Annotated in this window: 101 protein-coding genes, 5 tRNA genes and 1 pseudogene (1 of these 107 running past the window's edge); 61 read left to right on the top strand and 46 right to left on the bottom strand. The window is 51.1% G+C overall.

Annotation, left to right across the window (positions count from 1 at the left end):
• Positions 1-1,177: the 5' portion of a peptide MFS transporter gene (locus tag ACMHLI_RS05290; RefSeq protein WP_413528534.1), read on the bottom strand. It extends 305 nt beyond the left edge of the window; 1,177 of the gene's 1,482 nt are visible here — the first part of the coding sequence; its start codon is at positions 1,175-1,177; its stop codon lies off the left edge, out of view.
• Positions 1,178-1,572: 395 nt separating this feature from the next.
• Here ACMHLI_RS05290 and ACMHLI_RS05285 point away from each other — a divergent pair.
• A tRNA-Ser gene (locus ACMHLI_RS05285) sits at positions 1,573-1,662 on the top strand.
• Positions 1,663-1,856: 194 nt separating this feature from the next.
• Positions 1,857-1,946 (top strand) — tRNA-Ser (locus tag ACMHLI_RS05280).
• 132 nt (positions 1,947-2,078) lie between these two features.
• Here the strand turns inward: ACMHLI_RS05280 and ACMHLI_RS05275 are convergent.
• The 6 genes from ACMHLI_RS05275 to ACMHLI_RS05250 all read right to left on the bottom strand — a co-directional run bounded on the left by ACMHLI_RS05275 (position 2,079) and on the right by ACMHLI_RS05250 (position 9,218).
• Positions 2,079-2,819, bottom strand: a complete 741-nt coding sequence (locus tag ACMHLI_RS05275) for a hypothetical protein (RefSeq protein ID WP_413528533.1) — start codon at positions 2,817-2,819, stop codon at positions 2,079-2,081.
• A 247-nt stretch (positions 2,820-3,066) separates the two neighbouring features.
• Complete coding sequence (astE, locus tag ACMHLI_RS05270; RefSeq protein WP_413528532.1) at positions 3,067-4,047, bottom strand: succinylglutamate desuccinylase; 981 nt, start codon at positions 4,045-4,047, stop codon at positions 3,067-3,069.
• Between the two features lie 19 nt (positions 4,048-4,066).
• Complete coding sequence (gene astB / locus ACMHLI_RS05265) at positions 4,067-5,410, bottom strand: N-succinylarginine dihydrolase (RefSeq protein WP_413528531.1); 1,344 nt, start codon at positions 5,408-5,410, stop codon at positions 4,067-4,069.
• Between the two features lie 10 nt (positions 5,411-5,420).
• A complete protein-coding gene (gene astD, locus ACMHLI_RS05260) occupies positions 5,421-6,899 on the bottom strand; it encodes a succinylglutamate-semialdehyde dehydrogenase (protein WP_413528530.1) in 1,479 nt (492 codons plus the stop codon).
• Positions 6,896-7,969, bottom strand: coding sequence for an arginine N-succinyltransferase (gene astA, locus ACMHLI_RS05255; RefSeq protein WP_413528529.1), 1,074 nt, complete (start codon positions 7,967-7,969; stop codon positions 6,896-6,898). The genes astD and astA overlap by 4 nt, the downstream gene beginning before the upstream one ends.
• A gap of 28 nt (positions 7,970-7,997) precedes the next feature.
• Positions 7,998-9,218, bottom strand: coding sequence for an aspartate aminotransferase family protein (locus ACMHLI_RS05250; RefSeq protein WP_413528597.1), 1,221 nt, complete (start codon positions 9,216-9,218; stop codon positions 7,998-8,000).
• A 776-nt stretch (positions 9,219-9,994) separates the two neighbouring features.
• On the opposite strand from ACMHLI_RS05250, the gene ACMHLI_RS05245 reads away from it, so the two are divergent.
• The 8 genes from ACMHLI_RS05245 to ACMHLI_RS05210 all read left to right on the top strand — a co-directional run bounded on the left by ACMHLI_RS05245 (position 9,995) and on the right by ACMHLI_RS05210 (position 17,885).
• The gene (locus ACMHLI_RS05245; protein ID WP_413528528.1) at positions 9,995-10,981 is read left to right on the top strand and encodes an autoinducer 2 ABC transporter substrate-binding protein; all 987 of its coding nucleotides are present in this window, start codon (positions 9,995-9,997) and stop codon (positions 10,979-10,981) included.
• A 158-nt stretch (positions 10,982-11,139) separates the two neighbouring features.
• Entirely contained in the window at positions 11,140-12,657 is a 1,518-nt protein-coding gene (locus ACMHLI_RS05240) for a sugar ABC transporter ATP-binding protein (RefSeq protein ID WP_413528527.1), read from the top strand.
• Positions 12,650-13,639, top strand: coding sequence for an ABC transporter permease (locus tag ACMHLI_RS05235; protein WP_413528526.1), 990 nt, complete (start codon positions 12,650-12,652; stop codon positions 13,637-13,639). The genes ACMHLI_RS05240 and ACMHLI_RS05235 overlap by 8 nt, the downstream gene beginning before the upstream one ends.
• A gap of 1 nt (position 13,640) precedes the next feature.
• Positions 13,641-14,594, top strand: coding sequence for an ABC transporter permease (locus ACMHLI_RS05230; protein WP_413528525.1), 954 nt, complete (start codon positions 13,641-13,643; stop codon positions 14,592-14,594).
• 29 nt (positions 14,595-14,623) lie between these two features.
• Entirely contained in the window at positions 14,624-16,264 is a 1,641-nt protein-coding gene (locus tag ACMHLI_RS05225) for an FGGY-family carbohydrate kinase (RefSeq protein WP_413528524.1), read from the top strand.
• 14 nt (positions 16,265-16,278) lie between these two features.
• Positions 16,279-16,887 (top strand): SIS domain-containing protein, encoded by a 609-nt coding sequence (locus ACMHLI_RS05220; protein WP_413528596.1) that lies wholly within the window; start codon positions 16,279-16,281, stop codon positions 16,885-16,887.
• Positions 16,888-17,031: 144 nt separating this feature from the next.
• On the top strand, positions 17,032-17,400 hold the full coding sequence (locus ACMHLI_RS05215; RefSeq protein WP_413528523.1) for a hypothetical protein: 369 nt from the start codon (positions 17,032-17,034) through the stop codon (positions 17,398-17,400).
• A complete protein-coding gene (locus ACMHLI_RS05210; RefSeq protein ID WP_413528522.1) occupies positions 17,400-17,885 on the top strand; it encodes a YbjP/YqhG family protein in 486 nt (161 codons plus the stop codon). The genes ACMHLI_RS05215 and ACMHLI_RS05210 overlap by 1 nt, the downstream gene beginning before the upstream one ends.
• Before the next feature lie 51 nt (positions 17,886-17,936).
• On the opposite strand, the gene ACMHLI_RS05205 is transcribed toward ACMHLI_RS05210, so the two are convergent.
• Positions 17,937-19,358, bottom strand: coding sequence for a PLP-dependent aminotransferase family protein (locus ACMHLI_RS05205; RefSeq protein ID WP_413528521.1), 1,422 nt, complete (start codon positions 19,356-19,358; stop codon positions 17,937-17,939).
• A gap of 367 nt (positions 19,359-19,725) precedes the next feature.
• Between ACMHLI_RS05205 and spy the strand changes: the two genes are divergently transcribed.
• The 4 genes from spy (at position 19,726) to ACMHLI_RS05185 (ending at position 23,528) form a co-directional block, all read left to right on the top strand.
• Complete coding sequence (gene spy, locus ACMHLI_RS05200) at positions 19,726-20,232, top strand: ATP-independent periplasmic protein-refolding chaperone Spy (RefSeq protein WP_413528520.1); 507 nt, start codon at positions 19,726-19,728, stop codon at positions 20,230-20,232.
• A gap of 307 nt (positions 20,233-20,539) precedes the next feature.
• Complete coding sequence (locus ACMHLI_RS05195; protein WP_413528519.1) at positions 20,540-22,624, top strand: carbon starvation CstA family protein; 2,085 nt, start codon at positions 20,540-20,542, stop codon at positions 22,622-22,624.
• A complete protein-coding gene (locus ACMHLI_RS05190; RefSeq protein ID WP_413528518.1) occupies positions 22,617-22,922 on the top strand; it encodes a YbdD/YjiX family protein in 306 nt (101 codons plus the stop codon). Before ACMHLI_RS05195 ends, ACMHLI_RS05190 begins: the two co-directional genes overlap by 8 nt.
• A gap of 234 nt (positions 22,923-23,156) precedes the next feature.
• Positions 23,157-23,528, top strand: a complete 372-nt coding sequence (locus ACMHLI_RS05185; RefSeq protein WP_413528517.1) for a phage holin family protein — start codon at positions 23,157-23,159, stop codon at positions 23,526-23,528.
• 237 nt (positions 23,529-23,765) lie between these two features.
• Here the strand turns inward: ACMHLI_RS05185 and ACMHLI_RS05180 are convergent, their stop codons facing one another.
• On the bottom strand, positions 23,766-25,835 hold the full coding sequence (locus tag ACMHLI_RS05180; RefSeq protein WP_413528516.1) for a glycosyl hydrolase family 18 protein: 2,070 nt from the start codon (positions 25,833-25,835) through the stop codon (positions 23,766-23,768).
• Between the two features lie 512 nt (positions 25,836-26,347).
• Between ACMHLI_RS05180 and ACMHLI_RS05175 the strand changes: the two genes are divergently transcribed.
• From ACMHLI_RS05175 to ACMHLI_RS05160, 4 genes are all read left to right on the top strand, one after another.
• The gene (locus ACMHLI_RS05175) at positions 26,348-26,788 is read left to right on the top strand and encodes a winged helix-turn-helix domain-containing protein (protein WP_413528515.1); all 441 of its coding nucleotides are present in this window, start codon (positions 26,348-26,350) and stop codon (positions 26,786-26,788) included.
• A gap of 19 nt (positions 26,789-26,807) precedes the next feature.
• Positions 26,808-27,359, top strand: coding sequence for a glycoside hydrolase family 108 protein (locus tag ACMHLI_RS05170; RefSeq protein ID WP_413528514.1), 552 nt, complete (start codon positions 26,808-26,810; stop codon positions 27,357-27,359).
• Positions 27,360-27,556: 197 nt separating this feature from the next.
• A complete protein-coding gene (locus ACMHLI_RS05165; protein WP_413528513.1) occupies positions 27,557-28,501 on the top strand; it encodes a LysR family transcriptional regulator in 945 nt (314 codons plus the stop codon).
• A gap of 189 nt (positions 28,502-28,690) precedes the next feature.
• Complete coding sequence (locus ACMHLI_RS05160; RefSeq protein ID WP_413528512.1) at positions 28,691-30,472, top strand: glycoside hydrolase family 19 protein; 1,782 nt, start codon at positions 28,691-28,693, stop codon at positions 30,470-30,472.
• Positions 30,473-30,545: 73 nt separating this feature from the next.
• Here ACMHLI_RS05160 and nac read toward each other — a convergent pair whose 3' ends face one another.
• Complete coding sequence (nac, locus tag ACMHLI_RS05155) at positions 30,546-31,472, bottom strand: nitrogen assimilation transcriptional regulator NAC (RefSeq protein WP_413528511.1); 927 nt, start codon at positions 31,470-31,472, stop codon at positions 30,546-30,548.
• Between the two features lie 456 nt (positions 31,473-31,928).
• Here nac and ACMHLI_RS05150 point away from each other — a divergent pair.
• Both ACMHLI_RS05150 and ACMHLI_RS05145 read left to right on the top strand, forming a co-directional pair.
• Positions 31,929-32,004, top strand: a tRNA-Asn gene (locus ACMHLI_RS05150).
• A 161-nt stretch (positions 32,005-32,165) separates the two neighbouring features.
• Positions 32,166-33,434: a tyrosine-type recombinase/integrase gene (locus ACMHLI_RS05145; RefSeq protein ID WP_003030858.1), complete on the top strand. Its 1,269-nt coding sequence runs from the start codon at positions 32,166-32,168 to the stop codon at positions 33,432-33,434.
• Positions 33,435-33,613: 179 nt separating this feature from the next.
• On the opposite strand, the gene ACMHLI_RS05140 is transcribed toward ACMHLI_RS05145, so the two are convergent.
• From ACMHLI_RS05140 to ACMHLI_RS05105, 8 genes are all read right to left on the bottom strand, one after another.
• Positions 33,614-34,006, bottom strand: coding sequence for a helix-turn-helix domain-containing protein (locus tag ACMHLI_RS05140; RefSeq protein WP_003030860.1), 393 nt, complete (start codon positions 34,004-34,006; stop codon positions 33,614-33,616).
• A 54-nt stretch (positions 34,007-34,060) separates the two neighbouring features.
• Positions 34,061-34,384, bottom strand: coding sequence for a cytochrome o ubiquinol oxidase subunit IV (gene cyoD / locus ACMHLI_RS05135; RefSeq protein ID WP_050310712.1), 324 nt, complete (start codon positions 34,382-34,384; stop codon positions 34,061-34,063).
• Positions 34,381-34,998 (bottom strand): cytochrome o ubiquinol oxidase subunit III, encoded by a 618-nt coding sequence (gene cyoC / locus ACMHLI_RS05130; RefSeq protein ID WP_023137325.1) that lies wholly within the window; start codon positions 34,996-34,998, stop codon positions 34,381-34,383. The genes cyoD and cyoC overlap by 4 nt, the downstream gene beginning before the upstream one ends.
• Positions 34,988-36,985, bottom strand: a complete 1,998-nt coding sequence (cyoB, locus tag ACMHLI_RS05125) for a cytochrome o ubiquinol oxidase subunit I (RefSeq protein ID WP_050310710.1) — start codon at positions 36,983-36,985, stop codon at positions 34,988-34,990. Before cyoB ends, cyoC begins: the two co-directional genes overlap by 11 nt.
• Positions 36,986-36,987: 2 nt before the next feature.
• Positions 36,988-37,914, bottom strand: a complete 927-nt coding sequence (gene cyoA, locus ACMHLI_RS05120) for a ubiquinol oxidase subunit II (protein ID WP_023137327.1) — start codon at positions 37,912-37,914, stop codon at positions 36,988-36,990.
• A gap of 105 nt (positions 37,915-38,019) precedes the next feature.
• Positions 38,020-39,552: a DHA2 family efflux MFS transporter permease subunit gene (locus tag ACMHLI_RS05115; protein ID WP_023137328.1), complete on the bottom strand. Its 1,533-nt coding sequence runs from the start codon at positions 39,550-39,552 to the stop codon at positions 38,020-38,022.
• A 3-nt stretch (positions 39,553-39,555) separates the two neighbouring features.
• Positions 39,556-40,755, bottom strand: coding sequence for an HlyD family efflux transporter periplasmic adaptor subunit (locus ACMHLI_RS05110; RefSeq protein WP_050310708.1), 1,200 nt, complete (start codon positions 40,753-40,755; stop codon positions 39,556-39,558).
• Positions 40,755-42,167 (bottom strand): efflux transporter outer membrane subunit, encoded by a 1,413-nt coding sequence (locus ACMHLI_RS05105; protein WP_003036410.1) that lies wholly within the window; start codon positions 42,165-42,167, stop codon positions 40,755-40,757. The genes ACMHLI_RS05110 and ACMHLI_RS05105 overlap by 1 nt, the downstream gene beginning before the upstream one ends.
• Positions 42,168-42,439: 272 nt before the next feature.
• Between ACMHLI_RS05105 and ACMHLI_RS05100 the strand changes: the two genes are divergently transcribed.
• From ACMHLI_RS05100 to mobC, 20 genes are all read left to right on the top strand, one after another.
• A complete protein-coding gene (locus tag ACMHLI_RS05100; RefSeq protein WP_077266344.1) occupies positions 42,440-43,114 on the top strand; it encodes a TetR/AcrR family transcriptional regulator in 675 nt (224 codons plus the stop codon).
• Between the two features lie 738 nt (positions 43,115-43,852).
• Entirely contained in the window at positions 43,853-44,779 is a 927-nt protein-coding gene (locus ACMHLI_RS05095) for a hypothetical protein (RefSeq protein WP_050310707.1), read from the top strand.
• Between the two features lie 146 nt (positions 44,780-44,925).
• Entirely contained in the window at positions 44,926-45,111 is a 186-nt protein-coding gene (locus ACMHLI_RS05090; RefSeq protein WP_003036401.1) for an AlpA family transcriptional regulator, read from the top strand.
• Positions 45,112-45,232: 121 nt separating this feature from the next.
• Positions 45,233-45,820, top strand: coding sequence for a DUF2857 domain-containing protein (locus tag ACMHLI_RS05085; protein ID WP_003036399.1), 588 nt, complete (start codon positions 45,233-45,235; stop codon positions 45,818-45,820).
• Positions 45,810-46,019: a TraR/DksA family transcriptional regulator gene (locus ACMHLI_RS05080; protein ID WP_050310705.1), complete on the top strand. Its 210-nt coding sequence runs from the start codon at positions 45,810-45,812 to the stop codon at positions 46,017-46,019. Before ACMHLI_RS05085 ends, ACMHLI_RS05080 begins: the two co-directional genes overlap by 11 nt.
• A gap of 396 nt (positions 46,020-46,415) precedes the next feature.
• Complete coding sequence (locus tag ACMHLI_RS05075; RefSeq protein ID WP_050310702.1) at positions 46,416-46,637, top strand: hypothetical protein; 222 nt, start codon at positions 46,416-46,418, stop codon at positions 46,635-46,637.
• Between the two features lie 70 nt (positions 46,638-46,707).
• Entirely contained in the window at positions 46,708-47,352 is a 645-nt protein-coding gene (locus ACMHLI_RS05070) for a lytic transglycosylase domain-containing protein (RefSeq protein WP_003036391.1), read from the top strand.
• The gene (locus ACMHLI_RS05065) at positions 47,349-47,627 is read left to right on the top strand and encodes a TrbC/VirB2 family protein (protein ID WP_003036389.1); all 279 of its coding nucleotides are present in this window, start codon (positions 47,349-47,351) and stop codon (positions 47,625-47,627) included. Before ACMHLI_RS05070 ends, ACMHLI_RS05065 begins: the two co-directional genes overlap by 4 nt.
• Positions 47,628-47,638: 11 nt before the next feature.
• On the top strand, positions 47,639-50,386 hold the full coding sequence (locus tag ACMHLI_RS05060; RefSeq protein ID WP_050310701.1) for a VirB3 family type IV secretion system protein: 2,748 nt from the start codon (positions 47,639-47,641) through the stop codon (positions 50,384-50,386).
• A 22-nt stretch (positions 50,387-50,408) separates the two neighbouring features.
• A complete protein-coding gene (locus ACMHLI_RS05055; RefSeq protein ID WP_050310699.1) occupies positions 50,409-51,137 on the top strand; it encodes a type IV secretion system protein in 729 nt (242 codons plus the stop codon).
• A gap of 11 nt (positions 51,138-51,148) precedes the next feature.
• The gene (locus ACMHLI_RS05050) at positions 51,149-51,424 is read left to right on the top strand and encodes an EexN family lipoprotein (protein ID WP_047063072.1); all 276 of its coding nucleotides are present in this window, start codon (positions 51,149-51,151) and stop codon (positions 51,422-51,424) included.
• A gap of 75 nt (positions 51,425-51,499) precedes the next feature.
• Complete coding sequence (locus ACMHLI_RS05045) at positions 51,500-52,531, top strand: type IV secretion system protein (RefSeq protein ID WP_050310697.1); 1,032 nt, start codon at positions 51,500-51,502, stop codon at positions 52,529-52,531.
• A gap of 89 nt (positions 52,532-52,620) precedes the next feature.
• Entirely contained in the window at positions 52,621-52,761 is a 141-nt protein-coding gene (locus ACMHLI_RS05040; protein ID WP_020078407.1) for a hypothetical protein, read from the top strand.
• A complete protein-coding gene (locus tag ACMHLI_RS05035) occupies positions 52,754-53,437 on the top strand; it encodes a virB8 family protein (protein ID WP_050310695.1) in 684 nt (227 codons plus the stop codon). The genes ACMHLI_RS05040 and ACMHLI_RS05035 overlap by 8 nt, the downstream gene beginning before the upstream one ends.
• Positions 53,434-54,324: a P-type conjugative transfer protein VirB9 gene (virB9, locus tag ACMHLI_RS05030; protein ID WP_003036368.1), complete on the top strand. Its 891-nt coding sequence runs from the start codon at positions 53,434-53,436 to the stop codon at positions 54,322-54,324. The genes ACMHLI_RS05035 and virB9 overlap by 4 nt, the downstream gene beginning before the upstream one ends.
• The gene (gene virB10 / locus ACMHLI_RS05025) at positions 54,321-55,625 is read left to right on the top strand and encodes a VirB10/TraB/TrbI family type IV secretion system protein (protein WP_050310694.1); all 1,305 of its coding nucleotides are present in this window, start codon (positions 54,321-54,323) and stop codon (positions 55,623-55,625) included. The genes virB9 and virB10 overlap by 4 nt, the downstream gene beginning before the upstream one ends.
• Positions 55,615-56,634 (top strand): P-type DNA transfer ATPase VirB11, encoded by a 1,020-nt coding sequence (gene virB11, locus ACMHLI_RS05020; protein ID WP_003036362.1) that lies wholly within the window; start codon positions 55,615-55,617, stop codon positions 56,632-56,634. Before virB10 ends, virB11 begins: the two co-directional genes overlap by 11 nt.
• Before the next feature lie 60 nt (positions 56,635-56,694).
• Positions 56,695-56,997 (top strand): TrbM/KikA/MpfK family conjugal transfer protein, encoded by a 303-nt coding sequence (locus ACMHLI_RS05015; protein ID WP_050310693.1) that lies wholly within the window; start codon positions 56,695-56,697, stop codon positions 56,995-56,997.
• A 699-nt stretch (positions 56,998-57,696) separates the two neighbouring features.
• Positions 57,697-59,556, top strand: coding sequence for a type IV secretory system conjugative DNA transfer family protein (locus ACMHLI_RS05010; RefSeq protein ID WP_050310691.1), 1,860 nt, complete (start codon positions 57,697-57,699; stop codon positions 59,554-59,556).
• Positions 59,557-59,565: 9 nt separating this feature from the next.
• Positions 59,566-60,312 carry a MobC family replication-relaxation protein gene (gene mobC / locus ACMHLI_RS05005; RefSeq protein ID WP_050310690.1) on the top strand — a complete coding sequence of 249 codons (747 nt, stop codon included), beginning with the start codon at positions 59,566-59,568 and terminating at the stop codon, positions 60,310-60,312.
• 193 nt (positions 60,313-60,505) lie between these two features.
• On the opposite strand, the gene ACMHLI_RS05000 is transcribed toward mobC, so the two are convergent.
• Positions 60,506-61,453 (bottom strand): ArdC family protein, encoded by a 948-nt coding sequence (locus tag ACMHLI_RS05000; protein WP_050310688.1) that lies wholly within the window; start codon positions 61,451-61,453, stop codon positions 60,506-60,508.
• A gap of 544 nt (positions 61,454-61,997) precedes the next feature.
• On the opposite strand from ACMHLI_RS05000, the gene ACMHLI_RS04995 reads away from it, so the two are divergent.
• Together ACMHLI_RS04995 and ACMHLI_RS04990 are read left to right on the top strand one after the other, a co-directional pair.
• Positions 61,998-63,923: an ATP-dependent nuclease gene (locus ACMHLI_RS04995; RefSeq protein WP_050310687.1), complete on the top strand. Its 1,926-nt coding sequence runs from the start codon at positions 61,998-62,000 to the stop codon at positions 63,921-63,923.
• Positions 63,920-65,587 carry a UvrD-helicase domain-containing protein gene (locus ACMHLI_RS04990; RefSeq protein ID WP_050310685.1) on the top strand — a complete coding sequence of 556 codons (1,668 nt, stop codon included), beginning with the start codon at positions 63,920-63,922 and terminating at the stop codon, positions 65,585-65,587. Before ACMHLI_RS04995 ends, ACMHLI_RS04990 begins: the two co-directional genes overlap by 4 nt.
• A gap of 190 nt (positions 65,588-65,777) precedes the next feature.
• Here the strand turns inward: ACMHLI_RS04990 and ACMHLI_RS04985 are convergent, their stop codons facing one another.
• Positions 65,778-67,511: a hypothetical protein gene (locus tag ACMHLI_RS04985; protein WP_050310684.1), complete on the bottom strand. Its 1,734-nt coding sequence runs from the start codon at positions 67,509-67,511 to the stop codon at positions 65,778-65,780.
• Between the two features lie 59 nt (positions 67,512-67,570).
• Positions 67,571-68,656 (bottom strand): DUF4297 domain-containing protein, encoded by a 1,086-nt coding sequence (locus tag ACMHLI_RS04980; RefSeq protein WP_050310682.1) that lies wholly within the window; start codon positions 68,654-68,656, stop codon positions 67,571-67,573.
• 772 nt (positions 68,657-69,428) lie between these two features.
• Here ACMHLI_RS04980 and ACMHLI_RS04975 point away from each other — a divergent pair.
• Together ACMHLI_RS04975 and ACMHLI_RS04970 are read left to right on the top strand one after the other, a co-directional pair.
• The gene (locus tag ACMHLI_RS04975) at positions 69,429-69,728 is read left to right on the top strand and encodes a DUF2188 domain-containing protein (protein WP_050310681.1); all 300 of its coding nucleotides are present in this window, start codon (positions 69,429-69,431) and stop codon (positions 69,726-69,728) included.
• 2 nt (positions 69,729-69,730) lie between these two features.
• Positions 69,731-70,351: a hypothetical protein gene (locus ACMHLI_RS04970; protein ID WP_044784805.1), complete on the top strand. Its 621-nt coding sequence runs from the start codon at positions 69,731-69,733 to the stop codon at positions 70,349-70,351.
• A 209-nt stretch (positions 70,352-70,560) separates the two neighbouring features.
• On the opposite strand, the pseudogene ACMHLI_RS04965 reads toward ACMHLI_RS04970, so the two are convergent.
• The 4 genes and pseudogenes from ACMHLI_RS04965 to ACMHLI_RS04950 all read right to left on the bottom strand — a co-directional run.
• Positions 70,561-70,716, bottom strand: a pseudogene (locus ACMHLI_RS04965) (restriction endonuclease); the annotation flags it as partial.
• 9 nt (positions 70,717-70,725) lie between these two features.
• Entirely contained in the window at positions 70,726-71,538 is an 813-nt protein-coding gene (locus ACMHLI_RS04960) for a TIGR02391 family protein (RefSeq protein WP_047063039.1), read from the bottom strand.
• A gap of 21 nt (positions 71,539-71,559) precedes the next feature.
• Entirely contained in the window at positions 71,560-72,039 is a 480-nt protein-coding gene (locus ACMHLI_RS04955; RefSeq protein ID WP_050310730.1) for a hypothetical protein, read from the bottom strand.
• Positions 72,040-72,117: 78 nt separating this feature from the next.
• Positions 72,118-73,056 (bottom strand): hypothetical protein, encoded by a 939-nt coding sequence (locus ACMHLI_RS04950; protein WP_050310679.1) that lies wholly within the window; start codon positions 73,054-73,056, stop codon positions 72,118-72,120.
• Positions 73,057-73,940: 884 nt separating this feature from the next.
• Here ACMHLI_RS04950 and ACMHLI_RS04945 point away from each other — a divergent pair.
• Both ACMHLI_RS04945 and ACMHLI_RS04940 read left to right on the top strand, forming a co-directional pair.
• Complete coding sequence (locus ACMHLI_RS04945) at positions 73,941-75,302, top strand: HEPN/Toprim-associated domain-containing protein (RefSeq protein ID WP_050310678.1); 1,362 nt, start codon at positions 73,941-73,943, stop codon at positions 75,300-75,302.
• A gap of 416 nt (positions 75,303-75,718) precedes the next feature.
• Complete coding sequence (locus tag ACMHLI_RS04940; RefSeq protein ID WP_413528510.1) at positions 75,719-76,417, top strand: RluA family pseudouridine synthase; 699 nt, start codon at positions 75,719-75,721, stop codon at positions 76,415-76,417.
• 9 nt (positions 76,418-76,426) lie between these two features.
• Here the strand turns inward: ACMHLI_RS04940 and ACMHLI_RS04935 are convergent, their stop codons facing one another.
• Positions 76,427-76,963: a DUF2058 domain-containing protein gene (locus tag ACMHLI_RS04935; protein WP_413528509.1), complete on the bottom strand. Its 537-nt coding sequence runs from the start codon at positions 76,961-76,963 to the stop codon at positions 76,427-76,429.
• Positions 76,964-77,155: 192 nt separating this feature from the next.
• Between ACMHLI_RS04935 and ACMHLI_RS04930 the strand changes: the two genes are divergently transcribed.
• From ACMHLI_RS04930 to ACMHLI_RS04920, 3 genes are all read left to right on the top strand, one after another.
• Positions 77,156-78,604 carry an AMP nucleosidase gene (locus tag ACMHLI_RS04930; RefSeq protein ID WP_413528508.1) on the top strand — a complete coding sequence of 483 codons (1,449 nt, stop codon included), beginning with the start codon at positions 77,156-77,158 and terminating at the stop codon, positions 78,602-78,604.
• 113 nt (positions 78,605-78,717) lie between these two features.
• The gene (locus ACMHLI_RS04925; RefSeq protein ID WP_413528507.1) at positions 78,718-80,148 is read left to right on the top strand and encodes an EmmdR/YeeO family multidrug/toxin efflux MATE transporter; all 1,431 of its coding nucleotides are present in this window, start codon (positions 78,718-78,720) and stop codon (positions 80,146-80,148) included.
• A 326-nt stretch (positions 80,149-80,474) separates the two neighbouring features.
• Positions 80,475-81,173, top strand: coding sequence for a YopT-type cysteine protease domain-containing protein (locus tag ACMHLI_RS04920; protein WP_413528506.1), 699 nt, complete (start codon positions 80,475-80,477; stop codon positions 81,171-81,173).
• Positions 81,174-81,324: 151 nt separating this feature from the next.
• On the opposite strand, the gene ACMHLI_RS04915 is transcribed toward ACMHLI_RS04920, so the two are convergent.
• Complete coding sequence (locus ACMHLI_RS04915; protein ID WP_413528505.1) at positions 81,325-81,807, bottom strand: DUF805 domain-containing protein; 483 nt, start codon at positions 81,805-81,807, stop codon at positions 81,325-81,327.
• A gap of 51 nt (positions 81,808-81,858) precedes the next feature.
• Positions 81,859-82,929 carry a LacI family DNA-binding transcriptional regulator gene (locus tag ACMHLI_RS04910; RefSeq protein WP_413528504.1) on the bottom strand — a complete coding sequence of 357 codons (1,071 nt, stop codon included), beginning with the start codon at positions 82,927-82,929 and terminating at the stop codon, positions 81,859-81,861.
• A 279-nt stretch (positions 82,930-83,208) separates the two neighbouring features.
• Here ACMHLI_RS04910 and ACMHLI_RS04905 point away from each other — a divergent pair, with 279 nt between their 5' ends.
• Positions 83,209-84,465 carry a maltoporin gene (locus ACMHLI_RS04905; protein WP_413528503.1) on the top strand — a complete coding sequence of 419 codons (1,257 nt, stop codon included), beginning with the start codon at positions 83,209-83,211 and terminating at the stop codon, positions 84,463-84,465.
• Between the two features lie 257 nt (positions 84,466-84,722).
• On the opposite strand, the gene ACMHLI_RS04900 is transcribed toward ACMHLI_RS04905, so the two are convergent.
• From ACMHLI_RS04900 to ACMHLI_RS04875, 6 genes are all read right to left on the bottom strand, one after another.
• Positions 84,723-85,040: a glucose PTS transporter subunit EIIB gene (locus tag ACMHLI_RS04900; RefSeq protein WP_413528502.1), complete on the bottom strand. Its 318-nt coding sequence runs from the start codon at positions 85,038-85,040 to the stop codon at positions 84,723-84,725.
• A 73-nt stretch (positions 85,041-85,113) separates the two neighbouring features.
• A complete protein-coding gene (locus ACMHLI_RS04895) occupies positions 85,114-87,177 on the bottom strand; it encodes a beta-galactosidase (protein WP_413528501.1) in 2,064 nt (687 codons plus the stop codon).
• A gap of 67 nt (positions 87,178-87,244) precedes the next feature.
• On the bottom strand, positions 87,245-88,456 hold the full coding sequence (locus tag ACMHLI_RS04890; RefSeq protein ID WP_413528500.1) for an arabinogalactan endo-beta-1,4-galactanase: 1,212 nt from the start codon (positions 88,454-88,456) through the stop codon (positions 87,245-87,247).
• A gap of 5 nt (positions 88,457-88,461) precedes the next feature.
• Positions 88,462-89,313, bottom strand: a complete 852-nt coding sequence (locus ACMHLI_RS04885; protein ID WP_413528499.1) for a sugar ABC transporter permease — start codon at positions 89,311-89,313, stop codon at positions 88,462-88,464.
• Between the two features lie 14 nt (positions 89,314-89,327).
• A complete protein-coding gene (locus tag ACMHLI_RS04880; protein WP_413528595.1) occupies positions 89,328-90,629 on the bottom strand; it encodes an ABC transporter permease subunit in 1,302 nt (433 codons plus the stop codon).
• 89 nt (positions 90,630-90,718) lie between these two features.
• Positions 90,719-91,945, bottom strand: coding sequence for an extracellular solute-binding protein (locus tag ACMHLI_RS04875; RefSeq protein ID WP_413528498.1), 1,227 nt, complete (start codon positions 91,943-91,945; stop codon positions 90,719-90,721).
• Between the two features lie 276 nt (positions 91,946-92,221).
• Here ACMHLI_RS04875 and ACMHLI_RS04870 point away from each other — a divergent pair, with 276 nt between their 5' ends.
• Entirely contained in the window at positions 92,222-93,325 is a 1,104-nt protein-coding gene (locus tag ACMHLI_RS04870; RefSeq protein ID WP_413528497.1) for an ABC transporter ATP-binding protein, read from the top strand.
• A gap of 80 nt (positions 93,326-93,405) precedes the next feature.
• Here ACMHLI_RS04870 and ACMHLI_RS04865 read toward each other — a convergent pair whose 3' ends face one another.
• Both ACMHLI_RS04865 and ACMHLI_RS04860 read right to left on the bottom strand, forming a co-directional pair.
• Positions 93,406-93,738: a DUF496 family protein gene (locus ACMHLI_RS04865; protein WP_112164482.1), complete on the bottom strand. Its 333-nt coding sequence runs from the start codon at positions 93,736-93,738 to the stop codon at positions 93,406-93,408.
• Between the two features lie 169 nt (positions 93,739-93,907).
• Positions 93,908-95,005 (bottom strand): FUSC family protein, encoded by a 1,098-nt coding sequence (locus ACMHLI_RS04860; RefSeq protein ID WP_413528496.1) that lies wholly within the window; start codon positions 95,003-95,005, stop codon positions 93,908-93,910.
• A 224-nt stretch (positions 95,006-95,229) separates the two neighbouring features.
• Between ACMHLI_RS04860 and sbcB the strand changes: the two genes are divergently transcribed.
• Positions 95,230-96,657 carry an exodeoxyribonuclease I gene (gene sbcB / locus ACMHLI_RS04855; RefSeq protein WP_413528495.1) on the top strand — a complete coding sequence of 476 codons (1,428 nt, stop codon included), beginning with the start codon at positions 95,230-95,232 and terminating at the stop codon, positions 96,655-96,657.
• A gap of 597 nt (positions 96,658-97,254) precedes the next feature.
• On the opposite strand, the gene ACMHLI_RS04850 is transcribed toward sbcB, so the two are convergent.
• Positions 97,255-98,631 carry an APC family permease gene (locus ACMHLI_RS04850; protein ID WP_413528494.1) on the bottom strand — a complete coding sequence of 459 codons (1,377 nt, stop codon included), beginning with the start codon at positions 98,629-98,631 and terminating at the stop codon, positions 97,255-97,257.
• A gap of 463 nt (positions 98,632-99,094) precedes the next feature.
• Positions 99,095-100,519, bottom strand: coding sequence for a glutamine synthetase family protein (locus ACMHLI_RS04845; protein WP_413528594.1), 1,425 nt, complete (start codon positions 100,517-100,519; stop codon positions 99,095-99,097).
• Between the two features lie 377 nt (positions 100,520-100,896).
• Between ACMHLI_RS04845 and puuD the strand changes: the two genes are divergently transcribed.
• The 4 genes from puuD (at position 100,897) to ACMHLI_RS04825 (ending at position 105,520) form a co-directional block, all read left to right on the top strand.
• Complete coding sequence (puuD, locus tag ACMHLI_RS04840; protein ID WP_413528493.1) at positions 100,897-101,700, top strand: gamma-glutamyl-gamma-aminobutyrate hydrolase; 804 nt, start codon at positions 100,897-100,899, stop codon at positions 101,698-101,700.
• A gap of 4 nt (positions 101,701-101,704) precedes the next feature.
• On the top strand, positions 101,705-102,262 hold the full coding sequence (gene puuR / locus ACMHLI_RS04835) for an HTH-type transcriptional regulator PuuR (protein ID WP_413528492.1): 558 nt from the start codon (positions 101,705-101,707) through the stop codon (positions 102,260-102,262).
• 50 nt (positions 102,263-102,312) lie between these two features.
• Complete coding sequence (locus tag ACMHLI_RS04830; protein WP_413528491.1) at positions 102,313-103,626, top strand: NAD(P)/FAD-dependent oxidoreductase; 1,314 nt, start codon at positions 102,313-102,315, stop codon at positions 103,624-103,626.
• A 166-nt stretch (positions 103,627-103,792) separates the two neighbouring features.
• On the top strand, positions 103,793-105,520 hold the full coding sequence (locus ACMHLI_RS04825; RefSeq protein ID WP_413528490.1) for a potassium/proton antiporter: 1,728 nt from the start codon (positions 103,793-103,795) through the stop codon (positions 105,518-105,520).
• Between the two features lie 38 nt (positions 105,521-105,558).
• Here the strand turns inward: ACMHLI_RS04825 and osmE are convergent, their stop codons facing one another.
• Entirely contained in the window at positions 105,559-105,891 is a 333-nt protein-coding gene (osmE, locus tag ACMHLI_RS04820; RefSeq protein WP_413528489.1) for an osmotically-inducible lipoprotein OsmE, read from the bottom strand.
• 239 nt (positions 105,892-106,130) lie between these two features.
• Between osmE and ACMHLI_RS04815 the strand changes: the two genes are divergently transcribed.
• Positions 106,131-106,730 (top strand): cupin, encoded by a 600-nt coding sequence (locus tag ACMHLI_RS04815; protein ID WP_413528488.1) that lies wholly within the window; start codon positions 106,131-106,133, stop codon positions 106,728-106,730.
• Between the two features lie 12 nt (positions 106,731-106,742).
• On the opposite strand, the gene ACMHLI_RS04810 is transcribed toward ACMHLI_RS04815, so the two are convergent.
• The 6 genes from ACMHLI_RS04810 to ACMHLI_RS04785 form a co-directional block, all read right to left on the bottom strand.
• Positions 106,743-107,234, bottom strand: a complete 492-nt coding sequence (locus ACMHLI_RS04810) for a GNAT family N-acetyltransferase (RefSeq protein ID WP_413528487.1) — start codon at positions 107,232-107,234, stop codon at positions 106,743-106,745.
• An 83-nt stretch (positions 107,235-107,317) separates the two neighbouring features.
• Positions 107,318-108,388, bottom strand: coding sequence for an ABC transporter ATP-binding protein (locus ACMHLI_RS04805; protein WP_413528486.1), 1,071 nt, complete (start codon positions 108,386-108,388; stop codon positions 107,318-107,320).
• Positions 108,381-110,150 carry an ABC transporter permease gene (locus ACMHLI_RS04800; protein WP_413528485.1) on the bottom strand — a complete coding sequence of 590 codons (1,770 nt, stop codon included), beginning with the start codon at positions 110,148-110,150 and terminating at the stop codon, positions 108,381-108,383. Before ACMHLI_RS04800 ends, ACMHLI_RS04805 begins: the two co-directional genes overlap by 8 nt.
• Positions 110,151-110,227: 77 nt before the next feature.
• Positions 110,228-111,316: an ABC transporter substrate-binding protein gene (locus tag ACMHLI_RS04795; protein ID WP_413528484.1), complete on the bottom strand. Its 1,089-nt coding sequence runs from the start codon at positions 111,314-111,316 to the stop codon at positions 110,228-110,230.
• A gap of 206 nt (positions 111,317-111,522) precedes the next feature.
• Positions 111,523-111,610 (bottom strand) — tRNA-Ser (locus ACMHLI_RS04790).
• A 195-nt stretch (positions 111,611-111,805) separates the two neighbouring features.
• Positions 111,806-111,893 (bottom strand) — tRNA-Ser (locus ACMHLI_RS04785).
• Positions 111,894-112,153: 260 nt separating this feature from the next.
• Here ACMHLI_RS04785 and yccA point away from each other — a divergent pair.
• Positions 112,154-112,816, top strand: a complete 663-nt coding sequence (gene yccA / locus ACMHLI_RS04780) for an FtsH protease modulator YccA (RefSeq protein ID WP_056769361.1) — start codon at positions 112,154-112,156, stop codon at positions 112,814-112,816.
• Between the two features lie 137 nt (positions 112,817-112,953).
• Positions 112,954-113,283, top strand: coding sequence for a sulfurtransferase TusE (tusE, locus tag ACMHLI_RS04775; RefSeq protein WP_413528483.1), 330 nt, complete (start codon positions 112,954-112,956; stop codon positions 113,281-113,283).
• Positions 113,284-113,292: 9 nt separating this feature from the next.
• Here tusE and yccX read toward each other — a convergent pair whose 3' ends face one another.
• Positions 113,293-113,571 carry an acylphosphatase gene (yccX, locus tag ACMHLI_RS04770; RefSeq protein ID WP_413528482.1) on the bottom strand — a complete coding sequence of 93 codons (279 nt, stop codon included), beginning with the start codon at positions 113,569-113,571 and terminating at the stop codon, positions 113,293-113,295.
• 98 nt (positions 113,572-113,669) lie between these two features.
• Between yccX and rlmI the strand changes: the two genes are divergently transcribed.
• Positions 113,670-114,863 (top strand): 23S rRNA (cytosine(1962)-C(5))-methyltransferase RlmI, encoded by a 1,194-nt coding sequence (gene rlmI, locus ACMHLI_RS04765; protein ID WP_413528481.1) that lies wholly within the window; start codon positions 113,670-113,672, stop codon positions 114,861-114,863.
• A 123-nt stretch (positions 114,864-114,986) separates the two neighbouring features.
• Complete coding sequence (hspQ, locus tag ACMHLI_RS04760) at positions 114,987-115,304, top strand: heat shock protein HspQ (protein ID WP_413528480.1); 318 nt, start codon at positions 114,987-114,989, stop codon at positions 115,302-115,304.
• Positions 115,305-115,343 lie beyond the last annotated feature (39 nt).

The following is a 115,343-nucleotide window of genomic DNA, read 5'->3' as shown; positions in this document are numbered from 1 at the left end:
GTAGCAGATAGCTGATGGCAATCCATTTGAACGCCACCAGCCCGTCGCCGCCCGCCAGATGAATGCCCAGCGGCAGCACCAGCATACCCAGCCCCATGCAGAACAGGGAGGCAGAGAACTGCGTCGGAATATCAATGTTCCAGCCACGCTGACGCAGGTTTTTAAACCACAGCGCCATCAGCGGGCCACCTAACACGATCACCACGGTATTAATATTCTGGATCCATTGCGGCGCCACGCGAATGCCGTAAACGTTCAGGTCGATATTGTGTTCGGAGAACAGCATCAGGCCCATCGGGGCCAGCTGATACAGCGTCCAGAACACCAATGATCCGAGTGCCAGCAGCAGATAGGCTTTCATGCGGCGGCGCTCGCCGGCATCGCGATGACGGAACGTCACCATCGCCATCAGTGCGAAGATAATCAAGCCCAGCACCACGACGAAGTAGCTGCTGAACTCGGCGTGGGTTAGCAGCAGGCGGATAACCGGCACCAGAACGACCAGAATCGCAATGCCGACAGCCATGCGGCGCAGCATCTGGCTGCGGCTGGCTTCTTTAAGCGGCGTACTGATATCGGCGAGAATTGACCAGCGGGAAAGTGTCACGACGATCGCCGCCACGTTACCCAGCGTGGCGAAGAGGAACAGCGCGCGATAGTTTTCGCTGAGCTGGAAATACCCGGCGACGGCAAACCCGATAAAGAAGCCGAGATTCATCCCGGCATAATTCCACAGGAAGGCCGATTCACGGCGATCGTCGTCCGGCGCAAAGCGCTGCGTCAGCATCATGTTCAGGCAGGTGACGTTCAGCCCGCTGCCGGTGAGGAACATTGCCAGCCCCCAGTAAAGACCGGTTACGCCTTCCAGTGCAATCAGTGCGCAGCCAAAGACCTGCAACACCATTCCGAGCACGAAGAGATTACGGTTGCTAAGATAACGCCCGCCGAGGTAACCACCGAACATGTGCAGGCCGTAGTTGAATGCCCCGAAGACGCCCATAATAGCGTTGGCGTTGTCTTCGCTAAATCCGAGCTTTTGGGTGGCGTACAGCACCAGCGTGGAATACAGCACCGCGAAGCCGAGCGTCGCGAATGTCTGAACGAAGAATAACGTGCCCGCACCGGCGGGGATCGCCGTACGGTGCTGCGACGTGGTCGCGTTGTTTGGCTGACTCAAGAGTGACCCCTGTCGTGATATGAGAAATTAATGCAGCTTCGCTGTGCGACTTTTACGGTTCTAATAGGAAGCAATTTTTCAAAGGGCACTGTTATACCTCCGCCAATGCTGTTTTTCACAACATATGTTGCTATTTGTGAGTAACAAAAAGTGTTTGCGGGTAAATTGCGCTTTTATGCAACCAGGCTAATTATTTATTCACTTTTATTAGCCTGGCTAATGACCACGTGCAACAGTTTCCATCTGCTCAGGCTTAAAGCACTATTTGTTCTGTAAATCATCAGATTGCTCTAAGTTTGGCTAATCGGCACGGATCCTGCAAAAGAGTGTTGACGATGGCCCCGCTTTTCCCTACATTAGCGCCGGTCAGCAGTACTGCGGTGCAGCTGATAGCTGGAGAGGTGTCTGAGTGGCTGAAGGAGCACGCCTGGAAAGTGTGTATATGAGCAATCGTATCGAGGGTTCGAACCCCTCTCTCTCCACCACATTATAAGTGAAAGGCCCGGATGAAAATCCGGGCCTTTTTCTTTTTGGCTTTTACAAGTCCACCAGGGTTAACAAATCATTAGCCTGCACAGTCTCTGACCAGACGGCACAAATGTCCTAAATTCTGCTTGACCCTTTTCGGCAGGCTCCCTATAGTAGCGCCCCGTTGCAGCGTTCGCGATGTAACGGAAACGGTGAGGTGTCTGAGTGGCTGAAGGAGCACGCCTGGAAAGTGTGTATACGAGAAATCGTATCGAGGGTTCGAACCCCTCTCTCACCGCCAAATTAAAGAAAAAGGGTCCTGATGAAAATCAGGACCCTTTTTCTTTAATGCATCTACCCATTTTCAGTCATCAGCAAGGTGGCCTGGAAACCCTACTTGAAGATTCTTTATAGTATGAGGCACATTTCCATATCAACTTTCATGTGGCGATGCGGTCATCATCATCACTTTTCGTTTTTCGTTGTCGATAAGAAAAGCGGCCCGATACTGTCCCACAAGTTTAATTCTATACAGCTTGTAGCCATCTTTCTGCTTAGTTCTCTTAAGATGCCAGCGCGCTGAGTCAACAAAGTGAAGCGTGTCCACCGGACTACAGTTTGACCTGATTACTGCTGCTTTAAATTCGTTATATTTTCTGATGCTAGGCCTGTCAAGATCCAGTATAGACATATCACTCTCATCAACTGACCATCTTGGCAAATCTTCCGCCGAAGCAGATGGCATGGAATTCTTTGATTTACTTTTAGCGCCTCCTGAAGTTGAAGGCTGGTCATAACCAGCAGCAGCAGAAGATTGCCATCTTTTTAAAGGCTTTGGCTGAACCGGTAATGTAACAGTAAGTTCTGAAGCCGATGTTTCGCTGAAAGGGGGGATATAAGTAGGTAGCCTTGGTAAGGCTTCGGTTTTACTGCTGTTCTCAGCTGCATCCATCTGATTTTGTATTTTCAATTGTAATTTTGTTATTTTTTGTGCTTTCTTTCTTCGAAATCTGACAGGTTCGGAGGGTTGGACTTGTGAGACAGGTAATTTCGCTATAGCACCCACCGCCCAAGGTGTCTCCCCGTCGTCAGAAAAGTATTCATCTTCACCTTCTGACGCAGTCTCGTAAATATCATCTAATATTTTTTCGTAGTTAAAGTTTTTTAGAGGCATAAATAACAATCCATTTATTTACAAATACTTGATACTAAAATCGGGCGGTAAGAATAAAACTCTATTATTCGTTAAGCAATGCTAAATATTTCTTTAATGTTCAGTCAAACACAAAAAAAGCACCTCATGCCAAAAAAAATCATAATAAATATTAAGGAATGAGGTTTATTTTTAAATGATATAATTAAGTAATTGAACAACAAACATCAATGCATAATATTTATAATTTAAAAAGATGAATGATAAATTAAAAACGTACCAGCATCAGACCTGCCCGTAATCCTATCGCCACGTTCGGATTCGGGAACAGCACCACTTCTTCCTCCGCCTCCACCCGATAGGTTTTGCCGTTTTCCTGCGCAATCACAAACCCTTTTTTGAAGGCGGTGAAATTCAGGGCGTCGCCGGGAACGAACAGCTGAAAATCCTCTTTGGAGCGGATCACATCCTGTACTACGCGGTAATGCAACAGGGGGGAACCGGCTTCACGGCCAGGCAGTGGTTCACCGCTGACCAGTGTTTCCAGCGCCCGCCGCACACCGATGAATTGCGCGTGATCGTTGCCGCCAAACGGTAAGGCTTTGCCGAGTTCCAGCGTGCAGCTGTCGGCCTGAAACACCTCGCTGCTGAAATGCGTGAATGTGCCACCCGGCGAGCGATGATGCACCAGCGCGTCCAGCCCGGCGGCATCCAGCCATTCAAGCATTGCTTTGCCTTGCGGCCGTGACTGGAAAGGCAGCAGACCGAAACGCAGGTGTTGAGATCCGCGAATAGCGGTATGCAAATCATAATGAAAACGCTGCTTCGCGCCGGCAGCCTTTGCGCTGCGATAAAACAGCGCCATCACCTGCTCCAGTTCCTGCGCACGTCGGGTTTCATCATTCGGCTTGTAACGGGCATGGCGGCCGCCGAACATGCGGTTCATGTCCGCATCGACATACCGCTGGTTGATACGCATCGACGGCGGATTCCCCAGCAGCACCAGCAGACGGACAGTCAACGCCCGCTCCCCCGCCAGCAGTTGGCTGACCAGCTGATTCAGCAGTTCGATGGGCGCGGTTTCATTGCCGTGAATACCGGCGGAAATCACCAACGCCGTATCGCAGGGCTGACGCGGTGACAACTCCAGAATGCCTTCACCGCGCCACTGCCAGTCCAGCGTTTCCGTTTGCCCGCAAGGCTCAGCAACCGGCTCGCCGGAAAGCGTCATCGCCAGTAAATCAAACATGGTTCACTCCTTTGAAGGCTCAGCGCTGGAACGGATAAATCGGTCCCAGACCGAGAATATTAGTCAGCTCGTCGAGCGCAGTACGCACTTCGGTAAGCAGCTGCGGATCGGCCAGATCTTTCGCCTGCATGCGGTCGCGGTAGTGTTTATCCACCCAGTTATTGAGGCTGATAAACTGCGTATCACTCATCAGCGAACCGACGTTCACCGCATTAAGTTCGTTACGGTTCAACGCCACGCGCAGGCGCAAACACGCCGGGCCGCCGCCGTTGCGCATACTTTCGCGCAGATCAAACACTTCAATCTGATTGACAGGGCCACCGCTTTCCGTCAGCGCCGACAAATACGTCCAGACGCCGAGGTGCTGACGGGATTCTTCCGGCACCACCAGCAACATTTTACCGTCGGATTTGGTCAGCAACTGGCTGTTAAACAGATAAGTTGCCACAGCGTCATCGAGAGAGACTTTGGCCTGCGGAACTTCAATCGGCTGGAAATCCAGTTCAAGCGCCGCCATTTTGCGGCGGATTTCATCAAGCGCAGCGGAGGAATTCACAAAGGCCTGCTGATGATGGAACAGCACGTTGCCGTTGCTGACCGAAATAACATCGTTGTGGAATACGCCACTGTCGATGGCCTGTGGGTTTTGCTGAATAAACACCGTGCGTCGTTCATCGAGCTGATGCAAACGCGCCACGGCATCGCTGGCTAAACGCGTCTGACGCGCGGGATAGCGCACCGGTTCGTTATCGCCGGTCACCAGCCCGTCGCGACCATAGACAAACACCTGCACGCCGGGCTTATCATATTCCCCACACAGCCGGTTATGGTTAGCCGCGCCTTCATCACCCAGCGCCGCCACCTGCGGCAATGCGGCGTGATGGGCGAAATAACGATCCGCATGGAACGTCGCGCGCAAAATCGCAGACGTTGTTTCAGCTTCAATGGCGCGATGGAATTTATTATTCAGATTGGCAACGGTGAAATGCACGCGCCCGTCCGCACTGTCGGCGGAAGGTGACACCGTGGCGGCATTTGCCACCCACATAGATGACGCTGAACTTAGCGACGACAGCAAACGCGGCGAATAGGCCTGCGCTTTAGCCAGCACTTCGCGGTCGCTGCCGCCAAAACCCATTTGTCTCAATGTGCTCAGATGCGGGCGTTCGTGCGGCGGCAGAATACCCTGCGCAAACCCCAGATCCGCCAGCGCTTTCATTTTCAGCAGGCCTTGTTTCGCTGCCAGACGCGGGTTCGCTACCGCATTCTGGTTTTTAGTCGAGGCTTCGTTGCCAAACGACAGCCCCGCATAATGGTGCGTCGGCCCGACGAGCCCGTCGAAATTTGCTTCACATCCAGACATGCCTGTCTCCTCAGGTTGTGCGGAAATCAATACCCGGCGACAGCGTCGCAGGGAGTTCCAGCTTGTCTGTTTCCAGCGAGGCCATCGGCCACGCGCAGTAATCCGCCGCATAATACGCGCTTGGACGGTGATTGCCCGACGCACCGATGCCACCAAATGGCGCATTGCTCGAGGCACCGGTCAGCGGTTTGTTCCAGTTCACAATGCCCGCCCGTGCTTCCAATAATAGCTGCTCAAACTGAACCCGCTCAGCGGAAATCAGGCCAGTCGCCAGCCCGAAGCGGGTCTGATTGGCCAGAGCGATAGCGCTGTCAAAGTCGCTGTAACGATAAATACTCAGCAGCGGACCGAAATATTCTTCGTCAGGCACACCCGCTACGCCGGTCAGATCGATAATCCCCGGCGTCAGCAGGGTGTTGAGCGGATCCGGGCGGGTCAGTAACAGCAGTGGTTTACCGCCGAGCGCCATCAGGCTGTCCTGCGCTTTCAGCATGTTGCGGGCCGCCGCGTCAGAAATCACGCCGCCCATAAAAGGCTGCGGTTCGTCATTCCAGCCACCAGTGCGGATCTGCATGGTGACATCCAGCAAACGTGCAATAAATGCATCGCCCGCTGCGCCCTCTCTGACCAGCAAACGGCGCGCGCAGGTACAACGCTGCCCGGCAGAAATAAACGCCGACTGAATGGTCAGATTGACCGCCGCATCAATGTCTTCCACCGGTTCGACGATAAGCGCATTGTTGCCGCCCATTTCCAGCGCCAGAATTTTTTCCGGCTGACCGGCCAGCTGTCGATGCAACTGGTAGCCGGTCCCCGCGCTGCCGGTAAACAGCAGGCCGTCGATATCAGCACAGGCGGCCAGAGCCTCACCGGTGCTGCGTCCGCCCTGCACCAGATTCAGCACGCCTTCCGGCAAACCGGCCTCTTCCCACAGCTTCACGGTTTCTTCAGCGGTTTTCGGCGTCAGCTCACTCGGTTTGAAAACGATCGTATTGCCCGCCAGCAGAGCCGGAACGATGTGGCCGTTCGGCAGATGACCGGGGAAATTATACGGGCCGAATACCGCCAGCACGCCGTGCGGACGATGGCGTAGTACCGCTTCACCATCAGGCATTGCAGTGTGTTTTTCGCCGGTACGGTGCTGATTAGCTTCCAGTGATATCGCTACTTTGCCAATCATCGCCTGAATTTCTGTCAGCGTTTCCCAGCGTGGTTTGCTGGTTTCCTGGCTGATGACGTCTGCCAGCCGGGCTTTATGTTCAGTGAGTAATTCGGCGAAACGTGTAATGACTTCCGCGCGCTGGGCCACGGTTTTGCGCGCCCATGCCGGAAATGCCGTGCGGGCGGCGAGGCAGGCCATATCGACATCTTCCGCAGTGGCGCTCAGCGCCGACCACAGCAGCGTGTTATCCACCGGATTGGTTTTGCTCAGCTGCGCGCCCTGTCCGCTGCGCCACTGGCCCTGAATATAGAGTGCGGGTTGCATCATGCGAGTGTTTCCTTTTTGAAAGATTGCGGAGCGGGATTGGGATCCTTGCCGGGAAAAAGCGCCACGGCACGCAGAGTGTCGCCTTCGCGCAGACCAAGAATTTCAGCTTCGGCGCTGCTCAGCGTCAGAGATTCTGGCGATTCTCCGCCGGTAATGAGCAACGCGCGGAAATTCTGATACTGTTCGTTAGCCACCAGGTACAACGGCTGGTCGGCTTGATCGCTGTGTTGTGCAAGCCGAACCGGAATCAGCCGGCTCTCTTTGACGGCGCGCAGCTGATCGATTTCGCCCTCAAGCGTCGGACCTGCGTCGAAAATATCCACATACCCTTGATAACTCAGACCTTCTCCTTCCAGCACCGCACGCGCCGGTGCGGTTTGCGGATGCACTTCGCCAATTACCGCCCGGGCGTCGGGGCTCAGCAGTTCAGTGTAAAGCGGATGTTTAGGCATCAGTTCGGCAATAAAGGATTTCTGTCCCATCCCGGTCAGTCGGTCGGCTTCGGCGAATTCCATCCCAAAGAAATGCCGCCCGACGCTGTCCCAGAACGGTGAATGGCCGGTGTCATCAGAAACGCCGCGCATTTCGGCGATCACCTTACGGGAGAAGTATTGGCGGAACGCCGCCAGAAACAGAAAACGGACTTTCGCCAGCAGCTGACCGTTTTTGCCGTTGCGATAATCATTGTCGAGAAACAGCGTGCAAAGCTCGGTGTAGCCGGTGTGATCGTTGCTGAGAAACAGCGTCGGCACCGGCTTATAAATGTTCAGACTTTTGGACGCGTGCACCAGCGTGCCGAGGCGGAAGTTGTACCAGGGCTCACTCAGCCCGACCGCCACTTCAATGGCGCTGACGCCCACGACTTTCTGCTGCTCCGTGTCTTCGAGCACAAACAGATAGCCCTGATCGGCTTTCTCCAGACTGCCTTCCCAGGTCGCCACGGAACGTTCAATGCGCGCTCGCAGATGCGCTTCATCCTTGGGCAAAGACGTTAAACCGATGCCGGTTTTGCCTGACAACTGCAGGATATCGGCGAGATCGCCGGGCCGCACAGGTCTAATCAACATCATAATGCTTTACCTCATTCATACAGAGAAATCACACGCACAGGCGTGCCACTGCGCGTTCCAGCCGGTTCAACCCTTCTTCGATATCCGCACCTGGAATAATCAGCGATGGCGCGAAACGCAGAACGTTTGGCCCGGCAATCAGGGCGATCAGCCCCTCTTCCGCCGCCAGCGTGTTGAGCTGTTTTGCCTGATCTTTATAGCGTTCGCTCATCACTGCGCCGAGCAACAGGCCCTGACCGCGTACCTGACTAAAGACGTGATAACGGTCGTTAATGCGCTTAAGTCCGGCGATAAACCACTCATGACGCTTGCTGACACCAGATAACACCTCTGCCGTGTTGATCATCTCAAACACTTTACCTGCGACCGCGGTCGCCAGCGGGTTGCCGCCATAGGTGGTGCCGTGGGTACCCGGCTGGAACAGCACGGCGTAACGGTCGGTGGTCAGCATCGCGCCTATCGGGAAACCGCCGCCGAGCGCCTTGGCGCTGGTGAGAATGTCAGGCACCACGCCGTAATGCTGATAGGCATACAGCTCGCCAGTGCGGCCCACGCCGGTCTGCACTTCATCGAAAATCAGCACGGCCTGGTGTTTGTCGCACAGCTCACGCAGGCCTTGCAGGAATTCGGCGTCAGCAGGCACCACGCCGCCCTCACCCTGAATGGGTTCGACGATCACCGCACAGGTGCGTGAGGAAATCTGGCTGGCCACGGCGGCCAGATCGTTAAACGGCAGATGGGTAATAGACGGTGGCAGCGGCGCGAAATCTTCCGAATATTTCGGCTGACCACCCGCAGTAACGGTAAACAGCGTGCGGCCGTGGAAGGCATTTTTGAAGGCGATGATTTCATTCTTTTCGCCGCCGGCTTTATGGCCGTAGAGTCGCGCCAGCTTCAGCGCCGCCTCGTTAGCTTCCGCACCGGAGTTACAGAAAAAGACTTTGTCGGCAAACGTCGCATCAATCAGCTGCTTCGCCAGCCGCAGCACCGGTTCGTTGGTGTAACCGTTGCCCAGATGCCAGACTTTGTCGGCCTGCTCGTGCAGCGTTTTACGAATTTCAGGATGCGCATGTCCCAGCGCGTTCACCGCAATACCTCCCGCAAAATCCACGTAGTCTTTGCCCGCCTGATCCCATAACCAGGAGCCTTCGCCACGCACCGGAATAAACGCGGCAGGGGCGTATACCGGCACCATCCAGTCATCAAAGTTCTGGCGGCTGACGTTTTGCGGTTGCTGTTGGTGTTCCATATAAACCTCTTTATTGAATGCCAGTGACTGGCTGAATTCAGGGTGCACGTTTCCGCCCCCCGGACTGGCGGGAATTTTGGTTATTGGTTTGTTATCTAAAAGTTAATGAATAATCTCACTCAGTCACATCATAGAGTGCAGTCTTCGTGCCAGCAAAGGATAAAAGTGAATAAAACCGGCGGGAGTTAGAAAAAACAATCACTTAAAAGCGTCGATTATTCACTTAAATTGCATAAAAAATGAATAAGAGGAAAAATACCCTTTCGCAGCAACGAGGGACAGAGAATGAGTATGCAGGGATTTATTTCCATTCCGGCTGACAGATATTGTGCAGGATTGTGATCCGGCGCGTATCAGCTCTACCACTTCGTGGTGCGATGCCCGATAAAGGTGCGCCATTGCACTTTTCTGGCGCAATCTCGCTCCGTGACCGCCTTCACACTCTGCGTAAATAAAAACCAGCAGCTCCGGTGTTCCCGCCTCCTCAGGCCTCCACTCGTTACAAATGATGCACAAATGTTGATAGATTGTTTTTATTTGGTGTCATTGTTATCGGTAACTTCAGCCCATGCTTGTCCTTCGTACACTTTTCATGGTTTTAAATAACCTTAAATTAACAAATAAAATTATATAAATTAACATTTACGGATACTGATCACATTTCATTCACGACTGCGCGAAAACGCCTTTCCCGTTAAGTTAATCTCTGAGTGTGGAATAAATAACCACCGCCCGTCCCCTACACCAGAACAGAACATCATAAGAAAGGTACAGACATGAAATTTAACCTCGCATTAGTCAATGCATGTGTGGTTTCAGCATGCATGTTATTCACCACACCAACGTTCGCCGCCAAGCCCTACGATATCGCCGTGGTCGCGAAAGTGACCGGTATTCCCTGGTTCACGCGCATGGAAGTCGGCGTAAAAGAAGCCGCGCAGAAACTCAATGTCAATGCCTACCAGGTCGGTGGTTCGACGCCCGATCCGGCTCAGCAAGTGAAAGTGATTGAAGACCTGATCGCCAAAAAAGTCGATGCCATTATCGTGGTGCCAAATGACGCTAAAGTGTTAGAACCGGTACTGAAAAAAGCCCGCGAACAAGGCATCGTGGTGCTGACCCACGAATCCCCGGATCAACAGATCGGTCAGTGGGATATCGAGACCATTGATAGTCAGAAATATGCCGAAGCTAACATGGATGAGCTGGCCAAAGACATGGGCAGTAAAGGCGGATATGCCATCTATGTGGGTTCTCTGACCGTGCCTTTGCACAACGCGTGGGCGGATGCGGCCATCAAATATCAGAAACAAAAATACCCGGATATGCATGAAGTCACGTCACGTTTGCCGGTGGCAGAAAATATCGACAAGTCCTACTCCACTACGCTCGATTTGATGAAAACCTATCCTGACCTGAAAGGGATCATCGGATTCGGTTCACTCGGCCCAATCGGGGCTGGTCAGGCCGTTCAGCAGAAACGTGCGAAAAATAAAATCGCCGTGGTCGGAATCGCCATGCCTGCACAGGCAGCGCCATATCTGATGCGCGGTGATATCAAGAAAGTCCTGTTGTGGGATCCGAAAGATGCTGGCTTCGCGCTGGTAAGCGTGGCGGATCAGTTATTACAGGGTAAAGAAGTCACTAAAGACCTGAGCATTGATGGATTGGGTAAAGCCGATGTGGATATGGATACGCACGTTATCCGCTTTAATAAAATTCTCGAAGTGACGTCTGAAAATGCAAAATCACTCGGCTTCTAAAATAACGATACACGTTTAATATTTACCGGGAATAGTTTTATTCCCAACGCCATCACCAGGCAAATAGGAACAGGTACGGCGTAGTGTGTGGTGCCGTATCTGCTTTTCTACAAGACATGTCAAAAATATAAAACAATGAACGCAGAAAGGATAATGTGATGAATGTTCTCACGCCCGCCGTTCCTGCTGAGGCGTTTATCAGCCTCGAGAAAATCAGCAAAAAATTCCCCGGCGTTTTAGCGCTGGATAATGTCAGCCTGACGTTGAATAAAGGCGAAGTGCACTGTCTGGCCGGTCAGAATGGTTGCGGTAAAAGTACCATTATTAAAGTTATTTCCGGCGTCTACCAGCCGGAAAAAGGCGCAAATATTACGCTCGACGGGAAATTATTTCACACATTAACGCCGCAACTTTCTTCTTATTACGGTATTCAGGTTATTTATCAGGATTTGTCTTTATTCCCTAATTTATCGGTCGCCGAAAATATTGCCATTCACCGCTATTTGCCGGGCGGCGATTTTTGGGTACACCGCGAGGCGATGCGCAAAAAAGCGATGGCCGCCATGCAACGGGTCGGCGTTTCTCTCGATCCGGATCGTAAAGTCGAAAAATTATCCATCGCCGATCGCCAGCTGGTGGCGATATGTCGCGCGATCGCCGCCGACGCCAGTCTGGTGATCATGGATGAACCCACGGCGTCACTGACCCGCACCGAAGTCAACGGCCTTCTGCGCGTGGTTAATGAGCTAAAAGCGGCGGGCATTTGCGTGGTGTTTGTCAGCCACCGTTTAGATGAAGTGATGGAAGTCGCCGACCGCATCAGCGTGATGCGCGACGGCAAACTGGTCGGCACCTATCCGGCCAGCAGTCTCGACAGCAACGAGCTGGCCTTCCTGATGACCGGACAGCGTTTCAGCTACAGCCATCTGCCGCATCGCGCGCCCGCAGAAGCCACGCCCCTTCTGGAAGTCAGCCATCTCAGCCGCAAAGGCCAGTATCAGGATATTTCGCTGTCGCTGCGTCAGGGGGAAATCACCTCGATTATCGGCCTGCTCGGATCCGGGCGCACCGAATTGTGCCTGAGCCTGTTCGGCATGACCCAGCCGGACAGTGGGGAAATCCGCGTCAACGGCAAAGCGGTGCAATTTCACAGCAACCGCGACGCTATCCGTCAGGGGATCGCTTATGTGTCGGAAGACCGTCTGACGCAGGGACTGATCATGGAACAATCCATTTATGACAACACGCTGGTGTCGATTTTCGGCAAGCTGCAAACCCGCACCGGCCTGATGGATCATCGCAAAGCGGCATCGGTGGTGAAAGACCTGATCCGCGACCTCAACATTAAAGTCTCCGACAGTGGTCTGCCGGTGAAAACGCTCTCCGGCGGTAATGCACAACGTATCGCCATCGCCAAATGGGTGGCGACGCAGCCCCATATTCTGATCCTTGATTCGCCGACCGTCGGCGTGGATATCGCCAATAAAGAAGGCATCTACCGCATTGCGCGGGATCTGGCGGAATCCGGCATGGCGGTACTGATGATTTGCGATGAAATTCCTGAAGCCTATTACAACAGTCACCGCGTGCTGGTGATGCGCAAAGGCGAGCTGGTGGCCGAATTCGCGCCGCATCAGAGCAGCGAAGCGCAGATTGCGGAGGCGATCAATGGATAACAAAAACCTGTCGAAGTTATTTTCTCAACACGAATTCTGGCTGGGATTACTGGTGCTGGTTCTGGTGATTGGCCTGAGCGTCAGCACCCAGGAATTTATGACCCTCGGCAATCTGACCGATGTCGCCACCAGCTACGCCATTCTTGGCATTCTGGCCTGCGGCCTGTTCGTGGTGCTGATCGCCGGCGGGATCGACATCTCCTTCCCGGCCGTCACCTCCATCGGGCAGTACGTGATGGCCAGCTACATCATTCACCACGGCGGCAGCTTCCCACTGGCGTTTGCGATGTCGATGGGCACCGGTTTGCTGCTCGGGCTGGTCAACGGTTTTCTGGTGTACTGGCTGCGCGTTCCGGCCATCATCATTACTATCGCCACGCTGAACCTGTTCTACGGTTTGCTGGTGTATCTCACCAACGGCACCTGGCTGTACGGCTTCCCGGACTGGTTTATGAACGGCATCAGCTGGTTCAAATTTACCGCCGCCGACGGCTATGACTACGGGCTTACGCTGCCGCTGCTCAGCCTGCTGGGCGTGATTATCGCCACCGGTGTGCTGATGAACCGTACCCGCGTGGGCCGCCAGATTTACGCCATGGGCAGCAACCGCGACGCCGCCTCGCGCCTCGGCCTGAACATTCTGCGTCTGCACTTTTACGTTTACGGTTTTATGGGATTACTGGCGGGGATCGCCGCCGTGGTTCAGGCGCAAATCACCCAGTCGGTCGCGCCGAATTCCCTGCTCGGCTACGAGCTGACGGTACTGGCAGCGGTGGTGCTTGGCGGCACCAGCATGACCGGCGGACGCGGTTCGCTGACCGGTACCATTCTCGGTGTGATGCTGCTGGCGTTTCTGCAAAACGGCCTGACGCTGCTGAGTATTTCGTCTTACTGGCATCAGGTTTTCAGCGGCGTGATCATCCTGATCAGCATCAGCAGCACCGCGTGGAACGAAAAACGCAAACTGGCGAAGGGGATGTGACATGAGCACCTTAAACCGATTTTTCCCCGGCGACCGCATCATCCGTTTGCAGTTGCTGATCATCGTCGCCGTGGCCGTGTTGTTCTCGTTCACGCTGGGTGGCAGTTTTTACAGCGTCGGTAATTTCCAGTCGATCTCCTCGCAGCTGCCGATTCTGGGCATGCTGGCGCTGGGAATGGGCATCACCATGCTCACCGGCGGCATTAACCTTTCGGTGATTGCCGGTGCCAACGCCTGTTCTCTGGCGATGGCGGCGATTATGGTCGCACACCCCGGCCAGCCGGAGTATTTCGCGCTGGCCTTGCTGGCCGGACTGGCAGTGGCGGTGGTAATTGGCGTGCTGAACGGTGCGCTGATCGCTTACATCGGTGTATCGCCGATTCTGGCGACGCTCGGCACTATGACGCTTATCGCCGGGCTGAATATTCTGCTCACCAACGGCGCGGTAATTTCCGGTTTCCCTCCGGCGATTGAGTATCTCAGCAACGCCAGCGTGCTCGGTATCCCGGTCGCCCTGCTGCTGTTTCTGCTGGTGGCGCTGCTGCTGTGGGTATTACTCGAACACACCACGCTCGGGCGCAGCCTGTATCTGATGGGCTCCAACGAACAGGCGACGCGTTTTAGCGGCGTCAACACGCATAAAGTGACCATTGCGGTGTACGTCCTGTCTGCCCTGCTCGGCTGGGGCGCGGCGCTGCTGATGATGTCCAAATTTAACTCGGCGAAAGCGGGCTACGGCGACTCTTATCTGCTGGTCACCATCCTCGCGTCCGTGCTCGGCGGGATCAACCCCGACGGTGGTTTCGGACGGATCATCGGGCTGGTGCTGGCACTGATCGTCCTGCAAATGTTGGAAAGTGGCCTGAACCTGATGGGCGTCAGCAGTTACCTGACGATGGCACTCTGGGGCGGCGTCCTGATCCTGTTTATCGCCTTACAAAATCGACAATCTTAAGCTCACGCTTTTTACCGAAGGGAACGAACATGGCGAGTTATTTTATTGGAGTAGACGTAGGAACCGGCAGCGCCCGCGCGGGCGTCTTCGACATGACCGGCCGCATGGTCGGCCAGGCCAGCCGTGAGATCACGCTGTACCGCCCGAAAGCCGATTTCGTCGAGCAGTCTTCCGATGAGATCTGGCAATCCGTCTGCAACGCCGTCAAAGATGCGGTGAATCAGGCCGATATCAACCCGATTCAGGTCAAAGGGATCGGCTTCGATGCCACCTGTTCGCTGGTGGTGCTGGATAAAGAAGGCAAACCGCTGACCGTCAGCCCGTCCGGGCGCAGCGAGCAAAACATCATTGTGTGGATGGATCACCGCGCCATCACGCAGGCCGAACGCATCAACGCCACCGGCCATCGGGTACTGGAATTTGTCGGCGGAATTATTTCGCCAGAGATGCAAACACCAAAACTTCTTTGGCTGAAACAGCATATGCCAACGACGTGGAACAACGTCGGGCATCTGTTTGATTTGCCAGACTTCCTGACCTGGCGCGCCACGCAGAGCACTACCCGCTCGCTGTGTTCCACGGTGTGTAAATGGACCTACGTCGGCCACGAAGACCGCTGGGATCCGAGCTATTTCCGCCAGATAGGGCTGGAAGATTTGCTGGAAAACAACGCGGCGAAAATCGGCAGTGAAGTAAAAACCATGGGCGAACCGCTCGGCCATGGCCTGACCCAGCGCGCCGCCGCCGAAATGGGATTGATGGCGGGGACGGCGGTCAGCGTGTCGATCATTGATGCTCACGCCGGCAGCCTTGGCATTCTCGGTGCCAGCGGGGCGTCCGGCGAAACTGCTGATTTCGACAACCGTATCGCGCTGATCGGCGGTACATCGACGGCGCACATGGCGATGTCACGCAGCGCACGTTATATCGGCGGTATCTGGGGCCCGTATTTTTCCGCCATTCTGCCAGATTACTGGCTGAATGAAGGCGGCCAGTCCACCACCGGGGCGCTTATCGACCACGTGATTCAGTCGCATCCTTGTTATCAGGATTTGCTCAAACAGGGCAAAGACAGTGGCAAAACCATTTACGAAGTCCTGAACGCGATTCTGCGCAAAATGGCCGGTGAGCCGGAGGATATTGCCTTCCTGACCAAAGACATTCATATGCTGCCCTACTTCCACGGTAACCGTTCGCCGCGTGCCAACCCGACGCTGACCGGTACGCTGACCGGCCTGAAGCTTTCGCGCACGCCGGAAGATATGGCGCTGCATTATCTGGCGACTATTCAGGCGCTGGCGCTCGGCACCCGTCATATCATTGAGACCATGAACCAGAGCGGCTACCGCATTGATACCATGATGGCCAGCGGCGGCGGCACTAAGAATCCGGTGTTTGTGCAGGAGCATTCCAACGCCACCGGCTGCGCGATGTTACTGCCGGAAGAGAGCGAAGCAATGTTGCTCGGCAGTGCCATGATGGGCACCGTCGCGGCGGGCGCCTACGATTCTCTGCCGGAGGCGATGGCCGCCATGAGCCGCATCGGCAAAACCGTCACGCCGCAGACCAACAAAATCAAAGAGTATTACGACCGTAAATACCGTGTATTTCATGAGATGTACCACGACAGCATGAAGTACCGCCGCCTGATGCAGGGGGAAAACGAGTGAATACAGAACAGAAAATGAATGCGGAACAGGAGTTTATGCAGGCGTGTCAGGGCTGGCAAACCTACAGCCAGGAGCTGCTGGCGCTGCAACACAATCTTAACGCCGATACGTGGCAACAACTGCTGACGCGGGTTACCGGCTGCACCGGCAAAATCGCCGTCACCGGCGTCGGCACTTCCGGCATTGCGGCGCGGAAAATCGCGCACATGCTGGCGTGCGTCGAGCAGCCTGCGGTTTATCTCAGCGCCACCGATGCGGCTCACGGCGATCTGGGTTTTCTGCGCAGCGATGACCTGATGATACTGATTTCACGCGGCGGCAATTCCGAAGAGCTGACGCGCCTGTTGCCGACGCTGAAAGCCAAAGGCGTAGCCATCATCAGCGTCACCGAGAATCTGGATTCCGCGATTGCCCGTGCCGCAACGCTGGTGGTGAAAACGCACATTCAGCGAGAAATCGATCCGTTAAATATGCTGGCCACGACTTCCATCGTACTGGTGCTGGCCGTGTTCGATGCGCTGTGCGGCAGCATTATGCACCGCAACGGGTTCGATCAGCAGCGTCTGTTAAAAGTCCATCCGGGGGGAAATGTCGGGAAGACATTAAGGGCCCAGGATTTGTGAATCTGGGCGGGGAATAATCGTTTCGGCTAATGCGTTTGCGTATAACAAACCTCTGAAAGTGACTCCACGTGCATTGGTTTTATTGTTTTGTTGTTTTTCGCGGCGTACCTTGCCTGCTCAATTTAACTCAAATTAGGGATAATTATGAGCTGGAACCGAGATGCCGCAATATCACATATCAGGACTCATGCGGGCTCACACTCTATTCATCGCTGTGCACGTTACACCCGGCAGGCGATAGAGGCTGGCGGCGTTCATCTGGACAATATACCTGATGCGAAAGACTACGGTGCTTCGCTTGAACGCGCCGGGTTCAGGGAGGTACCTGCCGGTTCAACTTTAGTAGCGGGAGATGTGGCAATAATTCAACCCTACCAAGGCGGTAATCCATCGGGCCATATGACGATGTACGACGGTACAACGTGGTTTTCAGATTTTCGCCAAACCAGCATGTATCCCGGCCCGGGATATCGGAGCACACACCCCGCCTACAAAATTTACCGGAAGAACTAATGCGCATACTTCTTCTATTAGCTCTCAGCTTATTAACAGCGTGTTCTTCCCGTTCCGATGATAATCAGCTGGTGATTAAACAGGTCACCGATTTTTATGGATTTTATCTTGCGGCTTTTCTGAAAGATCCTCCTCCGACGTATGAGTCGCCTGAAATGCGTTGTTATGTAGCAGCTGACACCTTAAGCCGACTTGCCGCCGTGGATAAAATCCCGGAACAGGAGATCGTTAGCGCAGATTATTTTACGTACACGCAAGATTATGACGCAGCGTGGATCCCGGCTTTTAAAACCGGGACCGTACGCAGTGTTACGGGCGGAAAAGTCGTGGATATCTGGCTTGGGATCGACCACGGAAAGAGCCTTCACCTTGAGACGTATTTGAAACGTGAAAACATGACGTGGAAAATTTATCGGGTACGCAATATCTCTGATAATTATGAAGCCCCGATTTTCAGCGCGGGGAGGATCCAGCGCGGCTGGTAATCAGTAAAACCTCCACCGTCTGAAAGACGATGGAGGTTAAGCACTTCCCGGTTACCCCCGAATTTCCTCCGCCACCAGCGCCGCCAATATCGAAATCGCGCGGGCGGTGTGCGGCCCCCATTCGAATGAGGTGTTGATGCGGATACAGTGGCGAAAACGTTCGTCGGCGGAAAACATGGTGCCCGGCGCAATGCTGACGCCTTTCGCCAGCGCGAGCTGATAGATACGCGCCGCATCAACGTTTTCGCCCAGGTCCAGCCATAAGAAATAGCCGCCTTTGGGCTGGCTGACCGAGACCTGCGCGGGAAATTCTCTGATGATGGCGTGGTGCATTGCCATCTGCCGCTGTTCGAGAACGCGACGCAGGCGGCGCAGATGAGTGTCGTATCCGCCCTGCTGTAAATAATCCGCCAGCGCCAGTTGTACCGGAACGCTGGCCGATAATGTGCTCATCAGCTGTAAACGTTGAATACGCTCAGCATATGCCCCCGCCGCCACCCAGCCGACGCGAAAACCCGGTGCCAGACATTTTGAAAATGACGAACAGTGCAGAATTTCGCTGCGGTAGGACGTGGCCTTCAGCGGCACGGCGCGTTCACTGCCAAAATAGAGTTCGCTGTAAACGTCGTCTTCTATAATAGCGACCTGATGCGCCTGCAAGATTTCCACCAGCCGCACTTTGTTCTCCGGTGGCAACGTGCAGCCCAGCGGGTTCTGAAAGCTGGACATCAGCCAGCAGGCTTTGATCGGATAAGTTTCCAGCGCTTTTTCCAGCGCATCCGGATCCATGCCAAAACGCACATCAGTCGGTATCGCCACGGCTTTCAGTTTGCGCCGTTCAATCGCCTGTAAAACCCCGTAAAAGGCCGGAGACTCAATCGCCACCCAGTCGCCCGGTTCGGTCACCATCTGCAAACTCAGCCCCAGCGATTCCATTGCGCCAGAGGTAATGACGATTTCATCCGGCGCGACTTCAATGCCGTTTTGCGCGTAACGCTGGGCAATGCTGCGGCGCAGCTCTTCGTTGCCCGGCGGTAAATTGGCGGTGGCGCTGTGCGGTGACATCCGGCGAACGGCGCTGGCAAGGGAGCGTGCCAGACGTGGCTGAGGGAATAAGGTCGGATCGGGAAACGCCGAGCCGAGTGGCACGACAGCCGGATCCTGCCCGGCTTTCAGGATATCGAAAATCGCGTCGTTGACGTCTATCTGTTCGGCGGCGTGCAGCCGCTCATCCGGCTGATGACGTACCGGACGCTGCAATCCTGCCGCGACGTAATAACCGGACTGCGGTCTGGCGACGATCACGCCCTGACTTTCCAGCAGCTGGTAAGCCTGCAAAACCGTCATCAGGCTCAGGCCAGACTGTTTGCAGGTATCGCGCAGCGAAGGCAGCCTGTCGCCGGGCAGCCAGACCTGCATCTCGATTTGTTTGCGCAGCGTGCGCGCCAGTGTGGCGTAGCGGGATTCAGTCATCGTCCGGGTCACTGTTACAGAAGGTGTTAATGGAATGAAAACTATTATGCCTGTTTTAAGGCCATCACCGCTAAGTAAACCCTGAGTAAACTTATGGCATTCTTTACACGCGACCTGTAGCGGCGAAACATTCAGCATGTTAATGTGTGAATTCACTGCATGACTCGGATTTATCTGAACATCCATTCACGTCTGTTCGCCTAACCTTACGCTTTCTAAACATTTTCTCCACGATTGCCGGAAAAATGACTCTTCGCCTTTCACTCTTTTACACCACCATCGCATTACTATTCATTGGATTCAGTAGACTTGCTTTCGTCGAAACAAAACGGGCGACGTGCCTGAATCTCCAATGAGGAATTTAATTATGCGTAAACTTACCGCAATGATTGTGGCTTCAACTCTGGCTCTGAGCTCTGCTTCTATCGCGTTTGCTGCCGAGACAACTGCACCAACGCCACCGGATGCACCAGCTGCACACGGCAAAATGCTGCACCATAAAGGTCCGCAGCATATGAATCCGTTTGCCGGTCTGAACCTCACTGAGCAACAAAAAACTCAGATGAAAGACATTATGAAAGACAGCGGCGCACGTCCGGATCGCGCAGCCATGAAAGCGCAGATGGATCAGATGCATAGCCTGGTAGCTTCCGACAGCTTCGATGAAGCGAAAGTGAAATCGCAGATTGATACCATCACCAAAGCGCAGTCCGATCGTATGCTGGACCGCGCCCGTGCTGAAAATAAGATGTACAACCTGCTGACGCCAGAGCAGAAAAAACAGTTCAACGAGAACTATCAGAAACGTGCTGAGAAAATGGAACAGATGCGTGACCACAAACCCGGTCAGCCAAAACCCGCTGATGCTGAATAAGTTCTGATACTGTAACTCACAGGTTTACCCACAGACCGGCCTTCTTAAGGCCGGTTTTTTTTTGCTTTTATCCCCGCTCCGCCACAACTTTGATGTCATCCGACCAGCCGTCTCGGCGCAAACCGTCAACCGCATCACATTTTCATCTTTAACTTCAAACTTTTCTGTTCAAAAATATTATTTTCATCCAGTAATTTAACAAAGTCGTAACGTGCAAATCTGCCGGCGACACTTACCTCCCTACATCACACTCTCGCAAAAAAAAGTGGCCAGCCCTGCGCCGGACCACTCACAAGGAGTTGTAATCATGAAAAACGTCAAGTCCGGAATTATCTGGCTGGTGGTGGCGTTAATCGGTGCCTTTGCTTTTTGCATGCTGGCTTTAAGCCGTGGCGAACACGTCAACGCCCTCTGGCTGGTGGTTGCCGCCATCGCCTGTTACAGCATTGCTTACCGTTTTTACAGCCTGTTTATCGCTGAAAAAGTCTTCGAACTGGATGATAAACGCATGACCCCCGCCGAACGTCACAACGACGGGCTCGATTACGTGCCGACCAACAAATGGGTGTTGTTCGGCCACCACTTTGCCGCGATTGCCGGTGCCGGGCCGTTAGTCGGCCCGATCCTCGCCGCGCAGATGGGCTTCCTGCCGGGCACAATCTGGATTTTGGTCGGCGTGATGCTGGCAGGTGCAGTGCAGGATTTCCTGATCCTGTTCATCTCCACCCGCCGCGACGGACGTTCGCTCGGTGAAATGGCCAAGCAGGAACTGGGCAATTTTGCCGGTGTGGTCACCATGCTCGGCGCGCTGGGCGTGAAGATCATCATCCTGTCGGCGCTGGCGCTGGTGGTGGTAAAAGCGCTGGCCGACAGCCCGTGGGGGTTGTTCACCATTGCCGCGACCATTCCGATCGCGCTGTTTATGGGCGTTTACATGCGTTTTCTGCGTCCGGGAAAAATCGCCGAAGTCTCAGTGATTGGCTTCGTGCTGATGATGCTGGCGATTATCTACGGCGGTAACGTTGCGGCAGATCCTTACTGGGGACCGTTCTTTACGTTGCACGGCACGACGCTGACCTGGGTGCTGGTGATTTACGGCTTTATCGCCTCGGTTCTGCCCGTCTGGCTGTTGCTGGCACCGCGCGATTATCTCTCAACTTTCCTGAAAATTGGCGTCATCGCCGGGCTGGCGGTGGGGATCGTCTTTGCCATGCCGGAAATGAAAATGCCTGCGGTGTCGCGCTTTATTGACGGCAGCGGCCCGGTCTTCTCCGGCAGCCTGTTCCCGTTCCTGTTTATCACTATCGCCTGCGGCTCCATCTCCGGTTTCCACGCGCTGGTGTCCAGCGGCACCACGCCGAAGCTGATTGAACGTGAAAGCCACATCCGCTTTATCGGCTACGGCGCAATGCTGATGGAATCTTTCGTCGCCATCATGGCGCTGATTTGTGCATCGGTTATCGATCCGGGCGTGTACTTTGCAATGAACTCACCCGCGGCGCTGATTGGCACTACGGTGGAAAGTGCGTCGCAGGTGATTAACGGCTGGGGCTTTGTCATCACGCCGGACATCCTGACGCAAATCGCCAAAGACGTCGGCGAGCAGTCGATTCTCTCCCGCGCCGGTGGCGCACCGACCTTCGCCGTCGGCATGGCGCATATCATCACCGAGGTATTTAACAGCCGCGCGATGATGGCGTTCTGGTACCACTTCGCAATCTTGTTCGAAGCGCTGTTCATCCTGACCGCTGTCGATGCCGGGACCCGTGCCTGCCGCTTTATGGTGCAGGATCTGGTGGGCGTCGCTGTGCCCTCTCTCGCCAACAACCGCTCATGGCTCGGCACCTTTGCCGGAACAACGGTGGCGGTCGCAGGCTGGGGCTTCTTTGTTTATCAGGGCGTGGTGGATCCGCTGGGCGGCATCAACACCCTGTGGCCACTGTTCGGTATCGGTAACCAGATGCTGGCCTCGATGGCGCTGATCCTCGGTACAGTTGTGCTGTTCAAAATGAAGAAACAGCGTTATGCGTGGGTGACCATTCTGCCGACCGTCTGGCTTTTCATCACCTCGTTGACCGCTGGCTGGCAGAAGATTTTCCACGAAAAACCGTCGATTGGCTTCCTGGCGCAGGCGAAGAAATTCTCTGCGGGGATCGACAGCGGCGAAATCATCAAACCGGCCAAAACGCTGGCCGACATGCACACCATTGTGTTGAACAATCAGATCAACGCCGTGCTGTGCGGATTCTTCATGCTGGTGGCCGTGACTATGCTGGTGTCGTCGTTCTTCGTTATCCGCCGCGCGCTGAAATCTGCCACGCCGACGGTGCATGAAACCGCCGTGGTCAACCGCCGCGAAGGCCGCCCGACCCGTGAGGTGCGCCATGTCTGATTCGCGCGCGCTGTTTAAAACGCCACGGCCTGCTGCGCTGCGAATCATCCGTTGCCAGCCGCTGTTTATCGTCGAACCTAAACCGCATAACGTTGCCGACTGGCTGAAACTGGCGATCCGGCGCACCGCCCAAAGTTTCCGGCTGATGGTCGGCGTGCAGGATTACCAGAATTACGTGCAGCATATGAAAGTGCGACATCCCGGTGTCGAGCCCATGACCGAGCGGGATTTTCACCGCCGGTGTCTCGAGGCCCGATTCCCGAGCGAAGGCGGCAAGATGGGCAAATGCCCGTGTTAACGCCTGAGTGATCCGCCCCTTTCTGCCCGTCTCACAAGACGGGCAGAAAGCCCTGGATTTCGAACAAAAAAATCACACCGCTATCCGGTTGAAATCCATCATCACTCTCACTTTCTGCCCGCTGTCTGACTAAAAATGCTCATGCCAAAATGTGTTGTCTTGTGATTTTTGCCCCGCGTCCTCTGGTGATATTTTAATCATACCCACTTTATTTTTACTTCTGAGGAAAGCGTCATGATTGGTGCAGCACATGCCAGAGACATCGTTACGATGGAGCACGGTATCGTCTTTTCAGTAATAGGAATGTCAGCATGGGGCGGGATAGTCCGTTACATCATGCTAAGGCAGAAAAAACCGTTTATGGAGGAGCTCGAAGCTTGTCTGATGCAAATTATCGTCTCCTGTTTCAGCGGCATGATATTGAGTATTTTTGTTCTTTCACGTAATGCCAACGATGACCGATTGCTGGTCATCGCCGGTCTGGGAGGTGTCTTTGCGGGGCCTATCATCACGTTGCTGGGTAAGAAAATTGCCGCGATGATTGATACTTTCGCTCCCGGCCCTAAGGATGCAGAAACAGAGAAAACCCCAAAGACCTCTGAATAACATTTCCCCCGGCGAGAAACCTCTCCCGGGGGATTTTTTTGCCTGAATTTCGGCTCTTCTGCCCTCCCACTCCACGTATTCAGATTCGCCCTGCGCCTGCCTATGCGCGCCGGTAAGCCCTTTTCTTCGCGCTGTTATCCTGAAATCGGACCCAAAAAAAACGGGACACCAGAAAGTGTCCCGCTTTGTGCTTTCAATATCATGAGGCCTTAACCTCAGGGATATTGCATCGAACTGTTAAAGTAATTTCCACTGCGCCCATTCACCAGTGAACTGGGCATCGCCCGGTTCGTTACCCTGAGTCCAGTAGTTAGCCTGGTAGTCTTTCCCTTTATGGCTGACTTTATCACCAGTGTTGTACACCTTACTGGAGACCCACTCGTCATATTTGCCAACCGGATCGACAACGGGATCGACAACCGGGTCAACCACAGGATCTACAACAGGGTCAACTACCGGGTCGACAACCGGATCTACAACCGGCTCCACGACTTCTTCACCAAACACCACCAGCGTGTACTGTTTGGCAACGGAAGACGCGTCCTTAGAATCCGTAACCGTCAGAGAGAATGAGAACTCTGCACGGCTGACTACGGTTGGCGCAATGAAGGTAATAGTCGATGTCGTAGTGCTGCTCGGAGAAATTCCGGCTGGAACGCTCCATTTGTAGGTCAGGGAATCGTTGTCAGCATCGCTTGACGCGGCACCGCTCAGACGCACTTTCGAACCGCTGATGACCTGCAGCTGAATGTCAGCAACCGGCGCAGTGTTAGTCGAAGGTTTATCCTCATCCGGTACTTCGCCCGAAATATTGACACCATCGAAGTAGAACGGTGCCATATCGATGACCTGATTAGTCACGGTGCAGCCCAGACCTTCACGCGCGGCGTTAACCAGCACGCCGTTGTCCTGATCGATAGTCCAGGTGAACAGTGCGCCAAGGCCTTTTTTCGCCACATATTGCCCTTTGGCGCGGACGCTGCGCGGCGTGTCGAGGGACATGAACAGTTTGGTGTCTTTGTTGTAAAGGTAATCAGCATCGGCCACCTGATCGGTGTAAACGCTGAACCCGTTACGGCCTTTCTGGTTTTCCAGATCCAGATAGTTATTGATCAGGTCATACCATTCGCTACAACCGCTTTCAAATGTCCCGGTCGTTTCTGCATTTGCCGTTGGGGTGTACGTCCCTTTCAGCGGAGAGTAGCTTTCCAGTACCGCGTTCTGGCCGTTACGTGAATAACCGGCATAACCCACGTTGATACGATCAGCCGGGAAGCCTTTCGCCAGCAGATAATCGACGATTGTGTCCACGCCCCAGCCGCCTTCTACCAGTGCATGCAGGTTAGTGTGGTGATCCAGTTGCTCCGCCCACGGCGTACCGTAGAAGTCATAAGTCATGACGTTGATGCTGTACAGACCATTTTTGAGCAACGTAGAGACATCGGATTTTTCCAGAATCGCCACCACGGCGGAGCTGGCGATACTGATTTTAACGTCAGTACGCTTAATGGCTTTCAGCTCTTTGGTGATTTCAGCCAGCAATAATGCATAGTTCGCACCATCTGTATCGCTGTACGCATTGTTGTTACCGGCGTTGCCCGGATATTCCCAGTCGATATCCACTTCGGAGAACATCGGGAAACGGGTGAACAGTTTCGCCACGCCCTTTGCAAAGGTGCTGCGACCTGCGGCAGTTTGCGACATGTTATGGAACCCGCTGCTCATGGTCCAGCCACCGATACTCATCGACAGCGCCAGCGTATGGCCCAGCGTTTTGGCTTTCGCTTGTAAATCACGCAGACCACCGACGATACCTTTTACCGTCGCCTGTGTAGCGGAATTCACGTCCATTTCCACCCAGCCGGAATCGGCCAGGCCCACGTTGGTGCTGGTATGGAAGTCGCCCCACGGATCCAGGAAAGTCGGTTCGTTGTTCACTTTAAGTAAACTGGTGGCTGCGCGAGCAATAACGTCCGCTTTCTCACCGGTGGTATCGCCAACGATGCCCAGGAAGCCGAGAATGATTTTGTCGTACGCCGTCGGGCTGACGTTGGCTAAATCATATCCGCGGCCGCGGTTTGCGGGTGTGTCATCGCCATCGGTCTGACGGCTGTCGTACTGTGACCAGTCGGTGTAGTAACCGAAGACTTTCGGTTTGTTGGTGGTGTCATACTTGTTGTAAACCGGTTTAGCGACGCGGGCAGAGGTATAACTGTATTTCGCTGTATCTTTGGACGCATCAAAGCCGTCTGCTTTATAAGATTTGTCAGTCAGGGAATCAGTCTGGATCAATTTACTGGTTGTCATATAAGTTTCCTGAATAAAAAGTTAAGGGTCTAACAGCGTCGTGCTGTTGGGTCTATAATTGGAGAGGATGCTATTTCTCTCAAATCATCATTCAGCAAAAATATTTATGACGGCAATGATATGACATTGATGAATATCAATTCTAAATCTGAGGGTGCTGTAAATAGCGAAAAGGGTGAATAAGACCGGGAATTGTTGATTAAATCATCAACATAGAAGATCAGACTGACTGAGATAGCAGTGACTCTGTAGTGAGACAAATGATGTTAATAAAGCACGCGACTTAACTTGAATTATTACATCTTTTATTATTTCAGTTTTGAGTAAAACTAAAAACTATTTTTAGCCTCACTCAAAATGGGCATCATTTCTTATAACAGATCACAACTTATCTAAAATTACTCATAATAATCTGATTGAGCATGGTGAATTTTAAAAAACCATATACGATAAATCCTATCGAAAAGTGGACTTCTGATATTTTCAATCACCGGTGTGGAGAGAGTTTAAAGATGAGTGTTTATCTTATTAATGGTCAATATGTATTCAATGAAGGAACCAAAGAACTCAAGACTCTAAATAACGGTATGAATATTAAACTGACAACAATGAGATCCCGCTGCCTAAGCTTTATCATTGAACATGCTAAAGATGAAGTTATCGAGAAATCGGCGATATCCTATGCGTTATGGGGAGCGAGAAGTACTTTTACCAGCGATGCCAGTTTGACCCAAACGCTGTATTTAATTCGTCGTGATCTTAAAACCTTAGGATTGGATGAATTGTTTATCACCGTGCCTAAATCTGGAATTCGGGTAAATACGTCGGTAAGCATTGATGTTATTCAGGAAAAGATCCCCAAACGCAAATTATCTTATAAACCACTGTTATTAAGCCTGATCGCTTCCCTGCTTTTAATTGGCGTGGGTGCATATCTGGCTCTGACAATCTGACACTACCGAGGGCCTGACCATGTCGACTAATCCCGTGATAGAGGCAGTACTGGAAAACGAAGGTGCTTATGTCAATCACCCCGACGACCCGGGCGGTGCTACCCATTGGGGGATCACTGAAAAAACGGCGAGGGAGAATGGCTATAGCGGAGATATGAAAGATTTTACCCGCGATCAGGCTTACGCCATACTTGAGAAAAATTACTGGTATCAGCCAGGATTTGACAAAGTCAATGCACTCTCTCCGGCACTGGCACTTGAGCTATGTGATACAGGAACCAATATGGGACCGTCCGTTGGAATTAAGTGGTTACAGCGCTGGCTCAATGCCTACAATCAACAAGCTCGCTATTATCCTGACATTAGCGTAGACGGGAAAATAGGACCACTCACCCTCGATGCGTTATCTGCTTTTCTCAAAGTACGCGGCCAGGAAGGTGATGCCGTGCTTGTCACCTCACTCAATTGCAGTCAGGGACAACGCTATCTGGATTTAGCAGAGAATAAAGCCAGTAATGAATCTTTTATCTATGGCTGGATGAAAGGCCGGGTTCGTCTGAGCAACACATAAACATAAGTATTCCTTATATTAATAATCGCAGTCACAGACTTTCACTTGTGATGTAAAAAGGGTTTCACCTGCTAATTAATTATTCAACACAGTTATCAAATTAAAGCAATGCCATGATATTTTGAGATTTTTTTACTTTATTTATAGCGTCACAATGTGAATGATGCTGGCTCCCTGTCTGTGTTATGAGAAAAGTAATGAATTACGAAAAGATAAATGAATTTGATTATAATCTGATCAAGATAATGAATGAAGTGATTGTTTCCGGTAGCCTTTCCCGCGCTGCCGATAAACTGGAACTTTCGGTCTCTGCGGTGAGCCTCTCGATTAATAAGCTGCAACGCTACATAGGCGTTGAACTTTTTATCCGTACGGCTCAGGGGATGAAACCCACACAAACCGCGCTGGATATTCATGAATCTTTTTCACATGCCATGTGCATTATTGATGATGTGGTGCACAAGGCCAAAAATCACGAAAAAACAGTGTCCTCTGTCAGAGTCATGTGTTCCGATTTGATCGAAAGTTTTTATTTTCAACGTCTGCATCAACAAGATGATTTACAGGAAACTCTGTTCGCTTTCACCAATGCAACCCTCTTTAACCATGATGAATGCGTGAGAAACCTTTTGCAGTCTGGCAATAATATTGTTCTGAGTAATTTCCCGTTGCATCACAGCAGTATTACTTCCGTCGAAATTGACTCCGTCGATGATTTCGTGGTGGTGTGCAGCGACACCAGCTTACTGGCTTCACAAAAAAACTTTACACTTTCACATTATTATACGTTACCTCATGCTGTCTATTGCCACAGTGAAAGTCAGGCAAAGAAACTGATTTCAGTCAGTAACCAGCATGTACAAAATAATAAAAACAATATGAGAAAAGTGGTTTATAACTCGTCCTCACTCAATGGCATCATTGCCGCTATTGAACGCAGTGATATGATCGCCATATTCCCCACCAAAGTCGCAGAATATTTTATTGATAAACGTCACAGCAAATTAGTTATCTTCCCCTTACCTGATGACATTCATCATGAAACATTAAAAACATACGCAAACTTTGTCACACGCACCACCAAAATTCGCGGCGTTAATCATATTATATCTTCACTCAAGGCCGTAGAAACCTGTCAATAAAAATGAGTTATTTAATTAACCACACAGCCAGCATCACACAGAGTTTATGATGAAATATGTTGTTATTTTAATCGTTATATAATCAAGTCAGCACTACTCTTTATATGTCAGTTTCCGACTGGCATATAATTAATCCACGCTGAAGATCCGTATTTCTGTTTTTAATGCAACGTATTAAGGGTATTAACTATGCACAGATTAAAGCCCCAGCTCTGCCTCAATCTCATTACCCTGTCTTGCCTTCTGGCAGGTTCATCAATTGCTATTGCGGACGATACTGCCGCCACCTCTGAACCCTATGTCATAAAAGAAAGTGATCTGGTCAAAAAAGAAGCCTCACTGACGCAAAATCCGCTGATGCAGGAAGTGAAGGCGTCCATCCGCACGCTCGATAACGACTCCGTTGAAAAAATTGCGCCGGGACGCGCAGCTAACCCCGATAACGTGAAACGGGTTGAAAAAATCCTCAGCAAAGATCAATGGGAATATATCTTCCCGCTGCGCGCGCCGGAATACAGCTACGAAAACTTCCTCAAGGCGATAGGCAAATTCCCGGCAGTGTGCGGCACTTACACCGACGGCCGTGATTCCGACGCCATTTGCCGCAAAGGGCTGGCGACCATGTTTGCGCACTTCGCGCAGGAAACCGGCGGGCATGAAAGCTGGCGTCCTGAGGCCGAATGGCGACAGGGGCTGGTATGGCTGCGGGAAATGGGCTGGGTTGAAGGCCAGAAAGGTGGCTATAACGGCGAATGTAATCCGGATGTCTGGCAGGGTCAGACATGGCCTTGCGGCAAAGATGCGCAAGGTGATTTTGTCAGCTACTTTGGCCGTGGCGCGAAGCAACTTTCCTATAACTATAATTATGGCCCGTTCTCGGATGCGATGTTTGGCACCGTCAGAACCCTGCTCGATAAACCGGAGCTGGTGGCGGACACCTGGCTAAACCTCGCCAGCGCCGTGTTCTTCTTCGTTACCCCGCAGGCACCTAAGCCAAGCATGTTGCACGTCATCGACGGAACCTGGGTACCGAACGACCACGATAAAGCCAACGGCCTGGTGCCGGGCTTCGGCGTCACCATTCAGATCATCAACGGCGGTGTGGAATGCGGCGGCCCGACTGAAATTGCTCAGGGCGAAAACCGTATCTCCTACTACAAAAGTGAAGCTGATTACCTGAAGGTGCCGATCGCCGCCGATGAAGTGCTGGGCTGTAAGAACATGAAACAGTTCGACGAAGGCGGTTCCGGTGCTCTGCCGCAGTACTGGGAACAGGACTGGGGATGGGACCCGACCACGCCGACAGGCTCAACGTATTCCTGTCAGTTAGTCGGTTACCAGACGCCGTTCTCCGCGTTCAAAGAGGGCGACTACCAGCGCTGCGTGCAGCATTTCTTCAACGTGACGATTGTCGATGACTCCGGTAAAGCAGAGCCGGTTACACCAGTGCCGGATCCGACACCGACACCGGATCCAACCCCGACGGACACCAACGTGGCACCCGTTGCGGTACTGACCGGTCCAATTGGTGATGTGGAAAGTCAGGCAAACGTAACCCTTAATGCCTCGGCATCAAGCGATGCCAACGGTGACAAACTTTCGTTCACCTGGCTCTTGCCCAACGGCACCACGCTTGAGGGCACCGACCGCGACAGTATCAGTTTTGTTGCCCCAACTGTGACGGTGAAAAAACAGTACACCTTCAACCTGACGGTCTCTGACGGCAAGAAAAGTAACGTGGCTGCTTATACGTTGACGGTAACGCCGCAGATTCAGCCGTTGCCGGATAGCGGAACGGGAACAAGTTGTGCAAATAACTGGGACGCAGAGAAAATCTATTACGGTGGTGAAAGCGTTGTGTGGAAAGGCAAGGAGTATCTGGCTAACTATTGGACACAAAACAATGAGCCCGGTAACCCGGAGTTCACTGGTGAGTGGTCGCAATGGAAGGAAATAAAAGCCTGTAAGTAGTCTTTGTTATTACGGTCACTCCTGACCGGGGAAAATCAAATGGGCGATCGGTGATCGCCCATTTTTTCGTGATTCAGCTTGCCGCCAGCATCGGTTCCAGCACCGGTATCGTTTGTTCGTGAACCAATCCCAGCAGAATTTTCTTCACCGCCGTCGCCTCCTGTGACAGCGCCAGCGTTTCAGAAACACATAAAGACAACGGCACCTGAATGGCAGGGCTGCTGATGCAGGACATCCAGGCTTTCGCCGGGCCGGTCATCGCCCGCGCGGCAGATTCCGGCAAAATCGTCGCCCCCAGACCGCTGGCGACGGCCGCGGTCAGCGTCGCCGAGGATTCGATTTCACCAATCACGTTGGCGCTCAGACGACGTATCGCCATCGCATCGTCCACCAGACGACGCATCACATTATAAGAACGCGGCATGAACAGATTCAGTTTTGCCACATCGCTCAAATCAACGTATTTTCCCGGATTCGGTACGGCATGCGTGCCGACCAGATACAGATCTTCTTTCATCAGCGGCTGGCTGCACAGCCCGATTTCAGGGCGTGCGCCGTAAAGCACCGCCATGTCCATGCGGCCATCGAGCACCATTTCGCCGAGCGCCGTGCCGAAATTTTCATTGAGATACAACAAAATGCCCGGATGCTGCTCGCGGACGGCCTGCAACAGCGGCAACGCCAGCTGCGAGGCCGCCGTTCCCGGCGCCAGCCCGACCGACACCTGCCCGCTCAGCGACTGCCCTGCGCAGCTCACCGCGCAATGTGCCTGCTCGCACTGGCGTAATATCGCCTGCGCATGAGAATAAAGAATATTACCGGCCTCGGTAGGCGTCACGCCGCGCTTGGTGCGAATCAGCAATTGTTGCTGCAATTCACCTTCCAGCGTCGCCAGTTGCTGGCTCAGCGCCGGTTGGGCGATATGCAGAACCTCAGCGGCCTGCGTCAGGCTGCCGATATCGACGATTTTCACGAAGTACTTTAAACGTCTGAGATTCATCTCTGCCTCCATCTTGCGCGGTAAGGGGTGCCCTGAACTATAAAAAGTCGAACGGTGTATTTATTAGCAGGTCTGATAAAAGCAAGATTTGCGCCAATCTCGGGTTTGGATGAGAAAAACCCTACCTGACCGTGACAACGCCGCAGAACATAAGAGAAAACTATCGCAGGACGTTCGCAGAAAAGCCTGGCACAGAGAAAAAGAAAGGTAAAAGCAGGGGGATTTTCGCGTGTGCTGCACCAACATAATGCATTCTTATGGGTCAGCCTTATCAATTAGCAGGGTTAATAACCACCGGTGAAATGTAGCCTTCTGCCCCTGTGCAACGCTAAAAAATGGCCTTTTTGACTCTATTCTCAACAACTTGAGCAAAGTATCAGCAAACGCACACATTTATGCAGTTTCCCCTTTGACATGCACAGGGGCAGTCGTTATTATTCGCCCTGTTCCAACGATTCCTCTGTAGTTCAGTCGGTAGAACGGCGGACTGTTAATCCGTATGTCACTGGTTCGAGTCCAGTCAGAGGAGCCAATTTCCTGCTTTCATGCATCCTTGCGAATCATTATATGATGTTGGTTCAACAGGTTAGCGTGAAAACTCTTCCCGATGCATTTTGATTTTATCCTCCGCATCGGGAGAATTTGGTGGTCAGATTTGGGGTCAGTTTGGTTCGATTATGGAGTGACCCCCATATGTCTCTCAACGACACGAAAATCCGCAGTCTCAAGCCTTCTGAAAAATCCTTCAAAGTCTCCGATTCACACGGTCTATACCTCTTGGTCAATCCAGGCGGCTCACGTCTCTGGTATCTTAAGTATCGAATTAACGGTAAAGAATCCCGCCTTGGCTTAGGCGCTTATCCCGATGTATCCCTTTCCGACGCCCGGCAACAACGAGACGGTATCCGCAAGTTGCTGGCGCAGAACATTAACCCCGCTCAGCAACGTATAGCCGAAAGAGCCGCCCGCTCACCGGAAAAGGTCTTTAAGACAGTGGCGCTGGCGTGGCATAAAAGCAATAAAAAATGGTCGCAGAATACCGCTGACCGTCTGCTTGCCAGCATGCACAATCATATTTTTCCGGTTATCGGACATCTGTCCGTCACGGAACTTAAACCCCGTCATTTCATTGACCTGCTGAAAAGCATTGAGAAAAAAGGTCTGCTGGAAGTCGCGTCCCGCACGCGGCAGCACCTCTGTAACATCATGCGTCATGCGGTTCATCAGGGATTCATTGACAGCAACCCGGCGGCAAACCTTGACGGCGTGACAGCGCCCCCCGTTAAGCGCCACTACCCCGCCCTGCCGCTGGAACGCCTGCCGGAATTGCTGGGGCGCATTGATGGTTATCAGCAGGGACGAGGGTTAACCCGTCAAGCGGTCCTTCTGACCCTTCACCTGTTTATCCGTTCCAGTGAACTGCGTTTCGCCCGATGGAGCGAGTTTGATTTCAGGAACTGTATCTGGACCATCCCCGCTACCCGCGAAGCTCTTCCCGGTGTTCGTTATTCCGGACGCGGAGCCAAAATGCGCACGCCCCACATTGTTCCATTATCCCGGCAAGCCATCGTTATCCTGAAACAAGTAGAGGAAATCTCAGGTCATCTGGAACTAGTGTTCCCCGGTGACCATAACCCTTACAGGCCAATGTGTGAAAATACAGTCAACAAGGCACTGCGACTGATGGGCTATGACACAAAAATGGACATTTGCGGCCATGGCTTTCGGGCAATGGCATGCAGCGCCTTAATGGAATCCGGACTCTGGTCGAAGGATGCTGTTGAACGCCAAATGAGTCATCAGGAACGCAACAGCGTGCGGATAGCTTATATCCACAAAGCTGAACATCTGGAAGCCCGTAAAGCGATGATGCAGTGGTGGTCTGATTATCTTTATACGTGCCGGGAAAACTATGTTCCCCCATATATATATAGTAAAAATATCAGTCATGAAGCTACCTGAGTCAGCAAAAAACTAATCAGGATTACGATAACAACAGCATCTGACAACGCAGATGCTGTTGTTATTTTTCTGTATCTTCTTCATGGTATTTCCCCTTCCATTTATCCTTGTCAGTTGGTATTAAAATCCGCCCTGTAATTTTAGAACAAAACAATGAGGGGTATGATATTCACAGAGGGTTATAACTCATCACGCTTTATACCAGAACTCTTTTTCAGAACAGGTTTATTCCTTCTGACAGCCCCTGGTGTATGATGCATTTCATTTCTCATCGCTCGGGTAAATACCTGCTGACTGGTAAACCCGAGCATAAAGCACACCTCTATGACGGGTATATCCGTATTCTCCAGTAAAAAATAAGCACGTCTTAGTTTTTCAAGCTTTATATATTTCCCTAGACTTATTCCTGCCACCTCCTTGAACATCCGTTGAAAATGCCATTTTGAATAACCAGCTTTTGCAGAAACATCCTCAACCTTCAGCGGCTCCTCCAGATGCTCATCAATCCATTGCATAATTTCATACACCACAAGTCGGTTTATCTTTTCCTTCCGTATTTTTTTTATGTCCATATATAGCCCCCCACAATGAGGCAGACAGGAATAACAGAAAGGCCAAAGCCCTGTTCACATCATCTGATGATTGAGATTCCACATGATCCACAACGACCCGGTAATAATGATAAAGATAATGGCAGCGGAAAAGACAATGGTTACGAGGTTCCAGCGCATTTCAGAAGAAGCATTCAGGTGAAGAAAATACACCAGATGTACCAGCACCTGAACAACGGCACACGTCATGACCCCGCCTGCGATGATCCCTGCGGAAACACCACTGTCCATAACCAGCCAGAACGGGATCACCGTCAGAATGACCGACAGGAGAAAGCCGGTTATATAAGACATCGTATTGCCGTAAGCTACGCCCTGTGCGTCTGCAGAATGTCTCATGGCATTGCTCCCATCAGGTAAACAATACTGAACACGCAAATCCAGATGACATCGAGGAAATGCCAGAACAGACTCAGGCATATCAGACGGGGGCGACTGAATCCTGACAGACCTCGTCGGGCAACCTGATACATCAGGATCAGCATCCAGATCAGTCCACATGTCACATGCAGACCATGGGTGCCCACCAGAGTAAACAGCGCTGACAGGAAGCCACTGCGCTGTGGGCCGAAACCCTCAGCAGTCAGGTGACTGAACTCCCAGACTTCCATTCCGATAAAACCCAGACCACACAGAAATGTCAGGGTCAGCCATCCAAGTACACCGCCCTCGCGGTCTTTATCCATGCTGATAACAGCAAAACCATAGGTAATCGAGCTAAACAGAAGCAGCACAGTTTCCGCCAGTACAAACGGAGGTTCGAAAATATCCTTACCCGCCGGACCACCTGCAATGTTATGAACCATGACGCCGTAAGTCGCGAACTGGGTGGCGAAGATAATGCAGTCGCTCATCAGGTAGATCCAGAAGCCGAAGACCTTACTGGTACCTGTACCCTGATGCCCGTGCTCAGCACGGGTGCGGAAGGATGAATCCAGGGCTTCACTTACCATATGTCACACCGGCTTTGTTTATTTCTGCAAAGTGCTGATCCTCGATTTTTTTTATCTCGGCGACGGGTACGTAATAATCCACATCTTCATCGAAGCTTTTAATAACCCAGGTCAGGATAATCCCGAGGAATGACAATCCCGCCAGCCACCAGATATGCCAGATAGCCCCGAAGCCAAACCCGATGCAGAGCAGACCAATAATCAGCCCCGCCCCGCTGTTTTTCGGCATATGGATTTCGGCATAGTTAGCAGGTTGCTTGTATGCCTCCCCTCTTTCCTTCATTTCCCAGAACGCATCACGTTCGTGGACAAAAGGCACTTCAGCAAAGTTATAGAATGGCGGCGGGGAAGAGGTGGACCACTCCAGTGTCCGTCCGCCCCACGGGTCGCCGGTCATATCCCGGTTTTCGTGGCGGTCGCGCACCGACACCCAGAACATAATGACCTGGCACAGTATCCCGCAGGCTATCAGCGCAGCACCGCTGGCTGCCACGACCAGCAGGGGATGGAACTGGGGGTCAATATTCTGACTCAAGCGGCGGGTCATCCCCATGAACCCCAGCACATAGAGCGGCATAAACGCCACATAAAATCCGATGATCCAGAACCAGAACGCCCTCTTGTTCCATTTTTCATTCAGGGTGAACCCCGTCGCTTTCGGGAACCAGTAGGACACACCAGCCATACTGCCGAACACCACTCCGCCGATAATGACATTATGGAAGTGGGCAATCAGGAACAGGCTGTTGTGCAGGACAAAGTCAGCTCCCGGCACGGCCAGCAGGACGCCGGTCATACCCCCTATAGAAAAGGTGACAATAAAACCTACCGTCCATAACATAGCGGAGTGCATCTGAATGCGCCCCTGATACATGGTGAACAACCAGTTGAAGATTTTCACACCAGTCGGGATAGCGATAATCATCGTCATGATCCCGAAGAAGGCGTTAACGTTCGCACCGGCTCCCATGGTGAAGAAGTGATGCAGCCATACCAGGAAGGAAAGCAAAGTGATGGCGACAGTTGCCCACACCAGCGAGGTATAACCGAACAGACGTTTCCTGGAAAAGGTTGCCACCACTTCCGAGTAGACCCCGAAGACCGGCAACACCAGGATATACACTTCCGGATGGCCCCACGCCCAAATCAGGTTGACGTACATCATCATGTTGCCGCCCATATCATTGGTGAAGAAATGGAAGCCCAGATAGCGGTCAAGGGTCAGCAATGTCAGCGTGACGGTCAGCACAGGGAAAGAAGCGATAATCAGCACGTTGGTACACAACGACGCCCAGGTGAACACCGGCATCTTAAACATCGTCATACCCGGTGCACGCATTTTCAGTATGGTGACGAAGAAGTTAATCCCGGTCAGTGTGGTCCCGATCCCCGACAGCTGGAGTGTCCATATCCAGTAATCCACCCCGACACCGGGACTGTACGCTAACTCCGAAAGCGGCGGATATGCCAGCCAGCCGGTGGTCGCAAACTCCCCCACTCCCAGGCAGAGATTAACCAGCACCACGCCTACCACCGTTAACCAGAAACTCAGGTTGTTCAGGAAAGGAAAAGCCACATCACGCGCGCCAATCTGCAGGGGCACCACAATATTCATCAGGCCGATAACGAAAGGCATCGCCACGAAAAAAATCATGATTACACCGTGACCCGTAAAAATTTGATCGTAGTGCCAGGGCGGCAGATACCCCGCCCCTTCCACTCCGGATGAGGCCAGTACCTGCTGGCTGCGCATCATGATTGCATCGGAAAAGCCGCGCAGTAACATCACGAACGCGACGATGATGTACATGATCCCGAGCTTTTTATGGTCAACGGAGGTCAGCCATTCGGACCATAAATATTTCCACTTACCGTAATATGTGATGGCGGCAACAATTGCCACACCAAGTATCAGAATAGCAACGATCGTTACCCTGACAATCGGGTCCTCAGGTATGGCATCCAGCGTCAGTTTTCCTGTGAGCATAATTAATTTCCCCGCGCTCTGTGTGAGAGGTGTTGTTCCGGCTCTGACCCAGTCATTCCCGTCTCCTTATCGTGATCGTGTGCTTTAAATTTTTCAGTCACGTATCTGAACAACGTCGGATCGATGACAGAGAAGAATTCAACCGGGTGGTTTTCGTCAGGCTCAGCCAGTTTTTCAAAATCAGCCGGACCGAGCAGCATATCCGGTGATTTCTTCACATCAGCGATCCACTGTTCAAACGCGGTATTATCCGGTACGGCAGTCGCTTTAAATTTCATGCCGGAAAAGCCCCTGCCGCTGTAACTGGACGAGATTCCGTTGAAGGTTCCCGTTTCACCGGCGATCAGATGCAGCCGGGTCTGCATGCCCGGCATCGCATAAATCTGGCTGCCGAGTGCCGGAATAAAAAAGCCATTCATCACGGAATTGGATGTAATACGCAAATTCAAGGGGGTATTTACCGGGAATACAATCTGATTGACGGTGGCAATGCCCTGTTGGGGATAAATAAACAACCATTTCCAGTCCAGGGAGATGACTTCGATATCGATGGGTTTCACCGCAGAGGTCAGTGGCCTGGATGGGTCAAGCGCATGGGTGGACTTCCATGTCAGCACGGCCAGAAACAGAATAATCAGGACGGGCACCGTCCAGACCACCGCCTCCACTTTATTGGAGTGGGACCAGTCAGGCGTATATTTCGCCGTGGTATTCGTGGTCCGGTATTTCCAGGTAAACACAACTGCCATCAGAACCACGGGAATAACGACCACTAACATCAGACAAAAAGCCGTAATGATTAGCGCCCGTTGTTCAATAGCGATTTGCCCTTTGGGATCAAGTAAAACAGCATGACATCCGCTTAGTAATAACGTCCCTGTTATTACCGGCAGGCACTTCACAATGGTCTTATATTTATGATATCGCATGGGACAACCTCATTTCACGGACTTGCAGACCGGCAATAAATAATGAAACCTTTTCACGGGGAGATACTCTGCCCTTCTCATTCCCGCTACCGCCATTCCTGTTATTTAATGGCCCGACATCTTCTGAAGCGGTCCTTTCGGTTTTTTGATTAGCCAGATAATGCCTATGGACCCCAGCATCAGAACGGTGGCCGACTGATAGAAATCGTTCGTTGCCAGCATGATGGCCTGACTGTCGATCATTCTCGAAAACAGAGCCGCTGACGTGTCTGTCGGAATACCGGCCGCGCCCAGCGTGTTGCTGACAATCCCTGGCACGTCAGGATTGATTGCCGTCACCAGCTCCGCTCGGTTAAATTTTGTCATATGTTCCCAGTAGGTCTGGGTCAGGGAAGAGCCTACCGCCATGCACATGACACGCAGGAAGTTCTGCAGCCCGGAACCGGCTGCCACTTTCTCCGGCGGCAGTTCGGACACGCCCAGCGAGGTGAGCGTGATAAGGCAGGCGGGAACTCCGGCCCCCAGAACGAACATGGGAACGGCAACTGACATAAAGTCAGCCTGCGACGTCAGCAGGGCACGCATCACAAAGGAGACCGCCAGTACCCCCATGCCATAGCTCACCAGCAGACGGGGATCGACCTTCGGCAGCAGACGACCAATTATGGGCGAGCTCAGGACGGCCAGGATCCCCATGGGGCCCGTCGCATACCCGGCCCAGGTTGCCGTGTATCCCATCCATTGCTGTAACCAGAGGGGGGTCAGCACGATATTCCCGAAGAAAATACCGAACATCAGACAGAGCGTGACGGTAGATACCACCCAGTTACGTGACTTAAATACGCTCAGATCCAGCACCGGTTGCTCAGCGGTGAGCTCCCAGATAATCAGCGAGATCAGGGCAATAGCGGCCACAATGGCGCAGACAATGATAATATCCGAGGAAAACCAGTCCAGTTCACGTCCTTTATCCAGCATGATCTGAAAGGCTGCCACAAAGATGACGAGCAGACCCAGCCCCACGCTGTCCAGCCGGGAACGGCTGATATGTGTTTCTTTCCCCTTCAGCACCCACCAGGTCCCAAACCCCACAATCAGACCAAAGCCGATATTGATGTAAAATACCCACTGCCAGCTCCAGTTATCCGAGATAAGCCCACCCAGTATCGGACCGAATATAGGCGCTACTACCGTCATCATTCCCCAGAGCGCCACGGCAATGTTGGCCTGTTTCTTCGGGAAGGCTGCAAGCAGCAACGTGGAAGAAAGCGGGATCAGCGGGCCACCGGCAAGCCCCTGCAGCACACGGAAAATGGCCAGGCTCGGTAGTGACCAGGAAAGACCGCAGCAGACAGAAAAAATCACAAATGCAACAACAGAAAAAAGGAATACGCGCACCTGACCGAACTGCATCGCCAGCCAGCCGGTCAGCGGCACCGTGATGGCTTCAGCCACCGCATAGGCGGTGATGATCCAGATTCCTTCTGTTGTCGACACGCCCAGGTAACCGGATATTGTGGGCATCGCGACGTTAGTAATGGTGGTATCGAGTACCACCATAAAATTCCCGAGCGAGAGCACGATTGCCGCAACAACCAGTTTGAATCCGGACAGAGGTGGAAATGCTGAACCAGACATACCTTATTTCTCCGTGTGGTCATCTCTGGCATTCGATGTCAGGTCCACCGTCACTTCCATGGACAGCCCGATGCGCAGAGGATTTTTACGCAGTTCTTCCCGCTCCAGACGAACACGCACCGGCAGTCGCTGCACGACCTTAATCCAGTTACCCGTGGCATTCTGCGCCGGTATCAGTGAAAGCGCGGAACCGGAGCCTCCGTCAAATCCCTGAACCACGCCGTGATAAACAACACCGCTGCCGTACAGGTCTGAAGTCAGCTCTACCTTCTGGCCCGGTCTGACGTCGCTGAGCTGACCTTCCTTGAAATTCGCATCAACATAAATATCCTCGATGGGCACAACCCGCATCAGCCGGTTTCCAGCCTGAACATGCTGCCCGATATCCACTGAGCGCTGTGTTACCACTCCATCCACCGGGGCCCGGATAACCATACGCGCCAGGTTTATACGGGCCTGATCGAGACGGGTTCTGGCCGCCACCACAATGGGGTTAGTTTCAACGGTACTGTTCAGAAACAGGGCCTCGTTCGCCTGCCGGGATCCTTTTGCTTCGACACTGCCAGCGCGAGCAGCTTTCAGACTGGCTTCCGCTTCTCCCAGCGCGGCCGTTGCCTCCCGTAATTCTGTCTGCGCATCCGTAAAATCCTGCTCAGATACGGCCCCGGCTTTCACCAGATTCCGGCGACGTCGCTCATCAAGGGTGGCCTTATCAAACCGGGCTCGTGCCCTCGCCACATCATGTTCGGCGCTCTGAATACCTGCTTCACGCGAATCAAGCTGTCCGCCCAGAGCGGTGTCATTGGCCATAATCTGCATCACCTTCCGCCGGGCGCTGCCAAGCTCAGCTTCAGCCTGTGACACCGCAATTCTGGCGTCCGTCTCATCAAGCACGACCAGTACATCACCGGCATGCACAAGCTGCGTGTTGACCACATTTACTTTCTTCACCGGTCCGCCGACAAGCGGCGTGACGTCTGCGACTTCGGCAGCGGTATAGGCGTTATCCGTTGAGACGGATTTACCGGCAAAGAAAATCAGCCAGATGGCATAACCGATGGCGATAAGAATCAGGACGCCACCAAACAAAGCGAATAATTTACGGCGATGCTTTTTTTTATCACCGCTATCCGGTTTTGCATTCGTGTTATCCGGAGCCCTGTCCATATCCTGTGGGCCGTTTTTATCTTTATCTTCAGTCATTACGGTTTCACCTGCGCATCAAATGTTGAACTGGATTCAAATCCGCCCCCAAGGGCCTTGACGAGTGACACATCCAAGACATAACCCCGGGAATGCATGGCTGTATTCGCCAGCTCAGCCTGGAGTAACGCATCTTCAGAAATGAGAACTTCCTGATAATCGGCCAGCCCCCCCTGATACCGGGCTTTTGCCAGATGATAAGCTTCCTCGCTGTGGGACAAAGCAGATGCGGTTGCTTCTGACCTGCCCACCAGAGCAGCAAGGCTCCGTGTAACATCAGCAGTTTCACGTAATGCCTGTGTCAGCGCCTCGTTATACGACGCCACCGCATATTCATATTCCGCTCTCGCACCTTTATAGTTGGCGCGTAAACGCCCGCCTTCAAAAAGGGGTAAGCTGATGGCAGGTCCGACGCTCCCGATATCAGAGCCCGAGCTGAACAGGTTATTCAGCCCCAGTGACTGGTATCCGACGAAGGCCATCAGGTTCACGTTCGGGTAAAACTGCGCTCTGGCAACACCGATATTGCTGGCGGCGGCTTCAACCCGCCACCGTGCGGCCACCACTTCCGGATTGCGTCCGAGCAGGTTTGCGTTCAGCGCATCAGGTAACCCGACAGGGCGGCGCATCTGCAACCGGGGTCTGAGGATATCCAGCCCTCTGTCCGGCCCCCGGCCCAGTAAAGCCGCGATGCCGTTTTGGGTTAATTTGATTTGCTCATCGGCTTCAGCCAGCGCCGCTCTGGCGACATCCAGCCGGGCACCGCTTTCTTCCACGGAGACTCTGGAATCAAGTCCCTGAGCATGGCGTAACTGCACCAGCCTGACGGTATCCGTCCGGTTACGCAGTTGTCGGGCCGCAATGTCACGACTGTCATACTGGTACTGCAGACGGATATAAGCGTCCGCGAGCATCGTCGTCAGCATCAGTTTCGCGGCGGCGGCATCTGCCTCAGCAGCGCTGGCTTCGGATGTCGCGGCACGCAGCGCATCCCGGTTTTTACCCCAGAAATCCAGTTCCCAGCTAAAGTTGAGGCTGGCCTGCCCCATATCATTCCATCCGTGCGGCACGGCTGTTTTAGGGTAGATGTAGTTGTAGCTGAGCTTCTCTTTATCAATGGACGCGCTGGCGTCCATTGACGGGTATAACCGGGAACGGGCGACACCGGTTCTGGCCGTGGCTTCACGCACCCGGGCTTCTGCCTGTGCCAGAGAAGGTGAATGCGCGGTGGCTTCACTCATCAGCTGGTTAAGCTGCGTATCGCCGAAGGCCATCCACCATTTTTCCTGCGGCCAGTCAGCATGCGGAGCGGAAAAACTGCGTTGTGAAATCAGCGCCGCAGCCTGCTCCGGCTGAGGAGCAGTTCCCAGATCGGGGATCGCAGCACATGACCCCAAAGCAAGACTGAGCACGGAGATAACACATCCTTTCAGATAATGCGGACGGTACCTTACTGACTTCGTCCCATGTGCAAATCTGTAACCTGACACACACCTCATTCTTGATCGCCCTGTTTATTCTAGTTTACGGCGAACAAAGTAAACCGATCGGTTCGGTACAGTCAAGACCAAATTTCACTCAACTACGTCGCAAAAATACGTGAGTAGCACTCAGGCCTGAACGATATGATTTCGAGTTTCATCTTATGGTAAGATCAAGCTTTATTCCGGATAAGGAAGTGCAGATGTCGGTATCAACAAAGACCTCAATTGACACTAGAAGAAAAAATAAAATACTTTCTAATGATATAGTTAGTAACTTACCTGAAAAAGCACAACGCGTGCTTGAAGGAGCAAAAGCTATTTTTCTGGAAAGAGGCTATGCAGCAGCATCAACAGATATGATCCAACAGGCTGCCGGAGTCTCAAAATCAACCGTATATGCATATTATCCAAATAAAGAAGCATTATTTACAGCAGTGATTGAAATAGAATGTGAGCGTTTTCTTCAAAAAGTACATAAAATTAAAATTTCGGGAAAAGATATTTATGATAAATTATTTAAAATAGCCCGAACGTATCTGGATATTGTGCTTTCGGAAAATGGCCTCGCTCTCTACCGTGTTGTAGCTTCTGAAGCACCGCGTTTTCCTGAATTAGGTAGACGTTTCTATTTAGCAGGTCCAGAAAAGATAAATAACATTGTTGAAGAAATACTACAACAAGCTGAATCTAAAGGAGAAATCTCGTTAGGTGGTATTGGGCGAAATGCAGTTGCTTCCTTATTCGTGAATATGGTACGCGGTGAGCCTCAAATACAGTGCTTAATGCATCCAAAATCTTCCACTTCTGCTGCACAGCGTGATCAATGGGCAAAGGATGCGGTCAATGCCTTTTTATTAGCCTTTCGTAAAGGATAATTATAATCTCCAGTTTTAAAGAAATTAGAAGATGCTCAGGAGTTTATAATATTATCAATTTGTTCCATATTATTATATGGAACACTACCATCAAGTGGATTACATTTTCCGAATCGTTCTTCTCTATAACTCCAGGCGACTAAATTTAGTTAGCGCCCTAACTTGCCTCTTGACAGAAATTTTGTCTATCCTGATCAAATCGAACCGTACCGTTCGTTTTAGTCAGGAGACGTTAGCATGATCGGAGTAGTAAGGTTTTCAGAACTAATGGAGCACTGGGAGGCAATTTCTCTACCAGCACCAGGAAGCATCTATGAGCCAAAGCAGCGCTCAAGCAACTGCCTCAAACATAACCCTTGCAACATAAAAGATTGGATTACTATTGAATTCTCTCAACAGGGATCCTACAAACGAAAATATGAAAATTTTCGCCATAAAGATCTTGTACTACTACTCTTTATTATTTCGGCTCGATATTTTATTCATAGAGTTTTATCTTCGTTAGTCTTAATATTATTCAGTTCATCCTTCATTATGCTCTCAGGAAATTGTCTCCTCATCCATAGTTACGAGAGAAAATTTCATAGCGAACTAAAAACTAGTTTAACAATTTTATTTTTAAACTCTTTACTTTATAAAATAGGGTTCATTTGTACATTATCGATAATATTCATGAATAATGAAACAGTGAATCGTAATTTAAGTTTTGCATAGAAAAATATGTAAAAGGAGTTTTTCATGTTGAAAAGCAGCGAGATCATAAACGGTTCGCTTCCGAAACCTGACTGGGTAACCATACAAGAAGCCGTTAACATAATTAATACAGAGAGCAACGAAAGAATCAAAGAGAGTGATATTTACCGTTATGCATTATATAATAAAATTAATCTCGCCATATACTTTCAATCTCCAATTATTCTGCGAAAAATAAAATATGCATTTCAAAAAGTAAAAATGCATCCAGCTAGAGGGACATTGATTCATCGTTTATGTCTGCTAGAAAAAAATAGCTTTATTAATGGATGGGACTCAATTTTCAGTACTGAGGGCAGATACGTCCACTCCACACAAAATATTATTGATACATCACTTATTGGGTTTGAATGTATTTTAATAAAGCGATTTCTCGCATGCTCATTGAATATACCATTACCAATTATTGGGAAAAACACGGTAAATTATGGCATCACTGTTACTATGTCCAATGAAGTTTTTCAGCTGTTTGAAAAAACAACCTGGAAGTGTAGAATTGAACATCAAATAAAAAACCTACCAACAGATCTGGCGTTTGATATTATGGAGAGAATTTCTTCAGAGGGAACGATAAATCAAAATACAAAGCAAGAATATTTCCCCCTCTATAATTTGCCTCAGGATTCCTGCTTTGTTATTCGTTACTCAGAGATTGAGAAACTAATTAGCACCCAGGTTACAGAGAAATCCCTCCCCTCTTCAACTAGAATATCCACACCCTTGTCAAGGTTATTTTGGCTCGCTTGTAGGCACAATGATGTTATCAGTCCATTAATAAAACAACCCTATAAATTATTGACAATTTTTGAAGAATGGGCGGCAGCTGATGGTATCACTGACCGTCTAAGCGGTGATACTTTAAAAACAGCACTAGAGCGTGGCTCCCCTCCGTCCTCATCCTTATTAAATTGATATTGTGTTTATCTGTCAACAATATGATCCCGTATTTAGTTTATTAAACCCCGTAATACGGGGTTTACCACTACCACTTCTCCTTCCGTTATGCTTTTTTATTATCTCCAGGCATACCAATGTTTGTTTTGCTACAGGAGACAATCATGACATCACATCAGTTATTACGCTTAAAAAAGGTTGAAGAAAAAACCGGCTTGAAACGTTCACAAATCTATCTGTATATGAAAGAGGGTACATTTCCTCGTTCAATAAAAATCGGACCAGCCAGTGTGGCCTGGCTGGAATCAGAAATTGACGAATGGATCAATATTAAATTGTCCCGGCGCTAAACGCGGTCAAGGGAAGGCGAATTAAAGCAACTGATTCAACTAAATACCCTCCAACAGGCTATATACCCAGATATTTCTGCATCTATCTTGCCTGTTGAAAAAAATATACGGAATACATATTATGATCCCTTCACTAAATTACGCCGTACTCACCAATGCCCTGCAGGCGCTTAATGAAGGCAATATTCGTCACTGTGAAGATCTCGGTTTCACATTTGACGAAATGAATGCCCTCAGCCAGCTCTCGCCAGATGCACTCTTTACGCTGAGCCGAGCAGCCGCGCCTTTTATCGCAGTCTCGCTACGCCACGATGTTCTGCACCAGTTGCTGGCCCATTCTGGTCAGGAAGAACAGCGCCGACAACTAATTGACCGGGCCATACGACTGGGCGGCTCCATCGCACTGATGAACCACTATTTTGGTCTCACCTCCAATGAAGTCTGCCTTCGCCGTCGGTTGCTGGGTGTCAGCGTGCCGTATGGCCGAACGCCTGAACCGGATGAAAAGACAGATGTGGCTATCTGGTTGCAATGGCAGCAGCGCAGGGTAGAAAACCTTGAATCGCCCGATGCACTGATCACCATGATGCAGGTGACGGAAATCCTGCAGCCAGAGGCCGAAGCGCTGTCACTCACCACGGTCTGGAAACGTATCGCACTGTGCGAACAGGAAGCCGCTACTGGCAGGAGGACTCTCCATGCCGGATGAGATCGACCGCGATCAGGAATTTAATGAACAGCGACTGGAGGAGATGATTGAGCAGAACCGTTTTAAGCCGGGTTCAACACGATCATTATTTCACTGTCGTATATGTGGTAAACCTATTCCTGAAAAACGACGGCAGACTCTGCCGGGCATAACCACCTGTACAGAATGTCAGGAACAACTTGAGCATCGCAGACGCTAATAATAGCGATAAAGACGTTCGGGGATATTATTTCTCTGCACGTCTTTCTGTTTCCATTAAAATAGAATGCCTTCTTTATTATCTGTTCTGCATCCTTCTCCCTCTTTCCGCATCTGATAATCCTCGCCAGTTTATCTCTCTTATTTTTGTTTTGAATTTATCGTTTATATCCCGCACTGAATATCTGATTCTGAAAATGCCATAACAACATGGTTGCCCTGATGGACGTTCATTCGTCCAGGCCGGGGATTGTTCTTTAACAAATTGGATCGGGCTGTCACGTAACCACAATTCAGGGTGCCGCTGAATGTTCTCGCTGACCCGTTAAAACCGGAATGCAGAACCGGGATGTGACCTTTTTATTGCTTTCACGGCTATTTTATTAAAGGAAATACCATGAGAAAACCCAATTATCACGTCTTTATCACTCAGGGAAGTCAGCCCGATGCACAGGGCGAGAAAAACACGTACTGGACCAGGGTTGGTGTGGCCTTCGCACATAACGGTAAGCCTGGCCTGAATATCGTGCTGATCCCCGGTATTGCGGTTTCAGGCAGGCTGGTACTGCTTGAACCGAGAGAAGAGAGTGACATTTCACAGGATGCCGCAGCCGTTTAACCCGCTTTTGTCCTTCTCCCCGGTAACGTGTTTTTGTATACGCTGCCGGACCCACGGTTACGAGGCCACTATGCTTTCCACCACAGCCTTTCTGGCGCTGGCGACGCAGTGCGCCACCAGTGTTCACCCGTCCACGGCACTTGATGTGGCACGGGTCGAATCCGGTTTTCACCCTTACGCCATTGCTGAAATCGTGCCGGGCGGCAAAGGTGTGATTTCACATTTTCCCGCAAGCCATGATGAGGCGATGAGCCTCACCGGACGGCTGGCGGCGCAAGGCCGACGCTATTCGGTCGGCCTGATGCAAATCACCAGCACCAATTTCCGCCATTACGGCGTCACGGCCAGCGACTTACTTAACCCTTGCATCAATCTGTCGGTATTTGAGCGCATTCTCGCCGACTGTTACCGGCGCGGTAGCACTCTGAAACGAGCGCTCAGTTGTTACTACTCCGGCAACTTTGAAACCGGTCAGCGACCGGAATCCGCCTTTAACCAGACCAGCTACGTACAGCGCATTGGCTATGTCGTCCCGTCCACCCGGGAAGACCGGCAGCGAGCCCCTGACCCGAGCACACAACCGTCTGCCCGTTATCCCGCCGTTGTGCTGCGCGGCGAGCCTGCCGGTGCCACTGCGCCGATCCTGACTTCCCTGCATTATCCCGATTCCGTCATTCGCGGCGCTATCCCTGTTATCCCTGATGAGGAGAAATGATCATGCGTAAACGCCGTTACTCCGCTGTTGTTTCCGTGCTGCTGTCTGCCCCGGTGCTGGCGGCGAACAGTGGTTTTAACAAGGCCAATGAAACACTGAGCAATACCTCGACCGGCCTGCTGGGACTGGCCGCCGTCACCATCACACTGGCGACTATGTGGGTGGGCTACAAGGTGCTGTTCGACGGCAAGAGCCTGCATGACATGCGTAACATCATCATCGGCGCGATCCTGATCGTCGGCGCGTCCGGCTTCGGTGCCTACTGGGCGTCATAAGGGAGGCAACGATGGCTACGCTGAATAAAGCACTCACGCGGCCTGCCGCCATTATGGGTATTCCTCTGGTGCCGTTCGTTCTCGTCAGCGGGGCCATCGTCCTGCTGGCAGTCTATGTCAGCTATTACCTGGCGATTATGCTCATTCCTGCATGGGCGGAAATGAAAAATAAAACCCGAAAGGACATTCATTATTTCAGTCTGCTCTGGCTGGCGTTTAAAACCCGTGGGCGGCTTTTCACCAATACCCATTTTGGCGCGAATGCCCTGCTGGCAAACCAGTACGATAACGTTGATGTCTCGGAGTTTATTCAGAAAATGAAATTAAACGAGCGTATTACGCTGGATAAATATATTCCGTACTCCTCCCATATTCACCCTTACGTCATCAGAAACCGTCACCGTGATTTGGTTGCCACCTGGGAGCTGGACGGCACAGTCTTTGAATGTGAAGACGAACATCACCTGACCCTGATGGCCACGCACCTGAATAACGTTATTCGTTCGTATGAGGGTCTGCCGGTAACATTCTATATTCACCGGCTCCGTGAAAAATACCATGATGTTTTTGAAGCCTGTTCGGGTATTCCCTTTTCCGATGAGGTAACACGTCGGTATTACCAGCCGGTAAAAGACAAACCGTTCTGGCGGCACCGGCTGTTTTTCACCGTCTGCTACGCGCCGTTCTCTCAGATTGAGAAGAAAACCATGAAAGCGCAGTCGCACAGTAAACGCCAGGCAGCACTGGATGACGCGCTCAAAATCATGCTGGAATACCGCGAAGCACTGGAATCTTCATTATCCCGCTATATGGCAACGCCGCTGGGGATATATGAAGAAAACGGGCGGGTGTATTCCTCACAACTGGCGTTCTTCCATCGTCTGCTTACCGGTCAGTGGCAGAAGGTGGCCGTAACGCGCTCACCATTTTATGAAACGCTCAGTACGCCAGACGTCTTTTTCACCACCGACACCGGTGAATGCCAGACGGTCAGCGGTTCCCGTTTCTTCCGCAGCCTGGAGATTAAGGATTATTCCCCGGAAACCCATACCGGTATGCTGGATGCGCTGCTGTACGCCGAAAGCGAGTATGTTCTGACGCAGTCCTTTACCTGCATGGCACGGGATGAGGCGCAGAATCATATCCGTCTGGCGGAAAAACGGCTTAACTCCACGGACGACGACGCGACTTCCCAGCGCGAAGAGCTGATTGTCCTGCGCGACCTGCTCCAGTCCGGACATGTGTCGTGCGGTAAATTCCACTTTTCCCTGCTGATCTCCTCAGACAGTGCCGGACAGGTGGTGAAGGACACTAACGTTCTGGCCCAGCCCTTCGCCGATCTTGGTATTATGACAACGCTCTCCACCCTGTCACTGCCCGCCGCGTATCTGGCGCAACTGCCGGGCGTGTATACGCTGCGACCCCGACTGGTGGCCGTCAGCAGCCAGAATTTTGCCGATATAGCCTGCCTGCATAACTTCCATCCCCACAAACGCAGCGGTAATCCGTGGGGGGAAGCCATCGCCATCCTCACATCTCCCGGCGGTGGCGGGTATTACCTGAACCTGCACGACAGCCAGGCCGGGCGGGATGACACCGGTGAGAAAACGCCGGGGAATACGGCGATTATCGGGAAAACCGGATCCGGCAAAACCCTGCTGATGACCATTATGCAACAACTGATGCAGAAGTACCGTAACCCGGCGTCGTTTGCGCCTTCTGCCACCATCAAACGGCTGACCACGGTGTATTTCGATAAGGACCGGGCGGCGGAGATGGCGATCCGCCAGGCGGGCGGGCGTTATTTCCGCATCCATACCGGCGAGCCCACCGGCTTCAACCCGTTTGCGCTGGAGCCAACCCGCCGGAACATCAGTTTCATCAAACGGCTGGTGCGCATGCTGTGCCGCCGCAACGGTAAGCCGCTCGATCCGCGCGATGAGGAGCGGATCAGTGCCGCCGTGGACACCATCATGCTGGACTATCCGCCGGAGTACCGCCGGTACGGGATCACCCGGCTGCTGGAAGTGCTGCCGGAGCCGCCGACCACAGACGCCCGCACCAACGGGCTGCGTATTCGCCTGAAACAGTGGGCGCAGGGGGGCGAGTTCGGCTGGGTGTTTGATAACGAGGCCGATACTTTCACCATCAGCGATGTCGATAACTTTGGTATCGACGGCACCGAATTTCTGGATGATGACGATATTCGCGGCCCCGTGACCTTTTACCTGCTGTACCGTGTGACCAGTCTTCTGGATGGTCGCCGCCTGGTGATGTTTATGGATGAGTTCTGGCGCTGGCTGGCCGATGTCGAATTTTCCCGCTTCTCCCTCAATATGCTGAAAGTCATCCGAAAGCTGAACGGTATCTTCGTTCCGGCAACACAGTCACCGGATGAAATCGTCAGACACCCCATCGCCCCGGCGATTATTGAGCAGTGCGGTACCCAGATTTTCCTCGCCAACCCGAAAGCCAGCCATGCGGATTACGTGGAGAAAATGAAAGTGCCGGAAAGTGTTTATGACACGGTCAGGAGCCTGGATCCGGGCGAGCATTATATGGTCATCCTGAAAACACCGCTGCGGGCCGGGGAAACCCGCCCGTTTGTGGCGATGGCGAAAATGGATCTGTCCGGGATGGGTAAATTCACCCGGCTTCTCAGCGGCAGTGAGGACAACCTGAAAATATTCGATGCCATTTATCAGGATGGTATGCGACCTGATGAATGGAAAGATACTTTTTTTGACCGGGCAATCTGAAAGCCAACCTGAGGTACTATCAATGCGTTCCAGGAATCACCGTCTGGCATTATTGTTATTTTTCTCGGCGCAGGCGTTCAGCGCCGGAATACCGGTTTTCGACGCCGTGCAGAATACCGAATCCATTAACCAGTGGATGCAGAAACTACAGCAATGGGAGGGTACGGTTACCCATTATAAAAGCGAACTTAATGCGTATAAGAAGCAACTGGCTACCGCAACCGGCGTGCGGGATATTCAGGGTTTTCTCAGTGATGCCCGAAGCCTGAAAACCGATATTGATAATCTCCGTAAGAACGGTATTTCACTGGATGATCTGCTGACCACGAAGAACAGTTCATATTCTTATGAACTGCAACACCTTTACAGTAAATACAAATCGTTCAGCGTATGCAGCGAGGAACAGGAAGGAATAAAATATCAGGCCCTGGCCGACAGTTGCAAACAGATAATCCTCAATCAGGCAATGGCGATTGAGAATACCACTGACGTTGAAAACAGGATTAACAGCACACTCAGCGATATATCAGACTTATCTGACCGTATATCGAATGCGCAGGACTCGAAAGAGTCTCAGGATCTGGCTAACGCCATCGCGGCGAAAAGCGTACAGTTAAATGCGCTGACGAATCAGTGGGAGATGTCTGTCAGGCAGGCTGAACAGCGAACGACATTGCTGGAACAGCAAAGACAGAAAGCCTTTGAACAGCAGCAGCTAACGGCACCTGTTGCTGACCTTAATAATTTATAAGGAGGTTATCCGTGCTCAGATCCTTATTCACCTTATGCACACTCTCAGGCGTGATATTACTGTCCGGCTGCAAGGAAACCAAATCCGAAGCCTGGTATAAGCAACATCCTGACGAAACTTATGCGGTTTATACGCAATGCCTGAAGGATGGCGAGGCAAGCGATAACTGCGAATTTGCCCACCGGGCAGCACTTATGTTTGCACAGGAAGGCCAGCCCGGGGTTAAGGAAAAATTCGAGGCGATATTTCAGCAGGAAGCTGCAAAACGAAATGCAGTGACACAGTAATAATATTTCCTCCAACAAAACAGGGAATTCTCCCTGTTTTTTTATTTCCTTTCTTTAAATATCAGGTGAGGCACCATGTCCGGTGGTATTTTTGTTGGTATGGACAAAAACATCATGGATGGACTGAATGCTGTACTGGAAGGTCAGTCTTCCACTTACGGCACGATGATCAGCGTCATCATTGTCAGCTCTTTTACCTTATTTATACTGTATCGCGGTTATCAGACACTGGCTGGCAAACTCCGGACCCCGGTTGAAGATGTCGTCTGGGATGTGGGGCGAATGTTGCTGATCACCACCTTTGTGTTAAACCGGGATGGCTGGCTTGATATGGCGGTAGCGGCTATCCAGGGACTCAAAGACGGTGTCAGCGGCGATGATAATATCTGGGCGCTGCTCGATACTGTCTGGGGAAAGGCACAGGCGCTGGGGCAAAAGTTATTTAATATGGACACATCAACTTACGTCAAACTGAATGGCGGCCTTGCCGAAGTGCTGGTATGGGGCGGCTCTATTGTCCTGCTGATGGCAGCCACCTTTGTCAACCTGCTCGCCGAAATCACCATCCTGTTAATGACCACCACCGCGCCGCTCTTTATTTTCTGCCTGCTGTACGGTTTTCTTAAACCGATGTTTGATAACTGGCTGAAAACGATTTTTGCGGCAATATTAACGATCATGTTTTCCGCCTTATCCATCCGTATCGCCATTAATTACCTGAATAAGATACTGGATGCTGCAACAAAAACATCCGCTGAAACCAATATGGTCACGCTGGCGGCGCAGTGCCTGCTGGCCGGGATTGCGGCAGGTGTGGTGGTCTGGTTCTCCGCGAGGCTCGCCAGCGCACTCAGCGGGGCCGCTGTACAGGCGGTGCTGCAGGGGGCAGCCATGAGTGGCCTGAGCGGACTGGCGAATAAATCCTCCAGCCTTGCCGGGCCGGGCGTCAGAGGCAGTGCCCGCCTGGCTGCGAAAGGCGGCATGGCCGTCGCCGCGGCGACCGGCAGGCTCACCGGCGCAGGCGCGGGTAAAACCGTGAGCGCCTGGCAGAAACGCACCACCGCCATCGAAAGCATGAAACGCCTGAACCGGCAGCGTCACCGTTAATCCTCCCTGCCGTTAATTTCCTTTCCCCGTCACGCCGTGGCCTGCGCCACCGGTGCGGCATTCCTGCATCCATACGATAAGGGGCTTCCATGAAATTCAGCATCATCCTTCTGATGCTGTGCGCGCTCACGGGCTGCGCACGGCATCAGGGCGACCTCCCACCGGTATCCGGCGAACCCGAGCCAGTGAATTCCCCCGCCATCATTCAGGAGCTGACTCACCATGTCTGATATTCAGAACATTGTTAATGTTTCCCGCTCTTTTGAATCCATACTGCTGGAAAAGGAAGAGCGTTCCCGAAAAACCGCCTGGCGGGTGGCCGCTGCCGGACTGGTTCTGGCCGCAATGGCGATTGCGGCCATTATTATTCTGCTGCCGCTGAAAACCTCCGACACTGAATTATGGTCAGTGGATAAACAGACCGGGCGCTATGAATATATGACCCGCGTGAAGGAGCGGGATATTGCTGCTGAAAAAGCGCTGGCACATTCACTGGCAGCACACTATGTCAGACTTCGCGAGGGATATAATTATTTCTCCCTCCAGCGTGATTATGACGACGTGCAGTTATTTAACAGCGACAGCGTGAACCGGGACTATCTGGACGGGTTTAACGGCGACCAGGCACCGGACGTGATTTTTAATAAGGCGGAATATGTCGTTTATATCGCCATTATTTCCAATGTGCATGCGCCTGCCACCGGGCCGGATAATCTGGCAACACTGCGTATTAAGCGCACAATCCGTCGTGTTGCTGATAATTCCGTGAAAACGGATGTGTGGAATATCCGCCTCACTTACCGCTACGTCCCGCACCGGCAACTGACCGACAGCCAGCGCGAAGTGAACCCGCTGGGCTTTATCGTCACCAGCTACCAGCGCGATAAAGAGCTGAGGGGGGAATGATGCTGAAACATCCCCTGCTCCTCTCTGGCTTAATGGTGTCATGCCTGGCATGGGGCGCAGCGACACCGCGCGGCAGCGCGTATGACAGCCGGATGCAGAACGTCACGTACAACAGCCAGAACGCCACGGTCGTCAGTACCCGCCCCGGCTACGTCACCATGCTGGTGTTTGATGACGGTGAAACCGTTATCGATGCGCAGGCGGGTTTCCCCAAAGGCTGGACCGTGACGAAAAGCGACAACCGGGTGGGCGTCAGCCCGAACCCGATTACCCAGCCGGTCACGGACGCCAGCGGCAACAACGTCAGCCAGGTGTTTCTGCCGACGGCAAAAGACTGGAAAACCAATCTGTTCGTGGTGACCTCGAAGCGCGATTACAGCCTGGAACTGAACGTGCTGGATAAAGACTCGCCCGCCCAGGCCTTTGTTATCCGCTACCGCTATCCCGACGAACTGCGAAAAAAGTCTGCCGCCGCCAGCGCCGCCCGTCAGCAACATCAGCAGGAAGCACTGGACCGGCAGCGGATAGCGGCGGCATTCGGGCAGGCCACCACGCCGCGCAACTGGCGCTATACAAAACGGGTGGCAGCTGGCTCAGCCTCCATCGCCCCGGACTTTACCTGGGATGACGGTCGTTTTGCGTATATCGGTTTTTCTCCTGCGAAAACCCTGCCATCCGTTTTCCGGGTGGTGAACGGCCTGGAGCAGGCGGTCACGCCCCGAACCATTAAACAGGGCAACTACACCGTGATGGCGGTTCCGGCATCGCCGCAACTGGTTCTGCGTTACGGCACCTCGGTGGTGGGGATCGAAAACGACGGATCCGGGCGTATCCCGCTGACCAACAGTGACACCGTTTCGCCGTCCGTTACGCTGGAGGCAAAATGACCGACAAATCTTTCCCGGACGAACCGGAAAAAACCACCGCAGAACGGGAAGCGGAAGCCCGTGAACGCGCCCGCGCGGCAATGGCATATCAGGAGCCGGAGCAGAAAACGCCGCCCGGTCAGCCGGAAGTGACCCGTTTCCGTAAAGCTTCAGGTCGCCGCACGCTGATCGTCAGCCTGCTGAGTCTGGTCCTGGTCATCGCGCTGGCATCCGGTGGCGATCGTCTTCTCAGCGCCCTGAAAACGGGTGATGAGAAAGAATCTGGCACCGCGCCGCCCTCCTCCGGTACGGTGCAGCATGAGCGTAAGAATCTGGGTCTGGACAGTAACCCGTTTGGCCTGTTCGGGCCTGGGAGGCAGGAAAGCACAGACCCTGCCAGTCAGAGCGCCCCGGCCACTCCAGCTCTGCCGCCCGGGCCGCCCGCCCTGAACAAGGCGGCAGCACTGGCAGACGGGCTGAACAGCGACAGTACAGGGTCAGGCGACGATACACGCACGTCCCGAAGCGGATCGCGCAGCAACGCGGGAACGTCGGGCAGCCCGTCAGCCTCCACGGCGTACACATCCTGTCAGTCTGTACTGGTCAGTGGCGAAGATGGACGTCTGCGCTGCCCGGATACGACAGCACCGGCAGGCAGCAATAACAACGACAATCCGGGCGTTGCCAGTGTCACTGGTGTCAGGCGGCTGGGCCTCGATCCCGATCTCTATATCCCGGTGGATCGTTATATTCCGTGTTCGATGATGCGGCGCTTCGTATCCGATGTTGGCGGTCATATCTCCTGCCTGATCGGTGAGAATGTCTGGAGCGCCAGTAACCACGTGAAGCTGATCCCGGCAGGAACGGTCGCCCGTGGCGTCTACCGCACTGGCGCACTGCAACACGGGCGCAGCCGGATGTTTGTGCTGTGGACGGAGCTGCGCACGCCGGAGCCCGGCAGCCTGCAAATCCCGCTCACCGATACGCAGGCCACCGGCCCGCTCGGTGAGGCGGGTATCGCGGGCTGGATCGACAGCCATTTCTGGGCGCGTTTCGGCAACGCCCTGATGCTCAGTACCGTGCAGGACGTGGCGGCAGCGGCATCAGATGCCGCGCCGGGTAAAGACCGCAATACCGACTATACCGAAAACACCCGCGCCGCCACGGCGGAAATGGCGAAAACGACGCTGGAAAACAGCATCAATATCCCGCCCACGATGTACCTGAACCAGGGCGATGTGATCGGCATCATGACCGGTACGGATATTGATTTTTCCTCTGTTTATCAACTACGGCTGAAAAAGAAATGGTATGAACGCTGAAAACCTGTCACTGGATTTTATGAAAAACCGGCTGTTTGGCGACTTTCTTGCTCAGGATGGCCTGACAGAAATTGCTGTTAACCGGCCGGGTGAGCTGCATACAAAAATTCGGGGAAAATGGCAAAAACAGGCATCCCCCATCACGTTGCGTCAGTGCCATGCTTTTGCCAGAGCGCTGGCGTCCTGGCATGACGATAATATTGACGATACATCACCCATCCTTTCTGCAACATTAGGATCTGGCGAACGTATTCAGGCGATTATTCCTCCGGCCTGTGAACGTAATACGGTGTCCATTACGCTGCGCAAACCCTCGTTTGAGCAGAAAACACATCAGTCATGGATTGATGCGGGATTTTATCAGCGCGTGGCCGGTCAGGAAAAAACGGAAAGTCAGGATAATGCACTAATCCGGTTATATCACAGCGGGGATATTCCCCACTTTATGGAAAAGGCGGTGGAATACGGCAAAACGATTTTTATTGTGGGTGAAACCGGCTCCGGCAAAACCACCTATATGAAAACGCTGCTGCATTATATTCCGCTGCATCTCCGTCTGGTAACGATTGAGGATAATCCCGAAATCCGTTTTTATCACCACAGCAATTATGTTCATCTTTTTTACCCGGCGGATGCCGGGGATAATGCTATTGTCACGCCCGGCAGGCTGATCCGTGCTAATTATCGTATGAACCCTGACCGGATATTACTGGCGGAAATTCGTGGGCGGGAAGCGTGGGACGCGCTGAAAATTGTCGGCTCCGGGCATGAGGGGTTAATCACCTCCCTGCATGCGGGCTGTCCGGCAGAATGTATTGAAGGGATCATTGACCGCTGTTATGAAAACCCCGACTGCCGGAACATTCCTTTTGATGTGTTGTTACGCAAGGTACTTAAAAGCATTGATGTCATCGTCAGCATTGATATACACGGCGATGTGCGCCGGATGAGTGATATTTACTTTAAGCCAGTTCATTTAAACAGCACGAAAGAGACATTCAGAAAATAACCCCGACAAATAACATTAGCCAAAAAACGCAACCTTTAATTAATCATAATGGTAACTGAAATGAAAAAAGCAATATCCTCCGTATTATTGTTCTGCGTTATTGCATCATGTTCAACATCTGTACTGGCTGCTGATGCCTGCGAGGTGGTGTTATGTATGTACGGTAAAGCAACCGGAAATGGCGGCGGCAGTGAATGTCATTCCGCTGAACGTGCATTCTTTAATATCGTGAAAAAGAATAAACACGGTTTTCTGCCTGACCATACAGCTGATGCCAGACAATCGTTTTTACTTGAATGTGATTCGGCAGACCCGGCGGCTATCAGTCAGATCATCAGTAAATATGGCCGCGTTCGTGGTTAATACTGGCGAGACGGGCACAGCGCATGACGGTTTTCAGGTTTTTACGGCTTCTGTTTTTCGCGGATTAAGGAGCGAAGAAACAGGGGCCGTAAAAATGAGGCAGCGGACAGAAATATTTTCGCGGGTTAAGGAGCGAAAATAATTCAGGCACCGCGCCTCACCTGCAAACAGCCGCGCCCACGCGGATTTTGCAGGCCGGGGGGAGCCGGATAAATTTCGCCGCCCCAGCGAGCGAAAAGCTGTCGCCCACGACAGCGGTTTACCCGGGGGGCACAGCCCCGCACACCGTCGCGGCTAAGTCTCCGGCCAAAAGCCGGTAGCGTGGCGCGACCACCCTCTTTAAAGGTCAGCTTCCCTTTTATTCCCGCTGCGAGGAACGAGCAAAGGGAAGAAAAAGGCGAAAGCGACCGTCTTAAAGGGGGTGGTCGCGCGTAGCGGGCGACGGTGTGCCGCCGTTGACTTTGGGGGTTTTGGCGCGGCGTCCAGCAACGTCATTACCCCCATGTGACAGGCAATAAGGGCGTCCAGCCCGCATGTACTGGCGCACGCTGTTTCTTACCGGGAAGCATGCTTTCCGACGCATGGCCGCACAGCGGCCACCTTCTTTACCCCATACGCTCGCCCCGCCTTTTCGCCCGACACCGTGGGGCGAATTGATGGGGCGATGTTATGGGGCGAATAGCTGACGAAGGAGGCATCATGATTTTAAATAAGCACGCCGTTTCACTGTCTCCGATAATGAATGGCGCTCTGCCCTTCATTGCTTTTATGCAACAGAATCAGCTTATGCTGGCGTTATTAGCGGGGCTGACGATGCCGTTTTTGGCCTTGATGAAAAGCGATGAACCGCAGAAAGCCCCGTTATGGAAAAGGTTGATTATCGCTTTTTCCCTGTTGTGTTTTCTCTCCGGCACACTGGCCCCGATAGTCATCGGATCCTTCCAGTGGCTGTTTAAGACCAGACTCACCAGTGATAATACAGTACTGGCCTGGTCAGCACGGATTACTTTCACTGTGACCGGGATTATTTTTCATATTATGCTTCGCCGGGTATTCACGCCTGAACTGGACAGAATAAAGAAACGCCTTGTTAAAAAAACCACCCTTGAACGGGAATTGCGCACCGATGTCCGCACCGTAAAATCCCTGCTGCCGGAAACACTGCATTATAACCCGCTGGATTATATCGACCTGAATAAAGGTATTTTTACTGGTATGGACAGCGAGAAGGAGCCGTTGTATCTCCCGTTAAAGGACTGGCAGAAACAACACGCGGATATTATCGGCACCACAGGAGCCGGTAAAGGGGTTGCTGCTGGTATATTGCTTTATCAAAGCATTCTGGCCGGTGAAGGTGTGTTTGTTATGGACCCCAAGGATGATGAATGGGCACCGCATCTTTACCGCAAAGCCTGCGAGGATGCAGGCAAACCCTTTGCCTTAATCGACCTGCGAAAAAAGCAATACCAGCTAAACCTGATTGAAGATATTACGCCCGAGGAACTGGAAGAATTGTTCGTTGCAGGTTTCAGTCTGGCAGAAAAAGGACAGGAAGCTGACTTTTATCGGATCGACGACCGGAAAGCCGCCCGAATAGCCGCACAATTTGTCATCCATAATACAGCCTCAACCATTCGAGAAGTTTATAACGGAGACTATGTTCAAAGTATTGCAGATAAGATAAAAGCCTTTTTCGGCAAGATTGAGGAACTGGCCTTGCTCAATGCCATCAATGCCCCTACCGGATTTTCGCTTAATAAGATATTTGATGAAGGCGGTTGCTGTTACGTCATCGGTTCAATGCGAAACAGCAAAATAATTACCGCACAGCGCATGCTGCTGGTTCGCCTGTACCAGTTAGCAGAAAGGCGCGACCGTGTAACAGACATACCCCGCCCCATTGCTATTTATCTTTCAGAACTGAAATACCATTTATCCAGGCCAGCACTGGAGGGATTAGGTGCGGCGCGGGATAAAGGTGTGCATATTATTATGGATCACCAGTCCATTGCCGATTTAAAAGACTGCCCGGCAGATTTGAAAGGTGACGCCGTTGTCGGTGCGGTCGTTGAGAACGCTAAATTCAAACTGGTTTACCGGGTTATGGACCCGGATACGGCGGAATGGGTTGCAAGAATGTCAGGCACTATTCTGGTGGATGATGAACTCCGTAAGGCTAAAACGGATAATATGCTGACGGAGACCATCGACAGTGAGCGTACCATTCGCCAGGCCGAACGTTTCTTTATTGACAGTAATATGATCCTGAACCTGCCCGATTTTGTCAGCTTTATCTTTACGACAAAAACGCTACCTTCTGCCTCACTGATTTCACCGATAAAGATCAGAAAGCGTCAGCTAAAAATCTTCTCGGTTTCCCCTGATATTACCGCATCGGCGGCACCGGTGAAAATCGCACTGGATTTTGACGAGGATGATAAACCATCCATACAGGATGTAATGACAACGCACCCGGGTCTTTTTTTCAACGAAAGCGAAGTCAAACCGGCAGAGCCCCAACCTCATGAGGGAGAACACCTGTCCCCGCTGGATTTTTAAGGAGCGGTTATGCTGATTTCGACATATCAAGAGCGCCAGACACGCAACAGAGAAAAAATAAAACAACTGCTGAACTTCCTGAAAGAAGAAACCTACAGCGATTTCAAAACGCTGATGCTGCTATTTGGTTTCCGGGATCATAAATCGCTTTATTCGCTGCTGGCAAAAACTGAGCAAATGGGGTTAATCCAGAAGCATGTGCTTGAATCACGAACAATGAAGATTTCATTATGGGGGATCACCAGCGACGGGCTGGCGGTGGTGTTAACCCCGAATGATAAAATCTTTCCTGCGCGGTTTGAACCATCAAAAATCACCGGCTGGACGCTGGAGCACCATCTTGATAATCAGGCCGCCAGACTTATTCTGGAGAAGAAAGGCGCTTCGGGATGGATTAACGGCGACCGGGCCACCTTTCTCAGCCAGTATCAGGTAAAACATCGCCCGGACGGATTACTGACGCTGCCCGACGGTAACGTTATTGCCATTGAAACCGAGCGCCGCCTGAAAACCCGAGCCCGGTATCAGTCGATCATGGCAAGCCACCTGCTGGCCCGTACCCGCAAGCAGTGGATTTACGTTTTTTATGTTGTACCCGATCCACAGAAGAAGCGTGCACTTGAACTGCTGTTTGACAGCATCAGGCATGTCATCATCAACCATCAGCACGTCCCGCTGGAAGAACGCCACCGCCGGGTGTTTCGCATTTATACCCTTGATGAACTGAAACGCCTGTCATTAGACAGCTATACGTAAGCTTTTACACAGGCCATCATGGTGGCCTCACCGGCCTGGCGGCGATACCGCCAGGCCAGAAATTATTTATTCCACTGCGAGGCGCAGACTGTTCGGTACTCGCTGTGCTGCGTTCCGCCTCAGTCTGCGCCTTGCAGCGTTGCCGGTTAAAAACCATGTAACCGCATTCCCTTGCGGTTGTCCGGCTCCGGCCTCAGAGTTTATCCATCAGATAACGATGTGCTTTAGAGGCTGCGCTGGTCGCTTTGAAAATATAACGCTTGTCGTTTTTCAGCGCTTTCAGCCAGGAAGCAATATAGCTTTCATGTTGTACCTCTCCCTCAATCCCCAGATCCGCCATCAGAAAGGCACTTCCCAGCTCCGCCACCAGTTCTTCTTCTGCATAATCAGCACTGCCAAACTTCCCTTTCATTTCACGGCCCAGACGTTTTTTGCCACCACTCCAGTGAACCAGCTCATGCAGGCCGGTAGCGTAGAAATTCGCCGCATCAGAAAACAGATGGCGCTCCGGTAGCCAGACTTCATCTGTTGATGGGCTGAAAAAAGCATTTTGTCCTTTCTCGATGATGTTTGCGCCGCTCTTCCTTAACAAATTTTCAGCCTGCGGTAACGGGTCAAATGTCGCTTCCGGGCTGACCGTTTCCGTTGTCAGGGGCAAACCGTCGATTTGCTGAACGTTAAATACGGTGAAGGTTTTCAGCATCGGGATTTGGTCGATTTCTCCGGCGTCGTTTTCCTTCTCAAGTGTGGTGTAGAAAATAGCTGTTGTGCCATGCTCACCCTTGCGAACCTGTCCACCAGTTGCCTGTGCCTGTTTGTAAGTCACCCAGCGGGAATCGCTGAAACCTTGTTTAGATGCGCTGCACCATAACAGCATGATATTAATACCGCTATAGACTGTTCCGGTTGTGTAATTGGATGGCAGACCAGACATGCCGGATACACGCTGCCAAGGGCAGGACCAGGGTTTAACACCGGCTTCCAGTGCTGCAATGATGTTGTCGGTAACGGTCTGATAAATATCCTTTCTGGTTTTAGAAAATTTCGTTTTTGAGGAGCCTGACGGGTCCAGCGGGGATACGCTGGTCGCCGCTGCGGTGTTAGGGGCGCTTGTCCGGGGGTTAAGCAGGGAAATTGTCATGGTTTTTTCTCCGTCAGTGTGTGATTTTCGTCTTCGTATCGCCTGACGGTTCGCTTTCCCGGCATCGTTCTGTGCTGCAAGGGCGCAGCATGCGTGCCATTTACCCTTGCGGGACGGGTTGTGTTGGGAAACGATTAACAGGAAGCCGATACAGGAACGAAAAGCGCACAGGAGAAAAAACTTGCCCCTGCATATCCGGGCGTAGCGCCCTTGCTCCGCAGAAGTGAAATGGTTTTATTTTTTTTGAGGGTATAGCGGTTTATTGAATTTAGGCATAAGGTAATTTTGTCGGGGCCACCCAAAACTGATCTTTGCTTCAAGATTTACCAGAAATTTTTTGTTGCATCCGGTTTAATTACAATCGCTGAAATTTCCTATGAGTGTAAGGCCACCTAGACTCCCTAGGCTCGCTAATGACTATACCCTTTAACAACTCTCTTTAAGGGCTGTATGGGATTAATGGCAGAATGGCTACCGTATTATTAACAACAAGTGGGTTCGCTTATCAATTCAATGGATAACTTGTACTGAGGGAAGAAGTAGAATGAAGCTTGAAGCAATTCGGTTATCTGGTTTCCAGTCTTTTGGCAAAGAACCAACTGAACTAAGCTTGGAAGATGTGACCTATCTCATTGGTCCTAATGGATCAGGTAAAACAGCAGCACTTCAGGCTTTATGCCGACTTTTTGCGTTTGATCCAACATTGCGTCGTGTCCAGCGAACAGATTTCCATGTCCCTTTTGATGAGGATGAATTTCCTCCTGAGAGACAGTTGTGGATTGAAGCTGACTTTCTGTTTCACGAACTTGCGGAGGACGAGGATAACAGTACTGTGGCTCCTTATTTTGGTCACATGCGACTTGATGAGCCAGAAGGTATTCCACGTGTGCGTTTTCGCCTCACTGCTACTATGGGAACAGATGGGGATATAGAAGAAAACTTAGTATATGTTTTGGATGTCAGTCCTGATAGCTCACCTCAAACCACAGCTCAAGTAACCAGGGCAGAGCGTAATAATATTCAAGTTCACTACTTACCAGCCAGACGGGACCCTGCAGACCATATTGCTTACGGTGCTAACGCTTTACTCGGACGTTTACTCCGTGCTGTTCGTTGGGATGATGAACGTAATACGATTAGAGGATTAACCAACCAGATAAGCGACAGCCTAGCAGCTAATCCCTCCATCAATGCTTTCAGTGAAAGTTTGAAATTAACTTGGGCAACCCTACACAAAGGTAAATTTTTCTCAGATCCTAAAATTACATTTGTGGCTTCGGAGATTGAAGCATTGCTACGCCATTTATCGGTTTCATTTACTCCCGGCCATGATGGCTCGCTTGTCGATTTTTCTCGGTTGAGCGATGGTCAAAAATCGATGCTTTACCTTTCTCTTGTTCTATCATCTCAAGCGATCGGTAGAGCTGTTCTCGCAGAGGAAGATGTTACATTTGATCCCGACAAGTTGCGCCCTCCGATTTTTACGCTGGTCGCAGTGGAAGAACCAGAGAATAGCCTTTCTCCCCATTACCTGGGACGTATCGTCAGTGCCTTGAATACCATGGCAAAAAATATTGATGCTCAAGCCTTAATTGCTACTCATGCACCATCAATGTTACGAAGAGTTGATCCTAAATTTATACGTTATCTACGACTTACTGAGGAAAGAAAAACACGAATTACGTGTATCAAATTGCCCCCTAAAACAGATGAAGCACATAAATTTGTGAGAGAGGCTGTACAAGCATTCCCTGAGATCTATTTCTCACGCTTGGTTGTGCTTGGTGAAGGAGATAGTGAAGGAATCGTACTGCCTCGTTTGCTCCAAGTTAAAGGCACTCCTGTGGATGAATCAGCTATTACGGTAGCACCGTTAGGTGGCAGGCATGTAAATCATTTCTGGCGGTTGCTTTCAGCACTGCAGATTCCCTATCTGACTTTGCTTGATCTGGATGTAGCTCGGTATGGCGCTGGATGGGGGCGAATTAAATACGTTAACGATCAGCTTGCAGCATTTGAGCCGGAGAAAGTACTTCCTACAGAATGGAAAATTACAAAATGGAATGATGAAACTACGCCAATAAGAACTCACCATTTTTTTAATAAAGGCACTCAAGACATTTTCAAAGAACTTGAAAACCGATCTGTGTTTTTTTCCTTTCCTATGGATTTGGACTTTTCCATGTTGCTAGCTTATCCCGAAGCTTATGGAGTTGAAAAAGAGGAGCCGGATGAGTCAACAATAAAAGCAGTGCTTGGCAAAAGCTATGACAATATTTCTCAATATAGCGTAGATGAACAGAGTTTTTTCGCTACATATCATCTACGTTTTAAATTAGGTAGTAAGCCCGCCGCACACATTGATGCTCTAGCGAAACTAAGCGACAAAAAATTAATTGCGAATATGCCAGAGTCGCTTAATAGACTAGTTGATGCCGTTATTGCCAAACTTGGAGAATTACCTGAATGATTCCTATTGAAGCATGGCAACCCGCAGATGGATTAACGCTGGAACCAAATGCAAAACGAGCAGCAAAAGCCCGCAAACGTTGCTTAGCTCTTACCGCTGGACCGGGCGCAGGTAAAACTGAAATGCTTGCGCAGCGGGCAGATTTCCTGTTACGGACAGGGACATGTCGGTATCCGAAGCGGATTCTCGCTATCTCCTTCAAGGTTGATGCTAGTAGAAATCTAAAAGAGCGCGTCGAACGGCGCTGTGGTGCAGACCTTGCCTCCCGTTTCGATAGTTATACTTTCCATGCATTTGCCAAGCGAATAATTGATCGCTTTAGACCAGTACTGAAAGGAAGAGAGGCATTAGATTCAGACTATACGATCGTTGATAAGAAAATCAGTATTTCTCGTTCCCAAATCGAATTTAGTGATCTTGTTCCGTTGGCTATTAAAATATTGCAAAACTCAAAAATTGCTCGTAATTCTATTCGTCAGACTTACAGCGATATTTTCCTTGATGAATTTCAGGATTGTACAAATTTGCAATATGAATTGGTTAAACTTGCTTTTCTAGGGACTAAAATCCGGCTTACTGCAGTAGGTGATACCAAGCAAAAAATCATGGGTTGGGCGGGAGCGATGGATGGTATATTCCAAACATTTACTGATGATTTCAATGCAGTTCCACTTAACATGTACCGAAATTTCCGGTCAAAGCCACAATTGCTGCGAGTACAAAACGAAATAATTCGTCGGCTTGATCTTGCATCTGTCATGCCAGATGAACAATTGAATGGTGACGAAGGTGAGATTCATGTCGAGAGTTTCAGAAACAGTCAAGAAGAAGCCATTTATTTGGCAAATATTATTAATGACTGGATTAATAAAGAAGGATTGGCACCAACAGAAATTGCCGTCTTAGTTTCTAAGCAGTTAGATCTCTATGCTGACCACCTAATGATGGAGCTGGAATTACGAGGAATTCCATATCGAAACGAGCAGCAAATGCAGGATATTACTGTTGAGCCAGTTGCACGTTTAATCGTAGATTATCTTTCATGCCTCTATGGAAAGCGTGAACCCAAGGCTTGGATCCGTCTGATGAATCAGCTGATTCCTTTTGCTGATGAAGAAGTACAGTCCTGTGCGCGAAAGGACCTTGATCGTTTGTTAAAAAAACAGCGCAAAGAAGCAACTAGTGCTGAACAGCTTGATTCACCTTTTTCTTGTTGGTGGAAGTTTGTAAAGGAGTTTTTAAAACATATTGGCACTGATACAATCGTAGCCCTATCACCTGATTACGAATCACACAAGCGTCTACAGGAAGTTTTTCGTGATACCAAAGCAAGGATTGAAGAGTTGCTTGAAATTGAATCAGATTTGCCACAAGCTCTTGGACGGTTTACGGATGACCAAGCAGTCAGAATTTTAACCATTCACAAAAGCAAAGGGCTTGAGTTCGATTCTGTAATTATAATGGCGGTGGAAAACGAGATTTTCTTTGGTAACCAAGATGAGAATCGATGTGCATTCTTCGTTGGTGTTTCACGGACGAAGAGACGATTATTTTTAACTCATGCTGCACAGCGTGAACGGCCTGCTAATGCCAAACGTTGGGAAGTCCATCGAACTGTTCAATCCGAATATATTGGTTATGTTACACCATTTATTAAACGGTAATAATTAGCAGCGTTCAACTATTTGTTAAACGCCGTAGTAATTTTGAAAAGACCACTCTCCGCCTCACAGAAAGGTCATGAATAATTACTTAGCTCTACTATATAAAATTAGATCAGCGCTAAGTAAGATTCATATAGTATATAGCAATATACTCGCTACTATGCATAAAGTTACAAATAATATTTATTGTTTAATCATCATCCCTCGTTTCTCTTACAGCCAATTGAATGTTTTTATACTCAGATCTTAGAGAGTCATATTGGGAAGAATCCAATAACTTTCCAGAATTTAATGTAATAACATTGGCATCATTTTTAAATTCATTTAATGCATTATTCTCCATTGCACACAGTATTATCTGATAGTCCTCTGGGATACTGCGCATTAGTTCTTTGATGACGGTTTCATAACGATGCCCCGCCTGTTCTTGCTGGTTGGGTGTATCAATGACGAAAGGAGGCACTATGCAAGTTTTAGCACTATGTATTTGTTGCAGTACGGAGAGTTGATAAGCAAGCAATCCCCTGGCAGCCTCAGCAGCACCGCCACCAAGTAACTGTTTATAATCAGTAGGTGATTTCACTTTGCTAAGATTTACTCCTGTTGATCCTAGTGCTTCAATATTTCCCAATAGCTTTGACATAAAAGAAGAATTCAGTTCTTCCTTATCCTTGTTTGAAAGAAGTTTTCTCTGATCTTTTTTCAATTCGGCGACAGAGTTATTGGCTTTGCTGATTTTAAGATCTTCATTATCAATTTTAACTTGAATACTTCTTGAGACCTTTTCTTTCGAAATAGCATCAATTACTTGTGTAATGAGTGTTTTTTCGCCCGCATTGTCATCGGTGAGATACTTCTTATTAATTCTTTCAATTTCATTAGTAGCAAATTGAGCTACCTCATTTAACTCAAATAATGAGGATCTAAGCGCCTCTATTTCTGATGCTATTGAGTTTGCCTCGTCAAGTAGCGAATCCTTCTCTGAAAGAAGCAATGCTCTGTTAGTCAGTGAGTTATCGTGAAGAGTACCACACAATGGGCACTCTAAATGATCTGTCGGTATAGATTCGACCGCAAACTTATAATCTTCTTCGAGTTCGTTTGCAGAACTGGTGGCTAATTCATACTGTTTTTCGAGATCATATATATTTGAGGTAATCGTAGCCTGAGCATCATAAAGCCTCCTTTGGTAATCGATAAACTCTTGAAGCTCAGTATTTATCTCTTTCTGAATTTCGCTAAATTTCTCATTATCTAATGCTATGGTGATATCAGCAGAATTATCAACTATGACGTCAACTGCGCTTTGAAATTTTTCTATTTTTGCTGTTGATTCTTTTTTTACCTCACTATATTCATAAATTTCTTCTTCTAATTCAAAATGTTCTGGTTTCAGATAGCCAGTAAAATACTTTATTAACGATTTTTTCCAGTTGGCATACTGACCTAAGTTTTCAAATGAATCCCAAGGTGAACTCCAGCTTTTTATCTGATCAATATAGAATGGTAAAAAATAATATGCTGGCGGAGGAGTCTCTAATTTCCCATCAGTCCGATTAGGAAGCTTCATTTTAAAGTTAACAAGATCTGATAGGTCTTGTGAAAAATCACCAGTTATATGTGTGTATCTTTTCGCTTCACCATCGATAGCGCCCAAAATTATTGAGTGGCTTCCACGGCAAGAAAAATATTCTTTATTATTTATAGTGAAATATAATATCGATTTAATGTCATTTGATTTCCATTCTTCGTCGATAACTGGATCGCATCCTAGCGACCATAGTAAACTCTTGGCTAGAGTGGACTTGCCGATACTGTTATCTTCTCCTGTAATTAGATTCAATCTCTTCGGGAACGTGAACTGATTCGCAAGTCTTTTCGAATCTGATATCAGAACCAATCGTTGAAATTGCAAGCTTCTCATTTTTCTTGTTCCTTAAATTTCTAATTAATAATTTATAATGTTCTTTTGTTATTTTTATATTATTCATGCATCACCTTCAAAAAACAGTAAATTATCTCGCAAAGTATATCATCATCTTCTGGGATTTGGCTTTCAATATTCAGCTGTTTAGCTTTCATAACAACTGCCTTAATGTAATCGCTTGTTTCAGTATAGTCTTCTTCCGGAACATTACTGAGCGCCTGTTGAGCTATTCTCATTATATTCATATCAAAAGCTGAAGCATACCCGACTCTACGTAAGTAAATTTGTTTTATTTTTTTTACCATCTTTCGATATGTTAAGGTATTCCATTTCATATCGCTTTTAGCTAAATACTCAAAGTCTTTCTCAAAGTCTTCAAATTTTGGACTCGTTGTATTTACAGCTATGACATCTTTTACCGTATGAGATGTGAGAGACTTATCCTCTACCATTTTCTCCCACATAGTAAAGTCGTAAGTATTCTGTCCTTTGCGATGAATCTCGTCGATAATTGCCCTATAAATATTGACAGCATTACAATGACTATTTGGAAATATTTCATTTACTAATTCAGCAAATCTGGCAATAACGAATTCTTCTTGATTTTCTAACTTTATTTTTGGAATGATGAACTTTAGATTTTCTGGAAAAATATCTATCCCAAGCTCGGACTTTAATTTCCCAGTTAAGCCCGATAGACAATCCACGCTAAGATCACCCGAAGTTATAATATCTAACTTTAACTTATTATCTTTCTGATCAAATGAGAAGCCACTAGCGGATACAAGACCTATTTCCGTAATACGTGTTTCATACTCAGTGCCTATACATGAGCTTAATAGTTTTCCTAGAATGGAGTTCTTAAGTCCCTCTGCACCTTTTACTCGTTTAGTTAAAGAGTCAACAGTGAAGGAATTCCCAGTATTTTTCACTTGAAAAAATTCAAATTTCGCCGAACTGCCAAACAATGAGTCTGCGATAACGACATCCTCATGATATTCAATTAATAATGCATAGTCTGCATTGGATTTATGTTTTTCAATTATTCTGCATAAAGCCCAATGATATTGGAAATTATATTTTCCAAATGTAGTTGCTCCTGAAGTTTCTCTCTGAGCATGACCTAAAATATTACTTTCCATTGATAAGTCCATCCTTCTAGTGGAGATGACTCGGCTCACCATTAATATTTCTTATCAATTTAATTTATGAAGGACACAAAGTCTATCAGATCATGCTTTTTAGCCCCTTCCACAGTAGATCCATCACATGGATAGAGTGCAGCCCATCAGATGCAACCTTGGGTGTTTCAATTTTCTTCCCTTGCGACCCTTTGAGTTACTAGGTTTTTATACAGTACTTTAAACAGAACGAGGGTATCAAATAGTATGGTATGAATCAGCTAACCTCAACAAATACACAGAGTAATGTGCGCTTGTCGCCACTGCTGTGTTAAGGACGCTAATCTGGGTATGCAGGGAAATTGTCATGATGTTTTCTCCGTTATGTAGTGTGATTTTGTCTTCGTATTGCCTGATAGTTCACCTTCCTGACATTGTTCTGTCGTACAAGTGCACATAACGCCTGTCATTAATCCTAGCGGGACGGGTTGTGTTAGGAAACGATCAGCCGTAAGCCTATAATTGAACGAAAAGATCACAGGAGACCCCAATGCAACATTGTTTGTATGGGCGCCTCTTGCGCGTCTAAAACAACAGGTTTTTTGACAGTGTTTCTTTTCATCAGTTTTAGGTGATCTGATGGTCTTTACCTGTGAATATGTTTGATAAGTATCACTCTTATTGAAAAAATTTTTTCAACCGTACGAAGCTCGCTGACAAAAACTAGGCTGTAAGGTATGCTGAATCTTAAAGCAGCTAGTGCCTTAATTTTTCTAACTGAATGGGGGAGTTCATGAAAAACTACTATACCATTGTTAAATCTGGCGCTGATTGGCGAATATTGTCGGCCAAAAATGAAAAGATAGCTACCAGTCAAAATTACAGGACACAAAAAGATGCTATAGAGGCAGCAAGAAATTTAATTAAGAATGGAGGGATTGTGTCCATTCATTCTGCAGATGGAAAAATACGTGATGTCATTAGCCAGAACAGCGAAAATTGGAACATTAAAAGGGCAAATACTAGCAACAGAATAGCTAAGAAAGAGATATTTAAAATCCTTGCTGACAACTTAGAAAAAAACAAGGCGTAAGTATGAGCTATGAGACTAATGTTTTTATAAATTGCCCATTTGACGATGCTTACACTGATTTTATTGATGCAGCATTGTTTGCAGTTTACCGTTGTAATTTTAAACCTCGATGCGCATTGGAAATAAATGACGCTGGTGATCAACGGCTCGATAAAATAAATCGCATAATCAAGGATTGTAAAATTGGAATCCATGACATATCTAGAACTGAATTAGATCACGTCAATAATTTGCCTAGATTTAATATGCCATTGGAACTAGGGTTATTTCTTGGTGCTAAAAAATTTGGCTCGAGTAAAAATCAAAAAAGCAAACTAGCAATTATTGTCGACAATGAAAAATACCGATATCAAAAATATATTTCAGATATTTCAGGACAAGACATTATGTCACATGACAATAGCCCTGAAAAATTCATAAAAATCATAAGGGACTGTTTATCCTCATACAGAATCGTTCAGAGAATCCCATCTGCAGCAATAATTATTGAAGACTACCGTAGATTCTTAGGAATTAAGCCAGCGCTGTGTGCTCAACTACAACTAGTTGAGCATGAGCTTACTTTTAATGATAAAACCAGCATTATTGAATGTTACATAGAGTTTTATGCAGCAGCAGCATAACTCTAAACAGGGGCAATCAATCCATATGCCCCTTAATGAAACATGAATAACAGCATTGCCTCCGAGACAAATGAAGATAGCCGGTTGTACTAATGGATTAAAATATCAGACTGTATATTCCTCTAATAAGGCCATTCGATATATTGTAATAACGCCAATAATAAATTCTTCGTTTTAGCGTTTACTTACCCTCCCACCGCCACGATTCGACATCCACTACCCGGTCGAAGAAAGATCGCGAAGACGTCAATATCATGAGCCGCTCGATTGCCTTTGCCTCTATAGTCAATCAGAGCATTACATCCAAGACGTCTAAATACCTCTACAATGGCCTCCTGATAAACTCGCCAGTCCGTATAGCTCATGCAACTCTCCTATGGGGAGGCTATTTTTTTGTGTGTGCCATCCAGCTTGCGATGAATAAGCGAAACCAACGTAAGGATGTCCAGCGCATCCAGTTCAGACATGGGCCAATTCTTCTTAGGCGCATGGGCTAGTGGATTGCGCACAGCGCCGAATAGACCAATCAGTAGATTCGCAAAACCTTTCTGTTCGCTCTTTTCTGAGTCGGTGGTAAGCGATCCCAAAGTCAGAACAGGTTGTTGTCCGGTAAATGCCTTGTTCACCAAGTCAGCACCATCACCGCTCAACCCGGACAACTGACGAATACGTTCCGCAACCCCCTTCGTCGCCTCGAAGACGGCATGAAAATAGTTTTCGTCAAGAAGTTCGGCACGGCAATAGTTCAAAACTTCCGCATGCACAGCACGGCTTTCGAGTGCAGCCTTAAGTCGCCCAGCGCGGGCTCGAGCAGAATCCAGAGTCGTTACTTTAGCGGCGCTCGCGACCTTACCATCCTCACGGATATAAAAACCGGAAAAAGCCAGGACAACATTGAGTTCATCACGTCGCCAGGCAAACACCGATGGATCACGGGCGTAATTAACCGGGTTCATCGCACGGTTAATGAACATAATAAGATGGTTGCCGACCTGATACTGGTTCTGCGCACCTGCGAGCGCATTAAACAGACGTTTCCACTTTGTCATTCCTGGCGATGTGTCCGCAACTTTAATTTCTTGTAGCAGTCGCTCGATCTGCGACCCACTCAAGCCACGTTCGGTATCAGCAAGGACGCGACAGGCGGCCTCAAGGTGCTGAGAGTTGAATGATGGAATACGTATCATGAATTATCTTTCTATCACCTCTCAGGCCCACTCGAGCGCCGTGATGATCGATTGCCCTTCGGTGCCGACCTCCACAAACAGAGCGTGCTCGTAACCAAGCTGCTGCTTATAACCTCGAAGTTTTAGTAGATCGATCTCTCTATCTACGCGACTCGTTGATTTTTTGAACTCCAAGACCAAATGATTCTGTCGTGTACCTCGCCGATGCACGATCACATCAGGAAATACTGTCTTTGCCTCAACGTCTTCGCTGTCTGGATAAAGTTCCAAATGTCTGAGCCGTTTAGGGTCAATGCTGTCCCGGTTGTATTCGCAATCTACAGTCCAACCGGGGAAACATTGTTGGAGGTACATCGCAAAGCGAAAGGTAATCGACCGTTCGTTAGCATCGATACCGAGAAGATCATGATCAATGAATAGTAGCTCGGATAATGCATGTGACACAGCTTCGCCTGGTGCATATTGGTTGAGGTAGTGAATTTGTTCCGGGGTCAGTGCCATCATCACATTCGCATACTTAAGAAATTATATTGGGCTTTCAAGAAGAATGAGTACGCTGTAGGTTCCATTTTTCATTGCCTAACTAAGGCTCACACTGAAGGAAGTATACACTGATTGAAACGTCGTGAAGATTCTCTGTCTCGCGTCGTCTAGCTCGTCAGCCACGCGTTGCGTGAGCGTAAACGTGGGGCAATCGGGCTGACCACATCCACAAGGTCTGATTTCCCCTTCCTTAAGCCGAGTTACGAAGATGCGCCGCAGTTGGTCGACCTGACGAACCACTTTTCCCATCACTGTCTGGATGCGTTGATTTTTGAGATGGTGGATCGAAGGAATGCGCCTGATCTCGACGCCCTCACGCGTTCTCCACAAACCTGTATTTAGTGCGCCAATGGTATCTTCGATTGCCTTCTGAAAAGCAGGGAGAGAACTTTCTTGTTGAAACGGTGTGCGAAATGCTGGCCGGTCAAATACGGCAGCCATCAGTTGCAGAACATCGGCGTCGGAAAGGTCGGGAAAATCATCCGTGAATTTTTGAATATCAGCTTCAACATCAGGAAACTCGACGCCCTGGACAAAACGGTGCAGCAGATATTCAGCACGAAGACGCAAGTTTTCTTCGAACTCTACGCCCGACCATATCGTTACATGCCTGACGCCCAAGGAAGCTGCTGCTTGCTCGATGCGCGTTCTGCCAGCATCCGAGACCGCACCACGAGAGACGAACTTAAAGACGTCTGGGACACTGCCAGTTGCTTTAATCGACTTACTCATGTCGCTCTTAGCTTTTGCCAGTGTCAATGTGTCTCGGTTCGCGCATTGGATGATGGTCTTACGTGCTGGCTGGTCATCAAATGGTTCAATACCCGAGATATCTCGCCCTTGATCACCTCCTGATTGACCGTGCCAAATCAGATCATGCCAACCCGCGCGCAGGTGGTATGCAAAAACTAGGCGCTCGAACTGGATACCACTGTAGTCCTCAAAATGAACCGGAGAAACCGTTATCGTCGCCATACTCGCTCCTTTTCTGCTGCTATTAGTCTTCGGTAAACCTTACTACGTCCCTGTGAATTTCCGCCGTTACCCAATGAAAAGCACCAAATATTGGTGGCAAACCTTGCTTCGCCAAATGCCCACGGAGTTTGAAATGCAGAATAACTTATTAGTAAACTGGACGCGACAGCAGCACTGTAGCTCGCGCACAAAACAAATCTCCGGATCGAGTGTCCTTAACGACCTGTCTCAATTAATCAAAAACGGCGTTCTGCTATTTCTTAACACAATCCGTCGCCAAGAGCTGAGGCAGATTGAGATTGGCCTTGTAGCCAAAACGACTATCTACGAGATGGGTGCGGAAGTGAATTTCCGCCTCGCTTTGATCTGACGCTACGATGCGTTGTGCGGGATCTGGCCGAGATGGAAGAATGACTCAAAGTGCTCAAGTAAGCCCCTCGTGTCAACATCTGAAAGCCAAAAGTCCGTCTAAAAATATGTAGATGATGCTACCCACTGATTGACTGTGTTTACCAAACAAATTTAGGGAAGAGACAAAGTCTATTAATTAGTTTGACTGCTCCGCGTTGAGTGACACATTACGCCGTTAGCAACGCCTACTGCTGGCACAAAGCGGCCAGTCCTGTTGGCTGTCAGATCCGCTATGAGCAAAAAGTGGAAGCTCATAATTGTTCTCACCTCCGATGGTGCAATACGTAACTTACAGCGCGATAATCTGCAACGAGCCGATCGCTTGGTTCTGCCCTTGGATTAATTTATAATGATTGATATTCACTTTGAATTTTGAAGACATTATACCGCTTGTAATTTCATAGCATAGTTGATGACAGATGATATTCCTGATGGTTTAATTAAGTGATTGCCAACAGTTTAAAAGAGGAATTATGGGCACGGAAATTTCACTTAAGGTTTCAGGTGCAACGCTAGATTGGAGTAAAAATAGCTTAGGTGTTGATCATGGTGCATTGTTCCAGTCAACCGACCACATAATGATACCTCAGCACGAACGCTATGATCTGGAAGAAACCGATGAAATTGATGAAGAAAGACGCCTTCAGTGGACCGTACTCAGGAAGCCTCTTGCAGCAGTAGCTGAACGGGTTGAGTTACTTGGTTTTTCTCTTACTGCTATTCGTGCGGAATATGAAAATCTTGTAAAGCATGAGGTTTATCAAAGAAACGAAATGATTGAAGCCTATCCCGATAATTGGGAACCTTTAGAAAATCTTTTTAGTTTTGATGAGTTTCTGGGCTTACTTAAGAGCTATGATCTGGGGGAGTTAAACGATAAAGATATCGACTTTGATAATTCAAAAAAAACAGAGAATGATAATTTCATTTTGAAGTTATTCCCTAACGACATTTTAAAAAGAATTCCTCTCTATGATCCTTATAACAACTTTTACTGGTCAGAAAAAACAGCGTTTTTCAGTGTCATAAACATACTTCATCCATACTCTATGATCAAACTTTTAAGTGAAAACAAACATAATCTTAGTGAGTATGTCGAGTGGGACTATGGGGAAATAGTCGCTAACGGATGGGTTCACATTAACCAAATAAAAACTGAAATTAACCGTGAAAATTCTTTTCTCATAGCAACTGAAGGTTCCTCGGACTCACATATATTACAAAAGGCATTTAAGCTAATTAAGCCTAGCGTTTGTGAATTTTTTCGTTTCATCGATGTAACATCTGGCCATCCATTCCCCGGCACTGGGGGATTATCAAAGTTTGCTGAGGGATTAGTAAAAATTGATGTACAGAACCAAATCATTTTTGTACTCGACAATGATAGTGAAGGGGTTGAAGCTTTCAAGAAAATCATAAAGATGAAGCTTCCTCATAATATGAGTTGCATATGTCTTCCGAATCTTAAGGAGTTTGAAAGTTTCCCTACTTGTGGCCCAGACGGCCTAACCTTATCCAATATTAATGGAACTGCTGCCGCTATAGAGTGTTACTTGGATTTAACATATAGTGAATATGACTCATACACTGTTAGATGGACTAACTATAAAAAAGAGACCGGGATGTATCAAGGCGCACTTGAATTTAAAGAGTATTACGCAAAAAGATATCTTGATACATCAGAAGCTAAGCTTATCGAAAGTAAATATGACACCTCCAAACTTGAGGCTTTGCTTAATGCGATCATTGATGCTTGTTCCAAATTATCTGGATCAATACGTATTGAAAAAATAAAGAGTCACTATCCAAATATATGGACTGAAGAAAAAGTTTAACTCCATTGAATTATTTTTAACAACCTGAAAATAATATTGTGTATCACGTCATTCAAATATTACAATACGGCATATTGGGTGTCCGTTTCTGGCACAGAACAGACAGCCCTTATAGATGTGACAATAGTAGCGATCACCAAATGCACGAGACCGCTCTAATCAGTTTTATTTAATCAGTTTTGATTGGTGGTCATTCTGGTGGTCTTGACAGGGAGAGTTTTCAGGTTTAGCTTATTTATTAGCCAGCTACTGGCAAAGGCGATCCCAGTCAGAGGAGCCAAATTAGAAAAGCCCGCTTAGGAAACTAAGCGGGCTTTTTGCTTTTGTAATTTTATGGAAGACAGTTTAGGGCGTGATTCGTCAGCCGCCGTAAAATTCGTTATCATCCGCCCCCCACTTTCCTTCCGGCCAGTCTGATGTCAGCCATTATCGATACTTTTATTGCCCCGCCGTGCCATGACCAGATAGATATCCTCTATCAGGACGATCATCTGGTGCTGATCAATAAACCTTCCGGGCTGCTCAGCCTTTCAGGAAAGAATCCGCAAAACCTCGATTCAGTGCATCACCGGCTGGTAAAGCTGTTCCCCGGCTGCACGCTGGTCCACCGTCTTGATTTCGGGACGTCCGGGCTGATGGTGGTTGCCCGCAATAAGGCAATAAACGCCGCACTCTGCCAGCAGTTCAGCAACCGTACGGTGACCAAAGTGTACAGCGCCCTGCTGTGCGGACATCTGGATGAAGACGAAGGGATAATAGACGCGGCGATTGCCAAAGATCCGGCGCTGTTTCCGCTGATGTCGATTTGCGCAATGACGGGTAAACCCGCCCGCTCCCGATATCGGGTCGCTGAGCGGATTTATCACGAGCGGGAAGATGGAAAGTTACTGCCATTGACGCGGGTAGATCTCATCCCGGAAACCGGTCGTACGCACCAGCTGCGCATCCATTGCCAGCAGCTCGGCCACCCTATTTTAGGCTGTGACCTGTACGGTGGCCTTCTGCTGCCAGGCACTGAACGGACACCGCGGCTGATGCTGCACGCCAGTGAGCTGCATTTTGTGCATCCGGTCAGCGAAGAGCCGGTCGCTGCCCGTAATGACAGCCCGTTCTGAAAACGTCGATTACCACATCAAATCATCGGGCACTTTAAAGTCAGCATACGGATCTTCTTCATCCTGCTCTTCCTGACTCAGCGCACTGTTTAGTACGATGCTGCTGGCGTCGCGCTGGGCAATTTTATCGGCGACGCTGGCGGGAATAATCGCATACTGGCTTTCGCCGCTGCTCTCGACCAGCAGACGGGCGATAGCGAGACGGCCGCTGATCAGCTGAGCCTGAGTGGTCTTATCCACAAAGATTTTTTTGATCAAATTATTGTCTGTGAAGTTAAAGCCGATATCGCCTTTTGAATCGATTTTGTTCATTTCAATCAGCTGCTTTACCTGAGCTTTATGTTCTTTCGACAAGGCCGCTTGCTTTTGTTGCTCGCTCAGTTGTTTATCACGCTCAATCTGCGCCTTTTTATTCTCTTCCACTGCTTCTCTGGCCTCACGGGCCTGAACGCGTGATTTTTTCGCCGTTCTCTGGACTTTGTCCATTTTTTTGCTGGACACTAATCCCGCTTTTAGCAGCTGCTCTTGTAAGGTAAGTTTTGTCATGTTCGTTTCTAAATCCGTTGAATAATGTGCGGGATTATACCTGTAATTTTTGATGCTATGCCAGATTGCAGGGGCTGAACACTGTACCGCGTGATTTTTACTCCTCCCGTACCAATAAAACATTGGCGTCACCGGCCAGACCCGCCATATTTAGAGTGACCTGATGATGAACGAAGAAAAAAGGAAAAGCGTATGGATAACAAGTCACTTACCGCTGTAGAGGCGATTGATAAACTCGAAGAGATGTACAATAACTCGGTCGCGGCACTGCGGGATGCGATTAAAGATTTCATCGTTCAGGGCACGCTGCCGGACGTGGCGGCGCGCGCAGCGGGATTATTCGTTTACCCGGAACTACGGGTGAGTTGGGACGGCGTAACGCCCGCTAAAAATCCTACCCGCGCCTATGGCCGCTTTTCTCACCCCGGACGTTATGCCACCACCGTCACCCACCCGGAACTGTTCCACCGTTATCTGATCGAGCAGCTGTCACTGCTTGAGGAAGAATATAATGCGGTGATTGAGGTTGTACCCTCGCAGCAGGAGATCCCCTATTCCTACGTCATCGACGGTTCTGATTTAATGCTCGACCGCTCAATGAGCGCCGGGCTGGCGAAACATTTTCCGACCACAGAGCTTTCGCAAATTGGCGATGAAACCGCAGACGGTCTGTATTATCCCGGCGATACCTTCCCGCTTTCGCATTTTAACGCGCTGCGCGCTGATTTCTCCCTCGCGCGTTTGCGCCATTACACTGGCACGCTTATTGAGCATTTCCAGCCGTACGTGCTGTTCACCAACTACACCCGTTACGTCGATGAATTTGTCAGCTGGGCATGCGCGCAGATTGCCGATCCGGACAGTCCGTACGAAGCGCTGGCCTGTGCGGGCAGCGTGTTTATTACCGCCGATACGCTCTATCCGGAACAGGCCGTTTCGGATCTGGCGTGGAAAAAGCATCAGATGCCCGCCTACCATCTGATTGCCCGCGACGGTGCGGGTATAACGCTGGTGAACATCGGCGTCGGCCCGGCGAATGCCAAAACCATTTGCGATCATCTGGCTGTATTACGCCCGCACGTCTGGCTGATGATTGGTCACTGCGGCGGATTACGCGAAACACAGTCGATCGGCGATTACGTTTTGGCGCATGCTTATCTGCGTGATGATCATGTTCTTGATGCCGTCCTGCCACCGGATATCCCGATCCCGAGCATTGCCGAAGTGCAGCGCGCACTGTACGACGCCACGAAAAAGATGAGCGGCATGCCGGGTGAGGAAGTGAAACAACGCCTGCGCACAGGAACGGTGGTGACGACCGATGACCGCAACTGGGAGCTGCGCTACGCCGCCTCGGCGCTGCGTTTTAATCTCAGCCGCGCGGTGGCTGTGGATATGGAAAGTGCGACGATTGCCGCGCAGGGTTACCGCTTCCGCGTGCCTTATGGCACCCTGCTTTGCGTGTCTGATAAACCGTTGCACGGCGAAATCAAACTGCCGGGTCAGGCCAACAAATTCTATGAAGGGGCGATCTCAGAACATCTGCAAATCGGTATCTGCGCCATCGATCTGCTGCGCGCCGAGGGCGATCATCTGCATTCACGCAAATTACGTACCTTTAACGAACCACCTTTCCGATAATTGTTTTTTAACACTTTAATTACCCCGCTTCTTAAAAAAGACTTTGCATAATGCAGAGTCTTTTACCATCATAAATTAAAACGCTGTTCTACTTTCTGGCATCTGGAATTCTCTTGCAAAACGTCATCGTCTCTTTGCGCAAAGCCATCGAGCGCACGCCCTGGTATCTGAAACGGCGTTCCTACCGCACCCTGTTCTGGCGTGAAATCACGCCCCTCGCCGTGCCTATTTTCTTCGAAAATGCCTGTGTTCTGCTGATGGGTGTCCTGAGTACGTTTCTGGTCAGCTGGCTGGGCAAAGAAGCGATGGCGGGCGTCGGGCTGGCAGACAGTTTCAACATGGTGATCATTTCGTTCTTCGCCGCCGTCGATCTCGGGACGACGGTGGTGGTCGCCTTCAGCCTCGGCAAACTTGATCACGAACGCGCCCGCGCGGCGGCGCGTCAGTCGCTGGCGATCATGACCGTCTTTGCAGTGCTGCTGGCGGTGGCGCTACAGTTTTCTGGCCATGTGATCATCGACATGATCGCCGGTCAGGCAGAACCGCAAGTGAAAGAGATGGCGCTGTCCTACCTGCAAATCAGCAGCTGGAGTTATCCGGCAGCGGCGATTGCGCTGATCGGCTCCGGTGCACTGCGCGGCGCGGGCAATACCAAAATTCCGATGCTGCTGAACGGCGGCATGAACATCCTCAATCTGGTGATCAGCAGCGTGCTGATTTACGGCTGTTTCGGCTGGAACGGACTGGGCTTTATCGGGGCGGGCCTCGGGCTGACCATTGCGCGCTATATCGGCGCGATTGCAGTGATTTATGTGCTGATGGTGGGTTTTAATCCGGCACTGAAAATCTCGCTGAAAAGTTACTTCCAGCGGCTCAATACCAATATCCTGCGCGAAGTGCTGGGGATCGGCATTCCCGCCAGTATCGAATCCGTATTGTTTAACGGCGGGAAATTACTGACGCAGGTTTTCGTCGCCGGGATGGGCACTAACGTGATTGCCGGTAACTTTATTGCTTTCTCGATTGCCGCGCTGATAAACCTGCCGGGGAACGCGCTGGGCTCGGCGTCGACCATTATCGTCGGTACGCGGCTGGGCAAGGGGCAAATCGCCCAGTCCGAGCGCCAGCTGCGTCACATCTTCTGGCTTTCCACCTTCGGGCTATGCGTACTGGCGTTCCTGTCTGTGCCCTTCGCGGGCCTGCTGGCGCGCTTTTACACCAACGAAGAAGACGTGATTGATGTAGTCAAAATCCTGATCTGGCTGAATGCCGCGTTTATGCCGTTCTGGGCCGCCTCCTGGGTGCTGCCCGCCGGTCTGAAAGGCGCGCGTGACGCCCGCTTCACCATGTACGTATCGATGGTGGGCATGTGGGGCTGTCGCATTGTGGTCGGCTATTTCCTCGGCATCGTGCTCGGTTTTGGCGTCGTGGGCATCTGGCTGGGCATGTTCCTCGACTGGATCGTGCGCGGAGTCTTCTTCTACTGGCGCATGGCCAGCGGCCGCTGGCTGTGGAAGTATCCTAAATCGAAGAGAACGCAATAGCCTCTGCGCCCCCCGCCGGTATCGTTGGTGGGGGGCACTTTTTTCGTTTAACCACAGTGGCTAAATCAGCAATCACCTGATAATAAAAAAATATTTCCCCTCCCCACTTCAGCCACCCTACATCCACAAATAATAAAGATCCTAGATCAATAAAATATCAAAAAAAACACAAACCATTGAAATCAAATACTTTTAAATTACTTAATTATTAATTAAGTTAATAGGGGTTTGCTTTACATATACTCATCATTATAGTTTTCGCCATATCATGAATGTTAATTACCCATAGTTAACTCAATCTAATTTAATAATTAATTAAGGTGCACATGAGAAATGAAACCAGAAATCTTCTTATCCTGCTCGGAGGAAGACATAACGATTTCCAGCAGGGTCAGTTTATAACTAAAAATCAGTGGGATAGTATTAATCCGCTAACAAGAAAAGGAGCCTGGACGTATAATAATTATGATGAAAAAGGAGAAGTAACGTCTTATGGCCTGGAAGGTGGCGTTTGCGCGGGATTAGCATCTTGTTACCTTATCGCCGGAAGCCAATGGACTTCATTTACTCACTATATCGCAAGTGAAGCCGGTAAAAGTGTGATTCGTGGAAATCATAATTTTCAAGAACAACTAATATCTAACTGTAAAAATGGATGGTATCACGGGGGCATAATAATACTGGATATTCATAAAATAATACTTAAAAATAACGACGTTACTCATATTAAAAGCGGGAAGGTTCCTTTAAATAATTGCTATAACTCTTTACGTAGGGATGTAGTGTCCAATCTAAATACCAAGATTGGATATTTATTCATCATTAATTCCCCTACGGGAGGGCATGTTTTAGGGTTGAGAGTTGGTCAGGGTACCATTCACTTTTTCGATCCAAATCTGGGTGAATTTATATTACCCTATCGCAAAGCCAATGGCGCTGCTATGGCCCGATTTATCGAATCATTTATTCGTAATGAATATCCATCATACAATGAACTTTATGTCCATTGCTTTAATGTTCGTTAATTAATGTAATTTATTGCAATTATAATAAGGGACGATATTCCCACGTCGATTATCATTGAAATATCAGGGAAAATAATTCAGCTAACGGCGTTTGCGATGTCCGCGTCATAAGGGCTAGCCCCATACCTGACCACAAACGCCTGTTAACTTTTTAGTCAGCAATAACCTGCTTTTGCAAATCCACCGACGTTTTAGATTTCTGGCAGCAAAGGTAAATAATCCCCAGCAGCGGGATCCAGCCAAGCAGAATGCCAAGCACTACGTTCATCACGGCGTAAGTTTCCTGCGCAGCATATTGTAGCAGGATGATATTAAGTAACCGCGATATAACACCCGCCAGATAGACGCCGCCAAACCACCAACCGGAGCGGCCAATATCGTGCATACGGCGGATACCGACGGCGAGAAGAGGCAGCGCCAGTACCAGGGCGAAAAGACTGTACGCCATGCCGGCATAGAGCACGCCGATGTAAGGATCCCCCGCCATGGAGAAGAACGAAATGGTGCCCATCACCAGCAAAATCATTAACAAGATATTACCCAGCGTGAAGACCCAAAATTCCTTTCTGGGCGCCCTGCCCGCAAATTTCACATAGCCTTTCCAGCCTTGTAAATAACACTGCCATAAGGTCATTCCTTCATTTCCTTTTGTCTTTTTAAAAGTCTGAGGGATTTAAACCGTTTCTTACTGGCCGCGCAACTGCGAAGCGAGTTTATCAAGCTGATCGGCGATCTGGTTCAGGTCTTTGTCCTGTTCACCCGGCGCACGGGTGGAATTACGCACAACCAGCTTTGCCGGTAACACTTTGGAGACCGTAACGTCATTATTTGTCGCCAGCAGCCGTTCTACCGCCTCTTTGCTCTGCAAATCCAGGTCCAGCGACACTGTGGTCAGCGCCGGATGAAAGAACGCGCTGTCGTAGGTGTCATCGTAGCCGACGATCGATACCTGCTGCGGGATAGCGACATTGTGCTGATGCAAGGCGCTTATCACGCCGAGCGCCATCTGGTCATTTCCCACCAGCACCGCAGTAAACTGCGGCGTCTCACGCAGCATCTGCAATGCATTGTAGTAACCGCTTTTCGCGCTCCAGTCACCGTGGATAACGGTCACCGGCTGTAACCCTTTTTCCGTCAGCGTCTCCTGCCAGCTTTTCAGGCGCAGACGCGATGACACCGAATCCTCCGGCCCCGCCAGCAGCGCGAACTCCCGGTGGCCTAGCTCCAGCAGATATTCAACGCTGGCGCGTGAACCGTCGGCGGGGTTGAAGCAAACGTTAAATACCGGACTGGTCGGATCGACGTCCACAAACAGGCAGAGAATATCGCGGTTATTCTCATAAATTTGCTCCGCTTCATCGCTCTCCAGCGGGATGTTGATGATCACACGATCGACCCGCTGGGATTTCAGCTCGTTAATGGAGTCCTGAATGCTCTGATTCACGTCCTCATCAATCATCGAAATCAGCACCTGATAACCGGCCTGATACGCATATTTTTTGACGGAGGCGGCTATCTGCGAAGGTGCGTGGAGCGCCAGCGAGGTGGTGACCAGCCCCAGCGTGAAACTTTGTTTACCGACCAGCTGCTGTGCCAGACGGTTCGGTACATAACGCAGGACTTCAATTGCCTGCTCGACTTTAAGACGGGTGGCGTCAGAAACGTTGGCTGACTTGTTTAAAACCCGCGAAACGGTCTGATAAGACACACCGGCATAGCGGGCAACATCTTCTAACGTCGAACTTTTCGATTTCATTCTCTTTCCCTGCTGGAACCCGTGAACGTAGCTTACCCCCACATCAATCGACTCAAACTACGGGATCTCATCTAAAAGTTCAATCTGGCGTACCAAACACTGCATAAGTTATACGTTAACATTGCATAATCTTGTGATTTAAATCACTACCCGTTTATTTATACACCACAAGTTCTGGATCTAAATCACAATTCAGGATGTGTAAAATTGATCATTATTGTTTCTGGGTATCTTATAGATTCCGTAAATGTGAACGTCATACAATCATAAGGAAAAAGAATGAAACACAACTTACGCACTCTGGCTGTGGCGGTTTCCCTCGCCATCACGGCAAGCCCGGCAGTGGCAAACGATATTGATTTTCATGGCTATCTGCGCTCAGGGCTGGGTGTTTCCGGCAGCGGCAGCTTAGAACAGTTCCAGAAAAATAAAGTCGGTCGTCTTGGCAACGAAAACGATACCTACGGCGAAGTCGAACTGGGCAGTGAAGTTTATAAAAAAGATGATGTGAGTTTTTATGTTGATTCCATGGTCAGCATGGTCTCCGACGGCTCAAATGATGATGAAAGCACCGTCAACGATGACGCGCAGTTCGGCCTGCGTCAGTTGAACCTGCAAATCAAAGGGCTGGTGCCGTGGGATAAAGATGCGGTGATCTGGGGCGGGAAACGCTATTACCAGCGCCATGATTTACACATCATCGACACCAAATACTGGAACATTTCCGGGGCCGGAGCCGGGGTGGAAAACCTGAAGCTGGGCGAAGGCGCGCTGTCTGTGGCGTGGATCCGTGGCGATGCCAATGACGTGGATTACCGCGTCGACGGCGATAACGACGTCAACATCAACTACATCGACGTGCGTTATGCCGGGATCAAACCGTGGAACGGCGCGTGGATGGAAATCGGTGCTGACTACGCCATGCCGAACCTGACGCACGATCAAAAAGAGTACGGCGGTCTGTACGACGCGGATAACGGCGTGATGCTGACCGGCGAAATCAGTCAGGACATGTGGGGCGGCTACAACAAACTGGTTTTACAGTACGCGGACAAAGGTCTGGCGCAGAACATGATCTCTCAGGGCGGCGGCTGGTATGACATGTGGAACTACACCAATGACGCCACCGGTTATCGCGGCATCATAACCGGTCTGATTCCGATCACCAGTAAATTCAGCCTTAACCACGTGCTGACCTACGGTCATGCGGATAACATCACGGCATACACTGACACCACCGAACTGGTCTCGCTGGTTGGCCGCGCGCAGTATCAGTGGACGGATTACGTGCGTACCATCGGTGAAGTCGGTACTTTCTACCAGAAAGACGATTACAAGAACGGCTCTAACTACAAACAGGGCGGCCAGAAATACACCCTGGCGATGGGCCTGGCGGCAGGTCCTGAGTTTATGTCCCGTCCTGAACTGCGCGTGTTTGCGTCTTATCTGAATGACTCAGAGCATGGCGATACGTTTGAAGATCACACCAAATCCGACACCTGGAACTTTGGGGTTCAGGTTGAAGCCTGGTGGTAAGTTGTTTGTTCATGAAGTAAACGTTATGCCTGAAATACCGTATTAAAATAAATCTGTGTCTGATGATATTAAGAAATAACCTCATTGTTATAAATGCTCAGGGTTTAACGCATTTTCTCTTGTAGGGGATCGTGACGTTTTTTGTGCCCGCACAGCAGCATCGTTATTATTACTAAAGTGTCAAAGTAAATAAAAAAGGCAGCCAAATTATCTGGCTGCCTTTTTATTATTTCAGTGTATTTTAAATTTAAATAACCTTAATTACTCTGCAAACCAAACTTCTCAGTCATCAGTTTCTTCAGGCTGTCGGACTGCTTGCCGAATATCGCATGTACTTCCTGGCCGATAATCACCACGCCAATTGCACCGGTCTGCTGGATAGCGCCGGAGTTAACGCGCTTTAACTCTCTGACTTTCACACGCAGACGGGTAATACAGGCATCGACATTTATAATGTTATCGCGCCCGCCGAGCGCCTCTATTAATAACGCTACGTCGGTGGACGGCGGCACTTCATCTTTCAGGTTTTTATTCTTCGCCGAGAACACATGCATAAAGTCTTTAATATTGACCATGATTAATCCTCTCTTGCAGAAATGAAAAAACGTGCGGCAGGGAATATTCCCCACGGCACGTCAGGAGTAAAAATTATTGTGTAATTTTACGCGTCAGGATCTGGCATCCAAATGCCGGTAACGTCAGTTTGCGCGGCAGATTTCCACCGTGAACGATATCCTGATAATCCTGCGGCAACACAACGGTCTGACTATCAGCATTGTAGTTTTGCAGGAAGATAAATTCACTTTCGCCATCGGTACGGCGTGCGGCGCTAACCCCTTCCGGCAGCGGCGTATTGATGGCGCGCGGCAGGTTCATCTCTTTGGCAAGCGCGGTGAAGAAGTCCGCGTGGAACTGCTGATCGTTGCGCGACGCCACGTAGTACGCCTGCCCCTGGCCGTACAGATTCACCGTCACCGCCGGATTACCGGCATAGAAATCGTCGCCATACGTGGCCAGCGCCGCCGCCCCTTCCAGATGGATCACTTCACACAGCTGCGAGGCGCGATAGGGACCGCTGAGCCCCAGCACGTTACCTTCGACACCGGCGACGCTGTTGTGCTGGTCATCGGTCAGGCTGTCGATCTCTTCCGCCCAGATACCCAGCACTGGACGCAGCGGTCCGGGGAATCCGTTAAGGAAGCACAAATCCGTTTCGTTGACGATGCCGCTCCAATAGGTCGCGACAAAGCGACCGCCCGCCTGAACAAAGGCGCTGATGCGCTCACCGACGCCTTCGCGCACCATGTAAAGCATCGGGGCGATCACCAGATCGTAGCCCTGTAAATCGCCGTCAGCGTTGATCACGTCTACCGCAATGCCCTGCGCCCACAGTGCGCGATAATGGTCGGCGACGGTATTTTCGTAATGCAATCCGGCGTTACGCGGCCCCATGGCATCGTCCATTGCCCAGCGACTTTCCCAGTCGAAGATAATGGCGACTCTGGCTTCCACACGACTGCCCGCCACCGGCGCTAATGCCGTTAAAATCGAGCCGAGTTCTGCGACTTCGCGCCCGACGCGGGTATCTATGTGCCCGACGTGATCGACCACCGCACCGTGAAATTTCTCGGAAGAACCACGGCTTTTACGCCACTGGAAATACTGGACGGAATCCGCACCGTGCGCAACCGCCTGCAGGGAAGACAGAATATGCATTCCCGGCTTTTTCAGTTTGCTGGTCGGCTGCCAGTTGGTGAAACTCGGCGTCGATTCCATCAGTACAAAAGGCTTGCCCTGTTTGAGGGTGCGCATCAGATCATGATACATCGCGGTATACGCCGCGAGACCGATGTCATCCTGACGGGTATGCCACATCGGGTAGCTGTCCCAGGAGATGAAATCCAGCACCCCGGCAAGTTTCCAGTAATCGTAATCGTAGAAATATTCCATGAAATTAGTGGTCGCCGGTAACGCCGGGTTTTCGGCTTTCAGCGGACGGATTTCATCGCTGCAAAAACGCGTGACCTGATCGGTGTTAAAGCGTCGCCAGTCGAGATTCAGACCGTGAACGCCGCTCTCGCCCTGTGGCGACGGTGATTCGAGCTGCGACCAGTCGGTGTATGTGTGGCTCCAGAAGGTACTCCACCAGGCTTTGTTCAGCGCATCGAGCGTAACGTAGCGTGCTTTCAGCCAGTCGCGGAATTGCCCCTGACAGGTGTCGCAGTGGCATTCACCGCCATATTCATTGGAGATGTGCCAGCCAATCACTGCCGGATGGTGCGCATAACGTTTCGCCAGCTGGCCGTTCATCAGCTGCACTTTCTCGCGGTAAACCGGTGAGCTCATGCAATGATTATGACGCCCGCCGTGCAGCGCCGGAACGCGGTCGCGCCCGACGCGCAGAACCTGCGGGTATTTCTGCGACATCCACGCCGGACGCGCGCCGCTTGGTGTGGCGAGAAACACCGAAATACCGTTTTCATGCAGGCGGTTTAGCACCTGATCCATCCAGTCAAAGGTGTAGCGGCCTTCTTCAGGCTCCAGCGCTGACCAGCTGAAAATCCCCACTGACATCACGTTGCAGCGTGCTTCTTTCATCATTTCGACATCGCGCACCAGCACATCGGGGTGATCCAGCCATTGCTCAGGGTTGTAATCCGCGCCGTGTAACAGACCGGAAATCTTACTGCTCAGAAGAGGGAATTTCGTCATGCTTAATCCTTTAAATCCGTAAGAAATAGACAGTGCTCCCCGGCCAAGGTGACCGGGGAAAAGGGAATCAGTTGAAGACTTTGATGGAAGGTAAAACCTGACCGTCACAGCTGAACAGCGCCTGATTTTCGCGGGCGTTGCCCTCTTTCCAGTGGTCATTGATGTAGGTCATTCCGGCCGGTGTCGCCCAGCCCGCACCGTTAACCGGGATCCAGGTCGGCTCCCAGTAGAACAGCCCTTTGCCACGGTTATCCGGGACGGCGACCAGACTTTTTATCATGGCGCTGAGGAAGTCGGCCTGCCCCTGCACGGTGCCCGGGTAGCCGCCGTCTTTGGCTTCTTTCTCGTTGAAACTGTTCTCGGCGGCATCACAGTTTTGGGTGCTGTAGCCGTACGCCACTTCCACGACGATCACGTCTTTGTTGTAGCGTTTACTGATGTCGTCCATGTTAGTTTGCAGCGCCGAAATCGGACCGTTCCAGTAGGTATAAAACGACAGGCCAATCACGTCGTAAGGTACGTTGCGCTGATTGATTTCATCGAACCACCAGCGGAAGGTGTCATTCTTAGTGCCTTCGGCCAGATGCAGCATGATTTTGATTTTCGAAGGATCTTTCTCATCCGCCCGCACGCCGGAAATCGCCGCATTCAGCAACCCGGCCAGACGGTCAAACTCACCGCCGCCCTCGCCCCAGCTTTTGCCTTCCGGCCACAAAATCCCGCCGTTCATTTCGTTGCCGACCTGCACCATATCCGGCACCACGCCCTGCTGGCGGAACTGCGCGATCACGTCACGGCTGTAATCGTGAATGGCGGTTTTCAGCTGCGGATAATCCATCTTCGCCCAGCTTTTCGGCTTGAACTGTTTGCCCGGATCGGTCCAGAAATCGCTGTAATGGAAATCCAGCAGGATTTTGAAGCCCTGCGCTTTGGCACGTTTCGCCAGTTCCAGCGTGGTCGCCAGATCGTTATTGCCGCCGCCGTACGGTTTACCCGCCGCATCTTTCGGATCGACCCACAGCCGCAGGCGCACGTAGTTAAACCCGTTTTGTTTGAGGATAACCATCGCGTCCTGTTGCTTGTGGTTCTGATCAAAAAACTTACCGCCGTGTTTTTCGACGTCAATCAGCGTGGAAATGTCCGCACCTTTGATGAAATCTGCCGGAACGTTGGCGACCTTTTTGATGTTGACGCTTTCAGCCGCACAGGAAAATGACATCGCCAGCAACAGGCAGGCAATCGTGCTTTTATTGAAAATCTTTTTATTCAGCAAAGTCATGATGATCATCCTTTAGTACTGCCGGCGGTCAGGCCGGAGACGAAGTATTTTTGTAAGGCGAGATAAAAAATAGCGACCGGCACTGCGATCAGCACCGCACCGGCGGCGTACATGGTGTAGTTCGCCCCCATTTTCTGCGCGACCAGGTTGTACAGGCCGATCGGCAGCGTGTATTTATCCGGCGTGCGCAAAATGGTGCTGGAGAGAATGAAATCCCCTAACGGCCCGGTGAAGGAGAACAGCGCAATGACTGCCAGAATTGGCTTCGACAGCGGCATGATGATTTCGATGAAGATGCGGAAATTGCCCGCACCGTCCATCCGCGCTGATTCATCCAGATCTTTTGGAATGGCGTCCAGATAGCCTTTCATCAGATAGGTATTCATCGGGATCATGCCGCCGACGTAAATCAGCACCAGCGCCAGATGGCTGTTGATAAGCCCCAGAAGCTGCGCCAGCACGAAGATGGCGATCAGCGCCGAAAACTGCGGGATCATCTGCAATAGCAGGAACAGCATCAGCCCGTCTTTGCGCCCCTTAAAGCGAAAGCGCGAGAAGGAATAGGCGGTGAAACTGACGCAAATCAGCGTCAGGATCATGGTCAGGAAACTGATTTTCATCGAGTTCCAGTACCAGCCGACGTAATTCACGTCACCGTTAAACAGGTCTTTGTAATGCTGGAAAGAGACGTTCTCCGGGATAATCGACGTACTGAGCAGGCTGTTACCGGCATTCAGTGAGGCGCCGACGGTCCAGATCAGCGGATAAATAATAATGACCGCCACGATCAGTAACAGGAAATAACTCAGCGACAGGCGGATAAACTTACTTCTTTTAATACTGCTGTTTTTACTCATCACCCTGCTCCCGCTTACGCCATATCATCTTGTTTAAATGAATTGGTTGAACGGAATTGCCACAGCGCAATACCGACAACAAATATTGACAGCAAAATCGTAATGGTTGCGGCAATGGCATATTGCGATGACGACATGGTCAGTTTATATATCCATGACACCAGAATATCCGTTCCTCCCGCATTCGAACCGGCCACAGCCGGGCCACCGTTATTAAACAGATAGATAATATTGAAGTTATTAAAGTTGAAGGTGTATTGCGTAATAATGATCGGCGCAATGGAATACAACACCAGCGGCAGCGTAATGGTTTTTAACTTCTTCCAGGTACTCGCGCCGTCCATCGTCGCCGCTTCATATAAATCATTCGGGATCGCCTGCAATACGCCGGTGGTCATTGCGAAGACAAACGGGAAGCCCAGCCAGGTCTGCATCATGATCAGCGCAGTTTTGGTCCAGAACGGATCCGTCATCCACGCTTTCGGCTCAATCCCTAACGCGGCCAGAATGCCGTTGTTGATAACACCAAAGGTATCGTTAAACATCCCGGCGAACACCAGAATGGTCACAAAGCCAGGCACCGCCCAGGGCAAAATCAGGATAGTGCGGATCAGCGCCTTGATGCGTAAATCTTTCTGATTTACCAGAATCGCCAGCATCACGCCGACGGTACATTGCAGCGTGGTCGCCAGCACGGTCCAGACTACCGTCCACTGTAAAACGTCCAGCAGCGTTGAGCGCCAGATGTTCAGCGTGAAGATATTAATAAAGTTTTTGAACCCAACCCAGTCGACCAATTTCGCCGGCGGCGTGTGGTACAAATTATAATTAGTAAACGCGATGGAGAAGCCGAAAATAATCGGAAATACCACCACAAACACCAGCAAAATAAAGCCTGGCGTTATCATCAGATAAGGAAAGCCTTCGCGAAGCAGTAAATGATACTGCTTTCTGACGCCGGGTAATTCCATACCCAGATCACGTCGTTTTCCGTTCACCCACGCATCGCGCAGGCTCCAGTAATAAAAACCAACGCCAAAGGCGGCGATCAGGACGCTGATAATCCCTTTAGCCAGCAGGAAGATGGAATTATCGCGCGGAACTTCTTCGCCCAGCGTATATAACCCCCACAAGCCCTGTTGCAGAAAATCATAAAATACCCCGGCGAAGCAAAACAGAATGATAAAAAAGATGACTCCCTTGGCCCATTGTCGGTTATAGAACTGACCAAAACCGGGGATCAGCGCCGCAGCCAGTGCCACCGGCGCATGGTGGCTGGCGGAGTGTGGCACGTGGTTTTCCTCGTCAAGACGCATAGACACAAAGATATTCCTTTCACTGGTGAGGGAGTGAAATCACTCCCTCCATTCAGACGTACTGGCTGGTAAGCGAATAATTTAGCGAATTACTCGTTGCTGGCTTTTGCCGCTTCAATTTGCATCTGGATGTTTTTCACGGCGTCATTGAGCGCGGCCTGCACCGGCTGCTTGCCGGTCACGCCGAGCTGGATGCCGTTGTTAGCCGGTCCCCAGACTTCCTGCATTTCCGGTACGCCCGGCATAGCGGTCGCATGGGTGGACTGTAACGCCACCGCGTTGGCTTTTTCATCGTTCTTAATCATCGGATCATTGACCAGCGCAGTCAGTGCCGGGATTTCCTTGGTCACTTCGTAACGCACCTTGGCGTACTTAGGCTGGTTGATGAAAGTGATGAATTTCTCTGCCAGCGGTTTCTGTTTGCTGTAGGTCGATACCGCATACCCTTTCACACCGAGGAAAGAGCTCATCGGTTTGCCATTGGGCAACAGCGGTAACGGTTTCACGCCGTAGTTGATGCCCGCCGCTTCATACGGCTGGAACGCCCACGGGCCGGTGATCACTGCCGCCGCTTTCTTTTCAGTAAACAGGGAATCGATGGCGTTCAGGCCGTTATCGCCGGTGATGCCCGCAGGGAATAATCCGTCGGCATAGAATTTTTTCAGATAGGTCACAGCTTCGACGCTGCCGGGTTTATTCAGGCCGATGTCTTCAACGTTCAGCTCGCCTTTGGCGTCTTTCCCAAATATGTAGCCGCCCATTGATGAAATCGCGCCGTAGGCGTAATACACCTCATCGAATTTGGCCAGCAGGCCATATTTGCCTTTCGCCCTTTCCTCTTTGGAGAAGGCGTAATACTCATCGAGGGTATCCGGCGCTTTTGGCAGCAGGTCCTTGTTGTAAATCAGCACCAGCGTTTCGACCGCTTTCGGCACGCCATAGGTTTGCCCTTTCAGCTGGAACGCGTTGATCGCCGACGGCGTAAAGCTGTCAGTGAACGCTTTGTCGAGCGTCAGCGGCGCCAGTAATCCCTGAACCACGGCGGTGCCAAGCTGGTCATTGGGGATCACCACCACGTCAGGACCAATCCCCGCCGGGCCATCCAGACGCAATTTTTCGGTTTGCTGCGCGTAAGGCGTTTCCTGCACGACGACTTTGACGTTGTTCTCTTTTTCAAAGTCTTTAACGGCGTCGGCAATACCTGAAGATTTCTTAATATCTTCCCAGACAAGTAACTGACCCTCGGCTGCCCGGACGGCCTGGCTGCTAAGGCTTAATGACATCAGTACCAAGGCAGTAAGGTGTGTAATTTTCATTGTTGCTCCTGGATGTGAAGGTATAACATTTTTGTGTGAAACCTGACGACACCCAATCAACAACCCATGCTAAAAAAACCCTTAAAACCTGTACGCACGGTGATTAATGTCGCTCTTGAATTCGTGTTATACGTTAAACTTTGAATAACAAAATCACTACCAAAAGATGTGTATTGTGTGATCTGCTCTCCAAAATTCGAACCGCCCTGTGCAAACGTTTACACAAGGTGGTTATAGTCCGAAATATCAGCGGTATGAATCTTTAAGAGGTCAAACATGTCCAGCATCAGACTCAAAAATGTGGTGAAGCGTTTCGATAAGACAGTGACGCTGCATAACATCAATATTGATATTGAAGATGGCGAATTCACGGTGTTCGTCGGGCCGTCCGGCTGCGGAAAATCCACATTGCTGCGCATGATTGCCGGGCTGGAAGAGATTACTGAAGGTGATGTATATATCGGTGAGCAGCGGGTGAATGACGTCGATCCGTCACGACGCGGTGTGGCGATGGTGTTTCAGTCGTATGCGCTTTATCCACACATGACGATTGCCGAGAACATGGGGTACGGGCTGAAAGTGAACGGCGTACCAAAAGAGGAAATCCGCCATCAGGTGGAGATGGTCGCCAAAACCTTACAGCTTTCCCATCTGCTGGACAGAAAGCCGAAACAGCTTTCCGGCGGTCAGCGCCAGCGCACCGCCATCGGACGGGCGATTGTACGCAATCCTCAGGTGTTTATGTTCGATGAACCTCTTTCCAACCTCGATGCCGAACTGCGCGTGGACATGCGTCTGCACATTTCTAAACTGCATCAGGAACTGAAAACCACCATGGTGTATGTCACCCACGATCAGACCGAGGCGATGACGCTGGCGGATAAAATTGTGGTGATGAATTACGGAAAAGTGGAACAGATGGGCGCGCCGATGGATCTCTACTACAACCCGGTGAATAAATTCGTCGCCGGTTTCATAGGTTCGCCGAAGATGAATTTCCTGCCCGCCGAGGTGATCAGCTGGCAGCCGGAGCGGCTGGAAGTCCGCCTGACGCCGGAGAAAACCCTGACGCTGGCCCTGCGCACCAGCGAACTGGCTATCGGTGATGCCATTACGCTCGGTATCCGCCCGGAGCACTTATTATCGAAAGAGACGGAAAATCAGCTGGAGTTTAACTGCGAAGTGGTCGAGCGACTGGGCAACAGTACGTACCTGTTCGGCCAGTGCTACGGCACCGACGGTTTCAAAATGCTGCTGCCAGGTGACATGGCGTTCAATCCGTACCAGAGCCTGACCACATGGTTTGATGCCGATCGCTGCATGGTGTTCAACGACGCCGGTCTGCGTATCAGCGCGGCAAGTTTGTCTCATCTTCACTAACCGCCACATCCCCTCCTGTAAAATTCGGGCGTAAAAAAACCGGGCATAAACCCGGTTTTTTGCTTTTAGCAGTAACGAAATTACTTGGTTTCGTTCGCTTTGATTTCGCCCATCGCTTTCAGCTTTTTGGACATTTCACGACGTTCTTTCGACAGGTCTGCATTACGGATGATGTAGTCATCAACGCGATCTTCATAGTCGCCGCGCATGCTGGCAATGATTGCCTGAATTTCGTCGATGCTCATGCCTGGCTTAATGTAATCGCTCAGGTTGTCGAGCAACAGAACGCGCTTCTGGTTATCGCGGATTTTCTTTTCGTTGTCAGCAATTTCACGTTGTAATTTGTTTTTACGACGGAAAATACGCACGAACTCCAGAACGTTCTGGAAGCTAGGCTTATTGATATTGTCCATTTTAACACCTTCGATTAAGTTACACAGATTCAGTGACTGACTTGTCGCAACCGCTTTGCCTACAAAGAATAACAACTTAGCAAAAAGCGTAGCAAAATTCGTGCTGCGCGCTCAGATAATCGTCCAATAACGTCATCTTACCCGTTTTAGGCCGCAGACAAAAATCCCTTCACGCTTTCGGCGTTTTAACGCTGCTTATTTGAGCTTCTTCTTTCTGCATCACCATGGTGATCAGGTCACCCATGGATTTGAGTTGCTCCGCCACCTGCGCACTCAGCCAGACGTAGCCATACACCTGCGCTTCCAGATGGTGGGCGGCATTCATTTCGGTCATCAGCGCTTTCAGCTCTTCCGCCGATTCATTCAGCTCATTGGAAATTTTCAGTTCATCGCCGCGCGTACCGTTGAGCAGCATCAGGCTCAGTTTTTCCAGCGTATCAAGCATCAGCAGCTGTGCGCTGCGTAAGGTGCGGGCATTGAGCATCAGAAAATGGCTTTCGCGGGAACTCCAGTAGGCATCGGCCAGCAGCTCAAGCGTGCACAGCAGATTACGGCTCAGTGTCTGGATAGCGTCAAACGCCTCGCGCGGCACACGGGTTTCTTTACTCGATGGCGCAAACAGGGAACGCATCTTGACCATCTGGCTCATGGCATTTTTCAGCTTACGATCCAGATGCGGGCGTTCCAGCAGGTTCGGCGACAGCCACGCGCTGTAGATTTTATTCAGCGACATCAGATAATCTGCCATCTGCATACGCCAGTGAATGAAGGCGCGCTGCGGATAAATACTGGCAAACAACAGCGCCAGCAGGGATCCGAAAATGACATCACCGGAACGCCACAGCGCCATTTCCATATCCCCCGGCCCCGCCCCGCATACTACCGCCAGCGTAATACCGATCAGCAGCGCCATGTAAGGCCGTTTGCCGAGGGTCAGATACCCGCTGACAAACATTACCAACGCGCACCAGACCAGCATCACCGGCAGGGAATAAAGCTCGAGCCACAGGGCAATCAGCCCCGACGCAGCTCCGAGCACCGTGCCGGTCACGCGTTCCATCACCCGTTGAACCACGTTTCCCCAGAATGAAATCGGCCCCATCACCACCACCAGCGTGATCAGCGGCCAGGTGCCTTCAGGAATATGGGTCAGGCGTACGATAAGGAACGTCAGGATAAACGCCAGCGCGATACGCAGCGCATGGGTGACCCGATAATTGCGGTAGATGACGTTATCCAGCGGAGAAATTTTCTTGTCGAGACGCACGTTTAGCCAGCCGTAGGCGAAAGTTAAATGATGCCGCTAGTTTAGCTGAGTTAATAAAGTGGATCACCCCGGTTTGGTCAGGGTTTGGGGAGATGGGGACGGAAAATCCCGGCGTTTTTAGTACCGTCTTCCAGAGCAGAGGATTTTGTCATGACATCAGGCCGACGGATGGTATCCTATCCGCAGTTTCGTCCCATTCCCGCAGTGATAAGGTTATCTCCGTAATGTCAGACAAGCCGCAAAAAACCTTTTATTTCCACGATTACGAGACATTCGGTAAAAATCCGGCGCTGGATCGTCCGGCACAATTTGCCGGGGTAAGAACTGACGAAGATTTCAATATCATCGAAGAACCGTTAGTCATCTATTGCCGCCCGTCTGACGATTATCTGCCAGAGCCGGAAGCGGTGATGATCACCGGCATTACGCCACAAATCGCTCTCGAACGCGGCGTGAACGAAGCGGAGTTTACCGCGCAAATCCATAAAGCCTTCAGCGTACCGGCCACTTGTATCGTCGGGTATAACAACATCCGTTTCGACGATGAAGTCAGCCGCAACATTCTGTATCGCAACTTTTACGACCCGTACGCCTACAGCTGGCAGAATGGCAATTCCCGTTGGGATTTACTCGACGTGATGCGCGCCTGCTACGCGCTGCGCCCGGAAGGCATCAACTGGCCGGAAAATGACGAAGGCTTCCCGAGTTTCCGCCTTGAGCACCTGACCAAAGCCAACGGTATCGAACACGAAAATGCTCATGATGCGATGGCTGACGTTTACGCCACCATTGCCATGGCCAAGCTGGTGAAGCAGGCGCAGCCGCGTCTGTTCAGCTTCCTGCTGGAGCATCGCAGTAAACACAAACTCAACCAGCTTATCGACATCCCGTCTATGGCACCGCTGGTTCATGTCTCCGGTATGTTTGGTGCCGCACGCGGCAACACTGCGTGGGTCGCGCCACTGGCGTGGCATCCTGAGAATAAAAATGCCGTGATCATGTGCGATCTGGCCGGTGATATGTCGACGCTGCTGGATCTCGATCCCGATCAGATGCGCGAACGTCTGTACAGCCGCCGCGATTCGCTCGAGCCCGGCCAGTCTCCTCTGCCGGTCAAGCTGGTACACATCAATAAATGTCCGGTGCTTGCCCCGGCAAAAACGCTGTTGCCGGAAAATGCCGAGCGCTTAGGAATTGATCGTCAGCGTTGTCTGGAGAACCTGCAACTGCTGCGTCAGAATCCACAGGTGCGCGATAAGGTGGTGACAATGTTCGCCGAAGCCGAGCCTTTTGTCGCCTCCGAGGACGTTGATGCCCGCCTGTATGACGGTTTCTTCAGCGACGCCGATCGCGCCGCGATGCGCATTCTCCTTGAAACTCGCCCCGAGAACCTCCCTGCGCTGGATCTGACGTTTAACGATTCACGTATCGAACCTCTGTTGTTTCGCTTCAGAGCGAGGAATTATCCCGAGACGCTGACGGACGCCGAACAAAAACGATGGATGGCGCACCGGCAGACGAAGCTCACTAATGAGCGCGTGCAGGCGTATATTTTTGAGCTTGAATCGCTCTATAACTTGCATGAGGGGGATGCGGAGAAGATAGCGCTTCTCGGGGCGCTGTTTGAATATGGGAAAAAGTTGGTTTCGTAGATTGCACAAGAGCCGCAATGGCGGCTTTTTAAATCTGATCGAGAATATTTCGGTTTCTCAATATCTGTAATTGCCTGACCTTTCGCGCCGAAACCGACCCGAGGGAAAAGCTTTTCCCCTCGGGACTCCCCTCGCTTTTTCAAACCAGTGCCATGCAAATCGGCTATGTTTCATAAACTCCCGCTATTACCGCAACTTGGCCCGCCCGGATCACTTTAAAAGCAAAACACTTTGCTCAAAATTCATCTGGTTTTGACTTTGAAAAATGGTGAAATGGCGCGATCAAAAAATCCTGCCGAACGGAGCGGCTTCGAGACCTTAGGCTCGAAGACCGAGAGAGGGCACCGCGTAGCGGCAGGGTTTTAGCCACACGCGAAACTCGCAGAACACGTCCATCGGCCAGACAATAGCGCGTGTTTGAAAAAGCGGGGGGAATGCAAAGGGGGAAAGCACTTCCCCCTTTGCTCGGTTTCGGCGCTGCGCGTTAAGAGATCACCGCAATTAAGAAACCGAAATCATCTCGATCAGATTTGAAAGGCCGCCATTGCAGCGGCCTTCTGCAAAAAAAGTTTCCGGCCCTTTCCAAAGGGCCATCCATCACGCCTCGGGGGCGATTTCTCCGCTCATCTGCGGTGGCTGCTTCCTGAAAGCATTGGTAATAAATGCCAGGTATCCCAACCCAATCGCGCCCCAGACCAGACCCAGCGTCATTGAGCTCGATTCCAGGTTCAGCCACAGGGCACCGACGGTCAGTGCGCCAATCACCGGCAGGATCAGATAATGGAAATGATCTTTAAAGGTTTGGTTACGCTTCTCACGAATGTAGAACTGCGAGATTACCGACAGGTTCACGAAGGTGAAAGCGACCAGCGCACCGAAGTTGATAAGCGCCGTCGCGGTTACCAGATCGAACGTTATCGCTGACATCGCAACAACCCCTACCAGCACGACGTTGAACGTCGGGGTACGCCATTTCGGGTGCACATAACCGAACACTTTTTCCGGGAAGACGCCGTCGCGGCCCATCACGTATAACAAACGTGATACGCCCGCATGAGCGGCCATGCCGGAGGCCAGAACGGTCACGCAGCTAAAGCACAAGATGACGGACTGGAAGAATTTACCGGCCACGTACAACATGATTTCAGGCTGAGAAGCGTCCGGATCTTTGAAGCGCGAAATGTCCGGGAAGTACAGCTGCAGGAAGTAAGACACCACTACGAAGATGATGCCGCCGATCAGCGCCGTCAGGAAAATCGCTTTCGGAATGACTTTACCCGCGTTTGGCGTTTCTTCAGACAACGAGCTGATGCCGTCGAAGCCGAGGAACGAGAAGCACAGGATAGTCGCACCGGTAATCATCGGCACCACATGCGCGTTTTCACTGAAGAACGGCTTGGTGGTCGCCAGCGTTCCCATACCTTCGCCCATGTACACGCCATGCACCAGCAGCCCGAGGAAGACCACCATGATCGCAACCTGAACGACCACGATAATACTGTTCAGGTTCGCTACCACTTTAATGCCGCGCAGATTGAACGCAGTCATCAGTGCGACCAGCGCGGTAACGAAGATCCACGACGGAATGCCCGGGAAGATGGCTTCCAGGTAAATTTTTGCCAGCAGGATGTTGATCATCGGCATGAACAAATAGTCCAGCAGAGATGACCAGCCCACCATAAAGCCGACGTGAGGGCTAATCGCCTTCTGTGCGTAAGTGTAAGCAGAACCGGCGGACGGGAAACGACGCACCAGTTTGCCGTAACTCACGGCGGTAAACAGAACGGCAATCAGTGCAAAGATGTACGCAGTCGCGACGTGACCATCGGTCAGGCCGGAGACGATACCGAAAGTATCGAAAATGGTCATCGGTTGCAGATAGGCCAGGCCCATCATCACAACCTGAACCAGCGTCAGGGTTTTACGCAGTTGTGCGCGCTGAGGTGCCGGAGCGGCAGAAACATTAGCAGACATGGCTCAGCCCTCCCTGGATTGCAGACACCGGGCGCTTAGACGCCTCTGAACGCAACGTACAGGGAAAACTTCGTGAGTTATTACCAGTAAACGGGGGATTGATCTTCACATCGCTGAACATGGAAGTGAAGGCTGAGCGAAGGTGGCTGCAGCTGAAAGAAGCACCGGCGGGCACCGGTACAGGTTTGAAGTATTGCCCCATTTTACATTTCCTCATAGTGGCGACCGTTTTGAATTTGGGATCGCACACGCACCTTGTTATCTATCCGGATCTGGGTCCGGCCTCTGTTAAATTAGTTTGGGTACTGCACATACAAAAAAAATAACCGGCGCCTTTAAGCGTCGGTTATCTGCAGTGCGGCGTATTTTGCACAAATCACGCATGAATGACAACAATCAGTGGCGTCCAGTTACAATTTCTTTTCCAGTTTTGAACATCATGTGCATGTCTGTTAACCATTCACTATGCGTTACGCAGCATCCAGTCGATTTCTGTTTCCGTTACACGGCGTTCAAACTGCAATAATTCATCTGACTTACAGGCGTGATAAACCTGCGAAAAACGCTCGCCGAGGTATTTTTTCAACGCCGGTTGTTCATCAAAGTCATACAAAGCATCGCTCTGACGAATAGGCAGCGGAATGCCCTCCTGCTCCAGACCGTTCCCCGTCACCGGTTCCGGCAGCGGTAAATCGTTGTCCAGCCCGTACAGCATTCCCGCCAGCACGGTGGCGACCACCAGATACGGGTTGGCATCAGCACCGGCCACACGATATTCAACCCGGTGATCGGCCACGCCACCGCACGGCACGCGCAGTGCAACTGTGCGGTTGTTATGCCCCCACGATGCCTGCGTCGGCACATACATGCCCGGCTGGAAGCGGCGGAACGCATTGACGTTCGGCGCTAACACCGCCATCGACGCGGGCATCAGGGCAATCATCCCGGCCAGTGACCGTTTCATTAATTCGGAGTCATCGCCATTGGCGTTGGCAAACAGGTTTTTGCCATTGTCGTCGAGTACGCTCAGGTGGATGTGCATCCCGCTGCCAGCATACTCGTCATAAGGTTTCGCCATAAAGGTGGCGTCCATTTCGTGATTTTCCGCCACAAGACGCACCAGACGCTTGAGCATCAGGGCATAGTCGCAGGCGCGCAGAATATTTTCGCTGTGCTGTAAATTGATTTCAAACTGACCCGGAGAGGACTCCGCCACCGCGCCAGAAGCCGGCAAGCCCTGAATGTGCGCCAGACGGTCGATGTCACTCAGCACATCAGCAAAATGATCGAGATTATCTACAGAATAAACCTGCGTATGCATGCTGCGCTCTTGCGTGCCGGGTGTACATGGCGGCTGGATAAAGCCTTCAGCGTCGCGCTGCCTGTCAAGCAGATAGAACTCCAGCTCTACCGCTACCACCGGGAACAGGCCCCGCTGGCGCAATGTTTGCCAGATATGATTCAGCACATTGCGGGGTTCAACGTTAAAGGGAGTGCCATCTTCGTCAAGCATAGTCAGCAGCAGTTGCCCGGTGTGCTCAGGATCAGAGGCTGAAGGCGTTAAGGTGCCGGGAACCGGAATACAGTTGCGATCGGGTTCGCCAAGCTCCTGGCCGAGGCCCGCTTCTTCCACGACATTACCGAGAATGTCCATGGCGAATACGGATGCCGGGAAATAGCAGCCTTTTTCGAGTTTACGTAATGAAGAGACGGGAACGCGTTTGCCGCGGAAGGAACCATTGAGATCGGTGAGCAGGACGTCGACGTGAAGGGTAAGCGGGTGACGCTCCAGGTATTGAGACACTTCATCCTGGAACGCGCTACTTCGCTCTTCAATGTGCTTAGCAAGAGGTTCGTTCTCGCTAATCTCTTTCTTAATTTCATTCATCAGTTGAGTCGCTTGCATAGGTTTTCCGCCATTTGCTGGTTTCCGGCGTCAACGGCACCACCATGATGCCTGCCGGTTAAGCCTTACCGTTTGATTGCTCTGTTCAACGCAGTTTTCTCATGAGTCTTCATTCTCAGTTATCACAGTGATTCGCTTATCCGCCCGACCGTGCTCAAAATATAGGCCATATGATTAACCCTAGCCTTAACATTAATTTTTTGCAACACATACAATTTGATAACAACTCAGTTTGAAATGCCATCAATGCGCTGCTAAATTGGTCAGAAGAAGGCCAGAATCATTGAAATAATTCCGAACAGCCGCGTGTGGAGAGACGCCCGCTGTCATTTCATTCATCCACTCAACGAGGCGGTATTATGGGCAATATATTTTCCACGGCATCCGCTGGAAAACAGACCAGCTACAGACCGATCATTGGGGTAGTAATGTGTGAAAACACCGTTGATGAAAACCCGGCTCTCACCGTCCACGAAAAATATCTGGACGCCATTTTTAACGCCGACGCCCTGCCCGTCTGTCTGCCGCATGAACTGGCGGCGCGCGAAGGTGCAATAGATCAGATCCTCCGCGGTCTTGACGGCATCTTCCTCACCGGCAGCCCCAGCAATATTGAACCCCATCAGTACGGTGAAGAAGGTGTCGAGGCACTCGCCGATCCGGGGCGCGATCGTCTGAGCCTGCAACTTATCCGTGCCACGCTGGATAAAAAGATCCCTTTATTTGCGGCATGCCGCGGCATGCAGGAACTGGTCGTCGCGACCGGCGGCAGTTTGTATCGCAAGGTGCAGGAGGTGCCGGGCTATAGGGATCACCGCGAAGACACCAGCCTGCCACATGACGACCAATATAACGTCGTGCATCCGGTGCATATCGAACCGGGCGGACTACTTTCGGAATTGTTACCCGATTATCAGCAGTTTCAGGTGAACTCCCTGCACGGTCAGGGGGCAAAAACGCTGGGGGCGGAACTGAATGTGGAAGCCCGTGCGCCGGATAATCTGGTAGAGGCCGTTAGCGTTCGCGATCATCCGTTTGCTCTGGGGGTGCAGTGGCATCCTGAATGGCACAGCCTGACGGACCCGGTGTCTCGTCAGTTGTTCAACGCTTTTATTAATGCCTGCCGCAAAGGCCATCAGGCCCGGAGCGCTCGCGAGGAATAGACGGATGAGCGAAGTCAGTCTGGCGCCTGGCCGCCGGCTTTCTGAAATTCGTCAGCAACTCGGCATGTCTCAACGCAAAGCCGCCGAGTTGTCTGGCCTGACCCACAGCGCCATCAGTACCATCGAACAGGATAAAGTCAGCCCCGCCGTCAGCACGTTACAAAAACTGTTGCGGGTATACGGGCTGTCGTTATCCGAATTTTTTGCTGAAGCCCGCGAGAGTGACAAACCAAAAATTGTCATCAATTCGGCAGACTTGATTGAAATCGGCAGCCGTGGCGTGTCCATGAAAATGGTGCACAACGGCACGCCCAACCACGCGGTCGCCATGCTGCTGGAAACTTATCAGCCCGGCAGCACCACCGGCGACAAAATCAAGCATCAGGGAGAGGAAGTCGGCACCCTGTTAGAAGGGGAGATTATTTTAACCATCAATGGTCAGAGTTATCCGCTGCGTGCCGGGCAGAGTTATGCCATCAATACCGCCAACCCACACAGCTTCAGTAATATTTCCACGCGAATTTGCAGGATAGTTAGCGCACATACCCCTAATACCTTCTAGTTGTCGCAGGATCTGGGCCTGACAACGGGAACCAAAAGAAGGATGTCACTATGAGTACTCACACACGAAGTCCCGACGCTGCCGGCGTGCCCCACACCGACAGCTACTATGCCAGCTCCGTCAACGCGCACGCGCCATGGCCGGAGCTGACTGACAATATTGAGTGCGATGTCTGCATTGTCGGCGCCGGTTACACCGGCATCTCCTCTGCTTTATATCTCTGTGAAGCCGGTTACGACGTAGTGGTGCTGGAAGCTGCACGCGTTGGCTGGGGCGCCAGCGGGCGCAACGGCGGTCAGGTAGTCAATTCCTACAGCCGCGATATTGATGTCATCGAAGACCGCTACGGCCGTCAGACCGCCGATATGCTCGGCAGCATGATGTTTGAAGGCGCGAACATTATCCGCCAGCGCATCGACCAGTACGCCATCGACTGCGACTACCGGCCGGGCTGCGTGTTTGCCGCACTGAGTGCGCGCCAGCTTACCAGGTTGCGTGACCAGCAAAAGCTGTGGAACCGTTACGGCCATACCGAATTAACCCTGCTGGATGAAAGTGCTATTCGCCGCGAGATAGCCACCGACCGCTACGTCGGCGGGCTGCTGGATAAGAATGGCGGGCATATTCACCCGTTAAATCTGGTGCTGGGCGAGGCCGAAGCTATACGCCGTCACGGCGGACGCATTTTCGAAGGCTCGGCGGTCACGCGCATTGAACACGGTGATCCGGCTCGTGTACACACCGCGAAGGGTCAGGTGAAAGCGAAGTTTGTGATTCTGGCGGGCAACGCTTATCTCAGCCAGCAACTCGCGCCGCGCCTCACGCGTCTGAGTATGCCGTGTGGTTCACAAATCATCGCCACTGAACCTCTTTCAGAAGACATGGCGCTGTCATTGCTGCCGAATAATTATTGCGTGGAAGACTGCAACTATCTGCTCGACTATTTCCGTCTTACCGCGGATAACCGGCTGCTGTACGGCGGCGGCGTGACCTACGGCGGTAAAAATCCGCCGAATATAGATTCTGTGATCCTGCCCAAGCTCAACCGCACCTTCCCGCAGCTGAAAGGCGTGAAAATCGATTATCGCTGGGGCGGTAATTTCCTGCTGACTCTCTCACGCCTGCCGCAGTTCGGGCGGCTGGAGAACAACATCTACTATATGCAGGGCGACAGCGGACATGGCGTGACACTGACGCATCTGGCAGGGAAACTGATCACCGAAGTACTGCGCGGCGACGCCGAGCGTTTTGATGCCTTCGCCCGCCTGCCGCATATGCCATTCTTTGGTGGCCGCAACTTCCAGGTGCCTTTCACTATGCTTGGCGCGGCCTATTATTCCCTGCGTGATCGTCTGGGCGTTTAGCCTTTCCTCATCTTTCCGCCGGTTGGGTTACCGATCCGGCGGAAAGCCTTATTAGGTTAATAAAAATCCCAAATGAACTCAGCAACGCCCTCATTTTCCTGATAAATTAAGGAGCGCTTTTCTAATGGCGCCTTAGCCATATTTTTGCACTGACAGGAGATTTATCTTGGACGCCAGCACGATCAACACACTTTTCTTTATTGGCGCCCTGTTAGTCGCAGCGAGCATTTTGCTCAGTTCGTTCTCTTCTAAGCTCGGCATCCCTATTTTAGTCATTTTCCTTGCCATCGGCATGCTGGCGGGCGTCGACGGCATCGGGGGTATTGCGTTCGATAATTATCCGGCGGCCTATCTGGTCAGTAACCTCGCACTGGCCGTTATTCTGCTCGACGGCGGGATGCGCACCCGTGCGTCCTCTTTCCGCGTGGCGCTGTGGCCGGCCCTGTCGCTGGCAACGGTTGGGGTACTGATAACCGCCGGGCTGACCGGCATGGCGGCGGCGTGGCTGTTTAAAATCGACCTCATGCAGGGCCTGCTGATTGGCGCAATTATCGGCTCAACTGATGCGGCAGCGGTGTTTTCGTTAATTGGCGGTAAAGGGCTGAACGAACGCGTGAGCGCGACGCTGGAAATTGAATCCGGCAGCAATGACCCGATGGCGGTATTCCTGACCATTACGCTCATCGACATGATCTCTAAGGGCGAACACGGGCTGAGCCTGATGTTTGTGGTCGATGTGGTGCGCCAGTTTGGCCTCGGCATTGTGTTTGGCGTCGGCGGCGGCTGGCTGCTGCACAAACTCATCAACAAAATTACGCTGGCAGCCGGGTTGTATCCGCTGCTGGCCTTCAGCGGCGGCCTGCTGGTGTACGCCGCCACTATGGCGCTGGAAGGCAGCGGCATTCTGGCCGTGTACCTGTGCGGGCTGATGCTCGGCAACATGCCGATCCGCAACCGCCACGGGATTATGCAAACCTTCGACGGGCTGGCGTGGCTGAGCCAGATCGGCATGTTCCTGGTGCTCGGCCTGCTGCTGACGCCAAGCGATTTGCTGCCGATTGCCGTTGCTGCACTGGCGCTGTCCCTGTGGATGATCCTGCTGGCACGCCCACTGTCGGTATTTGTCAGCCTGATCCCGTTCAAAAACTTCACCCTGCGCGAACGGTTCTTTATCTCCTGGGTAGGCCTGCGCGGCGCGGTACCGATCATTCTGGCCGTTTTCCCGATGATGGCCGGGTTGCCTAACGCCACCCTGTTCTTCAACGTCGCGTTCTTTATCGTGCTGGTGTCGCTGCTGGTGCAGGGCACGTCGCTGGGTTTCGCAGCCAAAAAAGCCAAGGTGCTGGTACCACCGCAGCCGACGCCGATTTCACGCGTCGGGCTGGATATCGATGTGTATAACGACTGGGAGCAGTTTATCTACCAGCTGGGTTCGGAGAAGTGGTGCGTCGGCGCGGCGCTGCGTGACTTGCAGATGCCGCAGGAAACGCGTATTGCCGCCCTGTTCCGTGGCAAAGAGATGTTGCACCCGACCGGCAGTACGCGGCTGAAAGAAGGCGATATTCTGTGTGTCATCGGCCAGGAAAAACACCTGCCGGAACTGGGCAAACTGTTCAGCGACAGCAATAAAGTGGTGCTCGATGACCGTTTCTTCGGGGATTTCATCTTGCAGGCTGATGCGCCGCTGGATGCGATTTCACAACTTTACGGCCTGAATCTGGAAGACACCGTCGATCAGTCACAGTCGCTGGGGCATTTCGTTATCAGATTGCTGGGCGGTGAACCGGTGATCGGTGACCATATTGAATGGGATGGGCTGACGTGGACAATTGCCGAGATGGAGGGCAACCGGGTCAGTAAAGTCGGTGTGAGGATTGTGACGGAGAAGGCCTGATCTGATTTCCTCCCCCTTTGCAGGGGGAGGCGCTTAAATTACTGAGTAGCTTGCGGGTCTTTGTCGTAGTCTGAACAGGACTGATAGCCTTTGTTCATGACATGACCGGTGTCGTTATAGCTGACAAAGTAGGTCTGTGCTTTACCATCACGCGGAGCGACAGCATACGTCTGGCAAGTGCCTTTCGCATGGATAAGCGTCGCTTCTGTAGACGGTGGCCCTGCAATAGCGCGAACCTGAGATTTCGTCATACCGACTTTAACATCGCTGACCACTGGCTCTTTTACGTAGCTCGCTGCGCGGTCATAAGTCTGACAACCTGCCAGTACAGAAACTGCTGTAGCAACCACAAGTAACATTTTCTTATTCATAACATCTCCTCCTGAGGCCATTTTCTATTTTTGTATAAGCCACTTAAGCATAGAAGACATAAGGCATTTATCCAGTGTTCAGGACTTCTAATTGTTGAATGCTACAGTTTTTAAGTTTTATCTGATAAGCCTGCCTGTTATTTGCCCCCTGTAAAACTGTCTTAGAAAAGATGATTTTCAGGCAATTTTGTTCTATACCTGAATGAGGTAAGCCATTGAGATAAAAGGAGCACGCCCTGATGCCTGTGGATCGACGTCGGTTTGTTACGTTACTGGGGGTCATCGCGCTGATGCCGCTTCCCCCGGTTGCTTTTGCCACTCCCAGAGAGGTCGCGATGGAAACCTTGCTGATTGATAAACCTTCGGGTGGCGTGCCCAACAACAAACTCCCCGTCATGATTTATCACCGCGTTATCCCACCTAACGTCGTCGATAATGCCGATTACCTCGAGCATCTGTTCCGTTCCAATGGCTGGCCACCGCAGTGGCGCTACCCGGTGTACACCTTTACCCATTTCCATTCGAACACTCATGAGGCGCTGGGCGTATTTGCCGGTACGGCAAGATTACAACTCGGTGGCGAGAACGGGAAAATCATTGAAGTGAAGATGGGGGATGTTTTGCTCTTACCGGCGGGCATCGGTCATAAACAGATTTCCGCCGATGAGGAATTCATGCTGGTGGGCGCATATCCGCCCGAAATGAAGGCCGATCTTTGTCATGACGAGCCCGCGCAGCTGACGGCGCGAACCAAAGCTGTCGTTGCGGTACCGCTGCCTGCGACCGATCCGGTGACCGGACACAACGAGGGCAGTATGATCACGTGGCATCAGAAATAAAAAACGAGCGTATTACAACGGTAATTTCATCACCGTGACCCACTCACCGGACTGCTCGCGCTGTTCCACCCCCTGCCAGCCGAGACGCCCATACAGGCCCTGCTGATCGGGCGTATACAGCCACAGCGTATCAATACCGGCAGCACGTGAACGCTCGATACAGGCTTTGACCAGCGCCGAACCGATCCCTTTCCCGCGCAGATGATGGCAGGTGAACACTTCGCCGAGCCAGTATTTGCGCTCGGCGACATCGCTGAGCTCATAGCGCATCACGCCAGCTGTTCCCACCACCTGCTCGTTTTCATCCAATGCGATTAACACACACTGGCGGCCACGACTGAGGAGACGCTGTTCGAGGCGTTGACGAATAAAATCTTTTTGTGCCCAGTGGGCGAAATCAGACCATTCACCGTGCAGATATTCGGTGACAGTCTCAAGGTATTGCGGGACATCAGCCAGACTGGCGATTTTTACGGTATCAGTGGGGGAGGTGTTTTGAGTCATGGAAAAACCGTTTTAAACAATCAGGGGGAACCAATTTGCGGATTCCCCCTGCGAGTGTCAAGCCGTTGCCTTAAGTTAACTCGTTAAACTTTCGGGAAGATCCACACATGTTGCTCCGGCAACGCCAGATGGCAGTGCTGAGGATCACGTACATCGGTGCCATAGGCGCGGATTACGAAATCATCGCCGGCGGTGCGGAACAGATATTCCCAACGATCTCCAAGGTACATGCTGGTCAGCAGCGGTAATTCCAGCTGATTATCCCCCGGCCCGTCGGCCAGCACCACGCGTTCGACGCGGATCACCGCCGTGCCCTCTTGCCCGCTCTGGACGCCTTCGCCTGCCTGCCCCCACAACGCCCAGTCTTTGCCTTCGATGCGCGCTTTGCCGTCGCGCACGTCGGTAACTTTGCCATGCAGTCGGTTGTTACTGCCCATGAATTCGGCGGTAAACAGCGTTTTGGGCGAACCGTACATCTCCTGCGGCGTGCCCTGCTGTTCGATTTTGCCGTTGTTAAGCAGCAGGATGCGGTCGGAAATCGCCATCGCTTCGTTCTGATCGTGCGTCACCATCAGCGCCGACAGGCCAAGTTTGATGATCAGTTCGCGCAGGAACACACGGGCTTCTTCGCGCAGCTTGGCATCGAGGTTAGACAGCGGCTCATCGAGCAAAATCACCGGCGGGTTATACACCAGCGCACGACCAATCGCCACGCGCTGTTGCTGACCACCGGAAAGCTGATGCGGATGGCGTTTGCCCAGATGCCCCAGACCAAGCTGATCCAGCACCGCCTGCACTCTTTGCGTGATTTCACCCGACGCTACCTTGCGCAGTTTCAGCGGGTACGCGACGTTTTCGAAAACGGTTTTGTGCGGCCATAGCGCATAGGACTGAAATACCAGCCCGAGATTGCGCTCCTCGGCGGGAATTTCGCTGCGCGGCGTGCCGTCGTAGACTTTATTTTTTCCGATAATGATCGTGCCCTGCGTCGGCTTTTCCAGCCCGGCGACCGCGCGCAGTAAGGTAGTTTTGCCACTGCCAGAAGGCCCGAGTAAGGACACCACTTCGCCACGCTTCAGATCCATCGACACACCTTTCAGCACAGGATTGTCGCCGTAGGTTAAGTGCAGATTCTCGACCGATAATTCAATCATGTAATTTGACTCCAAAACGAAGGGCAATACCCAGACCTAACACCACCAGCAGGATGTTAATAAAGGAGAGCGCGGCGACGATATCAATCGCTCCGGCCGCCCACAGGGAAACCAGCATCGAACCGATGGTTTCCGTGCCGGGTGAAAGCAGATACACACCGGTGGAATATTCGCGTTCGAAAATCAGGAACATCAGCAGCCAGGAGCCAATCAGGCCGTAACGTGACAGCGGAATGGTGACGTGACGGGTAATTTGCCCGCGTGTCGCTCCGGCACTGCGCGCCGCCTCTTCCAACTCCGGCCCGACCTGCAACAGCGTCGAGGAAATCAGCCGCAGACCGTACGCCATCCACACCACGGTATATGCCAGCCAGACGCTGAAAATCGTGCTGCGCAGCGATCGCAACCAGACCACCAGGTTATCGCGCAGCCACTGCGACCACGGCATCCCGGAAAGCCAGCCCGATTTGAGCGCATTATCCAGCCACATAGGCAGGAACAGGAATAACCACAGGAAGGCCAGACCGGCCAGCAGCCCCGGAACGGCGCGCGGTACCAGCACGCTGTAATCGAGGAAACGGGTCACGCCATCAGGTTTGCGGTGCATGGCGATGCCGATAAACAGATAACAGGCGACGGCCAGCGCCCCGCCGATCACGCCAATAGCCATTGAGTTGACGATGGCACGCAGCAGATTGGGCTGCTCCCAGATGGTACGGAAAGTATTCAGCGACAGCTCATCCCACAGTGAGACACCGACACCCCAGTTGGAGATGAACGCCCGCAGAACCACACCCAAAAGCGGGACGCCGATGGTCACGGTCAGCCAGAAAGCCACCACTGCGCCCGCCACCCAGCGCCATTTACCCAGCGGTAACGCCCGCGCCTGCGACGCTTTTCCCTTAACGGTGACGAAGCGATTGGCGGTGCGCATCAGGCGGCGCTGCAACATTACCAGCGGAATGGTGATACAAATCAGCACCACAGCGACGGCGGCCATCAGATGATAAGAAGGCGTTCCGAGTTTGTTAGTCAACTGATAGAGATAGGTCGCCAGTACCATGTTGCCTTCGGGGTCGCCGAGCACCAGCATCAGGCCGAACACTTCCAGCCCGAGGAAGAACAACAACACCGTGGCGTACAAAATAGACGGGCGCACCATCGGCAGGCTGACAGCGGTCATGACCTGTAACGGCGAAGCGCCGGCCGTTCGCGCGGCCTCTTCGACGTCAGATCCAACGCTGCGCAACGCCGAAGAAATATAGAGATAGGCGTGCGGAACGTGGGTCAGGCCGGCGATCACCACGATGCTCGACATGTCGTAGATATTCCACGGCACGAATCCGAGAATCGCCTGCGCCCACAGCGAGAAAAAGCCTACCGGCCCGGCAGCGACCACATAACCAAACCCCAGAACCATTGGCGAGACGAAAATCGGCACCAGAATCAGCGGCTCGATGAGACGCCTGCCGGGCAAATCGGTGCGTACCATCAGGAACGCCAGAATTCCGCCCAGCGGGATAGCGATCACCACCAGCCCGAACGCCAGAATAAAGCCGCTTTTCAGCGCCTTGTAAAAATCCGGATCGGTGAAAATAAACTCAAACGACTCAAGACTCCACTCTTTCGACGGCGAGAAGAAAGGCGCGGAGAGAAAACTTTGTATCACGATGAACGACAACGGAGTGTAGATAGCCAGCGCGGTTATCAGCACCACAATGCCACGCGGCAAACTTTGCCACTTTCTGCGCAATGCATTCATGTTACTTCCCTTAGGTCAGGAACCCTGAACAACGGAATCAGGCAAGAGAAAGGGAGGCGCGGACGCCTCCGTAATTCTTATTTGGCGGCGGCGGTACGCCACTGTTTGATGTAATCCAGACGTTTTTTCTGTTGCAGATATTCCAGCAGGGTTTCATCGACCGGAATTGGCTTGAGCGCGTTACCCAGCATTTTGGTCAGACCATCGATGTCGTTTTTGCCTTCGATATCGTTACGGATGGACGGAATGTCGGCCTGATTCGCCAGAATGCTTTGGCCTTTCTCAGACAACACATAGTCCAGCCACAGTCTGGCTGCGTTGCTGTTTTTCGATTCCTGACTGATGAAAGAAACGCGGGAAAGCACCAGCGTGTAATCCTTCGGATAGGAAATACCGAGTGACGGATCGGTTTTGGCGCGGGCTTCGGCATAGGAGCCGAGGATGTTAAAGCCGATCAGGTTTTCGCCCGAGGAGACCCTCTCCATCATGGTACCGGTAGAAGACTGTACCGCTAAGCCACCTTTGGCGACGTCAGCCAGCGTTTTGAAATAATTGGGATCGGCTTTGAAATCCTGTACCGACAGCATGAAACCGAGACCGGATTTTTCGATGTCATAGGTGGTGACTTTTTTGCTGAATTTGTCGGTCTGGCTGGCGATAAGCTTCGCCAGCGCCGCGTGGGAATCAGGGACGTCACCCGCGGGGATCAGCCGTTTATTGTAGATGAACACCACCGGCTCGTAGGTGGTGCCGTAGGCTTTGTCTTTCCACACCGCCCATTTCGGCAACTGGCTCTGCTCCGGCGATTTGTATTCCTGAGCGTAATCGGTCGCCAGCTTCAGCGCGGTGTCCATCGATGAGCTCCAGACCACATCGCCGCTGGTGCCGCCTGCGGCCTGCTCACTGATATAACGGTTGTACAGTTCGGTACTGTTCATGTCGTTATATTCGACTTTGATACCCGGATACGTTGCCTCAAACCCCTGAATCAGCGGGCCTGCGGCTTTAGTGTCCGTGGTGGAATACACCACCACTTTGCCTTCTTTGGTCGCGGCATCGACGATTTTTTGATAATCGGCCGGATACCCCTGAGGTAATGCTGACATTGCAGAGGAAGACATCAGTACAGCGGAAGCAATCAGAGAGATACGTAATTTATTCGACATTATTGTTAACCTCTAGTTACATTTGAGAAACTAAAAATCAACATAGCGCATAACATCTGACAGGCAATGGGGTAAATTTTTTATCTTCCCGAAGTGTGATTCGGGGCGTTTTTTAGGCAATTAACACCATTAAAACCACGGAGAAGGCAGGAATTTCAGGCACAAAAAAAGCCGCTAATTGCTTAGCAGCTTTGATGTGTTGTTTATGGCGGAGGAGGAGAGATTCGAACTCTCGAATGGTTTCCCATCGCCGGTTTTCAAGACCGGTGCCTTCAGCCGCTCGGCCACCCCTCCGTAAACAACAAGCACTTCTCGACGTCAGTCGTTCAGTACGGGGCGTAGTATACAAGACCGATGAAAAGATGCAAACATTATTTTCAGTCTAGTTTGTTGATTTTATGAGCATTTAAACCACGCTCGTTTAAATTCACCCAAATCACAGGCACAAAAAAAGCCGCTAATTGCTTAGCAGCTTTCTTGTGTTGTTTATGGCGGAGGAGGAGAGATTCGAACTCTCGAATGGTTTCCCATCGCCGGTTTTCAAGACCGGTGCCTTCAGCCGCTCGGCCACCCCTCCGCAACGAAGCGAACTATAAACAGTGCCGATCCTCTTGTAAAGCCTGATCCCGTTCAATCGCCTGAAAAACAGGCATTCAAATCGTAAATGATGATTTAAGCATCATTACGGCGATTTTGGCGTCAGCAAACCGCGCCCTGCCCCGTTCGGCGAGGTAAAGAAGGGTAAAACGACTTTAATGACGCTGCGCAACTACTTACACTCCAGTCTGATTGTATTTTCACCGACTCCAATCCTTTTATAAGAGTGAGAATTTTATTATGGATCGTTACGTTGCCTCTTCGTCATCGCGCGCAGGCTCGTTGTTAAGCACACACCGGGTATTGCGTAATACGTATTTCCTGCTGGCCCTGACTTTAGGTGTTTCGGCCATAACTGCAACGGCAAGTACCGTTCTGCGTCTGCCATCGCCGGGCTTCCTGCTGACGATTGTCGGCTTCTATGGCCTGATGTTCCTGACCTATCGCACCGCAAACAGTCCGGCCGGTATTCTTTCCGCCTTTGCGCTGACCGGTTTTATGGGTTACACGCTCGGGCCGTTGCTGAGCTCGCTGCTGGCAGCCGGTGCGGGTGACATTATTATGCTGGCGCTCGGCGGTACAGCATTGGTGTTCTTCTGTTGTTCGGCCTACGTGTTGACCACGCGTAAAGACATGTCGTTCCTGTCGGGCATGATGATGGCTGGATTTGTCGTGCTGCTGGTCGCGGTGGTCGCGAACCTGTTCCTGCAAATCCCTGCGCTGTCTCTGGCAATCAGTTGCCTGTTCATTCTGTTCTCGGCGGGCGCGATTTTGTGGGAAACCAGTAACATCATTCACGGCGGCGAAACCAATTATATTCGCGCTACCGTCAGCTTATATGTTTCGCTGTACAACGTGTTCGTCAGCCTGCTGAGCATCCTCGGCCTGTCATCACGTAACTGATTGGGTTTTATTGGGCGTAGTCCGCCGTTAATTAAGTCCGAAGTAAATTGCAGCCCCGCTTCCCGCGGGGCTTTTTATTTTGTCAGGCACGGCTTTTTGCTAAACTGGTCACTGCATTTTTACAGGTTTGAGGTTGTATGCTGGAGTTTGACGGTCAGGTTATTGAAACCGACGCACAGGGTTACCTGAAAAACAGTAAAGACTGGCAGGAAGGCATGGCGCCGCTCCTGGCGGAAGAAGAAGGTATCGAGCTGACCGAGGCACATTGGGAAGTGGTGCGGTTCGTTCGCGAATTTTATCTCGAATTCAATACGTCGCCCGCAGTGCGCATGCTGGTAAAAGCCATGGCACAAAAATATGGCGAAGAAAAAGGCAACAGTCGCTATTTGTTCCGGCTGTTCCCGAAAGGCCCGGCCAGGCAGGCCACGAAAATTGCGGGCCTGCCAAAACCGGTGAAATGCCTGTAGCGCCGCGCTTTAGTATCTGATTTTAAAATCACTGTAATTGCCGGGTGCGGTCGGTTCACTGAGCACGCGATCCACCCTCGCATGTTTCGGACCGCCCTGTTTCAGCCAGGCTAACAACTGTTCCACTTTTTCCTGCTCGCCGCACATCACCACTTCTACGCTGCCGTCTTCCAGGTTTTTGGCGTAACCGGTGAGCCCTAATGCGGTGGCCTGATGTTGCGTGGAAAAACGAAAACCGACGCCCTGCACCATGCCGTGCACCCAGGCGGCTATACTGACTGTTGCCATAATAATCTCTCCGTTAGCGGTATGGTTCGTTGCAATTTCACCTGCATGACCGGACAATGTCGCTCTTTTTTGTCTCCAAACCGACAGAACCTAATTCTATGACTGCACGTTTAATTCTGGCCAAAGGCCGCGAAAAATCTCTTCTGCGCCGCCATCCGTGGGTGTTTTCCGGCGCTGTTCAGCGCATCGATGGCAAAGCCAATTCCGGCGACACTATTGATATTGTAGACAGTCAGGGCAAATGGCTCGCGCGCGGTGCCTATTCGCCGTCATCTCAAATTCGTGCCCGAGTCTGGACCTTCACCCAGGATGAAGAGATTGACATCGACTTCTTTATCCACCGTTTACAGCAGGCGCAGAACTGGCGTAATTATATCGCCAAACGCGACGGTCTGGACGGTTACCGCCTGATTGCCGGTGAATCCGACGGTCTGCCAGGTATCACCATCGACCGCTTCCAGAACTTCCTGGTCCTTCAATTGCTGTCTGCCGGTGCGGAATATCAGCGCGCGCCGCTGATTGCCGCCCTGCAACACTGCTACCCGGAATGCGCGATTTGGGATCGCTCCGACGTGGCCGTGCGTAAGAAAGAAGGTCTGGAAATGGTGCAGGGGCATGTGCTGGGCGATGAGCCTCCTGCCCTGCTGCCGATTCAGGAACACGGCATGAGCCTGCTGGTGGATATCAAAGAAGGCCATAAAACCGGTTTTTATCTCGACCAGCGCGACAGCCGCCTTGCCGCACGTAACTATGCAGCGGGCCGTGACGTGCTGAACTGCTTCTCATACACCGGCGCATTTGCCGTTTCGGCGCTGATGGGCGGTTGTACTAAAGTGACCAACGTCGATACTTCTCAGGCGGCGCTGGATGTGGCGCGTCAGAACGTCGAGCTGAATAAGCTGGATCTGTCCAAAGCAGAGTTTGTGCGCGAAGACGTGTTCCAGCTGCTGCGTAAATACCGCACCGAAGGCAGACAGTTCGACATGATTGTGATGGACCCGCCGAAGTTCGTGGAGAACAAGAACCAGCTGGCGAGTGCCTGCCGTGGTTACAAAGATATCAATATGCTGGCTCTGCAACTTATGCGTCCCGGCGGTATCCTGCTGAGCTTCTCCTGTTCCGGCCTGTTGCCTACAGATCTTTTCCAGAAGATTTTGGCCGACGCTGCACTCGACGCCCATCGCGAAATTCAGTTCGTCGAACAGTTTCGTCAGGCCGCCGACCATCCGGTGACCGGCGCATATCCGGAAGGCTTATATCTGAAAGGTTTCGCCTGTCTGGTGACAAACTGATTGATCACGGTGTGCTGTTTTAGCCGCAGACCGGCGAATGTTTAGTGGATTAAGTGGTCGAAACTTGAAACAGCGCGTTTTATCTCCATATAGAAGATAAGACACTAATTTCAGGAGATGACTATGATTGCCAGTAAATTTGGTATCGGCCAGCAGGTCCGCCACAGAATGTTGGGCTATTTAGGCGTGGTAATCGATGTCGATGCCCAGTACTCGCTGGAAAAGCCTGATATCGCTGAACTCGCGACTGACGACTCTCTGCGAGCTGCCCCCTGGTATCACGTGGTGATGGAAGATGATGAAGGCCAGCCAGTGCATACTTATCTGGCTGAAATTCAGATCGATCACGAAGCAGCACGGGCGCACCCGGAGCAAACGTCTCTGGATGACCTGGCCGCATCGGTTCGCAGCCAGCTTCAGGCGCCACGTCTGCGTAACTGATCATCAGCAAAGCACATTAAAAAAACCTGCCGTTGCAGC

The sequence above is a fragment of the Rahnella inusitata genome (assembly GCF_965118895.1).
In the GTDB taxonomy this organism is placed as follows: domain Bacteria; phylum Pseudomonadota; class Gammaproteobacteria; order Enterobacterales; family Enterobacteriaceae; genus Rahnella; species Rahnella inusitata_A.
This window is presented reverse-complemented; position numbering and strand designations above follow the sequence as displayed.

Coding starts and splice junctions, on each gene's coding strand:
- ACMHLI_RS05275 (WP_413528533.1), bottom strand. CDS start 2,819: ATGCCTCTAAAAAACTTTAACTACGAAAAAATATTAGATGATATTTAC.
- astE (WP_413528532.1), bottom strand. CDS start 4,047: ATGTTTGATTTACTGGCGATGACGCTTTCCGGCGAGCCGGTTGCTGAG.
- astB (WP_413528531.1), bottom strand. CDS start 5,410: ATGTCTGGATGTGAAGCAAATTTCGACGGGCTCGTCGGGCCGACGCAC.
- astD (WP_413528530.1), bottom strand. CDS start 6,899: ATGATGCAACCCGCACTCTATATTCAGGGCCAGTGGCGCAGCGGACAG.
- astA (WP_413528529.1), bottom strand. CDS start 7,969: ATGATGTTGATTAGACCTGTGCGGCCCGGCGATCTCGCCGATATCCTG.
- ACMHLI_RS05250 (WP_413528597.1), bottom strand. CDS start 9,218: ATGGAACACCAACAGCAACCGCAAAACGTCAGCCGCCAGAACTTTGAT.
- ACMHLI_RS05245 (WP_413528528.1), top strand. CDS start 9,995: ATGAAATTTAACCTCGCATTAGTCAATGCATGTGTGGTTTCAGCATGC.
- ACMHLI_RS05240 (WP_413528527.1), top strand. CDS start 11,140: ATGAATGTTCTCACGCCCGCCGTTCCTGCTGAGGCGTTTATCAGCCTC.
- ACMHLI_RS05235 (WP_413528526.1), top strand. CDS start 12,650: ATGGATAACAAAAACCTGTCGAAGTTATTTTCTCAACACGAATTCTGG.
- ACMHLI_RS05230 (WP_413528525.1), top strand. CDS start 13,641: ATGAGCACCTTAAACCGATTTTTCCCCGGCGACCGCATCATCCGTTTG.
- ACMHLI_RS05225 (WP_413528524.1), top strand. CDS start 14,624: ATGGCGAGTTATTTTATTGGAGTAGACGTAGGAACCGGCAGCGCCCGC.
- ACMHLI_RS05220 (WP_413528596.1), top strand. CDS start 16,279: ATGAATGCGGAACAGGAGTTTATGCAGGCGTGTCAGGGCTGGCAAACC.
- ACMHLI_RS05215 (WP_413528523.1), top strand. CDS start 17,032: ATGAGCTGGAACCGAGATGCCGCAATATCACATATCAGGACTCATGCG.
- ACMHLI_RS05210 (WP_413528522.1), top strand. CDS start 17,400: ATGCGCATACTTCTTCTATTAGCTCTCAGCTTATTAACAGCGTGTTCT.
- ACMHLI_RS05205 (WP_413528521.1), bottom strand. CDS start 19,358: ATGACTGAATCCCGCTACGCCACACTGGCGCGCACGCTGCGCAAACAA.
- spy (WP_413528520.1), top strand. CDS start 19,726: ATGCGTAAACTTACCGCAATGATTGTGGCTTCAACTCTGGCTCTGAGC.
- ACMHLI_RS05195 (WP_413528519.1), top strand. CDS start 20,540: ATGAAAAACGTCAAGTCCGGAATTATCTGGCTGGTGGTGGCGTTAATC.
- ACMHLI_RS05190 (WP_413528518.1), top strand. CDS start 22,617: ATGTCTGATTCGCGCGCGCTGTTTAAAACGCCACGGCCTGCTGCGCTG.
- ACMHLI_RS05185 (WP_413528517.1), top strand. CDS start 23,157: ATGATTGGTGCAGCACATGCCAGAGACATCGTTACGATGGAGCACGGT.
- ACMHLI_RS05180 (WP_413528516.1), bottom strand. CDS start 25,835: ATGACAACCAGTAAATTGATCCAGACTGATTCCCTGACTGACAAATCT.
- ACMHLI_RS05175 (WP_413528515.1), top strand. CDS start 26,348: ATGAGTGTTTATCTTATTAATGGTCAATATGTATTCAATGAAGGAACC.
- ACMHLI_RS05170 (WP_413528514.1), top strand. CDS start 26,808: ATGTCGACTAATCCCGTGATAGAGGCAGTACTGGAAAACGAAGGTGCT.
- ACMHLI_RS05165 (WP_413528513.1), top strand. CDS start 27,557: ATGAATTACGAAAAGATAAATGAATTTGATTATAATCTGATCAAGATA.
- ACMHLI_RS05160 (WP_413528512.1), top strand. CDS start 28,691: ATGCACAGATTAAAGCCCCAGCTCTGCCTCAATCTCATTACCCTGTCT.
- nac (WP_413528511.1), bottom strand. CDS start 31,472: ATGAATCTCAGACGTTTAAAGTACTTCGTGAAAATCGTCGATATCGGC.
- ACMHLI_RS05145 (WP_003030858.1), top strand. CDS start 32,166: ATGTCTCTCAACGACACGAAAATCCGCAGTCTCAAGCCTTCTGAAAAA.
- ACMHLI_RS05140 (WP_003030860.1), bottom strand. CDS start 34,006: ATGGACATAAAAAAAATACGGAAGGAAAAGATAAACCGACTTGTGGTG.
- cyoD (WP_050310712.1), bottom strand. CDS start 34,384: ATGAGACATTCTGCAGACGCACAGGGCGTAGCTTACGGCAATACGATG.
- cyoC (WP_023137325.1), bottom strand. CDS start 34,998: ATGGTAAGTGAAGCCCTGGATTCATCCTTCCGCACCCGTGCTGAGCAC.
- cyoB (WP_050310710.1), bottom strand. CDS start 36,985: ATGCTCACAGGAAAACTGACGCTGGATGCCATACCTGAGGACCCGATT.
- cyoA (WP_023137327.1), bottom strand. CDS start 37,914: ATGCGATATCATAAATATAAGACCATTGTGAAGTGCCTGCCGGTAATA.
- ACMHLI_RS05115 (WP_023137328.1), bottom strand. CDS start 39,552: ATGTCTGGTTCAGCATTTCCACCTCTGTCCGGATTCAAACTGGTTGTT.
- ACMHLI_RS05110 (WP_050310708.1), bottom strand. CDS start 40,755: ATGACTGAAGATAAAGATAAAAACGGCCCACAGGATATGGACAGGGCT.
- ACMHLI_RS05100 (WP_077266344.1), top strand. CDS start 42,440: ATGTCGGTATCAACAAAGACCTCAATTGACACTAGAAGAAAAAATAAA.
- ACMHLI_RS05095 (WP_050310707.1), top strand. CDS start 43,853: ATGTTGAAAAGCAGCGAGATCATAAACGGTTCGCTTCCGAAACCTGAC.
- ACMHLI_RS05090 (WP_003036401.1), top strand. CDS start 44,926: ATGACATCACATCAGTTATTACGCTTAAAAAAGGTTGAAGAAAAAACC.
- ACMHLI_RS05085 (WP_003036399.1), top strand. CDS start 45,233: ATGATCCCTTCACTAAATTACGCCGTACTCACCAATGCCCTGCAGGCG.
- ACMHLI_RS05080 (WP_050310705.1), top strand. CDS start 45,810: ATGCCGGATGAGATCGACCGCGATCAGGAATTTAATGAACAGCGACTG.
- ACMHLI_RS05075 (WP_050310702.1), top strand. CDS start 46,416: ATGAGAAAACCCAATTATCACGTCTTTATCACTCAGGGAAGTCAGCCC.
- ACMHLI_RS05070 (WP_003036391.1), top strand. CDS start 46,708: ATGCTTTCCACCACAGCCTTTCTGGCGCTGGCGACGCAGTGCGCCACC.
- ACMHLI_RS05065 (WP_003036389.1), top strand. CDS start 47,349: ATGATCATGCGTAAACGCCGTTACTCCGCTGTTGTTTCCGTGCTGCTG.
- ACMHLI_RS05060 (WP_050310701.1), top strand. CDS start 47,639: ATGGCTACGCTGAATAAAGCACTCACGCGGCCTGCCGCCATTATGGGT.
- ACMHLI_RS05055 (WP_050310699.1), top strand. CDS start 50,409: ATGCGTTCCAGGAATCACCGTCTGGCATTATTGTTATTTTTCTCGGCG.
- ACMHLI_RS05045 (WP_050310697.1), top strand. CDS start 51,500: ATGTCCGGTGGTATTTTTGTTGGTATGGACAAAAACATCATGGATGGA.
- ACMHLI_RS05040 (WP_020078407.1), top strand. CDS start 52,621: ATGAAATTCAGCATCATCCTTCTGATGCTGTGCGCGCTCACGGGCTGC.
- ACMHLI_RS05035 (WP_050310695.1), top strand. CDS start 52,754: ATGTCTGATATTCAGAACATTGTTAATGTTTCCCGCTCTTTTGAATCC.
- virB9 (WP_003036368.1), top strand. CDS start 53,434: ATGATGCTGAAACATCCCCTGCTCCTCTCTGGCTTAATGGTGTCATGC.
- virB10 (WP_050310694.1), top strand. CDS start 54,321: ATGACCGACAAATCTTTCCCGGACGAACCGGAAAAAACCACCGCAGAA.
- virB11 (WP_003036362.1), top strand. CDS start 55,615: ATGAACGCTGAAAACCTGTCACTGGATTTTATGAAAAACCGGCTGTTT.
- ACMHLI_RS05015 (WP_050310693.1), top strand. CDS start 56,695: ATGAAAAAAGCAATATCCTCCGTATTATTGTTCTGCGTTATTGCATCA.
- ACMHLI_RS05010 (WP_050310691.1), top strand. CDS start 57,697: ATGATTTTAAATAAGCACGCCGTTTCACTGTCTCCGATAATGAATGGC.
- mobC (WP_050310690.1), top strand. CDS start 59,566: ATGCTGATTTCGACATATCAAGAGCGCCAGACACGCAACAGAGAAAAA.
- ACMHLI_RS05000 (WP_050310688.1), bottom strand. CDS start 61,453: ATGACAATTTCCCTGCTTAACCCCCGGACAAGCGCCCCTAACACCGCA.
- ACMHLI_RS04995 (WP_050310687.1), top strand. CDS start 61,998: ATGAAGCTTGAAGCAATTCGGTTATCTGGTTTCCAGTCTTTTGGCAAA.
- ACMHLI_RS04990 (WP_050310685.1), top strand. CDS start 63,920: ATGATTCCTATTGAAGCATGGCAACCCGCAGATGGATTAACGCTGGAA.
- ACMHLI_RS04985 (WP_050310684.1), bottom strand. CDS start 67,511: ATGAGAAGCTTGCAATTTCAACGATTGGTTCTGATATCAGATTCGAAA.
- ACMHLI_RS04980 (WP_050310682.1), bottom strand. CDS start 68,656: ATGGAAAGTAATATTTTAGGTCATGCTCAGAGAGAAACTTCAGGAGCA.
- ACMHLI_RS04975 (WP_050310681.1), top strand. CDS start 69,429: ATGAAAAACTACTATACCATTGTTAAATCTGGCGCTGATTGGCGAATA.
- ACMHLI_RS04970 (WP_044784805.1), top strand. CDS start 69,731: ATGAGCTATGAGACTAATGTTTTTATAAATTGCCCATTTGACGATGCT.
- ACMHLI_RS04960 (WP_047063039.1), bottom strand. CDS start 71,538: ATGATACGTATTCCATCATTCAACTCTCAGCACCTTGAGGCCGCCTGT.
- ACMHLI_RS04955 (WP_050310730.1), bottom strand. CDS start 72,039: ATGGCACTGACCCCGGAACAAATTCACTACCTCAACCAATATGCACCA.
- ACMHLI_RS04950 (WP_050310679.1), bottom strand. CDS start 73,056: ATGGCGACGATAACGGTTTCTCCGGTTCATTTTGAGGACTACAGTGGT.
- ACMHLI_RS04945 (WP_050310678.1), top strand. CDS start 73,941: ATGGGCACGGAAATTTCACTTAAGGTTTCAGGTGCAACGCTAGATTGG.
- ACMHLI_RS04940 (WP_413528510.1), top strand. CDS start 75,719: ATGTCAGCCATTATCGATACTTTTATTGCCCCGCCGTGCCATGACCAG.
- ACMHLI_RS04935 (WP_413528509.1), bottom strand. CDS start 76,963: ATGACAAAACTTACCTTACAAGAGCAGCTGCTAAAAGCGGGATTAGTG.
- ACMHLI_RS04930 (WP_413528508.1), top strand. CDS start 77,156: ATGGATAACAAGTCACTTACCGCTGTAGAGGCGATTGATAAACTCGAA.
- ACMHLI_RS04920 (WP_413528506.1), top strand. CDS start 80,475: ATGAGAAATGAAACCAGAAATCTTCTTATCCTGCTCGGAGGAAGACAT.
- ACMHLI_RS04915 (WP_413528505.1), bottom strand. CDS start 81,807: ATGACCTTATGGCAGTGTTATTTACAAGGCTGGAAAGGCTATGTGAAA.
- ACMHLI_RS04910 (WP_413528504.1), bottom strand. CDS start 82,929: ATGAAATCGAAAAGTTCGACGTTAGAAGATGTTGCCCGCTATGCCGGT.
- ACMHLI_RS04905 (WP_413528503.1), top strand. CDS start 83,209: ATGAAACACAACTTACGCACTCTGGCTGTGGCGGTTTCCCTCGCCATC.
- ACMHLI_RS04900 (WP_413528502.1), bottom strand. CDS start 85,040: ATGGTCAATATTAAAGACTTTATGCATGTGTTCTCGGCGAAGAATAAA.
- ACMHLI_RS04895 (WP_413528501.1), bottom strand. CDS start 87,177: ATGACGAAATTCCCTCTTCTGAGCAGTAAGATTTCCGGTCTGTTACAC.
- ACMHLI_RS04890 (WP_413528500.1), bottom strand. CDS start 88,456: ATGACTTTGCTGAATAAAAAGATTTTCAATAAAAGCACGATTGCCTGC.
- ACMHLI_RS04885 (WP_413528499.1), bottom strand. CDS start 89,313: ATGAGTAAAAACAGCAGTATTAAAAGAAGTAAGTTTATCCGCCTGTCG.
- ACMHLI_RS04880 (WP_413528595.1), bottom strand. CDS start 90,629: ATGCGTCTTGACGAGGAAAACCACGTGCCACACTCCGCCAGCCACCAT.
- ACMHLI_RS04875 (WP_413528498.1), bottom strand. CDS start 91,945: ATGAAAATTACACACCTTACTGCCTTGGTACTGATGTCATTAAGCCTT.
- ACMHLI_RS04870 (WP_413528497.1), top strand. CDS start 92,222: ATGTCCAGCATCAGACTCAAAAATGTGGTGAAGCGTTTCGATAAGACA.
- ACMHLI_RS04865 (WP_112164482.1), bottom strand. CDS start 93,738: ATGGACAATATCAATAAGCCTAGCTTCCAGAACGTTCTGGAGTTCGTG.
- sbcB (WP_413528495.1), top strand. CDS start 95,230: ATGTCAGACAAGCCGCAAAAAACCTTTTATTTCCACGATTACGAGACA.
- ACMHLI_RS04850 (WP_413528494.1), bottom strand. CDS start 98,631: ATGTCTGCTAATGTTTCTGCCGCTCCGGCACCTCAGCGCGCACAACTG.
- ACMHLI_RS04845 (WP_413528594.1), bottom strand. CDS start 100,519: ATGAATGAAATTAAGAAAGAGATTAGCGAGAACGAACCTCTTGCTAAG.
- puuD (WP_413528493.1), top strand. CDS start 100,897: ATGGGCAATATATTTTCCACGGCATCCGCTGGAAAACAGACCAGCTAC.
- puuR (WP_413528492.1), top strand. CDS start 101,705: ATGAGCGAAGTCAGTCTGGCGCCTGGCCGCCGGCTTTCTGAAATTCGT.
- ACMHLI_RS04830 (WP_413528491.1), top strand. CDS start 102,313: ATGAGTACTCACACACGAAGTCCCGACGCTGCCGGCGTGCCCCACACC.
- osmE (WP_413528489.1), bottom strand. CDS start 105,891: ATGAATAAGAAAATGTTACTTGTGGTTGCTACAGCAGTTTCTGTACTG.
- ACMHLI_RS04815 (WP_413528488.1), top strand. CDS start 106,131: ATGCCTGTGGATCGACGTCGGTTTGTTACGTTACTGGGGGTCATCGCG.
- ACMHLI_RS04810 (WP_413528487.1), bottom strand. CDS start 107,234: ATGACTCAAAACACCTCCCCCACTGATACCGTAAAAATCGCCAGTCTG.
- ACMHLI_RS04805 (WP_413528486.1), bottom strand. CDS start 108,388: ATGATTGAATTATCGGTCGAGAATCTGCACTTAACCTACGGCGACAAT.
- ACMHLI_RS04800 (WP_413528485.1), bottom strand. CDS start 110,150: ATGAATGCATTGCGCAGAAAGTGGCAAAGTTTGCCGCGTGGCATTGTG.
- ACMHLI_RS04795 (WP_413528484.1), bottom strand. CDS start 111,316: ATGTCGAATAAATTACGTATCTCTCTGATTGCTTCCGCTGTACTGATG.
- yccA (WP_056769361.1), top strand. CDS start 112,154: ATGGATCGTTACGTTGCCTCTTCGTCATCGCGCGCAGGCTCGTTGTTA.
- tusE (WP_413528483.1), top strand. CDS start 112,954: ATGCTGGAGTTTGACGGTCAGGTTATTGAAACCGACGCACAGGGTTAC.
- yccX (WP_413528482.1), bottom strand. CDS start 113,571: ATGGCAACAGTCAGTATAGCCGCCTGGGTGCACGGCATGGTGCAGGGC.
- rlmI (WP_413528481.1), top strand. CDS start 113,670: ATGACTGCACGTTTAATTCTGGCCAAAGGCCGCGAAAAATCTCTTCTG.
- hspQ (WP_413528480.1), top strand. CDS start 114,987: ATGATTGCCAGTAAATTTGGTATCGGCCAGCAGGTCCGCCACAGAATG.